The sequence below is a fragment of the Vibrio sp. Vb1026 genome (assembly GCF_033338745.1).
In the GTDB taxonomy this organism is placed as follows: domain Bacteria; phylum Pseudomonadota; class Gammaproteobacteria; order Enterobacterales; family Vibrionaceae; genus Vibrio; species Vibrio alginolyticus.
The window spans coordinates 1-115,343 of sequence record NZ_JAWOTH010000002.1 but is presented as its reverse complement, the minus strand read 5'-3'; the positions used below and the strand labels follow the sequence as shown (position 1 = coordinate 115,343).

The window sequence follows — 115,343 nt, the reverse complement described above, 5'->3', positions numbered from 1 at the left end:
CAATCCCTGACAATAAGATCATTGATACGACAACCTTTATCCTCGCAGTTAAAGCCGACGTGACCTTGGATGTTCTGCATACCCAGTTTGTCAGCCAAACGAAGATCGGTTCTATCGATAACATACGTGACTTGATTAACCTTCAACTGCCTGGGATTGAGATCAAACCAATGCCAGTTGTGCCACGCGCGCTGCCGTATCACGCTGGTTACACCTATTTCGAGCTCGATAAAACGGGCGAAGAGTGGATGGCATTGAAGAACACTGCTGCGATTGCGATTCACGTTGCGGGCGATTTCGCTAACTTATCATTGCAACTTTGGGCCGTTCGTCTATGAGTTACGCAGAAACCGACGTCACCGTAGTCTTATTCCAACCAGAGCCTGGCAAACCAATGGAGGTAATGCCAGCGCCTGACTTGTCGAGAAACATCGCAGTACAAGATCTATCTATCGACAACATGGGTATTAACCCGCTAGTGGACCAGTTCTCATGGTTGATCGCCAGTCTGTCTTGTATGTCTTCGATCCCTTGGCTTGATGACCCGATGCCATTTCGTGAACAAGTGGCACGTGAGATTCGAAAAGGTGAACGAAAACTTAATGAAATGGAGCTCGATCGTGCTTCGGTTCTTGTTATTCGTTACTGCTTGTGTGCGGCGATTGATGAATCTGTTTGTCGACAAGAGTGGGGGGCAAATAGTCACTGGAGCCAGAACAGCTTACTGTCTGAATTCCACAACGAAACATCTGGTGGTGACAAGTTTTTCGTTATTCTCGACCGCTTAAAAGCCGACCCTCGCAAATACCGTCACGTTATAGAGTTTCTCTATTTATTGCTTCAACTTGGTTTCCAAGGCAAGTACGGCCGTGAAGAGCGTGGCAACGAAAAGTTAGCGGAAATTGGCAGCACCATTTATCGATTAGTGCGAGATGACCGCCTAGCAGAACAAGAAAAAGTTTCTTTAATCAACCTTAAAGCTAAATATCTAAAGAAGCCGTTAAAAAGGGTAATTTCACCCAAGCTGATCTTAAGTCTTAGTGCGATGACGTTTGCGCTTATGTATGCGGCAACCTACATCGTCATAGACTTAAAATTCCAGCAACTGCTTGAAGTGTATAGATAACCAGAAATCTAAAAATGAGATCTTCTGCCAGTTTTAAGGTTTGCTGTGAATATCACTGGTCTTTTAGTGAAACTCACTAGTCATTTAGAGAGATTGCAATGTGCGATCTCTTTTATCATTCAATCAATAAAATTCAAATGGATTGGTTATGGGCGTAACAGTTGGTGCGAATGGACTTTCGATAGTTCATAAAGGCTCAGGTGGTGAAGCGAATGCAACGCTCCCAGATGTTTGTTTAACTAAGGTCGGCAAGCCAGTCGTCCCTATCCCTTATGGCAACAATGCTAAATCAGCAGACCTTGCTGGTGGGACTACGACAGTCTCTATGGATGGCGGTAACAGTGTCGCTATCAAGGGCAGTACGTTCTCAAAAAGTACCGGCGATGCGGGCGGTGACAGAAAAGGTGTTTCCTCAGGCACGATAGAAGCCGAAGCAAAATTCATTTCAGCTTCACCAACGGTTAAGTTTGAAGGTAAGGGCGTATGTCGCCTGTCCGATCAAATGACCATGAACAAAGCCAACACTGTGTGTCTTGGCGGCGCACAAAACCCATCGGTTTCTGTGAGTGAAGAGCAGGAAGGGACGTATACGCTGGATATAGAATGCAAATATCCAAATGGGCTCCCTTACTCTAATGCACAATTTTCTTTAGTCGAACCTTCAGGTGCTGTCATTGGGAGTGGAGTGCTGGATTCTAGCGGAAAAGCATCTGTTAATGGTCTCGCTCTAAAAGAATGCAAGTTAGTGCTCAGTGAAACTCAAGACTCTTACACCCCGAACCAATCTTTAGCTGAAAATATTGTGACGGAAACTTACCCTGATCCGAATGATTTTTGTACGTTTGTCGCAGGTCGCCGCTCACCATTTTGGGAAGATCGTGTTGGGGTTGCTAATGACTGGGGGATATTGATGTCCCCATCCTTCAGTGATGATGACTTTAAAGACATTGTGTTAGAGCAAAGCCGTATATCGTCTCCTTATGCGATTAGTCAAAATCACTCTAAAGACTTTTCTGATGCTTATGTTTCGGCACTTTATCACATCCAAACTGATACTACTGCGCTAGAGAAATATGAACCTTTAGTTGAACTGCTCTTGGAGCAAGTGCACGAAAATGGCGATATATTGAGAGTCTTATATCAAGCTGATGTGTTTGAGCCTCCCTATGAATTATTAGCGAAGCTTCGCTTTTTAGGGACTGGGAATACTGTGAAGTATTTGCAGTTTGTTTTATGGACGTTGATAAACAATCAAATCTGTTCATACATCGATGAGCTAAACAGTGAAATCATCGGTCGTTTAGATTTCATACAAAGCCAAGCTTCTGCAAGATCGTTGAGTTCTGTTGAAGAGGGTATAAACGGTTATAAAAAAGCACTTAACCACTTCAAACAAGCACTTCCTGACGTCATTAGCCAAATTTTCGAAACCAAAAATGACACCCTAATTTCTATATCGGCAATGGCCCTTGGGAGTACCGTTAACATAGCGAGCCAATCTAGCTTTGCTACTAATTTAGGTAGGGTTAATGCGGTGGTGTACACGAAGTCAAACAACTTGAACCGCCCATCATTTGTCACTTTTGACGATAACTTTTCTGACTAGGACATTTAAATCATGGATGCAGTTTTTCCGATAGCGCAACGAGAAGGTGACGCTTACTACACGCTCAGTGATTTTACGAAATTGTTTGATCAAGCTAAGAGCGGTCGTTATTTAATAGGACAAGGGTACGGTTGGCATAGTGGCATTCACTTAACATCAAAAATGTTACCGTGGGGGAAAGGGCTCAGACCTATTCAAGCGATGATTGATGGAAAAATAGTGGCATTTCGCATAAATCCTGATTACCTAACATCAACGTACCAAGAGCAAGAGTTTAAGTATAGTAATAACTTTGTGCTTATCGAGCATGAGGCTGTAAACCCCGAAGATAGTGAAGATGTATTTAAATTCTATACACTTTATATGCACCTTGCGCCACCTTCAGATATTGGCGCCAATTCATCTATAACCACGCGTTACCGTTTACAAGAAGCGAGAAATGTACGCACTTTCAAACATAGTGATGTGCCTACTAATTCTGGTGAAAAAAAACAGTCGATGTCTAAAGGAACATTACTTGAATACCTGTATGCAGAAGAGAAGGAGACCCATCCATACCAGATCGACAAAAATACCTACAAAATGATAAAGTGCCGTGTGGTAGAGAATGGTAAATCGGCAAGTGGTAGCGAAAAAGCACTGTTAAACAAGATTGTTTGGTTTGCTTCGGGTCTCAATAGTGACTTTGACATTTTAGAAGATTCCTCTGCTGTCCTATCAGAACCAGTTTCAGAACCTAAATGGATGTCGGACAAGGCGGCAATGATTAGGGACGGTAGTGTGGTTTCTTTACTCCCACTCCTATTTAGAGAGGGGATAAAGGTTTCAGCTGGGGAAGGTATCGGTTACATGGGACTGCATGAGTACAGTAACGATGCAATTGGAACTAAGAAAGAAGATAATCGTGTGCATATCGAGATGTTCTCTTTTGAGGAGCCGCCCGAATTTTTCAAAAAACAGATTTCTCCCAAAAATGCGGAAGAAAATCCACTTGTTGTTCTCGATGGGGCCGATAGTAGCGGTGCCGTTGATATGAGTAATTCGTTTATTCAGCAATTACTTGAATCTGTGACAGAAGATCAAGTAACGGACTTCTCCTCGTTCACTGCTCGCGATGCCAAAGTATACTTAGACGGTAAGCGTAAACACTTTGAGCGATTTATTGTGAAACATCCTACAGATTGGCATACAGAGTCGTCACAAAGTCTTTATGAATCAATCCATCAGACCGCAAAGGAAGCTCTAGATATTAAGTGCTCCGCTGGTTTTGTGACTATAGAGGACTACCGTAACTCCCCATGGCGCGATCAAGTGATGGATAGCTTTGATCTTTTCTCGCAATTCGAACTGGAAAGAGCAGATAAGTTCTCATGGATGCAAGATTTACAAGGTGATTTGCAACTAAGCGATGATAAGAGCCTTTGGCATTATTGGCCTTTTACGCCTCATAGTTACGGTTTTAGTATCGATATTGAATATTTTATAACACAGTATAAGCTTAGGTTTCCTAAGCTACGTCAACCATTTATTTTCGGCTCTCGGTCAGAGGGAAACTTGAGGAATTTGTTAAAAGTTATAAACGAATACTATTCTGAATCTAGTAATGAATACAAGTTTGATGTTAGAAAAGTGGCGTATATGTTGGCTACGGCGCAACATGAAGCCTACCACTTTTTAAGTGGTGAATATTTTAGCTTAAAACCCGAAATAGGAAGCAAAGACTACTTTAATAAATATGATCCCGTTTTGGCGGATACAGATGAGTATCGAGAAAGGGCAAAACTAAATGGTAATTTAAAAGAAGGTGATGGATTTAAGTATCGAGGAAGAGGATATGTACATTTAACATGGAAAAATAATTATCAAAGAGCTAAGGATAAATTTGGCATTGACTTTGTTAACTCTCCCGATTTGGCAATGACGCTTCACAACTCTTTTATGATAATGTTGTGGGGGATGGAAGAAGGTATTTTTACTGGTAAGAGCTTAGATGACTACATTGGTAAAAATACAGATTACATAAATTCTAGAAAGATAATTAATGGTTCAGATCAAGCAGATTTGATAGCTTCTTATGCAAAAGAATTTGAAAGTATATTAGGTGATTCGATATGAAAAAATTATTTCTATTTGTGCTTTCCATAGCTATTTATGGTTGTGCTCATGCGAGCACAGTTTATAAAGAAGACGATGGTGACCTATTGATTTTAGATAAACCATACAATGATATTCTGAAAAATGGCTATTCAAGGAGTGTTGATCTTATTAAGTTTAACGGTCAACCTGCATTAGAACTAACCAATGTAAATGGTGTCAATGCTATATTTACTTTTAGTGAGCGTCAAGTTGATAAAATAAACTGCATTTATAATAATAGCCGAAACCCAATGAATGGCATACTAAATAGAAATGCAGTTTGTGGTCTTTTCATTGACATAGTTGATGCATTGGATAACTACTCTAATATTATTGATAAAGTAAGTGATAAAGAAAATAATTTTATATTCTCTGAAGATAAGCTGTCTGTCTTTGATAATGGTAGTGGATTGGAAATAGAAAAGTATAAATTAAATGATTATTATGCAAATATCATGTATTACTCCTTGGATGATTTTATAAACTCTAGCCCTGTTGTTAAATTTGATATAAAAGGGCATCGTGGTAAATATAAATATTATTATTTTGTTTATGATGTTAATTACAAGTTGAATCACATTCTTTATCTTGAAAATTCATGGAATAAAATTAGTATTAATTGACAATATCACTCGAGATAGAGGGAGGTACATAGTTTTTTTTTAAAGATAAGCCTAGTACTTTCATTGAAAAATAGTCAAATTTTTTACTTTACAATCGCCTAGCCCTTATGACACATTTATAAAAAAGCGCCGAAAGGCGCTTTTTATTTACGTTTTAGTTAACCGTTAGAAAAGATGTAGACCAATCTTCGGAAGATTAGGCAAGCAATGCGTAGTATCTGGTCACAAGTTGGTATGAACTTGCCTTTTAGAAAACGCTAATAAAATCGCTAAACAGCTACATGCTAATAGAACGACACCTAAGTTTTGTGCTGTTCCAGCCATCGCTAATCCCGTCCCGATCATGATGTAGTACATGAGCCCAAATAAAGCGCCTGCGCTACCTACCTGTTGTTTATAATCAACGAGTGCGTCACTGAGTATATTGGGTATCGCAATCCCATAAGACATGACGACTAACACCATTGGAGCAACAAACCAGATTGATTGGCTCAGAATCAACACACCGACTGATCCCAAACTAAGCAATACTGCTGAGAGCCAAAGTAGTTGGCTTTTTCGAACATTTTTAGACACTAGGGATTTGTTTAAATAACTCCCAAGCAGAGTGCCTAACCCCAGTACCATGCCACTGTATCCAAATTGTTCGGAGTTATACCCAAGTGCTGAGAAAGTAAATGCGCCAAGCTGGTAATAAGAAAATAGAGCAATGTTATACAAAGCAACCAATAATCCTGAGCGCCAAATTCGCGCGTCTCTTACCATTTCCCAGCTAAGTTGATGCAACCGTACTGGTGTCTGTTCCTTCTGTGTTTCAGGAAGCTTAATAACGTTATAAGCGAGCAATACTAACGCGATTAAAAACAAGGCAAAAAACACATAACGGTATCCACCAAGCGCTGTAAGCTGCCCGCCTAATAGCATGCCAACTACCGGGCTGATTGATATACCCATCCCCATTAAGCTAAAGACTTTACTCAGTTCTTGACCGTCAAACGCGTCACGAAGCATGGTCTGTGTGACAACGGATCCTACCGCGATACCAAATGCGCTTAGGGCTCGCGCGGCCATGACAACAGCAAAGCTTTCGGTTTGAGTTGCGAGTAAAGATGCGCAACCATAGATAAAGAGCCCAATAAGCATGGTGGGCCTTCTTCCCAGTTTATCTGCGAGAACTCCCCAAACTACAACGCCAATGGCAAAAGCTAGGAAGTAAATCGACAATGTTTGGGCTGCTTGTGCGTGGTTTACATCAAATGAAAGAGCGATTGAGCTCAGCGCTGGGCTATAAATAGTTTCTACAATTTGCGGAAACATCAACATAACCAGCATGAGCCATAAAGAGGGCTTAGTATTCATATTGTTACCCATCGTTAATGAAGTTGGCGGGCAGTATAAATGAGGCTATGATTGATCTAATAACAACATAAAAACCAAATACATCAATATTCGGACAAAATGGCGCTTATTAACGAAAAAACACAATTTGATGCAGACAAAATTTCTACTTGTGTAGTGGGAATTGCTGCGGATATTGGCAAGCACGACTCAGGTATGCATATGCACAAGAAAGGGCAGTTATTGTACGCACCTCAAGGTTGTATGAGTTTTGCTCTGGAAGACTCGATTTGTATTTTGCCACCGACAAAGGCGGTTTGGATCCCACCTAATACGCCGCATCGCGCACTAATGACGAATGTGGTGGCGTACCGATCTTTGTATTTTGATTGTGAGGAGTTTGCCTGTCCGAGTAAGATCACGATGATAGAAGTGAATAATTTACTCCAAGCTCTTATTGATAAAATGTCATTTTGGGAGTGGGATAAGCCTAGCAGCGAGATGGTAAATACGACGGCGCTTTTTTGGGAGGAGTTTTATGCTGCGAAACGTTATTCGTTTCAGTTGCCTTTGCCATCGCATCGGCGCTTAACAACGTTTCGTCGAGAGTTGGTTGAACCTTCATTTCTAGCTCCTTCGCTTACTGCTCTTGCAAGCAAAGTTGGGGCAAGCACCAAGACGGTAACACGATTATTTAAGTCGGAAACGGGAATGAATTATCAAGACTGGCGGCAACAGTGGAGGCTTTTAAAGGCAGTTGAATTGTTATCAACGGGCATGCCAGTCAGCGCAGCTGCCGATTGGCTGGAGTTTTCGTCAGACAGTGCTTTTATTGCATTTTTCAAAAAGCAAACTGGACAAACACCTCTGACGTTTATGAAAACCAAGCCTTAAGCGTCAAAATGCTCACACTCTTTCTAGAACAAACCCCAGGTTCGCAGGCTCAGCCTATAAAACATACATAGACAGGTACCAACATGCAGGTTACTTGTCTTTACTCTGCAGTTTGCGAAAGTATTGCGTGGTAAAATCAACAAAGGCTCGGATGCGTTTTGGTTGATGTCGGTCGTGATGATAAAGGAGTGAAAATTCCACACTCGGAATGCTCCAGTCGGTAAACACTTCTTTTAGCTTGCCTGTCTGGAGTTCTTGTTGGCAATAAAGTGTTGGCACACGGATGATGCCATTTCCCGCCAAGGCTGCTTTTATTATTACTCTGCCGCTCTTACATCGTAACTGTCCACGTATCTGGTGTTCAGTTGACTGCTTTGTATTCGTGTTCTCAAATGCCCACCGTGTCACACTACCTGTCAAACAAACGTGTTTTTCTAAGTCCTTTGGATGTGAAGGATAGCCATATGTTTCTAAATAGTTTGGGCTTGCGTATGTCCCCATTTCCACATCGATCAGTTTGCGAGCGATAAAGTTGGAGTCGTCTAACTTTCCCATTCGAAAAGCGATATCGAATTCATCCGCGATTAAATCGACACGATGGCTGCTAAAATCTAAGTTAATGCTCACTTGTGGGTGTTGGATTAGAAACTGAGCAACGATATCTGCGACAACGTCTTCTCCTAAATAGCCCCCCACACAGTTGATACGAATGTCACCTCTTAAGTCTTCTACATCATCAACCACTGCCATAACAGCTTGATCAATATTGTGAAGGGCAGTTTCACACTGTTTATACAGAACCTTGCCTGCTTCGGTGAGGTTCAGTGTTCGAGTGGTCCTTTGTAGCAAAGTGACACCAATCTGTTGCTCCAGATTTGTTATTTGACGTGAAACGTGTGAGCGAGAAACGCCAAGTTGCTCTGCTGCTTTCGTGAAGTTTCCTAGTTGAGCGATTAGGACGAAAGAGCGAATATCCGCAAGGTTGATGTGTGTTTGCATGATGACTTCTTCATAATTCAAAAAAGTATTGTTGCAGTATAACAACAGTGTTTCAACTAGGTCGGTATATATCAACAAACAAAGTTTTCTTAAACTTACCGCCACTGATGTAAACCGTTCGATTAAGGATTCAAAATGAAAAAGTTAATTGTTATTACAGGCGCTAGTTCAGGCATTGGTGAAGCGATTGCACGTCACTTCAGTGACCAGGGCCATGCTCTTCTTTTGTTAGCAAGACGTGTAGAACGTTTGGAAGCATTAAACTTACCAAATACGCTTTGTGAAAAGGTAGATGTGACCGACAAAGCTTCTTTCGAGGCTGCAATAGAGAAAGCTGAAGCGTTGTATGGTCCGGTAGATGCACTTGTAAATAACGCAGGCGTTATGCTTCTCGGTCAGATAGATACTCAGGAAGCATCGGAGTGGAAGCGCATGTTTGATGTGAACGTAATTGGTTTGCTCAATGGCATGCAGTCCGTCCTAGCACCTATGAAAGCACGTAACAGTGGTACGATCATTAACATCAGCTCTATCGCGGGCAAGAAAACATTCCCTGATCATGCTGCTTATTGCGGTACCAAATTTGCGGTTCATGCTATTTCTGAAAACGTACGTGAAGAAGTTGCGTCATCGAATGTTCGCGTTACGACGATTGCACCTGGTGCAGTGGAAACGGAATTACTTTCACATACAACGTCTCAAGATATTAAAGATGGTTATGACGCCTGGAAGGTGGATATGGGCGGCGTGTTGGCAGCAGACGACATTGCACGAGCAGTGCTGTTTGCTTATCAGCAACCGCAAGGTGTATGTGTTCGTGAAATTGCTTTGGCACCGACAAAACAACAACCTTAACATTGAGTTACGGCGATTTTAGGTCACTAAAGCCGTAAAACTTTGCATATCGATTCGTGATTGAGATGGCATCTTTAAACTAAGTTGCGTGAAAGTTTAGGTCATCCATTTAAATCCGGACACTAAGTGTGTTATTGCTTATACCCAAGTTACTCAAGGTGAGAAAAAACTTTGAGTAATTTGGGTTTTTATTTGGTCTCAATTTTAGGTAGCGGAATTTATTTAGGTCGAAGGCGATAGTTGTGAAGAAAGGAGAGTGTGACGTAAAACAAAATGAAGCAATATCCGTCTCTTAATGAGAATTGATTTCATCAACGTCACAAGCCGTTACAATTATCCGTTAGGTATTATACTTTGTGGATGGTTAATATTTAACCAAACAAGGAGGTGTGTATGAAACGATTCGCAAACATACTTTTTGCAACACAAGGATTGCCAGGCCATAGTGACGCCCTCGAACAAGCGATGAGGATTGCATCTAGCAACAAAGTGCCTGTCTCAGGGCTAATAGCGTGTCCTGATTTCCCAACAGACATGATCCAGTATCAGCAAAGTTATGAGCAATCGCTGCAAGACTCCCTCAAACAAAGTATTCACGAATACAGACAGAAGCTGGGACTCACTGAAGAGGATCTCGCATTTCCTCTTACTGTGAAAAGCAGTGAAAAGCCCGCTGTCTGTATTATTCAAGAAGCATTAGCTGATAACAAAGATCTCATCATCAAAGAAGCTGAACCGCTCGGTGAAGGTGCTGAGGGTTTCAAAGCTATTGATATGACTCTGTTACGAAAATGCCCTTGTCCGCTTTGGTTGCACCGACCAATTGATAAGCCAAGAGATAAGCGCCGTGTTGCTGTGGCTATCGACCCATTAACGGCAAGCGATGAACAGCACTCATTAGCCGTGCGTTTACTCGAATTATCGCGTTCGATAGCCGACACCTGCGATAGTCGTTTACACGTGATTTCTTGCTGGGAGTATTACTTAGAAAACTACCTTAATGGTAACGCTTGGATTCAAGTCGATGATGCTGAGTTGAAACATGAACTCGATAAGGCAAAAGCCGATCATAAACAAGCTCTGCAACAGCTGTTGGAGGAGTCTGGGATTACAGGTGAAATTGTGATTCACCACCTGCATGGAAAACCCGACGAAAAGATTCCAGATTACGTAGAAAGTATTGAGGTAGACGTGTTGGTCATGGGTACCTTAGCGAGGACTGGTATATCTGGTTATGTCATTGGTAATACGGCTGAAAATATTTTGCAATCGATTAACTGCAGTTTGGTCGCTCTTAAGCCCGATGGTTTTGTCTCACCGATTCAGTAATTGGGGTGTAACAAAGTTGGGTTTAAGTGATGTTTTAGGTAAAGGAGGGAGATGGATCTCTAGAACATGGAATTATCAATGTATCAATAAGTTATCAGAGGAGAGTGACATGAAAAACCTATGCCCGAAATGCCACACAGAAATGATAGAACGTTCGAATGTTTATGTTTGTCCGAGAAATGATATCGGTGACTGCACCTACGATGCATTCGAGTTAGCTGATGACGATAATCCATATACATTCAGCCAAGAATATGTAAGTAGTGACCTACGTTCTTATGCCGTAGCAGACAGCAAATAGCGGTTTGTATCGGCGTTCCTCTAAGTAGCACTCAGTGATTACTGTTTGCTACTTTTCCCTTGGTTTCATGATCGTTTTTGAAGCGCTTGGGCTAAAACAATACAGTGGAGTTTGTCATTTGCGCCGAATAGCGCGTACCTTCTTATAATAACGAATGGGCTGCGATGTTGAATAACATAACGGGTAAAGAAAACCTGCCGAAAAACCTAGATAATCAGTTGGTCTTACTGATTTTCCCTGCGCTGCCAGTTTTAATCTTCTCTTTTCTCTTTTATATCTATACTCCTGCAGGCGTGAGCTGGAATGCGGAATGGATACCAAGCCTCGATATCAACCTTAGCTTTAGATTAGATGGTCTTTCATTTCTTTTTGCGGGACTGATCAGTGGGATTGGCGCACTGATTCAAATCTACGCTTTGGCTTATTTACGAGAAAGTGATAGCCGGTTTTCCTTTCATTTGTATCTAACCCTATTCATGCTTGCCATGCTAGGGATTGTGATGAGCGATAACATTCTGTTGTTATTTGTTTTCTGGGAACTCACCACCATCACTTCTTATTTACTGATCGGGTTTAATCACGAAAATAAAACGTCTCGGAAAAACGCCTTGCAGTCGCTGATTGTTACTGGTGCTGGTGGACTAGCGTTGCTAGCTGGTCTTATCTTGCTGGGAGCAATGGCAGGGAGTTATGAGCTAAATACCATTATCGAGCAGGCAGACACTATTGCGCAGCATGAATGGTTTATCCCATCTCTAGTGCTCATACTACTCGGTGCATTTACTAAATCTGCGCAATTCCCGTTTCATTTTTGGCTACCTAACGCGATGGCAGCTCCCACTCCGGTCAGTGCGTATTTACACTCGGCAACAATGGTAAAGGCAGGCATTTACCTATTAGCACGTTTATCGCCAGTTTATGCCCACAGCGAGATCTGGTTTTATGCTTTAGTCATCACTGGGAGTATCACGGCCATTTGGTGCACATTTGTCGCATTAAAACAAACTGACTTGAAGCTGATGCTAGCCTACAGCACGAATGTTGCTTTGGGTAAATTAACATTATTACTAGGTATGGGCACAGATTTGGCCGTTAGTGCAGTATTGATGTTTATTCTCGCTCACTCTTTCTATAAAGCTGCGCTGTTTATGGTGGTGGGTAATATCGACAAAGCGACAGGAACACGAGATATTGATCAATTGTACGGCCTGAAGTCAGTTCTCGTCATCAGCATGGTTGCGGGGAGTTTGGCTGCATTGTCTAAAGCGGGGTTCCCGCCGTTGTTAGGCTTTTTGAGCAAAGAATACATGTACAAGTCCGCAGTAGAGCTCAATAACTGGATCGCCTTTGTACTTTTAATCGTGAATATACTGATGGTCGCGCTAACCATTATGCTTATTGCGAGACCATTCTTTGCTCGCCGTGATCTCGTGCCGATTGAAACTAAGCCAGTTGAGACAAAAAAAGCCATGTGGATCTCGCCTTTGCTCTTGGCAGTTGGCAGCCTCCTAGTTCCGTTATTCGGTTTAAATTGGTTAGATCGCAATATTATTTTTCCGGGCTCTGCTGACATTCTGCCCACAGCAGCTCTTAAAGAGACATCACTATGGCATGGCGTGAATGTACCGTTAGTGTTAAGCGTTATTACGCTAGCGTTGGGGTATGTGGTGTACCGTGTTTATCCAGCTGTGTCTGCATTTTTTCAGCGGTTACATCTATTCGTCCCCAAAGCGGAGAATATTTTTGAACGACTATTAGATGGCATGATGACAGTGGCGAAGTGGCAAACGGCGCGGTTACAGCAAAAGAAATTGAGTCGCTATGTCCTATTATTTTTCACGGTACTTGCCGTTGCGTTACTGAGTCAGGTAGCGCTTATTCCTCTGCCTTTGGTTGGCGAACTTTCAAGTGTCACTTTCTATGAGATTGGTATTGCCTTATTGTTGATTGGTGCTGCGCTCGTATGTACGTTGTCCCACGCAAGACTTCTTGCGATTTCTGCGCTTGGTATGATTGGCTTCATGACCACGCTTGTTTTTATGATTTATAGCGCCCCGGACGTTGCGAAGACTTTACTGTTAGTGGAAACATTAATGGTGGTCTTTCTTGCATTGTTAATGCGTCATATGCCACGTCTAACCACCGTGCCCAAGCATTCAATAAGACGTAAAGTAGCGAATATTTGCATAGCAGGTGTGATAGGAGTTTCGGTTACTTTACTTTTGTTAGGAATCACGTCTCAGCCGATGGACTCTTCGGTGTCAGATTTCTTTGCAGAAAACAGTGTCCCGGGTGGACATGGGCGAAACATTGTTAACGTTATTCTGGTCGACTTTCGCGCATTTGATACATTGGGAGAAGTTGTCGTCGTTGTTATTGCTGGGATTGCGGCAGTGAGTTTGCTTAAGACAAGAGCGAAAAAGCAAAATCGTATCCAATCATTAATTTTTGCAACCACGGCACACATCGTTTCGGCACTCATGCTCGTATTTTCAGTGTATCTGTTGTTACGTGGTCATAATGAACCGGGGGGTGGCTTTATTGGTGCGTTGATTGCCGTTATTGGTTTATCACTTCTCATGTTCGCGGAATCACCGAAATACGTTCGTTCTAGGTTGTATTTCAAACCGTTTCTCATTGCGTTATCTGGCATCGCATTGAGCTTAGTTTCTGGTGCTTTGAGCTTTGCGTTTGATAAACCGTTTTTGACCGGACTGTGGTGGAAAGACGTGATACCACTAGGGACGCCATTGGTTTTTGATGTTGGTGTTTACCTTGCCGTTATAGGTGGCGTGATGGGTATGCTGCTTCGTATTAATGAGGAGCTAGAGTGATGGAAATAGTCTGGAGTGTTGTCGTTGGAGTATTTGTCGCAGCAGGTGTTTATTTAATGCTTGAAAAGCATATCTTGCGCCTTTTGTTCGGCATCATGTTACTCAGTAGTGCGGTTAACCTTGCTATTTTTACAGCTGGGAGGCTGACGCCCGGAGAACCGCCATTGATTGGCGATAATGCTCTTTTACCACCAGATAGCGCGGCAAATCCTTTACCTCAAGCGCTTATCTTAACTGCGATAGTCATCGGTTTTGGACTACTTATTTTTGCTTTAATGCTGTTCTATCGAGCTTATAAAGACACTGGAACTGCAAACGTCGATGAAATGCAACGTTCTGAGGAGGGTCAATGAGTTCGATTTTGCTTACGTTACCGGTAGTTCTCTCGCTGAGTACGGCGTTGATTATCTTCTTCGTCCGTCGCTCAACAAAAAGTGTTGAGTGGTTGAGCGGTGTAAGTGCGATTTCGAACCTTTTCGTTGCGGGCTTTCTCACAGAAAACATCATAAGTAATGGTATTCAAGCCGTTGCTTTTGGTCAGTGGAGTGCGCCATTTGGTATCGTGTTTGTCGCAGATTACCTCAGCGTTGCTATGGTGATGATAACGGCGGTGATTGGTGCGATATGTGTTTTCTACGCGATGGCGGACCTTCACCGAAAGCCCTCCTATAGCAATTACCATGCGTTAATGCACATGTTGCTTGCTGGCGTTTATGGCGCTTTCCTGACTGGAGATATTTTTAATCTGTACGTTTGGTTTGAGGTCATGCTCATTTCATCATTTGGTTTAATGGTGTTAGATGCAACGAAAACTCAAGTTGATGGTGCAGTAAAGTACGTGATGTTGAATCTGATTTCGACGCTGGTATTTTTGCTTGCTATCGGCTTGTTGTATGGCGCAACGGGCACCTTGAACCTGGCCGATCTCTACACCAAAGTAGGGGAAAATGAATTGAGCATCAACATGATGCTGTCCGCGCTGTTTTTGTTTGCCTTCTCTATTAAAGCGGCACTCTTTCCTTTATTTGCTTGGTTGCCCGCTTCTTATCACACGTTGCCAAGCGGTGTGGTGGCACTGTTTGCCGCGTTGCTTACTAAAGTCGGTGTATACGCGTTGATAAGAGTCTTCACCTTAGTATTTCCGCTCGCCGAGAGTGGCTGGCAACCGACGTTAATTTGGGTCGCAGGGCTAACCATGTTAACGGGCGTTTTAGGAGCGGCTAGCCAATTCGACATTAAGAAAATTCTTTCTTTTCATATTATTAGCCAAATAGGCTATATGCTCATGGGGTTGGCTATATACACTCCCTTAGCTTTAGCCGGTGCCATTTTCTACATTGTTCATCACATCATTGTAAAAGCGAATTTGTTCTTAATAGGTGGATTCATCGAGCGCAAATATGGCTCTAGTCAACTTGAACATTTGGGTGGGGTATACAAAGCTATGCCTTGGTTGGCGTTCTTGTTTCTTGTCCCTGCGTTTTCTCTGGCCGGTTTTCCACCGCTATCGGGTTTCTGGGGAAAGCTATTGGTCATCAAGTCGAGCATACAGGCTGAATATTACTGGTTAGCAGGTACCGCGTTATTGGTGGGGTTGCTTACCGTCTACTCGATGACGAAAATTTGGAGTGAGGCATTTTGGAAAAAGCCATTTAGAGAGAAGCCAGAACAGACTCTGCAGGCCAAAGTACATTGGTTGTACTGCGTTCCAATTATTGTATTGACGACGTTGACGCTAATCATTGGCTTAGTGGCGGAGCCTTTTTATCAATTTTCCGTTCAAGCTGCAGAACAACTGTTAAATCCGACTGAATACATCAGAGTGGTGTTAGGAGGAAATGCATGATCTATCTATTCCTCAATTTTTTCTTAGCGTTAGCGTGGATGATGCTTAACGGCAGCTATTCGAGTCTGAATTTTGTTGTCGGATTTACGGTCGGTTTTTTTGCTTTAAGGTTGAGTCAACCATTTGGATTGAAAACGAGCTATTTTCAACGTTTTGCATCTGCATTGAAGTTATTGGTGTACTTCGCTTATGAAATGGTTATATCGGTTGCGAAAGTGGTGTGGGACGTCGTGACACCTACTCATTTGAGTCAGCCTGATATCGTTTATGTCCCTCTGGAGGTCGATTCTGATCTAGAAATCACATTACTGGCGAACATGGTTTCTTTAACACCGGGCACGCTTAGTTTGGATGTTACGGCTGATAAAAAGTATCTTATCGTTCATGCCATGTTTGCACCTGAACATGAAGAGGTTATTCGCGGAATTAAAGATGGGTTAGAGCATCGAATTTTGGAGGTGACGCGTGGATAGTTGGCTGCAAATAACGGTCACTTTTGCCTATTCTGGGCTACTACTCAGCTTTGTTATGGCTTTTGCTCGTTTAATTCTAGGACCAACGCTAGCTGATCGAGTTGTGGCGTTAGATCTGATTTCATTTATCACTATCGGATTTATTACGGTTTACACCTTAGACAGCGGTGAGGACGCTCTGTTAGACATCGCCATTACATTAGGTTTGGTCGCATTTCTCGGCACGATCGCATTTGCACGTTTGATCGTTAAAAGAAAGGAGAAAGAATAATGGACGTGTTGATTGGACTATTTTTATGCTTAGGAACATTGTTGACCTTGGTTGCAAGTCTAGGTGTCCTGAGGCTTCCTGATTTGTATACCCGAATGCATGCAGCGACCAAAGCTGGAACTGTCGGAGTGAGCTGCTTGTTATTAGCGGTCGCTTTCTCACTCCCTGAAGTTACCGTGATCTCTCGGGTTATCGGTACGATGTTGTTTATCGTTCTCACTGCGCCAGTCGCCTCCCACCTGCTCGGCAGAGCAATGCGAGAGGTCGGATATAAGATTTGGCGCAATGATTAACCATTAGCGTCGAATAGTACTACGTCCTAGTTGAAATAAACTCGAAGCTGTATTGATGAAGTCGGAAGTAATTGACGGTATATTCAAATGCACGACCATCTTCTAGGTAACCAGTGGACTCAACTTTTAGAATAGGGGAAGCTTCTGATTCATTCAGGTATGAGGCCGTCTCTGCATCTAACAAATACGGTTTGACAGACTGACTGCTTTTCGCAATTTTCAATCCTTTGCTATTTTCAATGTACTCATATTTAGAACCATTCATTATGGCTATGCTCAAGTCTGGAAATAACATTGCTGGCATATGAGTGACTTCGTAAATTTCAGGCTCATCATTAATACACCTGAGTCTATGTATTTCATATGTATCATCATTGGGCGAGAGATTTAACTGCTTAGCAACCTGCTCATTCGGCTTTTTAAGTTCGAACTTTATGACTTGAGAGCTAGGTGTTTTCCCTTGTTTACTGACTTCCTCGATAAAACCCAGCAAATGTAAGGCATCATGTTGGGCTTTTAGATCGTTTACATAAGTTCCACTACCTCTTGTCCGACTAATTAAATTATTGTCGACCAGAATTTGTAAGCTTTTTCTGATGGTTACGCGGCTTACGGAAAACTCTTCTTGCAAATCACTCTCTTTTGGAAGCATCGATTTAGGTTGTAGTTCCCCATCTTTGATCTTTTTTTCTAATCGTTCCGCAATGTCTATGTATTTGGGTTTCATAATACCTCGCTAAGTCTTGGATCATGATAGCAAGAATGTGATCTGAGATGTAGTTAATACTTTTCCTTAGGATCTTTGTGTGATTTTTATCTCGTATCTTTGTGCTTACACTTTAAATGTATCATAAAAGTATTAATACTTATTTTATACATTTTCAGGGTAAACATTTGAGGTAGCGAAATGAAACGTCAAAAATTAACGATTGTTGGTGCTGGCAGTACATACACTCTTGGTATGATGAACAGCCTGATTGCCGAAAAAGATAACTTTCCACTCGCAAAAGTCGTGTTTTACGACATAGATGAGAAACGCCAAGAGTCGAATGCATTAGCTACTGAAATTCTATTGCGAGAACACTATCCAGAAGTTGAAGAGTTTGTTTATACAACGGATAAATCTGTCGCATTCGCAGATTCGGACTTTTTCTTTATCCAGATCCGCACTGGTGGGTTGGCCATGCGCGAGCGCGATGAACAAATCCCGCTATCCAACTCTTGTGTTGGGCAAGAGACATGTGGCGCGGGAGGAATGGCATATGGACTTCGCTCTATCGGCGATATGATCCAGCTAGTGAACGAGATCCGACAAACGTGTCCAGATGCGTGGATTCTTAATTACACCAACCCAGCGGCAATTGTCGCTGAAGCTTTAAATCGTGAATTTCCGCATGATAAGCGAATTCTAAATATTTGTGATATGCCAGCAGCGATTATGGTCAGCTATGCGCAATTGTTAGGGTGTGAAATTTGGGACTTTGTTCCTGAATATTTTGGGCTTAATCATTATGGCTGGTTTACCAAAATTCGTAACAAACAGGGTGAAGACTTAACGGATAAAATTAAAAATATCATCCTAAAAGAAGGGATCAGTGCGGTTGATGCGGAAATAGCGGATGACCCATCGTGGCAAGCCACATTCAAAAACATGAGAACAATGCTTGCTGATAATCCAGAGTTTTTGCCGAATACGTATCTTCAATACTATTTGTACCCTGAAAAAATGGTGGCGAAAGAGGATATCAATAATACTCGCGCAAGGCAGGTAATTAACGGCCGTGAGAAACGAGTGTTCGAATTGAACGCAAGAATAATTGAAGCGGGCACCACGAAGCACGAAACACTGCATGCCGATATCCATGGTCGATACATGGTGAGAGTCGCGGCTTCGCTAGCCTACAACTTGAGCGATGTGTATCTCGTCATCGTACCGAATAATGGTGCTATTACAAATTTACAAAATGATGCCATGGTAGAAGTTCCAGCTGCGCTAACTAGTGATGGACCGAAAGCTTTTACTGTAGGAAAAATCCCAACCTTCCAAAAAGCCATGATTGAGAGCCAACTTGGTTACGAGAAATTAGTCGTGGATGCTTGGTACGAAGGAAGTCAGCAAAAGCTGATTAATGCACTCACACTTAACCGTACCGTGGTTAATGTGCCAAAAGCTAAAGAAATAACAAAACAATTACTAGAAGAAAATAAAGCCTACCTTCCTCAATTTTTTCAATAACAACTGGACGTTCGGGGCCTACTTGTAGGCTCCGTGAATGAAACAAGAGGTTTATATGAAAGACATTATTCAAAGGTTCGGAGCCGCGATGTTTGTTCCCGTTCTATTATTTCCAGCAGCGGGCATGTTATTGGGTTTCTCTGTTGTGCTGTTAAATCAAGAAGTGTTTCCTTGGGCACTAGAGGGGAGTGCTTGGGTTAAAGTCTCGACGATCATTTTACAGGCATCTCTCGCTGTATTTAAAAATATGGCACTTATTTTTGCCGTTGGGTTACCTATCGCTTTAGCTAAAAAAGCATCTGGTCGCGCTGTACTTGCAACACTCGTTTCCTACATTACGTTTAACTACGTTATTGGTGGAATCCTTCAATTTTGGGGACCAGAACTGGGCGTGAACTATACGGAAGGTGAGCGAGGTTTGACTGAAGTTGGTGGCATTCTAACGCTTGATACCAACTTACTAGGTGCCATTTTAATTGCAAGTCTCTCTGTTTGGGTTCACAACCGATTCTTTGATAAAAAGCTACCGGATTGGGCGGCTGTATTTGGCGGAACGCCATTGGTTGTGATCATTAGTTTCCCCATTATGGTCGTGATGGCAATTCTAACTTGTTTGACTTGGCCAAGTATTCAGCATGGTATTAACAATCTGCAATCATTTTTGGTTTCTGCTGGATCGTTAGGGGTATGGCTATTTACGTTTTTAGAGCGAATCATGATACCAACGGGGTTGCATCATTTCGTATATGGTCCCGTTTTTTATGGGCCAGTTGCAGTCGATGGCGGAACGGTTGCCTATTGGATTCAAAATATACAGACATTCGCCCAGAGCTCGGAAAGTTTAACGACACAATTTCCTCAGGGTGGTTTGATGTTGACGGGAATGGGTAAAGTGTTTGGTTGTACGGGTATCGCACTAGCACTCTATTCAGTTGCGAAAAAAGAAAATAAAAAGATGGTGATGGGGTTAGTGCTCGGAGCCGCAATCACAGCAATTCTTACAGGGATAACCGAACCAATAGAGTTTACATTCTTATTTATCGCACCTGCGCTGTTTGCTTTGCATGCGTTGTTATCTGCGACAATGGCAACGATCGCCTTTATGTTTGGTGTTTCCGGTAACTTTCAGACTGGCTTGATAGACTTCATTTTCCAAAACTGGTTGCCTTTGGCTGGTAACCATGCAGGAACATACGTGATTCAGATTATTATTGGTCTCATGTTTACTGGTGTTTACTTTGTTACGTTTCGCGCGCTTATTTTAAAATACAACATACTTACTCCGGGACGTGAAGGTGCAGATAGTAAGTTGTATTCCAAAGCTGACTACAAAGAAGCGAAAGCGGTCCATAACAGTAGCGCAAGTCCGTCACAAGCTAGTGCCTTTATTGAAGGTTTGGGTGGAAAAGAAAACATTGACTTGTTAACTAATTGCGCGACGCGTCTGCGTGTTAAAGTTAAAGATGTCTCTCTTGTAAAGGAGAACGCATTTTTCACACAGCACGGAGCGGTGAATATTGTTAGAAATCAAGAGAGCCTTCAAATCATCGTTGGTTTAACGGTGCCACAAGTTCGCGAAGATATGAGCCAACTGATAAAAGCTTAATCCCCAAACTAATGCTCCAGCTCATATGGCTCAAAGGTGAGATAGAATTATCTCACCTTTTTTGTGTACATGAAGCATATTTCGCGCAGTTTCCACGAAAGTGGGGAGGAGTTATCGAGCGAGCTAAAAATACAGTTAGGTTATACCCGTCTGTATTGTTGGAAGACTTGTTGAGTCTCTAATTGACAGTGGCGCCACTTTCTATGTTGAAAAGCGTTTTAATTTCTTCCAGCACTTCTGGGTTAGCAATAGCACCAATGTTTTTTACAGCTTGTCCGTTTACCAATTGTTTCACTGCTAGCTCAACCAATTTGCCTGAGCGCGTTTTAGGAATATCACTGATGGCAAAAATTTGTCGTGGGACATGGCGCGGTGAACATTTTGTTTTCAATGTTTGGCGAATTGAATCGGTGAGTTGTTGGGTTAACTCGACGTTGTGAGCGAGTTTTACTAGTAACCAGATTTCTTCAGACTGCTGGTTTAACTTGCCGACAGCGATGGAGTCTTCAACCTCGGGTAACGCGTTCACTTGCTGATAGATTTCAGCGGTACCGATGCGTACGCCGCCTGGATTTAAGGTTGCGTCACTACGGCCATAAAAAATGAAGCCGCCATGTTCGGTTTGCATCACATCGTCGCCATGGTGCCAGATATCGGTAAACTTGCTCCAATAAGCGTTGTGATAGCGTTCGCCGTTGTCGTGCCAGAAGCCAATAGGGAAGTTAGGTAGTGAGTTATTGCAAGTTAGTTCGCCGCGTTGCTGTGTAATGGTTTTTCCCTCGTCGTCCAAAACACGCACGTCGATTCCCAGCCCTGCGCCTTGGCATTCACCTTTGTAAACTGGTGAGATAGGGTTTCCCAGTACAAAGCATCCGCAAATATCCGTGCCGCCAGCGATAGAAGCGAGATGCAAGTCCTGCTTGATGTGCTGATAGACATAACTAAATTGTTCTGGGTAAAGCACCGAACCAGTTGAGCAAAGAGTTTTGAGTGACTTCAGGTTATGTTCTAGTTTTGGAGAGCAGTTTGCCTGTTCCAGTGCTTCTAAGTATTTCGCTGAAGTACCAAACAGCGACACGCTATGTTCTTCTGCTAATTGCCATAAGACGGAGTGATCAGGGTAAACCGGACTACCGTCGTAAATCACTAAGGCTGCACCACTCGCAAGAGCGGAAACATGCCAGTTCCACATCATCCAACCACATGTTGTGTAGTAGAAAACCTTGTCTTGCGATTTGATGTCGCAATGCAGTTGATGTTCTTTGAGGTGATTGAGCAAGGTACCGCCTGCGGAATGGACAATACACTTAGGTTGACCTGTTGTACCAGAAGAATACAAAATGAATAACGGGTCATTAAACAGCATTGGTTGATATTGAATTGATTGTGGAGAAAAGTGGTGAGTAATATCGGACCAAGAAACAAACTCAGAAGTGCTAGCACTCTCAGCGTTTTGTAAATATTCGATTTGGCATACGCTAATAGTAGTCTCTTCGGAGGCACTGCTTAACTTACTACTAAGAGTGGTGTTCTTGTCCGTCATATCGAAAGCTTTGCCTCCGAACTGGTAGCCATCACAGCAAAAAAGAACTTTCGGCTTGACCTGGCCAAAACGCTCTACGACGCTATCGATACCAAAATCAGGAGAGGTTGAAGTCCAAATGGCACCAAGACTGGTGGTGGCCAGCATGGCAATAACGGTTTCAGGAAGGTAGGGCAAATAACCCGCAACGACATCGCCTTTACCGACACCACAATTGAGTAGCCATTGTTGAATGGCAGAAACTTGTTCAAGCAACTGTTTACCGGTGAGTTGTCGGTGTTCACCGCTTTCATTGCTAAAAACAATAAACTCACGCTCTGGTGATTGCTCAGCCTGAGATAGGAGGTTCTCTGTGTAGTTCAGCGTGGCGTCAGCAAACCATACTGTGTCTCTATTTACATGGTGATGATTAGAACCTGTTTGTGTCCATTTGGGACTGCCAAGGCTCTTGATTTGCGAACCCATATCTCCGATTACGTTGCAAAACTGCCAAGTATGTCGCCAAAATTCATCATTGTGCTCAATGGACCACTGGTGTAGAGACGTGTAATTGTTGATTACGGTACCTTCGGCTTTGTCTTTATTAACCTTTTCGATGAACCGTAATAAGTTGCTATTGCTGACGCGCTCAGCAGATGGTGACCAAATAGGTGCAGAATTTGGCATAGGTCCCTCTAATTTCAATTCTTTTGAATATGACCAAAAACAAAATAAAGGGGCGAACATAGCAGTGTTCGCCCCTTATCTGATCGTTTAAAGTTGTTCGGCAAGCTGAGGTAGTACCTCGAATAAATCACCAACCAATCCATAGTCGGCAACTTCAAAGATAGGAGATTCTGGATCTTTGTTGATCGCGACAATCACTTTGGATTCCTTCATTCCTGCAAGATGCTGGATGGCACCGGAAATCCCAACCGCTATATAAAGCTTAGGTGCAACGATTTTACCGGTTTGACCCACTTGTAAGTCGTTGGCAACAAACCCGGCATCAACCGCCGCGCGAGAAGCGCCAATGGCAGCACCTAGTTTATCGGCCACTTGTTCGATCAACGCGAAGTTCTCTTTGCTACCGACTCCGCGTCCACCTGACACAACCACCTCTGCCGCGCTTAATTCAGGGCGCTCTGACACGGTTTTATCGGCAGAAACCAATTCAACCATTGGAGCTGAGATAGTGACCTGCTGATGCTTAATATCAGCTTGGTTGTGACAAGTAACCGGCTCAAATGCAGACGCGCGCACGGTGATGACGCGAACGTTGTCGCTGGTGGTCACTTTGGCAAATGCGTTTCCTGCGTAAATAGGGCGGATAAAAGTGTTTTCATCGATAACTTGGACAATATCGGAAATTTGCCCAACGCCGAACTTCGCTGCTACTCGCGGTGCAAGATCTTTCCCTTTTGATGATGAGCTAGCCCAGATTGCGTCAAAACCTTCAGCAACACTCACTACAATAGGTGCGATACTCTCGGCAAATTGATGCTTAAGTTGCTCATCATCGACACAAATTACGTTTGATATACCATCAACGCGACAAGCTTGTTGAGCGACTTCTTCACACTGGTGGCCCACAACGATCAAAACATTGTCTTGGCTGACTTGTTTTGCTGCATTAACCACTTTGAGTGTGTCCGCATGCAATTGGTTATTGTCATGTTCTGCTATGATTAAGTTCTTCATGAAATCACCTTCGCTTCGTTACGCAGCTTATCGAGAAGCTCTGAGACAGATTCAACCTTGATGCCACCTTTTCTTTGCGCTGGCGGTGTGACTTCTTGGATGGTTTGGCTAAATACCACTTCAACACCCAGACTGTCAGGTGTGATTGTATCTAACGGCTTGCGCTTAGCTTTCATGATATTAGGCAAAGAGGCAAAACGCGGTTCATTCAGGCGTAAGTCAGTACTGATCACCGCAGGTAAGTTCATCGCGACCGTCATCAAGCCGCCGTCCACTTCTCTCACGACTTGAACTTTTTGATCTTCAATCTTCACGTCGGAAGCGAAAGTTGCTTGAGGCCAGTCAAGTAGGGCGGCCAGCATCTGAGCCACTTGGTTGTTGTCAGTATCAATGGATTGTTTACCCGTAATCACAAGCTGTGCTTGTTCTTGCTCAACCAGAGCTTTGAGCAGCTTAGCGACGACCAATGGCTCTATTTTGTCTTCAGTATCGATATGAATAGCGCGATCGGCACCTAACGCAAGCGCAGTACGTAGTTGCTCCTGACACTGGCTACCGCCGGCACTGACAACGATGACTTCATCTGCAATACCTTGCTCCTTTAGTCGTACGGCTTCTTCAACGGCTATTTCGCAAAATGGATTAATCGTCATCTTGACGTTATTGGTTTCAACATCGCTATGGTCCGCTTTCACGCGAACTTTAACGTAGGGATCAATGACCCTTTTGATTGGCACTAGTATTTTCACGTTAGATTCCTTTTACAGTGAAGACTATGTGTTTACAGTGAAGACGATGTGATGACGTCTTTAAAATGATGTTAATTTACCTTTACGTTTGCGTCAACTTTAAATATATTGTTGATTAACAAGTTGGCAACATGCAAAGAAAAAGGAATGCAATCATGGAAAGAGACTGCATGGAATTTGATGTTCTGATTGTAGGCGCTGGTCCCGCAGGTTTGTCTGCGGCATGCCGAATCAAACAATTAGCAGCAGAAAAAGAACAAGACCTCTCTGTTTGCGTGGTAGAAAAAGGTTCTGAAGTTGGAGCGCATATTTTATCGGGTGCGGTGTTTGAAACGCGGAGTTTGGATGAGCTTTTTCCCGACTGGGAAGAGAAAGGCGCGCCGCTCAATACCAAAGTAAACCAAGATAAAACCTACTATCTAGGCAATGACATCAATGGTCATGAACTGCCTTCTTGGGCGGTGCCTAATACGTTACATAACAAAGGTAATTACATCATAAGTTTGGGCAGTCTATGCCGATGGATGGCGTTGCAGGCTGAGAACTTGGGGGTGGAGGTCTACCCAGGTTTTACCGCCAGTCAAGCGATCATCGATGAAGATAGTCGTGTTTGTGGCGTGATCACGGGCGATATGGGATTAGATAAAAATGGTGAACAAAAAGGAAATTTCGAACCTGGTATTGAACTGCGAGCGAAGTTTACTTTATTTGCTGAAGGCGCACGGGGGCATATTGGTAAGCAGTTGATTAACCGATTTAATCTTGCTGAAGAGAAAACGCCTCAACACTACGCTATCGGTTTTAAAGAGCTGTGGGAAATCCCATCAGAGCAGCATCAGCAAGGTTTAGTAGTGCACGGATTAGGTTGGCCGTTATCAAATGAAGCTACAGGTGGCAGTTATCTCTACCATTTAGAGGGAAACCAAGTTGCCGTCGGGTTGATTGTTGACTTGAATTATAAGAATCCGCACTTGAGTCCATTTGATGAGTTTCAACGTTTTAAACACCACCCGTTGATTGAGCAATACCTCAAAAATGGGAAGCGTATTAGCTATGGCGCGAGAGCGATCACCAAGGGCGGCTTTCATTCGCTTCCCACGCAGCAGTTTGCTGGTGGCTTGTTAATTGGCTGTGATGCAGGAACACTTAACGGCGCTAAAATCAAAGGCACACACACCGCAATGAAATCTGGCATGCTTGCCGCTGAAGCAGTATGTGAAGCCCTTGAGTGTCAGTCAGTTACTGCTGATTATCAAAAGCATTTCAAACAGTCTTGGCTGTATGAAGAGCTTTATCAAGCACGTAACTTCTCAAGTGGTATTCACCGCTTTGGATCGTGGCTGGGCGGTGGTTTAGCGCTGCTGGAACATAACGTATTAAAAGGCAAAGCTAAGTGGCATATCCGCTGTGATAAGCCTGATCATCAGTCTCTGTTATTGGCGGAAAACAGCAATGAAATTGTCTATCCGAAGCCTGATGGCGTGTTAAGTTTCGATCGCCTCTCTTCTGTTTATCTATCCAATATCTTCCATGAGGAAGATCAACCATGCCACTTACGACTGGAGAACCAGCGGATTCCTATTGAGCAGAACCTTGAATTATATGCAGAGCCAGCACAGCGCTATTGTCCGGCTGGCGTGTATGAAATCGTACAGGGGGAGCAGCAGCCAGAGCTGCAAATAAATGCGGCCAACTGTATCCACTGTAAGACCTGCGACATCAAAGATCCAAGTCAAAATATTACCTGGATTCCGCCAGAAGGTGGTGGTGGTCCGAACTATCCAAATATGTAAGCGTTTGAGAATAATTTTTATTAACAATTTATTTACTTAAAGTTTGCGTTAGTTCAAATCTTTCTCGATGAACTCGATTGCAACTTAATCTTTCAGGCACTATTCTGATTTTAAATTGACGTTTACGTAAACTGAATACAAAGTTGATGCATAGGTGTAAAAGCGGTTACCAGTATCAAAGTTAGGTTTGATCAAATAGTGCTCAATGGAACGCACTTAAAATAACGAAAGGGAGATCAACTATGGTATCGGAATCGCCTCTGTTGCAGGTAAACGATATTTCATTGGCTTTTGGTGGGGTGAAAGCTTTAACTGACGTGAGCTTCCATGTGAATGAAAAGGAAATTTTTTCAATCATTGGTCCAAACGGTGCAGGTAAAACCTCAATGCTCAATTGCATCTCTGGTCGATACACACCAAACAAAGGCTCTGTAATCTTCGCTGGAGATGACGTAACTAAACGTACACCAAGCCAACGAGCTGAGTTAGGGCTGGGAAGAACCTTCCAAAACTTAGCGCTCTTTTCTCATATGTCGGTACTGGACAACATCATGGTTGGCCGACACCACCTACTGAAAAATAACTTCGTCACGGGGCCACTCTATTGGTTCTCCAATGCGCAGAAAGAAGAGATGGCGCACCGCAAATATGTGGAAGACGTGATCGATTTTCTAGAAATCCAGCACATCCGAAAAGCGACTGCAGGCACGCTATCTTACGGCTTACGTAAGCGTGTAGAGCTTGCTCGTGCCATTGCCTTAAAACCTAAGTTACTGCTGCTTGATGAACCAATGGCAGGTATGAACTTGGAAGAAAAGGAAGACATGGCACGTTACATCATGGATCTGAATGAAGAATTAGATATCACGATCATCATGATTGAGCACGACATGGGCGTGGTCATGGACATCTCTAATCGCGTTTTGGTTTTGGATTTCGGTAAACACATTGCTACGGGTGAGCCTGAAGAAGTTATGGCCAACCCACATGTGAAACAAGCGTACTTAGGCGAAGAGTTACCGACATTAGAGGAGAGTGCATAATGGCACAGCAACATAATGATTGGGCATATATAACCCGCTTAGATACCTTTCCAAAAGTGTTGCAACACAATGCCAAGAACTGGCCCGAACAAGTCGCAATGCGTGAAAAGGAGTTTGGTATATGGCGAGAGTTCACTTGGAAGGATTATGAAAACCGCGTCAAGTGGATGGCACTGGCACTACGAGATTTGGGTATTGGTGAGCAAGATGTCGTTGGTTTGCTAGGTGATAACCGCCCTGAATGGGTATGGGGCGAGTTAGCGGCACATGCGATCAAAGGTTTCTCGCTGGGCATCTATCAAGATTCTATGCACGAAGAGGTGGCGTACCTTATCAACTATGCAAAAGCAAAAGTCGTGATTGCCGAAGATGAAGAGCAATGCGACAAGCTGCTTGAGCTTGGTGATGAAATTCCTAGCGTTGAATACATTATTTACTGCGATCCTCGTGGAATGCGTAAATACGATGATCCAAGATTAATTGATGTTGAACAGGTCTACAAAAAAGGTCAGCTGATTGATAAAGCGGACCCAGACAAATATCTCAATATGGTTGTTGAAACCAAAGGCAGCGATCTTTCAATTCTTTGTACTACGTCGGGTACGACTTCTAAACCCAAATTGGCTCAGCTACACAGTGGCACGTTCTTGGATCACTGTGCGGCTTACTTGCGTGCAGACCCTCGTTCCCCAGGCGACAACTACGTTTCTGTTCTGCCTTTGCCTTGGATTATGGAGCAGGTTTACGTGGTTGGTCAGGCGTTGATTTCTCGTCAAATCGTTAACTTTGTGGAAGAACAAGAAACCATGATGTCCGACTTGCGTGAAATCGGTCCAAACTTTGTGCTGTTAGCGCCACGTGTGTGGGAAAACATTGTGGCAGACGTGTCTGCACGAATGATGGATTCGACACCGTTTAAGCAAAAGATGTACAAACTGGGCATGAGCTTAGCCAACAAAGCGCTGGAGCAGGGTAAACGCTCTAAGTTGGCTGAATGGATTCTTCTGCGTGCTCTGCGTGACCGTTTAGGGTTTTCGAACCTGACATCTGCGGCAACCGGCGGTGCGGCGATGGGACCGGATACTTTCCGTTACCTACAAGCTATTGGTGTGCCACTTAAGCAGCTTTATGGTCAGACCGAAATGTGTGGCGCATACACCGTGCACCAAGCGGATGATGTGGATTACGATTCCGTTGGTGTTGCGTTTGATAATGCAGAAGTGAAAGTCATCAACCCGGACAGCAATGGCGTTGGTGAAATCATCGCGAAAAGTACAGGCATGTTTACTGGCTACTTAAACAACCAAGCAGCATATGATGAAGATGTTCAAGATGGTTGGATGCACACAGGCGATGCGGGCTATTTTAAAGATTCCGGTCACTTGGTGGTGATTGATCGTCTGAAAGATATGTCGGAAACCAGCCATGGCGACCGTTATTCGCCACAGTTTATCGAAAACAAACTCAAGTTCTCGCCGTTTATTGCAGAAGCCGTGGTGGTAGGTAAAGGTCGACCTTGGCTGTCTGCCATCATCTGTATTCGCTATGCGATCGTCGCGAAGTGGGCAGAGCAACGCGGCTTGGCATTTACCAACTACACCAACTTATCTGCTCAACCAGAAGTGTACCAAGCGATTCGTGAAGAAGTTCAAAAAGTGAACGAATCCCTGCCGGATGCACAGAAGATCAGCAAATTCATTCTACTTTACAAAGAGCTGGATGCCGACGATGGAGAGCTAACTCGCACACGTAAAGTACGCCGTGGTGTGGTTGCAGAGAAATACAGAGACATCATCGAAACCATCTACAGCGACGATCCAAAAGTCGATGTCGATACAGTGATCACTTATCAAGATGGCACCAAAACACGCATTCAAACGTCGCTAGTTATTGAAACGCTTATTGAGCATGAGCCAACACTAGTGGATAGCGAACAACGGAGGATCGCATAGTGAATACGGATTTATTACTGCAACTCGTCATTAATGGCGTGATCGTTGGCATGTTGTATGGCGTTGTCGCCATGTGCTTTGTATTGATTTACAAATCGACCCAGGTGGTCAACTTTGCTCAGGGTGAGTTCTTGTTGATTGGCGCATGGGTATGTTGGGCGGCATTGGTACACCTACAGTTACCGTTTTTTATTGGCTTTTTACTCACGCTCGCATTCATGATGATTTTTGGTATCGCCGTGCAAACCATTGTGCTCAGACCGTTGATTGGTGAACCGATTATCTCTGTGATCATGGTGACCATCGGTCTATCGATGTTCTTCCAAGCGCTGATGAAGTGGATATTCGGCGTCTCGGCTGTTTCGTATCCGCAAGTGTTCGAAACCAACGTGGTGAATATCGGAGGTTTGAATGTTGAGTTTGCTTACATTCTGAGCTTGATCTTCTCAATGCTCATCATGGGCGCGTTCTACTGGTTCTTCAAATTCAGCAAAATGGGTCTGGCAATGCGCGCAACGGCATTCAACCAGCAAGTAGCCCAGAGTCTTGGCATTTCCATCAAGAAAGTGTTCGCCATCAGTTGGGCCATTTCGGCAATGGTATCTGCAACAGCAGGGATTGTTATCGGTATCGTTAACGGCGTATCTGACGCGCTATCCATTATTGGTATCAAAGTTTTCCCAGCCGTTATTTTAGGTGGCTTAGATTCGGTAGTCGGCGCAATTGTCGGTGGTATTACCATCGGGGTGCTAGAAAACTTGGCTGAGTTTTTTGATAGCCAATACCTGCAAGTGGGTAACTTATACAACATCGCACCATTCTATGTGCTGTTAATCATTCTTGCCTTCAAGCCATATGGCCTGTTTGGTACCAAAGATATTGAGCGTATTTAAGGAGAAATAACATGGCTCAACTTAGCATGCGCCCATGTGGGGATTTTCGAACCACATATAAAAGCGATACGCCAATTTTTGAAACCAAAACCATCAGAAGCCTTGCGATTGCAGGTGTCATCGCCATGCTGGCAGCACCGCTGGTCTTGGATATTTACTTCCTAAACCTGTTTATTCAGATTGCATACCTCGGTATCGCGGCATTGGGCTTAAACATTCTGGTTGGTTTTACCGGACAAATCTCGCTAGGTCACGGTGCGTTCTTTGGCTTTGGCGCCTTTGCATCGGCTTGGCTAAATAACCAGTTTAACATTCCAGTCGTGTTTGCGATTCCGCTTGCGGGTTACTTAACCATGATTGTGGGGATGCTGTTTGGTCTGCCAGCGGCTCGAATTAAAGGTTTATATCTAGCTATCGCAACGTTGGCGGCGCAGTTTATTCTAGAGGACTTCTTTGCTCGCGCAGATTGGTTCAGTGGCGGCTCATACGGTGCAAGCGCGAACCCAATTAATTTGTTTGGCTTTGAGTTTACGACCGACGAAAGCTTCTTCTACATCGCTCTGTTTGCGCTGATCTTCATGTATATGTGGGCATCAAACTTAATCCGTTCTCGTGACGGTCGCGCGTTTGTCTCAGTACGAGATCACTATCTGTCAGCAGAGATCATGGGCATCAACCTAACCAAGTATCGTCTGCTCTCATTTGGAGTGTGTGCATTCTATGCGGGCATCGGGGGTGCACTCTACGGACATTATCTAGGGTTTGTATCAGCAGAAGGCTTCACCATCATGATGTCTATCCAGTTCTTGGCAATGATCATCATTGGTGGCTTGGGTTCAGTCAAAGGCACATTGATGGGGACGATATTTATCGTATTGCTGCCTGAAGTTTTGGAGTTTGGCGTAACGGGGCTTTCAGCGTTTGGTGATACCACCGCTTTCACTGATGGTCTGGCTTACTTCAAAGAAATGGCGATTGGTCTAGTCATCATGCTGTTCCTCATTTTCGAACCTCAAGGATTATCGCATCGCTGGCAACAGATTCGAGCATATTGGAAACACTATCCGTTCTCATATTAACGTGGAATTAAGTGGAATATACCTCAATAACAAGGACAACGAGTTATGAACAAAGGACATTTAGCGACAACGTTGGTGCTGTCATCTGCACTGTTTACTACCGCAACTTGGGCAAAAGATTCTGTGTTTGTCGGGCAATTAGTCGACTTTTCTGGACCAACTGCCTATGTGAGCAAGCCTTATGGTTCTGGCGTGCGAGACGCATTGCGTTGGATTAACCAAAACGGTGGCATTAACGGTACCGAGCTCGAATTTGAAACAGTAGACATGGCGTACAAAGTACCAGTGGCGATTTCTAACTATAAACGTTGGGTGGCGCGTAAAGACATGGTTGCGCTGCAAGGCTGGGGTACGGCGGATACCGAAGCACTTATTTCGTTTGTTACCAAAGACAAAGTGCCGGTGTTCTCTGCTTCTTACTCTGGTCACTTAACTGACCCAACTGGCAAAAACCCAAAAACCGCGAAACCAGCGCCTTATAATTTCTTTTATGGTGCGTCGTACTCAGATGCGTGCCGTGCGCTAGTTAAGTGGGCGAAAGAAGATTGGGAATCTAAGGGCAATCAAGGTGCGCCGAAATTTACGCACATTGGCGATAACCATCCATTCCCGAATGCGCCAAAAGAAGCGTGTGCAGAGTACGCCAAAGAGCTTGGTTTTGATGTGCAAAACCCAGTCGTTGTGTCACTAAAACCAGGGGACTTCAAAGCGCAATGTTTGTCGCTGAAAGAGTCAGGCACCAACTACGGTTACATTGCTAATATCGGTAGCTCGGTTATCTCACTAGTGAAGTCTTGTAACACGGTTGGGACAGAGTTCCAGTACATGGCAAACATTTGGGGCGGCGATAAGCCAGTGCTTGAAGCAGCAGGCGATGGCCTTAAAGATTACGTTTTCCCAGGTATGACAGCGTTTTGGGGAGATGATAATGAAGGCATGAAACTGGTCCGTGAGATTTCTAAGCAGTCTGAATCAGAGCCGGGCGAATTCAGAACTCACCATTACATTCGCGGTATTTGTTCTGCGTTCTATATGAAAGAAGCAATGGAGTGGGCGAAAGACAACGGTGGCATCACAGGTGAAAACATCAAGAAGGGCATGTATGTCCATGACAACTGGGTACCACAAGGCTTAGAAGGTGTTTGTGTCCCTGCGAACTGGAAACCGGAAGATCACCGAGGCACAACAACCGTGAACGTCTTTATGGGCAACAACGATGGCGGCGCAGTTGATATTAAGAAAGTATCTCAGGTGACATTGTCACGTCGTGACGATTGGCTAGGTTACTAATCTACGACTTATTAATAACAAAGCTTACTGAAAATAAGGATGGGTGAGAGAACACTCTCACCCTAGCAAGGAGTAGCTTGATGGCTGAATTAGCAACGAATATCGAACCGGCAGAAATACTGCTTTCAGTGAACAACATTGAAGTCGTCTACGACGAAGTAATACTAGTACTTCGCGGTGTGAGTTTAGAAGTTCCAAAAGGGCAGATTGTGACCTTACTGGGCGCCAACGGTGCGGGTAAATCCACAACGTTGAAAGCCATTTCTGGTTTATTGAAAACCGAAGATGGTGAAGTGACGCGCGGCGAAATCAACTTCATGGGCGAGCGTATAGACAACAAAAGCCCGGAAGAGATCGTCCGTTCGGGCATCTTCCAAGTTATGGAAGGGCGCCGAATTGTTGAAGATATGACGGTAATAGAAAATCTTCGCTTAGGCGCTTATACACGCACTGACAGCGAAGTTGAACAAGACATCGAAATGGTGTTTGACTATTTCCCGCGACTCAAAGAGCGCACTGGCCTGGCGGGCTATTTGTCTGGCGGTGAGCAACAAATGTTAGCGATTGGCCGAGCGTTAATGGCTCGACCGAAGATGATTTTGTTGGACGAACCGTCTATGGGGCTTTCTCCGCTGCTAGTTAAAGAAGTATTCAGCATTATTAACAAGATCAACAAAGAGCAAGGTATTACCATGCTTTTGGTTGAACAGAATGCCAACTTCGCTCTTCAAGCGGCCGATTACGGTTACATCATGGAATCAGGCAAAATCGTATTGGATGGCAGCAAGCACGAATTGCTAAACAATGAAGACGTAAAAGAATTCTACCTTGGCGGCGGCGATGAAGATCGCAAGAGCTTTAAGAATCTGAAATCTTACAAACGTCGTAAGCGTTGGTTGTAAGGAGCAAGGATGAACGAACTATTTGATGCGAAAGAATCGTTGTCTCTACAGGCGCGAGAAGAGTCGCTGTTTCAACGTTTGCCAGCGCTGATTGAAAATTCGAAAGCCAATAGCGAACATTACGCAGCGCATTTTTCTGAGTTAGATCCTACATTGGCAAACAATCGTGAAGGGCTTGCTCAGTTCCCGATTACACGTAAGTTCAATGTACCTAATCAGCAGCAACTTAAACCGCCGTTTGGTGGCTTAAATAGCGTTGCCATTGGTCAAATGGCACGTGTTTTTCAGTCTCCTGGGCCTTTATATGAGGCTCAAACGGATGAGGCCGATTTCTGGCGTATGGGGCGCGCGTTTCACGCAGCTGGGTTCTGTGCGGGTGATTTAGTGCATAACACGCTCTCTTACCATTTCTCTCCTGGCGGATTTATTATGGATGGTGGCGCAAGGGCTTGTGGCTGTGCGGTATTTCCGGCTGGAGTAGGCAATACCGAAGCGCAAATAGAGGCAATTAAACAGCTTCAACCTAATGGTTACACTGGTACACCTTCGTATTTGCTGACGTTGCTACAAAAGTATCAAGAGAAATACAATGAGCTGCCTAGCTTTGAGAAAGCTCTGGTCTCTGGTGAAGCGGTTACAGCAGACATGGAACAGATGTTTGAGGAAAAAGGCATTGCAGTCTTTCAAGCCTACGCAAGTGCAGAGCTTGGTTTGATTGCTTATCAAGTGTCTGGTGAACAAGGATTAGTGATTGCCGAAGATATTATTGTTGAAATCGTTGATCCTGATGGTGTTCCTGTACAACCGGGAGAAGTCGGTGAAGTCGTTGTAACGTCGCTCGATGAGAAGTTCCCGCTGATTCGCTACGCAACGGGAGATTTATCGGCATACCTAGAGACAAGTTCTGATTCTTCACGCACGAATGCACGAATTAAGGGCTGGATGGGACGAGCAGACTCCGCGGTGAAAGTAAAAGGGCTGTTTGTTTATCCGCATCAGATCCAAGAAGTCTGTCGTCGCCACGATATTAAAGGCTCCTTGAAAATTGAGCGCGATGGCTTCAACGATGCCATTACTTTCTGTTGTCATGATGTGCATGTATCAGCAGAGGACATTCAAGCAACACTCCAGTCTGTCACTAAACTGAAAGGCAATGTCCAGTTTGTACCGAACCAAGCGGAGCAGCCGTTAATCAATGATCTTCGCAGTTAACTCATTGGTGGCATAAGTGCAGTAGAAAGTGGTTGTCATAAAAAACTAACAACGTCAGACAAAAGGCTAGAAAAGGGATACCACATTGCGCTGCGTATTCCTTTTTTTTTTACTACCGCAATCAGGGAGCGGGTAAATGAAACAGGCACCAATGATTAACACACAATTCTGGGATGATTTGTTTATCCGAGGCACTATGCCTTGGGATGCCCAATCGACACCTCAAGAACTCAAGGACTATCTCGACAATTCACTTCATGTAGGCCAGTCAGTGTTTATTCCTGGGTGCGGTGCCGCTTATGAACTGAGCACTTTTATTCAATATGGGCATGACGTGATCGCGATGGATTACAGCCAAGAAGCGGTAAAAATGGCGCAATCAGCGTTAGGTAACTACAAAGATAAAGTCGTATTGGGTGATGTATTTAATGCCGATTTTTCTCACTCGTTTGATGTCATTTACGAGCGGGCCTTTCTCGCAGCACTACCGAGAGACATGTGGTCAGAATACTTTGCTATGGTGGATAAATTATTGCCAAGCGGAGGTTTTCTAATTGGTTTTTTCGTCATTGATGATAATTACCTATCACGCTTCCCTCCATTTTGTTTGAGAAGTGGGGAACTGGCATCTTTTCTAGAGCCCACGTTTGAACTTGTGGAATCCTCAGTGGTGGTAAACAGTGTTGAGGTTTTTAAAGGCAGAGAACAATGGATGGTGTGGCAGAAACGTTAGTCGTCACTGAGACTTCATTAGAAAGTATTCGCGGAAACTGTCTGGTTCTTTGTGAATCGCTGATACATAAGTCTTCACTCTATGCCTGATGGAATGCTCACATAGTTTGTCGGTTTGTGTGAAAAATTAATTTCTCGTTGCTGGTTTAAGTTGTTGAGATATCTCTAACAGCGGTTGAGTGGTTGAGTTTATTGCTGGCACGGGTTATGTGCTCAGAGCGTAAAGCGACAGATCAGCATCGATCCGAAAGGTAGTAGAACGTCTCTTACTGATCTGTCTATTTCATGCTTATACTATTTTAGGTTGACCATCTGATGCGGTGGCACCGCCGTCTACAGGTAGGTTTGCGCCATTAATGAAAGATGCGTCATCACTTGCCAAGAAAGTCACGACAGACGCAATTTCTTCAGGTTCGGCTGCTCGGCCAAGCGCAATGCGCTCATTGAATTTATCGCGGATGTCCTGCGGCCAGCCGTTTGTCATGTTGGTTTTTACTAAACTTGGGCATACGGCGTTAATTCTTACCCCATCCGCACCATGGTCCAATGCCATCGCTCGGGTAAGGTTCACCACTGCGCCTTTACTCGCGCAATAGAATGCGGCACCCCAGTCACCACCCAAACCGGAAACGGACGCGGTATTTACCATACAACCTTTCGTTTTTAAGAGTTCAGGTAAAGCAAATTTCGCGCAATAAACAACACCATCAATGTTGACACCAGAGATCTTCTTCCAGTCTTCCACACTACCTTCAATCACGGTACCAGGGACATGTACGCCAGCATTGTTTACTAAAATATCCAGTTTACCGAAACGGGTAACAACATCAGAAATCAGTGCTGCGACTTTGTCTGGATCAGAAACATCAATGGAATGCGCAGACACACGCTGTTTATCAAAGCCCTCAACGGCGTTTGCCAACTGCTCTTCATTCCAATCGGCAAGAGCGACGTTTGCGCCTTCTTCATACAAACGTTTTGCGATGGCCAAACCAATGCCATTGGCAGAGCCAGTCACGAGTGCGACTTTATTTTTTAATCCTCTCATGCGATTTCTCCTTCGAAACTTACAAAAACGGGATCTTGATTTTTCTCTGTGCGCGGCAACATCAGTTTGTCGTTGTCGCTGTAATCTACGGGGATAGCCACCACTGCTGGTCCTTCAACGTCCATTGCTTTATTCAATGTCGGTAGCAATTCGTGTTGACTAGTCACTGCGAAGCCTTTCGCGCCAAATGATTCGGCGTACGCCTTGAAATCAATTGGTCCAAATTTCACACCAGAGCAGCGCTGATATTTGTTGATTTCTTGCATTTCTACCATGTTGTAGGCGTTATCAACCCACACAATATGGACGATATTGCAGTTCAGTCTAACCGCGGTTTCTAACTCCATGCTCGATTGCATAAAACCGCCGTCTCCCGATATCGATACCACTTTGCTACCAGGTTTTAGTAGGCTGGCACCAATGGCCCATGGTAGTGCAACGCCCATTGTTTGTTGGCCGTTAGACACCAGCATTTGGCGAGCTCGAAAACAACTTAAGTAACGAGCGATCCAGATGTGGAAGCTCCCCATATCAAGACATAGCGTGGTATCTGGTGTGATGATAGATTGCATGGCTTTAATCAGTGCCAGTGGATGAAATCCTTGCTTGTGATAGACATTGGGATAGGTTTTGATCACTTGCCGTTGCAGTGCTACCTCTTCCAGTACTGAAAGTGCCGTTGGGGAAAGGCGGGCATATTCAGAGATATAGCTGCCCATCTTGTCTAATGACTGCGCAATGTTTCCGACGATTTCAACACAAGGCTGATAATTAAGTTGGTATTCTGCTGGTTCAATATCGAGGTGAATCACTGGGTTGCGGTGGCTGTTCCAAAGCTCAGGGTCATACTCTATTGGGCTAAAGCCGATGGTGAGAATTAAATCGGCGTCCCGCAGTAAAACATCGCCAGGTTGGTTATTAAACAAACCGACACGCCCAGCAAAGTGATGATAGTAATTGATGTCTACCGTGCCGGCGGCCTGGTAAGTGCCGACAACGGGTAGCTGCGTATTTTGAAGAAATCGGGCGATAGCAGCAGCGTTTTTACTGCGGCTCGCGTGAAGGCCAAGTAAAACCACACAGCGCTTTGCTTTACTGATTCGACTGACCGCTTCTTCGATTGCTGCGATGTCTGCGCAACCAGGCTGTGTGTAAGGCGAGGGGACAATAATGTCCGTTTGGGTTTGCTCGGATAAAACATCTTGGGGGAGACTCAAAAAGCAAGCCCCAGGACGACCTGACTCTGCGATACGAAATGCGTTCGCCATGATCTCGCTTGCGGCGTCCACATGCTGCACTTCAGCACTGAACTTAGTAATAGAGCGAAAAATACTGACGGTATCCATGCTCTGGTGTGTTTGTTTTTGCTGGTCAGTTCGTTTCACCGCACCACCGATAGCAATCAGCGGATCGCCTTCGGAGTTTGCTGTTGCAACCCCCGTAACTAGATTTCCACAGCCAGGGCCTGACGTAACCATGGTGACGCCTGCTTTGCCGGTTAGTCTTCCCATAACGCCCGCCATAAATGCGCCGTTAGCCTCGTGACGTACAGGAATCATTTGGATGTTAGTGTCTTCAATCGCATCGAACAGTCGATCGATTTTTGCACCGGGAATACCGAAAATGTACTTAATGCCGAGAGACTCTAGCTGTTGAGCGATCAACTGAGATCCATTTTTATTTGAAGGTTTGGATTGCATTTGTTGTCCTTATTATTTGCCTGACTTTGTTACTTTTCCGCCTTTTCTATGGCGGTATTTATATCTTCCGGAGCCAAATCGGCGTTGAGGAAGTCTGTCGATACCGGGGTATCAATCACTAGCCGCGAGACTTTGCCAATCTGGAGGAACCCTGACGAAATGCTGTAATCCTGAATATGACCACCTCCTTGGCGGTCATCGGTAATAAAGTGTTCGTGATAGCCGGGCACATTGATGCCAGTCGTATATTTAGGACTGCGAAAGCCGGCGACCACTCCTTGCTTATGTGTGAAGCGGAACGTTGGTTGTTCTTTGACCACTTCAAGCATTGGCCGATAAGGGCGTGTTTGTTTAGGTACGGTGCGAGTACGAACTGAATCGAAAACGCCATCAATGCGCACTGCGCAAAATAGGTTATCGCTTGGAACCAGGTCGTCTATGAGGCTATGGACTTCATGACGTGACATGCGCGATGTCAGTGGCAGCTCGATATCAGGCTTAAAAAAAGTCATGACAGCAAAGGGCGTTTTTTGCGCCAGGTCTGCCGGGTTTGCGGAGCCATCCGACTTGAGTTGAAAAACTTCCTTATCAAACGCAATCAACTCACCATCCAATTCATTGAACGTACCTAAACCAAAATCCCCATGTTTCAGCAGTTCTTCTATGGTTGTTGAGCCTTCGTAAACACCAGCGATCAAAGCACTCATTAACGAAGTCTGATAAATCTCACCATCTCCGGTAACGTGATGGTATTCAGAAAATTCTTTCGCTACTTCAAGCGAACAAGCACATAGAGGGTTATAAAATCCACGCATGAGTAAGACCAGTTATGCAATGAAGAGTATATTTAGATTGACTTCTACACGGTGCTAAATCCAATATAAAAAAGATTTATTTTGATATGGAAAATATATGGAATTTCGCTACCTGAAGTATTTTGTCGCGGTCGCCGAGACTCGTCACTTTACCCGAGCAGCTGAACAGTTAGGGATTGCGCAACCTCCTTTGAGTCAACAAATCAAAAAGCTAGAGCACGAGCTTGGCGTGGACTTATTTAAGCGCTTGTCTAGAGGAGTAGAACTGACCCATGCAGGGCAAGTCTTTTATACGGATGCGGTAAATATTCTTGCTGATGTGGAACGCGCTAAAGCAAAAGCTCGTCAGATTGCTCGTGGTGAAAATACGCAGGTTAAAATTGGGTTCGCGACGTCAACATCAACCTGCATTAAGGTATTGGAGAGGATTGGGCGTATTCAAGAGAATGGGGTTCATTTACAGACGGCGGAACTATCAATGCCAGAGCTTGCCACTCAGTTAAAAAGCAAACAACTTGATCTCGCAATCATGCGGCTACCCTGTTACGCCAGTGAGCCTTTTGAGCACAAGGTGTTGTTTAACGACCCGTTTGTCGCGGTGATTCCGGCGGGGCACGAACTGGCAAAATATCCCTGTATCCAGATGAAACAGTTGAGAGGCCATAAAATTTTACTGTTTCCACGAGAGACTGGACCCGCACTGTTTGATGGCATGAGTACACTTTTTGCCGACGCAGGAGTAAGGCTCGAACCACAGTTCGCAGCACCGCAACTTCGTACGACGATTGCCATGGCGCAGGCTGGGTTAGGTATCGCTCTCGTTCCGCGCTCACTGGCTGAACATCTCGATGATTCCGCGACAGTCGCCGAGATTGATGATATCCCCCTAACCAGTCGTGTTGTCGTTGCTTGGGAGGCGTCTAATCTCAATAAACAAGCGTTAAAAGTAGCCATGCACATCGGTCATGTTGAGGCTTAAAGATGAGTCATCGAATTGGCTCTGATAGCCACAGGCAAATGTGATACTCTCACTCGTTATATGCAAAGCTATGCTTTGGTTGAATAGACAAATCTTACTCAACGAATAGAACTTACTGAGGATGTACCAATGATATACGCTGCGGTCTTTGATATGGACGGGTTGCTGATTGATTCAGAACCTTTGTGGAAGGAAGCGGAAAAGCAGGTGTTTTCATCAGTTGGTGTCCAAGTGACCGAAGTGCTGTCAAAGCAGACTGCAACTATGACGACAGGTGAAGTAACAAGGTTTTGGTATGAACGTAATCCTTGGCAAGAAAAGAGCCTAGAGGAAGTAGAGAATGCTGTTGTGGATAAAGTGGAGGCATTAATAATTGAAAAAGGATGCGAATTAGAGGGTGTTACAGAAACACTCAAATTGCTTAAGGAAAAAGGGTTTAAGATAGGGTTGTCTACTAATTCACCTTATCAACTCATTCCCATCATTTTGAACAAACTCGGTATTGCCAGTTACTTTGACGCGATATCATCGTCAGACGATGTAGAGCAGGGTAAGCCAGAGCCAGATGTCTACCTTTCAACAATCAATAAACTAGGTGTAGATTCAAGTAACTGTATTGCCTTTGAAGACTCTTATTCGGGTATGCTTGCGGCAACACGAGCAAACATAAAAACAGTCGTGATACCTCAACCTGATAAGTTCTACCAAGAGTTTAATGAAGCCAGTCTAAAGCTGCAAAAGCTATCAGAGTTTAATGAAAGCCATTTGGCGAGTTTAATGGACTTGAGTTTGAAAGCAACACTTGCACCAACACCGCATGAAAGTTTTTTAGAAGAAGGACTTGATTGTGAATAGCCGGTCGCTGAAAAAATACCTACTGCCAATGTTCTTATTGGTTTTACCTATAGAATCATTCGCAAAAGATACAACTATGTTGGACGAGCTCAATAATCGATTTGTTACATTTGAAAGGCGATTTGATGATTGTATCAACTCTGCTTCTCAAAGTGATATGAGTGAAAACATTGTCAGTCAGATTCAAGCGCTTAATATTGATTTTGAAATTTCGGTTGGCTATTTATACAAACAATCACTTTATTTATGCTCTGATGATGAATTCAGTGATTTAGCAAGAATTATCATGATAATTGAAACCTCCGATAATGATGGATTGCAATTATCAAAGGCAAAAGCTAGTCAAATTAGAAAGCTACTTTTTAGCAAAGTGGATTTACGTTTAGAGTCGAAGTTTCAAAGTTTACCGCAAGATAAAAAGGAAGCATTACTGAGCATTGCGAAAAAGCTTGAACCTTTTGATCTCGTAAGCATGCATGAACGACTTCAGGCAATGTAGACTTATGAAAGAATGTTTTGAGTAGATTCTTAACGCTTGGCTTTTTCATTAAGATTGAGTATTAGGTTCAACGCCTCTAGCTCTTACACAAGATCTAGAGGCATCCATTTTTTATTGACTTAAAAATGCCGCGCTAAGATTTTAACCCTGCAGCGGTCATCATGACGCGAAATAACATAGACACTAACCCTAATGCAGCGACGCTAACGACCCATATTCCAATCATCCAAGCCCATTGGCGGCACCAATTTTTGATTTTCATACTCACTCCTTATCAACTCGTTAATGGTACGCTTCGCCTTCTTTTACTTTTCCGGAGAAGACGTTGTAACTCCAAAAGGTGTAAGCCAGAATGATCGGGATGATGATCACTGCTCCAACGAGCATAAAGCGCTGACTGCTTGCAGGAGCCGCTGCTTCCCATATTGATATGCTAGGAGGAATGATATTTGGCCAGATACTGATGCCAAGCCCAGCGAACCCGAGAATCACGATCACTAACGCCATCACGAAAGGGCTGCGCTCTTTACGCTTTTTAACGGAGTCGGCAATCTTCAAACATACCAGCCCAGTAATGACAGGTACGGGCAGTAAGTAGAACAAATTAGGCAGAGAAAACCATCTTTCCGCAATGGCAGGGTAAGCAAGTGGAGTCCAAGCGCTCACAATGACTAATGCGGAGATCATCGCCAGTAGTGTTTTGTTAGTGAAGCGGTGCATCGTGTTTTGCAGTTCACCTTCCGTCTTCATGATGAGCCATGTGCTACCAAGCAGCGCGTACGTTGCGACTAAACCCAAACCACAGAAGATGGGAAAAGGGCTGAGCCAGTCGAGTTGGCTACCTACGAAGACGCGGTTTTCCACCGCAAAGCCTTGAATTACCGCGCCAACAACGATGCCTTGGAAAAACGTGGTTAAAATCGAGCCGACCATAAAAGAGCGATCCCAGAACTTTAAGTGGTTTTCCAATGCTTTAAAGCGAAACTCAAATGCGACTCCACGAAAGATCAAAGCAATCAACATCAACGTTAAAGGGATGGTTAGCGCTTCAATAATCACCGCGTAAGCCATCGGAAAAGCGCCAAATAGAGATGCGCCTCCAAGCACAATCCAAGTTTCGTTACCGTCCCAAACTGGCGCGACACTGTTGACCATGACGTCTTTTTGTTTTTCATCCTTGATGAAGGGCATCAGTATTCCAATACCCAAATCGAAGCCATCCATGATGATGTACATCAAAGTGGCAAAAACGATGATCGCGAACCAAATCACGGATAAATCAAAATGCATATTCTTTACCTTAACTTTGTGACAAATTCTAGATGCGGCCTGAAACGGTCGTCATGTCGTGCTCATCGTGTTCGATTGCATCGGGGCCTTTCTTGATTTGGTGGATCATGTAGTAATACCCAAAACCAAACACCAAGCTGTACACAACAAGGAAACACAGCAGGCTGATGCTCATTTGTAGGTCTCCGTGTGCAGAAACCGCATCACGCGTTTTTTGTACGCCATACACGACCCAAGGTTGCCGACCAACCTCTGTCGTAAACCAGCCAGCGAGTATTGCGATAAGACCAGATGGCCCCATAAATAATGAAAACTTGAGGAACCAACGCGAGGTATAAAGCGTGTTCTTTTTTCGTAACCATATGCTGTAGAAGCTCTGAAAAATCATCAGAAGTCCTAGCCCGACCATGATTCGAAATGACCAAAAGACGATAGGTGAGTTCGGTCGTTCCTCTTTCGGGAAGTCTTTCAGCGCCGGGATTGGCTCAGTTAAACTGTGGCGTAGGATCAAACTTCCTAAAACAGGAATTTCTAAGGCATAGTCTGTGCGTTCTTGTTCCATGTTTGGCATGCCGAACAATATCAATGGGGTTGGTTTGCCATCGCTGTTATCCCAATGTCCTTCGATGGCAGCGATTTTGGCGGGCTGGTGTTCCAGAGTGTTTAGCCCGTGCACATCGCCAATCACGGCTTGGAGTGGCGCAAGGAACACTAAGATCCCGAGCGACATCGAAAACATGGTTTTTACCGCAGTCGATTGATTGCCTCTCAATAAATGCCAAGCGGCTGACGCGCCTACAAAGAGTGCTGAACTGACAAAAGCTGCGACGCTCATGTGCGCCAAACGATAAGGAAATGAAGGATTGAAAACGATAGCAAACCAGTCAGTTGGCACCACACGTCCGTCGACAATTTCATAGCCTTGTGGCGTTTGCATCCAACTGTTGGAGGCGAGAATCCAGAACGTCGAAATGATCGTTCCTAACGCCACCATCGAGGTTGCAAAAAAGTGCAGCTTTTCACCGACGCGACGCCACCCAAACAGCATTACGCCAAGAAATCCGGCTTCGAGAAAGAAAGCCGTTAACACTTCATAAGTCAGTAATGGGCCTGTGATAGAACCAGCGAAGTCGGAGAAACCACTCCAGTTGGTGCCGAATTGATAGGCCATGACAAGACCAGATACAACACCCATTCCAAAGTTAACCGCAAAAATTTTCGACCAGAAGTGATAGAGCTTTTGGTAATCGGGATTACGTGTTTTTAGCCATAAGCCTTCCAGCACGGCGAGATAGGTGGCCAAACCTATGGTGATAGCGGGGAAAATAATATGAAAGGATACCGTAAAGGCGAACTGTATCCGTGCAAGCATAAATGCGTCGAGGCCAAACATTAAACTTCCTTTGATCTTTTAAGTTTTATGAGAGAGCTATTTTAAAAGGAGCGGAATGAGGGAAGTAGGTACAGACAGTGACTATAAACCTATAACAGATTAAATATTGAAGTGTTATTATTTTGAATTCGGCTTTATGGAAGGGGATTTGCGTTTGGCGAAGTATCAAGAGTTAGTGGAACAGCTTAAAAGGCAGATAAAATCGGGGATATGGCATCCGGGTGACAAGCTGCCTTCGCTGCGTCGCCAATCTGAACACTCGGGTTTGAGCTTGATGACGGTGTTGCACGCGTATCAAATTCTGGAATCTCAAGGCTGGGTCACGTCACAGCCGCGATCTGGTTATCGAGTCGCGCCCAATATTAAGAGCTCAAATGAACCCCAAGCGCCAGCCGCGGTTTCGTGGACAGAGCAGGTAGACATCAATGAGTTTATCTTTGATGTTCTGCAGGCGAGTAAAAATCCATCCATGATCAACTTTGGCTTTGCCTATCCAGACCCAAGTTTGTATCCACGCTATCACGTGAATCGGGCGATGAGCGCAGCCGCTCGCAATATGCCGATTTCCACCACCTTTGATAACTTACCGCCGGGAAACGAACAATTACGCACCATCATCGCGAAGCGTTATGCTGCGAAAGGCATTGAAATTTCACCCGATGAAATTGTCATTACGGCAGGCGCGCTGGAGGCGTTAACGCTCAGTTTGCAAGCCAGCACAAGACCGGGAGATTGGGTGGTTGTGGAGTCGCCTGCATTTTATGGTGCATTGCAATCCTTAGAGCGGTTAGGTTTGAAAGCGCTCTCAGTAAGAACAGACCCAGTCACGGGCATTGACCTAGACTCATTGGAACGAGCGCTGCAAACACACGATGTGAAAGCGTGCTGGCTGATGTCGAACTTCCAGAATCCTCTGGGTTTTACGCTTTCCAACGAGAAAAAACAAAAGCTGATTGAACTGACACAGCGATATAACGTGCCAGTGATTGAAGATGACGTGTACAGCGAACTGCATGCAGGGAATGACTCGGTTTATCCACTAAGAATGTTTGATGACACGGGCAATACCATGTTGTGCTCCTCGTTTTCAAAATCATTAATCGCAGGGCTACGTATTGGTTGGGTTGCGGCGGGAAAGCGGGCGCTAGAGGTACAAAAGTTACAGTTAATGAGTACATTAGCGACGAGTGCACCAGTGCAAATGACATTGGTACACTATTTAACAAGCCGCAATTATGAATCTCATTTGAAGCAGTTACGGAAAAAGCTGTTTGAACGTAAAAGTAAGATGACGGTTCTGCTTAGTGAGCTGTTACCTGAAGCAGTCAAAGTGTTAAGCCAAAGCGGTGGGTACTTTATTTGGTTAGAGCTTCCCAAGCATATTGATGCCTTGCAGATATATCGAGAAGCGCTAAAAGGTAATATCAGCATCGCACCGGGAAAGATGTTCAGCCTGACAGAACAATACGATCACTGTATTCGTCTTAACGCTTCTTTTGAGCTCAATGACAAATATGTTCATGCTCTCAATCTGCTCGCTAATATTATTCGCGAGCATTTGGCGAAATAGCGACTTTCTTCAGTTTTTTGGTTTAATGGAGCGCGCCGGATTTCCAACAACTCGATCGCCCGGCGCAACGTCTTTGGTTACGACAGAGCCAGCGCCGACGACGGCCTCATCGCCAATGGTCACGCCCGGCAGTATGATTGCGCCCCCACCAATCCAAACGTTATTGCCAATTGTTACCGGTTTGGCGATCTCATCTCCGGCTAAGCGTCTTTGTGTATCGAGTGAATGAGCGGCTGTGTAAATTTGCACTCTAGGCCCAATCATGACGTTCGCGCCAACCTCAACCTGCCCATTGTCCAGAATAATGGCATCCCAGTTGATGTAGGTGTTTTCTCCGATGGACAAGTGACAACCGTAGGTAAGTTGTAGCGGTGGCTCTATACAGGCGCTATTTTTTAATTGGACGCCCATTTCCGCCAATAGTTGTCTACGGATATCTGGGTTTGGCTCGTGGTTAAATTGGAAGACAAGCTGCGCAGTTTTGGCGCGCATTAGCTTTAGTTCTTCATCCAGACAATTATAGGTTTCTCCAGAGCGCATCCGAGTCAGTTCTGACATAACAATCATTCCATCAATGTTATTTGCAATAAGGTGCATAATAGGTGAGAGTGATTCGAAGTGAAAATTTGATGCTTAAAAATCAGAAAGTTATCACTGATTTGCCTTGCGTATCCAGTTGGTTGATTGGCTCGTTTAGTTCACAAAGACGTATTCCCTAAATGGCTTAATCGGTTGAAGCCAAAGTGGGAAACCACTCGAAGCGTTTTACGTAGATTACAATATAGTTAATAAGAAGAACTTAATTGAGCCGCTGCGCTATCGATTGATCCAAAAATTTATGACTTATGCGCTCTGGCTTGCTGGCAACGATGAATCAAGAGTGAGCACTTTATGTTCGAACGGGTCATTTCATTTTTAGAAACAACACTGTTTACCTTTAACGAACAACCTATCACGTTGTGGGCGATATTGATGGTGCCGACATGGGTGATTGTCGCTTTATGGTTGTCCAAAATTTTAATCAAAACCGTTACGTCAAGAATGTCCTCATCGGGGAAAGATCCAAACGTTATTCATTTGGTTAAACGGATATTATTTGTCATCGCTCTAGCCATTATTTTTATGACCACACTTTCGATGATCAATGTGCCAATCACCGCGTTCGCCTTTCTGTCTGGTGCCATCGCTATCGGCTTCGGTTTTGGTGCGCAAAACATCATTAACAACTTCATAAGTGGCTGGATTTTGATTGGTGAAAAGCCAATCCGAATTGGGGACTTTTTAGAGGTTGAGGGCGCCAAAGGCACTGTCGAGCAAATAAATACACGCTCAACGAGAATCAGGCGAACCGATGGTGTTCATATGCTCATACCCAACAGTCAGTTGATTGAGAACGTGGTGATCAACTGGACGTTATGCGACAGATTAGTTCGTGGCTCTGTCGTCGTCGGTGTCGCGTATGGGAGCGATGTCAAACAGGTTGCTGCCTTAATGGCGGAAGTGACTTCGCAGCAAGCGCAAGTTCTGAGTTCGCCAGCGCCAGATGTGTTTTTTCAAGACTTTGGTGACAATGCTTTGATCTTCGAATCTTATTTTTGGATTAACTCAACGGTTGAGGGCGGTATTCGCTCGGTCGCAAGTGCCATGCGTTTTGAAATCTACGAAGCTTTCGAAAAGCACGGCATTGAAATCGCGTTTCCACAACGAGATGTGCACATTGATGGGCAAATCAAGTTGTCTAGGGAGAGAAACGGATAGGGCGATAAGCGGTATTGGTGTTCTTATCTTGGTGTCGAGTAACCATAGCGAGGCGGTCACAACACGGATTCACCTCGCTAGAAACCAGTTTGAAGGCGTTATTGGTTGTCCCACATGACTTCGCATTCTTCTTTGATTGCTGATTTTAGCAACTCAATCAGTGGAAACGCTCTGCGTCCTAGGCTTACCGCGGGCTCTGCTTGTTCTTCCTCTTCGTCTACATCAGTAGGGAGGTTTTCTTCAGCTGCATTTTTCGCAGATAGAGCAGAAGTTAATTTTGATAGCGCGTCAGGAACATCTTGAGCGGAAATTGATCCCGGCACAGTGCCGCTGTGCCCCATCATTTTGAGCATATCTAATGCAATATCACCAAACATTGTGACGTTTGAGTGGCTTCGACAACGAAATGTTATGAGCATTTACCTGATCCTGTTTTATATGTTCGCTTTGAAACTAAATTGTAGCTGAAATCAGACACTAATTAATGTGATGAAGACCGTTGAGCGTTAAGGTTTTTATGAGTAACAACAAAAAACGGGCACGTACGTCTGCATGCCCGTTGAAATACATTACCTGATTGGTTGTTGATGATTTACAAGCTATACGGATCGCCCAGAGCTAATGCGACCCTAGAAGCAGGAGACTTTCCTAACGCACGGCAAATTTGCCAACCCGCTTCATTGATGACGCCAAGGTCAACGCCTGTTTCAATCCCAAGTTGCTCACACAGATAAAGTACATCTTCCGTTGCAACATTGCCACTGGCTCCTTTCGCGTAAGGGCAGCCGCCGAGCCCCGCTACTGCGCTATCAATGGTGTTGATGCCCATTAACAAGGCTTGGTAGATATTGGCTAATGCTTGTCCATAAGTGTCATGAAAATGTACTGCGAGCGCGTCTTTTGGCAGTAGCGTTAACAACGAATCCAGCATGGCGATAACGCGATTAGGCGTTGCTTTACCGACAGTATCACCGAGCGAAATCTCATAACATCCCATATCAAACAACGTATTGGCGACCTTGGTAGTTTGCTCTGGCTTGATTACTCCCTCATATGGACACACCATGGTACAAGACAAGTACCCGCGTACAGGAATGTTGTGCTGGTTCGCCAATTCGATAACGGGTTCAAATCGAGCGAGACTTTCGGTAATGCTGCAGTTGATGTTCTTCTGGCTGAACGTTTCTGAAGCGGAGCCAAACACCGCAATTCGCTTTACACCGTTTTCCAGCGCACGTTCTAACCCTGCGAGATTTGGTGTGAGCGCGCTATAAACCACGTCAGGCTTTTTTGAGATACCAGCAAACACCTGATCGGAATCGGCCATTTGAGGCACCCACCTTGGAGAGACGAAAGATCCCGCCTCAATATGCTTTAAGCCACTGCTGCTTAGTTGGTTAATCAAACGGATTTTATCAACCAGCGTCACTGCCGTTTCATTTTGCAGACCATCACGAGCGCCGACTTCGACGATATTAACCTTCGCTGGTAGCATATTCGCGCTCCTCATCTTCACTGACGTTATCCGATATCAAAGACAAATTCAGCAGTATGGAACCGTGCTGTACTTGGTCCCCGTGCTGATAAAACAATTCGTCGACTTTTGCTGCTACCGGAGCCGTGATGGTGTATTCCATTTTCATTGCTTCGAGTACCAAAAGCGGATCGCCCGCCGCCACTTCGTCACCTTTAGCCACCATAACTGCTGAAATTATGCCGTTGAGTGGTGCGGTTGGACTTAGTTCATCGTCAATATCTTTTGCAGAGTCAAAGTTAGGTTGATGAGCAAACGTGCGTTGCTGGCCAAGATAAAACAGTGTTGTCTGTTGCTCATCGCTAAGTGCATTAAAGGTGTAACGCACATTATCAATATCGACGATAAACTGGTTGCCACTTTCAAGCAGGATGACTTGATGCAATTCCTCGCCGCATCGGACAGTGACGTGAGAACCTGTATCTTGCGATGATTGTTGCAAACGTATCTGATGGTTGGCATTGGCATCCGTGAAGTTAAATCGATATACGTTGTCAACTGACAGTCTAAAACCTCGTTTGGTTGGCGCGGGTAACGTTGAGTTGACTGATTTTGAAATGAGATCATTCCAGTGAGCAACAGCCGCCAACGTTAGCCAAATAGAATCCGGCACGTCTTGCTGCTCATTTATGCCTTGTTGATGTGTGACGAGGAAACCTGTATCAAGCTCAACCTCGGCAAAGGCTGGCTGAGAAATAATGCTGTGCAGATAACCAATGTTTGTCGTTACGCCACGTACGTGATATTGACTTAACGCCTGCTTAAGCTGCTTGAGCGCGATATCACGAGTTTGCCCCCAGACGATCAGTTTGCTGATCATTGGATCGTAATATTCGCTGATGCTATCGCCTTGGGTAACACCACTATCAACGCGTACGCACGCTAGGCGCACATTACTGTCTGATACGGGTTCTTTTAAGTAGTCAATGCGGCCAGTCGACGGCATAAAGTCATTGTCTGTATCTTCTGCGTAAATTCGCAGCTCAATTGAATGGCCGTTGTGGGTGATTTCAGATTGCGAAATAGGTAAATGCTCGCCAGCTGCAACTTTGAATTGCCACTCCACCAAATCAACGCTGGTGATCAATTCAGTGACAGGGTGTTCAACTTGCAGACGGGTATTCATCTCCATGAAGTAGAATTGACCTCGGCTATCGAGTAAGAACTCCACCGTGCCCGCGCCAACATAGTCGATCGCTTGAGCGGCCTGAACCGCAGCTTCACCCATTTGTTTACGCAGTTCATCACTAAGACCGGGAGCTGGTGCTTCTTCCACAACTTTTTGGTGACGGCGTTGAATGGAGCAATCGCGATCAGAAAGATAGACACAGTTGCCATGTTGGTCAGCAAATACCTGAACTTCAACGTGGCGAGGCTGCAATATGCATTTTTCGATTAGAAGCTGCTTGTCGCCAAAGCTTGAAAGTGCTTCACGCTGCGCACCGTCGATGGCCAGCGGCATTTCGGCTGCGCTATTGACTACTCGCATGCCTTTACCGCCACCCCCTTGGGTTGCTTTAAGCATCACTGGGTAACCGATTTTTTCAGCTTCTGCTAATAAATGCTCTACGCTGTTGTCTGTGCCGTGATAGCCCGGAACCAATGGTACGTTCGCCTCTGACATGATGGCTTTGGCTTGCGACTTCGAACCCATTGCTTCAATTGCGCTGGTGGAAGGGCCAATAAAAACAATGCCATTTTCGCTGCACGCTTTCGCCAGTTTCGGGTTCTCGGAAAGAAAGCCATACCCAGGGTGGATAGCATCGGCTTGCCATTTTTTCGCAGCGCCGATAATCGCATCGATATCGAGATACGATTCACTCGCAGGAGCGGGGCCAATGAATTCAGCGAAATCCGCTTGTTTAACATGTAAGCTGCTGCGATCCGCTTCGGAATAGACGGCTACCGTCTCGATAGCCATGCTTTTTGCGGTTTTAATGATTCGGCAGGCAATTTCACCGCGGTTTGCGATCAGTATTCTTTTAAACATGATTCCTCCAATTGGCGGCGCGCTTTTCAAAAAATGCAGCTAGTCCTTCTTGTCCTTCACTGGACACGCGAGCGGTTGCAATAGCTTGGCTGGTGTATTCAATTAATGAATGATCGATAGGTTGGTTATCACAGCGTAAACAAAGTGCTTTTGCAGCCTGCATGGCTTGTGGACCGTTGTTGAGCAGGTGATCAATGGTGCGATTGACGGCTTCACGTGGTTGAGCGTCTATCTGATGAAGAATACTCATCGATAGCGCGGTTTCGGCATCAATCAGTTCCGCGGTTAAAAAGTAGCGTCGGCTTTGTCGTTGTCCAATCGCTCGGATTACGTAAGGTCCGATGGTGGCGGGTAACAAACCGAGCTTCACTTCACTCAAACAGAAGCGGCTTTCAGGTGTACCAATAGCGATATCGCAGCAGCAGATAAGCCCAAGTGCGCCGCCAAATGCAGCGCCATGCACCATAGCAATAGTCGGTTTGCTAAAGGTATCCAGCGTATGCAAAAGTTTTGCTAGTTGCTGTGCATCTTGCAGGTTTTCACTCTCGGTTTTGGTGGCCATTGACTGCATCCAGCCAAGATCCGCACCCGCAGAAAAGTGTTTCCCTTGCGCCGTTAGTACCAATGCACGTAGAGAGTCGTCTCTCTCAAGTTTTTCCAAGGTTTCGATAAGTGAAGCAATTAATTCATCATTAAACGCGTTGTGTTTCTCTGGTCGATTGAGGCTCAACCAAGCAACGCCATTGCTGTCTTTTTCAAGCAGTAGTCCGGTCATGTGACTTCCTTTGTCTGACATTTCAGTCTCTATTCCAATGCTCGCTAACCGTTACTTGTATAAACATCGGTATTCGCGAGGAGTTAAGGTTTGCCTTGCATCCGGCTACATACGGAAGATGCCAAATTTGCTGTCTGGTATTGGCGCATTAAGCGCAGCAGACAGAGCAATGCCGACAACATCACGGGTTTTCGCAGGGTCAATAATGCCGTCGTCCCACAAACGAGCACTGGCGTAATAAGCGTGACTTTGAGTCTGATATTGCTCCGCAATTGGACGTTTGAACGCTTCTTCTTCCTCCGCGCTCCAGCTTTCACCTTTGCGAGTTTTGATATCGCGGGTCACTTGCGCCATCACGCCAGCCGCTTGCTCTCCACCCATGACGGAGATGCGCGCGTTTGGCCACATCCACATCATGGTTGGATCATAAGCGCGGCCACACATGCCGTAGTTTCCTGCGCCATACGATCCACCAATAACCACGGTAAACTTCGGCACGTCTGCACACGCAACAGCAGTTACCATTTTCGCACCATGTTTGGCGATGCCTTCGGCTTCGTACTTCTGACCGACCATAAAGCCCGTTATATTCTGCAAGAAAAGCAGAGGAATTTTGCGTTGTGCGCACAGCTCAATAAAATGCGCGCCTTTTTGTGCTGATTCTGAAAATAGAATGCCGTTGTTAGCGACAATGCCAATCGGCATACCGTGAATATGGGCAAAGCCACAGACCAAGGTTTCGCCGAACAGGGCTTTAAATTCATCGAACTGGGAATCATCAACAATTCGGGCAATGACCTCTTTAACATCAAACGGCTTTTTGAGATCGGTTCCGACGATGCCGTACAGCTCTTGGGCAGGAAAACGTGGTTCCTGTGGTGCTTTTTGCTTGAGTTGAACGGGTTTCAAGTGGTTAATTTGAGAAACGGCTTGTCTTGCCAACTCTAACGCGTGGTGATCATTTTCTGCGTAATAGTCCGCCACACCAGAGGTGCGACAATGAACGTCTGCGCCACCAAGATCTTCCGCGCTGACTTCTTCACCTGTCGCTGCTTTTACAAGAGGTGGACCTGCCAAAAAAATCGTGCCTTGTTCTTTGACTATGATGGATACGTCGCACATGGCAGGAACATAAGCGCCGCCAGCGGTGCATAGCCCCATGACCACCGCAATTTGTGGAATGCCTTTGGCCGACATACGGGCTTGGTTGTAGAAAATACGGCCAAAATGGTCTTTATCTGGGAAGACTTCATCTTGGCGGGGGAGGTTAGCACCGCCAGAGTCGACTAAGTAAACACACGGCAGTTGGCATTTTTCTGCAATTTCTTGTGCTCTTAAGTGCTTTTTCACGGTGAGTGGGTAGTAACTGCCGCCTTTTACCGTCACGTCGTTCGCGACGATCATGCACTCAGTGCCGTCAATCACACCCACACCGGCAACCACTCCAGCACATGGAACGTAATCTGGATACACATCCCAGCCAGCAAACTGACCGATTTCTAGAAAGGATGAACCAGGGTCGAGTAGGGCAAGAATGCGCTCGCGTACCGGAAGTTTGCCTTTCTTCTGCTGATGCTCGCGGGCTTTCTCACCGCCACCATCTTCTATTTGGGCAGTCACGGTATAGAGTTGATCCACGAGCGACGCCATAGAGCGGTAGTTTTCCTGATACTGCTCTGAATGGGTATTAATATTGGTCGTCAAACAAGCCATAAATAGCCGATCTCCATTCGGTAGACGGGTGACACCACCCGCCTTTATCTATGTTGAATAAGATTTAGGTTGAATAAGGAGTTTATTTAGATTCAGAACGCCTAGGTATGTTGATTAGGCGCTTTCGTTAAACAATTCGCGACCAATAAGCATGCGGCGAATTTCTGACGTGCCCGCACCGATTTCATACAGCTTGGCATCTCGCAACAAACGGCCCGTATCAAACTCGTTGATGTAGCCGTTACCGCCAAGTAGTTGAATAGCATCCAGTGCCATCTTGGTTGCCAGCTCTGCGCTGTAGAGGATCGCGCCAGCAGAATCTTTACGTGTGGTTTCACCGCGATCACAAGCGGCAGCGACGGCGTAAACATACGCTTTAGCGGCATTCATTTGTGTGTACATATCCGCGATTTTTGCTTGAACTAGCTGGAATTCACCGATGGATTTACCGAACTGTTTACGGTCGTGAATGTAAGGCACAACGATATCCATACACGCCTGCATGATGCCAAGTGGGCCGCCTGCAAGCACCACACGTTCGTAGTCGAGGCCGCTCATCAATACTTTCACGCCTTGGTTTTCTTCGCCGAGAATATTTTCCGCAGGGACTTCGCAGTTTTGGAAGACCAGCTCACACGTATTCGAGCCGCGCATACCCAACTTGTCGAGTTTTTGTGCTTGAGTAAATCCAGGGAATCCGCGTTCCACAATAAACGCCGTGATGCCTTTGGAGTGCTGGCTTGGGTCGGTTTTTGCGTAGACAACATAGGTGTGTGCATCAGGGCCGTTGGTGATCCACATTTTGTTGCCGTTTAGCAGGAAAATATCGCCTTTACGTTCCGCTTTAAGCTGCATAGAGACCACATCAGAGCCGGCGCCGGGTTCACTCATAGCAAGGGCGCCGATATGTTCACCGGAGATGAGCTTAGGTAGGTGTTTCTCTTTTTGCGCTTGTGTGCCGTTACGGTGGATTTGGTTGACGCAAAGGTTGGAGTGAGCGCCGTAACTTAACGCAACCGAAGCGGATGCTCGGCTGATTTCTTCCATAGCGATAACGTGGGCGAGATAGCCCATGCCTGCACCACCAAACTCTTCGCTGGTGGTCACACCTAAAAGACCCATGTCACCTAATTTGGACCAAAGATGGTTTGGAAAGTCGTTAGTTTGGTCGATAGATTGCGCTAGCGGCGCAATTTCTCTTGCAGCAAAACTATTGATTTGCTCGCGAAGCAAATCGGTATTTTCGTCATAAACAAAGTTCAGGGAAGAGTAGGTAGATTTCATTGCGTGTCCTTGCCTTTACGTCACCTACATCCCAGAGTTGAGGTGTTAGGTGACTTTTTCGCCTTTCATGGATCTCAGTGTGTTTTGGCATCGCAACTGCGCAGCATTTAACTCCATCATTACCGCTTGAATGTCGTTTGCTTGCTGTTGCAATGCTGCCTTCTTCTCTTCGATCAACCGAATCATATAGTTCAACTGCTCAGTACTTTGATCGGTATCGTAGAGTTCAAATAACTCTTTGATATCTGCAAGAGAAAAGCTCAATCGCTTACCTCGCAAAATCAGCTTTAGTCGAATTCGATCGCGACCATTGTAGATTCGAGTGTTGCCTTTACGTTCTGGAGTTAGGAGACCTAAATCTTCGTAGAAGCGAATGCTTCGAGTAGTAATGTCGAACTCTTTCGCGAGCTCGCTGATCTTAAATGTGTTCATTCCTTAACCTTACGACTTTCGTATAACATTTACATGAATATACAATTCGTTAACGTTAAAGTAAACAAACAACATCCACTCTTGAGCCTTGATATCACTCGCATTTACTCGAAATCAAAGAATCACTCGAACAAACAATAACCTCAAACTTGACGTTAACGTAAATGTTAGTATAGTTATGACGTAAACGTCAACAAAAGGTTAATGGAATGAAAAATGAAACATGGATTGTTGCCGCTAAGCGAACGCCTATCGGCTCTTTTCAAGGTGCATTAGCTTCAACAGATGTCACGGAACTCGGTGCGAAAGCCATTCAAGGGGCGCTAGCCGAAAGCCAACTCGATGTGCACAAAATAGACGAAGTGTTGATGGGGTGCGTTTTACCCGCCGGTGTGGGGCAAGCGCCGGCAAGACAAGCAAGCCTTAAAGCTGAAATGCCACAATCGATTGGTTGTACGACACTGAACAAAGTTTGTGGATCGGGTATGAAAACCGTGATGCTGGCATATGACCTTATTCAATCTGGTAATGCGCATGCTGTCATCGCTGGTGGCATGGAAAACATGTCGTCTTCTCCTTATCTATTAAAGAAAGCGCGTGATGGTTTCCGTTTAGGTCACGAGCAAGTGCTTGATCACATGTTTTATGACGGGTTGCAGGATGCCTACCAAGGCGAGCTGATGGGTGTCTTTGCAGAACAGACGGCGCAAAAGTATCAGTTCAGCCGTGAAAGTATGGATGCCTGGGCGCAGCAGTCGGTGACTCGTGCGCAGCAAGCAATCGAGCAAGGTTTGTTCAAAGAAGAGATCGTGCCTGTTAACGTAAAAAGTCGGCGCGGCGAAACCTTGGTTGTAGATGATGAGCAACCGAGCAAACTCGACGTCACTAAAATTCCTACCTTACGCCCTGCGTTTGCCAAAGATGGCGGCGTAACCGCAGCAAACTCTAGTTCCATTTCGGATGGTGCGTCGGCAATGATCTTAGTCGATAGTGAGTTTGGTCGTCAGGAAAACCTTCAGCCTCTAGCCAAAATTGTCGCGTACAGCACGCATGCAAGACAGCCTGATGAGTTCACCATCGCACCAGTCTTCGCGATTGAATCGCTGCTGGAAAAAACGGGCTGGGACAAATCGGACGTGGACCTTTGGGAAATCAATGAAGCTTTTGCTGTCGTGACTCAATACGCGGTAAAAGCACTCGAACTGGACGAGAGCAAAGTGAACCCTCGCGGAGGGGCTTGTGCGCTGGGGCATCCAATAGGCGCAAGTGGCAATCGAATCCTTGTCACTTTGATTCATGCGCTAAAACAAACTGGTGGTAAGCGTGGCGTTGCATCGCTTTGTATTGGCGGCGGCGAAGCTACCGCTATCGCGATTGAAATCTGCTAAATCACTCTCAACAAAGTTTCACTTACATAACAGTAGTCAGTAACAAGCTGAAAAATACAAGGATGTCATCATGACAGAACAAGTAAAGCAGTATATCGGTGGTGAATTTGCCATCTCCGATTCAAAACAATGGCTAGATGTAACCAACCCGGCAACCAACGAAGTGATTGCACAAGTACCTTGTGCCACGGAATCGGAAATGAATGCGGCGATTGCCAGCGCAACAGAAACGTTCAAACGCTGGAAAGAAGTTGCAGCGCCGGAGCGTGCTAGATTGATGCTGCGTTACCAACATTTGCTAAAAGAGCAACACGATGAGTTGGCGATACTGCTTTCAAGTGAGACAGGCAAAACCCTCGCGGATGCAAAGGGTGACATTTGGCGTGGGATTGAAGTCGTAGAACAAGCGGCGAACATTTGTAGCTCAATGATGGGCGAAACGGTTGAGAATGTCGCAACCAATATTGATGGTTACTCTTACATTCAACCGCTCGGTGTTTGTGCTGGCATCACACCGTTTAACTTCCCTGCGATGATCCCATTGTGGATGTTCCCGATGGCGATCGCTTGTGGCAACACCTTTATTTTGAAGCCGTCAGAGCAAGTGCCACTAACGGCAATGAAACTGGCGGAGCTGTTTGAACAAGCTGGCGCACCAAAAGGCGTATTGCAAGTTGTTCACGGGACCAAAGAGCAAGTCGACCGCATTCTGACTGATCCAGTTGTTCGTGCGATCTCTTTTGTTGGCTCTGTGCCCGTTGGTGAGTACATCTACAAAACAGGTACAGACAACCTGAAACGCGTGCAGTCATTTGCAGGTGCTAAGAACCATATGGTCATCATGCCGGATGCAAACAAACAGCAAGTCATCAATAACCTAGTTGGCGCGTCAGTTGGTGCTGCAGGCCAACGCTGTATGGCGATTTCGGTTGCCGTATTTGTCGGCGAAACCAAAGAATGGATTCCAGAGCTTAAAGAGGCGTTAGCTCAGGTTCAGCCTGGCGCGTGGGATGATGAAACCGCCGGTTATGGTCCGCTGATTAGCCCTCAAGCGAAGCAGCGAGTGGTGAATCTGATTAATGAAGGCAAAGCGTCAGGCGCGAATTGTGTTCTGGATGGAACAGACTGCCAAGTGCCTGGCTTCCCGAACGGTAACTGGGTGGGGCCAACACTGTTTACCAACGTGACCACAGACATGTCGATTTATCAGGAAGAAATTTTCGGGCCTGTGCTGTTAACTATGGAAGTGGATGACCTAGATGAAGCGATTAAACTGATCAATGCAAACCGCTTTGGTAATGGTACGTCTATTTTTACGGCGAACGGCGCTGCCGCGAGAAAGTATCAACACAATATCGAAGTAGGTAACGTAGGCATCAACGTGCCGATTCCGGTGCCATTGCCATTTTTCTCATTTACTGGGTGGAAAGGCAGCTTCTACGGCGACCTGCATGCTTACGGTAAACAAGCGGTTCGCTTCTACACCGAGACGAAAACTGTCACCGCGCGTTGGTTTGAAGATGACATTCCAAGCGGTCCAAACATGACCATTCAACTTAGCTAATTACTGGATTAGCGACACCTCTAGCCAAGCGCCACCGTTTAAGTGGGCTTGGCTCGGATACAAATGCAACGAATTAGACCTTAGGACTTCAAGATGGATTTTGAATTAAACGAAGATCAACTCGCGTTTGCCGAAGTAGCAAAGCAGTTTGCAGACCAAATGTTAGCGCCGCACGCGGCCGAGTGGGATGAAAACCATCATTTCCCTAAAGATGTACTGCGTCAAGCAGGTGAACTTGGCTTTCTGAGCATCTATACGCCGCCAGAGCATGGTGGTTTGGGATTGTCTCGTTTGGATGCGGCGATCATTTTCGAGCAGTTGGCTATGGGTTGTACCGCGACTACTGCGTTTATGACCATTCACAACATGGCGACGTGGATGATCACCAGCTTTGCCAAAGCCGAAGTGGCGCAGCAGTTTAGCGCGGATCTAATTTCGGGTGAAAAGCTCGCTTCCTACTGTTTAACCGAACCTAATGCAGGCTCTGACGCCGCTTCACTGACGACCAGTGCAGTGCGTGACGGCGATGAGTTTGTCCTCAATGGCGCAAAAGTATTTATCTCTGGTGCGGGTGATACGGACGTTCTTGTCGTGATGGCGCGTTCGTGCGGCGAAGGAGCGGGTGGCGTTTCTGCATTCGTTGTTCCTGCTGATTGCGAAGGCATTAGCTACGGTAAAAAAGAAGCCAAAATGGGTTGGAACTGCCAGCCAACTCGCATGATTACCTTCGAAAATGTTCGTATTCCGGCTGACTATCTGTTGGGTGAAGAGGGAGAAGGCTTTAAGTTCGCCATGCTTGGCCTTGATGGTGGTCGAATCAATATCGCTACTTGTTCCGTCGGTACTGCGCAACAAGCACTGAACGAAGCCAAGCAATACATGAACGAACGCAAACAGTTCGGCCGTTCACTGGCGCAATTTCAAGCGTTGCAGTTCAAGCTTGCTGATATGGCGACTGAGCTGGTCGCTGCGCGTCAAATGGTGCGACTCGCTGCCGCTAAACTCGATGCCCAGCACGCAGAAAAAAGTGCGTACTGTGCCATGGCAAAACGCTTTGCTACTGATGTGGGCTTTAAAGTCTGCGATCAGGCGCTGCAAATTCACGGTGGCTATGGCTACATCAAAGAATATCCAGTCGAGCGCCATTTCCGAGACGTTCGTGTTCACCAAATCCTTGAAGGTACCAACGAAATCATGCGTCTGATCGTCGCAAGACGATTACTAACGGAAGGCGTTGAGCTGCTTTAATCAGCGAGACACAGCCTTACCTAAAGAAATTAAAAAGGACTGAAAGATTATGACGGCACAAATCAAATTAGAGCGCGAAGCGCATATTGCCAAGCTCACGATTAGTAATCCGCCAGCGAACACTTGGACGCTTGAGTCTTTGAATCAGCTAAAAGAGTTGGCGATTGAACTTAGCAATGATCGCTCTATTTATGCGTTGGTTTTAACAGGCGAAGGCGAGAAATTCTTTTCTGCTGGAGCAGATCTTAATAACTTTGCATCGGGTGATAAATCACAAGCAGCAGACATGGCGTTCGCATTTGGTGAAGCGTTTGAAGCGCTTTCTGCATTCGATGGGGTTTCTATCGCAGCGATTAATGGCTATGCGATGGGCGGCGGTCTGGAAGTGGCGATGGCGTGTGACATTCGTATCGCAGAAGAACAAGTACAAATGGCACTTCCTGAAGCATCAGTAGGTTTGTTGCCGTGTGCGGGTGGGACGCAAAACCTGACCGCGTTGGTAGGTGAAGGTTGGGCGAAGCGTATGATCCTGTGTGGCGAGCGTGTGACGGCCGAGCGAGCGGAAAAAATTGGGTTAGTCGAAGAGGTGGTGGCGAAAGGTCAAGCACTCGAAGCGGCTATGGAGCTAGCACAGCGTGTTGCAGGTCAATCACCGAAATCTGTGTCTGCGTGCAAAACGCTCATTCAAGGTCGACGCAGCCAAACTCATGCGGCTGGATTGGTTTTGGAGCGTGAACTGTTTTTACAGCTGTTCAATACACAAGATCAGACTGAGGGGGTGAATGCGTTTTTGCAAAAGCGCAAGCCACAATGGACAAACAGCTAGCGGAGGCCAAATGACAGGTACAGTAAATGTTTCAAAACTTAAGTGCGCTGATGGCTCTGTTATTGGTGTGCTGGAGCTTGATAATCCAGCTGCTCTCAACGCGTTGAGTTACGTGATGATTGAGAAGTTGTACAAACAGCTTAGTGAATGGCAAACGGACGACAGCGTCGTCGCGGTATTCTTGCATGCTCAAGGTGAAAAAGCGTTTTGTGCTGGTGGCGATATTCAAGCGATCTACCGTGCACTTGAAAACAAAGAGCAAGATTTTGATTCTGCGTTTTCAGCGATGGAAACCTTCTTTGACCTCGAATATCGCTGTGATCATCTTATTCATACTTATCCAAAACCGATCATCGCGTGGGGACATGGTTATTTGATGGGCGGGGGAGTTGGCCTGTTTATGGGCGCAAGTCATCGCGTAGCAGAAACCACCACCCGCTTTGCAATGCCAGAGATTAAAATTGGACTTTACCCAGATGTAGGCGCGACGTACTTCCTAAACCAGTTGCCAAAACATTTGGCACTGTTCTTAAGTTTGACGGCTTGTCAAATTAACGCAACAGATATGAAAGCGTTGGGGTTAAGCCAATGGATTACACAGCCAGAAAACAAGCAAGTGCTGCTGGATCTGCTGGCATCGGTAAGTTGGCAAGATGAAGCAAACATTAATGAAAAAATCGCCACTATGCTGCGTTCGGTACAAGTTGATGAGCCAACCGAAGGGATGTTGATGCCCTATGCGGAATTGATTGAGCAGTTATGTTCGGGTGACTTAGCGTCAATTGTTGATGCAATCAGCCGTGCTAACGTTGATAACAAGTGGTTCGTCAATGCGCAGAAGTCACTGAACTATGGCAGTCCGCTGTCGCTCAGTATCACTTATCAGCAGTTAACGCAGTATCAAAACCTCTCTTTGAAAGCGTGTTTTGATATGGAATTTAACCTAACACTACGTTGTGGCTTAGAAGGTGATTTTAGAGAAGGGGTTCGTGCGCTGATTATTGATAAAACCAATCAACCGACTTGGCAACATCGCACGGTTTCTGACGTAACGCCACAAGTTTTGGAGCGCTTCTTCTCGCCAATTGACTCAGCAGAATACCCACTGACCGCATCGTCGGTAGCTATAGCGGCACTTTAGTACAAGGAAGAAATACGATATGGACAAAATTGCATTTATTGGCCTTGGTAACATGGGTGCGCCTATGGCTAAGAATCTACTCAAAGCGGGCTTGAACGTCGAAGTATTTGATTTGAACCCAAACGCAGTTGAGGAGTTGACCGCATTGGGCGCTTCAAGTGCCGATTCCGTTCAGCAGGCAGTACAAGGTGTTGACGTGGTTGTCACTATGCTGCCAGCGAGCCAACACGTTCAAAGCGTTTATCTTGGTCAAGATGGCATCTTAGATAGCGTCGAATCAGGTACCTTGCTGATTGATTCTTCCACCATCGATCCGGCGATTGCTCGTTTGGTTGGCGAAAAAGCATCGCAACTTGGTATCAGTTTTGTTGATGCACCAGTATCTGGTGGCGTTGCGGGCGCAGCAGCAGGTACGTTAACTTTCATTGTTGGCGGCTCACAAGAGAACTTTGTTCAAGCCAAAGCGGTGCTTAGCCACATGGGTAAAAACATCTTCCATGCAGGCGATGCTGGAGCTGGTCAGGTGGCGAAGATCTGCAATAACATGATGTTGGGCATTTTGATGAGCGGCACCTGTGAAGCACTCAATTTAGGGATGGAAAACGGACTCGATCCCAAAGTGCTTTCCGACATCATGTTGCAAAGTTCAGGGCGTAACTGGGCGCTAGAGCTTTATAACCCTTGTCCAGGTGTGATGGAAAGTACGCCTGCAAGCAATGGTTATCAAGGCGGCTTTATGAGCCAGTTAATGGCTAAAGATCTGGGTCTTGCGATGGAAGCGGCGGTTGCCTGTCAAACATCAACGCCAATGGGCAGCTTGGCTCGTAATCTGTTTAATTTTCACAACGGTCAGGGCAACGGCCAAAAAGATTTCTCAAGCTTGTTTGAGTTCTACCAAAAGCAAAATCAGGCCTAAGGAGCGCTTATGGAGTTAGCAAATAAGGTCATTGCGATCACGGGGGCAGGGCAGGGGCTGGGTAAACAAATGGCACTGTCACTGGCGGAAAATGGCGTTCATCTTGCGCTTATCGACCTCAATTCAGATCAACTGGCTGAAACGAAAGCGGAATGTGAATCTCTCGGCGTTACCGCTCGTTTTTATGTGACGAACGTGACTGACGAACAGCAGGTGTGCACTGCTTTTGAGCAAATTGAGGCAGATTTCAAGCAGCTCAATGGCGTTATCAATAACGCAGGTATTATGCGTGATGGTATGTTCATTAAAGTCAAAGATGGTCAGGTTAACACGATGTCGCTGGAACAATTTCAGTCTGTTCTAGATGTGAATGTAACAGGCACTTTCCTGTGTGGCCGTGAAGCGAGCAAGGTAATGCTGAACACCGATAGCAAAGGGGTTCTGATCAACATATCCAGCGTTGCGCGTGCCGGGAATATTGGTCAAACCAACTATTCAGCATCTAAAGCGGCGGTAGCCACCATGGCAACGGTGTGGGCGAAAGAGTTAGGGCGTTTCGGAATTCGCTCAGTGGCCATTGCTCCGGGTGTCATCAAAACTGCCATGACAGACCAAATAAAACCTGAAGCGATGGAACGTTTAATCGGAATGATTCCGGTTGGACGTTTAGGTTTGGCGGATGAAATTGCATCGACCATAAAATACGTGTTAACCAACGAATTCGTGACCGGACGAGTGTTCGAAGTCGATGGCGGAATGCGAATGTAACCCCCTCTGCAACATAAAAAAAGGGGAGCGAGTTTGATTGTCCGCTTCCTTCCACTTTCTTCTTTCTTTTATTGCTTCTATCTGAAAAATGTATTGGATGCATGGTCGACTGCTATCTCATCGAACGGTATAAAAATTGATTCTATTTCTAATGTGAATGGTTAGTTCTATATTGCTTGTCATGTAAATGTATCAACTCACAACTAAGACGATCTTTTGTCTCACTAACGAGATCATTATTCTTGGTGTGTAAAAAACACTCTCATTGGTTGTATTGTGACCGAAAACTATTTCGGCATCTAAAGATGGTGATTTATTATTCAGCGCAAAATACATGGGAATATGAGGCTGACTGAATAACCTTCAGTTGTCTTAATAATAAATAATCAGAATTCTCAATTACACTGAAGTAACTACCCATTAGGGAAGAGCAATAATGTCACTATTTCATTCGCTTAGGACGATGCCGCTATTATTGGGGTGTCTGTGTTTTTCTGTTCAGGCCTCCACAGAAAAGGTGGAACAGGAAGGTAAGTTTTTACAGTCGTTAGAAGGCATCGAAAATCAAATTTACGCATTACCTCAGAGTTCTTTAGCTTTGATTGAAGCGTTAGAAGAAGAGTCTTTGCTACAAAACCAACCAACAGCGCTGTTGGTGCGTTACTGGCTTGCCAAGGCCACGGTTTTAGAGCTGCTAGGGCGCGTAGAAGAGAGTCAGAGTGTCGTTCAAAAAGGATTGGAGCTTGTGCGTCCACAGAGCCATGAGTATCTCCTGTTTAAGTTGATTCAGATGCGAACTATGGTTGGAAAGAGCGATATCGATACCGCGCTTTCTGCGTTGGATAGCTTGTTGGAAACATCGCGTGAGAATGGTGATAAGCAACTTGAATCAGAAATCCTGTTGCTAAAAGGACGCTATTACGATGAGCAAGGTGAGTTTAAAAAATCTTATGCTGCACTTATGTCGTCCATGGATGCGGCTGAATCTTCAGGTGTTCACGGGCTGGTAGAACGTGCAGCACTAGAGCTAGGTGACGTACTTGTCAAAATTCAGGGTTACGACCGATCTGAGGCGCTTTTGGAACAAGCATATCGCTATTTTAGGGATAGGCGTATGTCGTTCAATGAGTTGTTGAGCGTTTTGACGATAGCGAAACTTCATAAAGCACAGTTCCAATACGAAGAGGCGATAGCGTCATATCAGCGAGCGTTAAAGCTGGCTCAAATTATCGGTGATGGACGCTTTAGATTTCGAGTTAACCTTGAACTTGCAGCTTTATATCGCGAGACGAATCAAGAAAAGAAGATGGTTAACCACTTGAAGCTGGCGGAGAATTTACAGTACAGAGAAACGTCTAGCGCGTATTTGGCAACATTTAAGTTGTTACAAGCCGAATATATGTTAGAGCAGCAGCAATTTGAAATACTTTTAGCGATGATCGCGCCAATGCTGCCGGAGATTATAGAGAGTCGATACGTCAAGCAACAGCAAATGGAGCTACTAAAAGTCGCCGCTATGGCCTATGCGGGGAGCAATGACTTTAAACTAGCATTCGAAACTTACGGTAACTATCACGATAAATTTATCCAATTTAGCAATCAAAGAGAAGTTGAAAATCTTGAGCGCCAGCAGACGTTATTTGAATTGGAACGACTTGAATATGAGAACGAAGATCTCAACTGGAACAATGTGTTGCAGCGTATGGAGCTAGAAAATAACCGTCGTACTTTTTACTTATTGGGTGAAGCGCTACTTGCGCTCATCGGTGTTCTATTTTTGATGGCGGTAGTATTTCTCGTCGTCAATCGCTCGCGTTTGAGAATGCGTCGCCTCGCAAAGACAGACACATTGACAGGGTTGTTCAATCGCCGTTTTTTAGAGGACTGGTTCACTAAGCCAGTAGAAGTGAGGCGTGAGCGAAAAGAGAAACCGGTACCTCAATCTAAGCAAGAAAAGATACAACACTTTGTTTTTGAGCAAGTCGAGCAAGTTAAGTACGGTTATCTAGCTTTAAATAAATGGGTAGATAGCAAACTCGATAAACAGAAAATGGTGCCAAATAAACCACAATCGGGGCCAGTAACTTTAGCGTTAATCGATGTGGATTATTTCAAGCAGGTAAATGATACCTATGGGCATGTGTTTGGAGATACCGTACTAACGGGCGTTGCCAAAGTGTTGGAGGAAACTGTACGTGAGAACGACATTGTTGCTCGCTTTGGTGGTGAAGAGTTTGTTGTTGTTATGCCCAATACAGACCATAAAAACGCCCTTATTACTGCAGAACGTTTACGTAGCGCTTTATCCCTACATGGCTTTGTTACGGAACAGAAAGAAGAAGTGAGAGTGACCTGTAGTTTTGGAGTCGTTACCACTGAAGATAATGAGATGAGTTTTAAATCACTTTGCGATCAGGCCGATAAATTGCTTTATCAAGCGAAAGCGAACGGACGCAACTGCGTGAAAGGTCGCTCGCTAGCGTAACAGAAATCAAAAGTTCAGGCTCATCGCACGATGAATCTGAACTTATCCCTCCCATTTACTTTGATAGCCAAGTGACTTTGAGATCCTTGTTTCGAATATAAAACGCTGAATCTAACATCTTAAAGTCACTTGGCGATATTACTTAAAAATGGCTTAAGGATATCGAATCGCATATTCATGGCGTTCAATATAACCTCTCTTTTTGCCTTCTTCACCTTCAAAGTGCGAATGCCACTTGTGTCTACAAAACTATAACAAACTAGTGTGTCTATTCTTTGTACAAATAAACCGTGTACAGGTGAAATGATTAGTGGTCGATATAAATTTTTTGTGGCACAGATTTTTGTTGTTCAAAAATAAACTCGTTCATAATCGTTTTAAAAATAGATCAATAGTTAACTATTTGATTTTGTTTATCTTATTTGTTTGTTCTTAAACTGAAATCTAGTTGTCCCGACAAGTTCTTGCCGAGTAATTTTTCGTACACCCTCAACTTTTCATCCTTTTTTACTAACATTTTTCTTTAAAAATAATTTGAGTTCGAATTAATTTTCAGGCATTTTATATTTAACTAACCGTTCAATTAAAAATAACAGGGACGCAAAATGCCAAAGGTGGGGATGCCTGAAATCAGAAAACCGCAGCTTGTGAAAGCGACAATGTCAGTGATTGATAGAGTCGGTTTACACGCGGCGAGTATTTCGTTAATCAGCAAAGAAGCCGGTGTATCAACGGGGATTATCAACCACTATTTCGGTGGTAAGCACGGATTGCTGGAGGAAACGATGCGAGAAATCTTGCGTCAGCTTTCGTCCACTATCACACAGAAGTTACGTGAGCTGCCAAGTGATGCTCATCACCAAAGAATTAACGCCATCATTGATGGTAACTTTGTCGGCTATCAGGCAGAAAACCAAGTTGCTAAGACTTGGTTGGCGTTTTGGTCGTACTCAATGCATGACGAGCAGCTCAAGCGTTTGCAGCGTGTCAACGAACGACGTCTATTGTCCCACCTAAGAAAAGAACTCAAAGCATTATTAAATGCAGAGCAGGCTGAATTGGTTGCTCATGGTATTGCATCACTTATTGATGGAATTTGGCTGCGCGGAACGCTCAACCCGCAAGGCATTGATGCAGAAAGAGCGAGAGTCATCATCAACGATTATCTCGAAAAACAACTTACGTTTTATTCTGAAAAAATATAAAAGTTACAGGTCTTCAAAATGGAAATGAAAGCACACTATATCAATGGTGCGATGTACGACGGGTGTTCAGATGAACACTTCACCACTTACAATCCGGCGAATGGTGAGCCATTGGCCAACATTAAACAAGCGAACCAAGACGATCTTCAAGCAGCGATTGAATCGGCAAAGAAAGGTTTTGCTGCATGGTCGGCGATGACTGCGATTGAGCGCAGCCGTATTTTACACAAAGCCGTTGCCATTTTACGTGAGCGTAATGACGAGCTGGCTGCATTGGAAGTGGCAGATACTGGTAAGCCCATTCAAGAAGCTATCGCGGTTGATGTCACAACAGGTGCCGATGTTCTTGAGTACTACGCTGGCCTTGCTCCAAGTCTACAAGGTGAACAGCAGCCACTCAGCGACGATCAGTTTTTCTATACACGTCGTGAGCCATTGGGCATTTGCGCGGGTATTGGCGCTTGGAATTATCCAATTCAAATTGCGATGTGGAAATCGGCGCCAGCACTGGCTGCGGGCAACGCAATGATCTTCAAGCCATCAGAAGAAACACCATTAACGGCGCTTAAGCTCGCCGAAATTTATTCAGAAGCGGGCATGCCAGATGGCGTATTTAATGTCGTGCAAGGGGATTACCGAGTAGGACAGATGCTAACGGCGCATCCTGATATCGCAAAAGTGTCATTCACGGGTGAGTCAGGCACCGGTAAAGTCGTCATGAGTGACAGCGCTAAGACACTAAAACAAGTAACGATGGAGCTTGGTGGTAAGTCTCCACTGATTATTTTTGATGATGCGAAGTTAAACGATGCCGTTTCTGCGGCCATGGTGGCGAACTTCTACACCCAAGGTGAGGTTTGTACGCACGGTACACGTGTATTTGTCCATGAAGGTATTTATGACGACTTTATCGCACAGCTTAAAGCCCGAACCGAGCTGTTAGTCGTCGGCGATCCGCTTGATGAGAACACGCAAATTGGCGCGCTAATCTCTAAAGATCATGAATCGAAAGTTCTAGGAGCGATTGAAGCCGCGAAAGCGAGTGGCGCGACGTTACTGACTGGCGGCTACAAAGCAACAGACAATGGCCTAGCCAATGGTAACTTTGTTGCTCCAACCGTATTTGTTGATTGCGATGATGATATGAGCCACGTTCAACAAGAAATCTTTGGCCCGGTAATGTCAGTTCTGAAATTCCGCGATGAGTCGGAGGTGATTGCGCGTGCAAATGGCACCGATTATGGCTTAGCGGCAGGTGTATTTACTCAAAACCTATCTCGTGCGCACCGTGTGATCCATCAAATTCAAGCGGGTATTTGTTGGGTGAACACATGGGGTGACTCACCTGCGGAAATGCCAGTTGGCGGCTACAAGCAATCAGGTGTTGGCCGTGAAAACGGAGTTGAGACCCTTAAGCATTACACACAAACGAAGAGTGTTCTGGTTCAGCTAAGCGACTTCGAAAGCCCTTACAAATGATACTACTCATAGTAGATAACTGACCACTTTAGCTTGTTAAAATGCTCGATAACTACGTTGTCAATTTTGATTGTAGGTTAACTACTTATCAAAATTTCCGCCTTGTTCTCAAGCATTTTTCCTACGCTAATTTCGTTCACTTATCTAGGGTGATTAGTATTAACTCCTAGGAGAATAAAAATGCAACAACACTACGATTACATCATCGTCGGTGCGGGTTCGGCCGGCTGTGTGCTAGCGGATCGCTTAAGTGAAAGTGGTCAAAATTCGGTCCTATTACTCGAAGCGGGTGGGTCGGATAAAAGTATTTTTATCCAAATGCCAACGGCGCTTTCTTACCCGATGAACACTGAAAAATACGCGTGGCAGTTTGAGACGGTTGAAGAGCAAGGGTTGGATGGTCGCCAACTTCATTGCCCTCGCGGAAAAGTTCTGGGCGGTAGCTCGTCTATCAACGGCATGGTTTACGTTCGCGGACACGCTTGTGACTTTGACCAGTGGGAAGAGGAAGGCGCGAAAGGCTGGAACTATCAGTCGTGTTTGCCTTATTTCCGTAAAGCAGAGTCTTGGATTGGTGGTGCTGATGAATATCGGGGCGATCACGGTCCAGTCGGCACATGTAACGGCAACGATATGAAGCTCAACCCGCTGTACCAAGCTTTTATTGATGCAGGCAAAGAAGCGGGTTACCCAGAAACAAAAGATTACAACGGTTATCAACAAGAGGGCTTTGGCCCAATGCATATGACCGTCGACAAAGGCGTACGCGCTTCGACCTCTAATGCATACTTAAGCCGTGCTAAAAAACGCAAAAACTTCACCCTAATGAAGAGGGTGACGGTTCATCGAGTTTTATTAGAAGAAACTGGTGCAGAAGGCAAGAAAGCGGTAGGCGTTGAATTTGAAAAGTCAGGTTCAATTCAGCAATGTTTTGCGAATAATGAAGTGATTTCGAGTGCGGGTTCGGTTGGCTCCGTTCAGCTGTTGCAGCTTTCAGGCATTGGCCCTAAGGCAGTATTAGAAAAAGCGGGCATTGAGGTGAAACACTCGTTGGAGGGGGTAGGTAAAAACCTGCAAGATCACTTAGAAGTGTACTTCCAATATCACTGTAAGCAACCTATCACGCTCAACAGCAAATTAGGTTTGGTGAGCAAGGGCTTGATTGGTACTGAGTGGATATTAACTCGCAAAGGCCTTGGTGCTACTAACCACTTTGAATCGTGTGCGTTTATCCGCTCTCGTGAAGGACTAAAGTGGCCAAATATTCAATATCACTTCTTGCCAGCGGCAATGCGCTATGACGGGCAAGCTGCTTTTGATGGTCATGGTTTCCAAGTGCACGTCGGACCTAACAAGCCAGAAAGTCGCGGGTCGGTCGAAGTTGTCTCTGCGAATCCGAATGATAAGCCGAAGATTGAGTTTAACTACATTTCCACTGAACAAGATAAGCAGGATTGGCGTGATTGTATTCGCCTTACTCGCGAGATCCTCAATCAGCCAGCCATGGATGAGTTTCGTGGGGACGAGATCCAACCCGGTCTGAACATCACAACGGATGAACAGATTGATGAATGGGTGAAGCAAAACGTCGAGAGTGCTTACCATCCATCTTGTACCTGCAAAATGGGCGCAGATAATGACCCATTAGCCGTCTTAAATGAGCGATGCCAAGTACGCGGTATTCAAGGCTTGCGTGTGGTGGACTCTTCTATTTTCCCAACCATTCCGAACGGTAATTTAAATGCGCCAACGATTATGGTGGCAGAACGCGCCGCGGATATGATTTTGGATAACGCCCTAGAAACGTCGAACAACGTACCAGTTTGGATTGCACCGGACTGGCAAGAGATGCAACGAATGCATCCGCCAAAAAGAGATCTCGATTCGATCTCATAAAATGAAAAAGTCAGTAATCATTACAAGGAATTCAACATGTCTAAGATGACAAAAATCTTCTCAACAATTGCACTAAGTACTTTAGCAACAGGCGCTTACGCCAACCAATGTGAAACGGTTCGTTTCGCAGATGTAGGTTGGACTGACATCACAGCGACCACTGCCGTTACATCAGAGTTACTTAAAGGGTTGGGGTACAAAACGAAGACCGATCTTCTGTCTGTGCCTGTAACTTACTCCTCTATGGCTAATGGCGATATCGACATTTTCTTAGGTAACTGGATGCCAACGATGGAAGGTGATATCGCGAAATACCGTGATGCAGGTACTGTTGAAACCGTACGCGCGAACCTCGTTGGCGCAAAGTACACGCTAGCGGTTCCAAAATACGTTTATGACGCAGGCGTAACCAACTTCGCTGACCTAGTAAAACATGCCGACAAATTTAAAGACCGCATTTACGGCATTGAACCTGGAAACGATGGTAACCGCTTAATTCAGTCAATGATTGATAGCAACGCATTCGGCCTAAAAGACTTCAGCCTAGTTGAATCCAGTGAAGCTGGCATGGTGTCTCAAGTATCACGTGCCGCACGCCGCAATCAATGGATTGTGTACCTAGGTTGGGCGCCGCACCCAATGAATAGTAACGTTGAAATGGAATATCTAGCGGGTGGTGATGACTTCTTCGGTCCTAACTACGGCGGCGCGAACGTCTACACAAACGTACGTAAAAATTACCTCGCTGAGTGTCCAAATGTAGGTCAGCTAGTGAAAAATCTAGAGTTTAACCTAGAAATGGAAAATGAACTGATGGAAGCGATTCTTAACCAGAAACAGAAGCCATCAAAAGCAGCGCAAGCATGGTTGAATGCAAACCAAGAGCAAATTGCAGCGTGGCTAGAGGGCGTGAAAACGGTGGATGGCCAAGATGCGCTAACAGCTATTACAAACTACTTAAAAACAAACGCTTAATAAGCAGTATTTGAGCTCGTTTTTTTAAAAGAAAGTGGGCAGTTTTGCCCGCTTCATTAACACAAAGGTTTTATTTTGAATTTTATTACGGACAACAAACTACCGTTGGGCCAATGGATGGAAACTGGCGTCGATTGGTTAACCATCAATGCATCGGGTTTTTTCGATGCAATCTCTATTACACTTGAAACGATCATTCTTTTCGTGGTGGACATTTTTAAATGGATGCCACCTGCAGCGCCAATCATTATGACGGCGGCAATTGCTTGGTTCTTACATCGCAGCATTCCTCTTGTCGTATTTATCGTGTTGGCCTTACTCGCAATTCTCAACCTTGGTTACTGGCAAGAAATGCTGGAAACCTTTGTCCTTGTGTTTGCAGCGACAACGATTTCCGTATTAATTGGCGTGCCGTTGGGCATTATGGCGGCGCACCGTCCTTGGTTATACACCTTGTTGCGGCCAATACTCGATTTAATGCAGACCGTCCCGACATTCGTTTACCTAATTCCAACCTTGGTTCTGTTTGGATTGGGTATTGTCCCTGGTCTAATCTCGACCATCATTTTCGCTATCGCTGCGCCAATTCGATTGACGTACCTCGGCATTATTAAAGTGCCGGAGGAGCTACTTGAAGCGGGTAAAGCATTTGGTGCCAGCCGCATGAAGTTGCTGTTTAAGGTGGAGTTGCCTGCGGCATTACCAAGTATTATGGCCGGTGTTACGCAATGTATTATGTTGTCTTTGTCTATGGTTGTCATTGCGGCGCTTGTTGGTGCTGATGGGCTTGGTAAGCCAGTCGTACGTGCACTGAATACGGTAAACATTTCACAAGGTTTTGAAGCTGGTTTAGCGATTGTACTCGTTGCCATCATTCTTGATCGCTTGTGTAAAGCACCAAACCAGAAGGAGGCATAATCATGGACGCTATTACTATTCAAAATCTTGATGTCGTTTTTGGTCAGCAACAAGCACAGGCGCTAGCACTGTTAGATCAAGGGAAGTCTCGACAAGAAATCATTGATGAAACTGGCCAAGTGGTTGGGGTTGATAATGTTTCGCTGAACGTGAAACAGGGTGAGATCTGTGTCTTGATGGGGCTTTCAGGCTCGGGTAAATCAAGTTTGCTGCGAACGGTTAACGGATTGAACGATATTTCTCGTGGCTCTCTGAAAATTAAAGATGGCGACGATATGGTTGAGCTCTCTAACTGTGACGAACAGAAGCTGCGCCACCTTCGTACGCACCGCGTGTCCATGGTGTTTCAGAAGTTTGCATTGATGCCATGGTTAACGGTGTTAGACAATGTAGCGTTTGGTCTAGAGATGCAAGGCATTGGTAAAGCTGAGCGCCGTAAAAAAGCGCGTGAACAGCTCGAAATGGTCGGTTTGTCTGAGTGGGAAACGAAATTCCCGCACGAGCTCTCTGGTGGTATGCAGCAGCGTGTTGGCCTAGCGCGAGCGTTCGCGATGGACACAGATATCTTGTTAATGGATGAGCCGTTTTCAGCGCTTGACCCATTGATTCGCGCTCAGCTTCAAGATGAACTGATTCTGCTGCAAGAAAAGCTAAACAAAACCATTCTTTTTGTGAGTCACGACTTAGATGAAGCACTTAAAATCGGTAACAACATCGCCATTATGGAATCAGGAAAGCTGATTCAACATGGCAAGCCAGAACAGATCATTCTTGCTCCAGAAAACGATTATGTGGCGGACTTTGTTGCTCACACTAATCCATTAAATGTGCTGAAGGGACGTTCCTTAATGCGTGACGATTTGGTTCGCGAAGATACGCGTGTTCTGATTTGCCCTGATAAAAATATTTGGGTGATACAAGAGAGCAAGGGGTTAAGTTTAGCGGATAAAGATAAATCGTTGATTCAATGGAAGAGCGACTCTTCGAACCTTGACGAAGTTAATGAAAACTCTCTGGTTCAGGTTAGCCCAGAAATCAGTATGCGAGAAGCGATTGAACTTAAACAGCGTAGCAATCAGCCTCTGCTTATGGTTGAAGATAATAAGCTGGTTGGTGTGTTAAGCGACAATGAGCTTTACGATGCATTGCTTGGTAATTTTAAGTCAGAGCAAGTTGCGTAAAGTTGACGCAGAACCAAGTAAAAAGAGCCGCACATTAGTGCGGCTCTTTTTAGTTTAAACAATGAGTTAAGTCGCTAAGCTAAGACAATGGTCGACTATAGAGTCGTAATTACCTCATCCATTGCAAGGCGTGCTTTTGGAAGACCATGATTGTAATCTTCCCCATCTTTATGGTAGCCAATCGCCAGCGCAACTTCACAAATATGGCCCTCGAGCTCTTCTTTAAACTCTTCTCCAATCAGAGCCGGATCGACACCTTCCATCGGTGTTGAATCAATGCCTAGTCGTGCCAATGTGTGTAGTAGGTTGCCTAGTGCCAAATAGACTTGTGCTTTTGTCCAGTTTCCGTTGAAGCCATTTTCGTCCGTATTTGCATCGGCAAAAGCGTAAGCACCCATAAAGTTGTTGTACATCTCCGCTGGCAAGTGGCCAGATGTTACTTCTGCATCCACACGTTTCGCAAATTTCTCTTTAGTAAATTTAGGATCGTAAGCAAACAGAATCGTATGTGATGCGGCTTTCGCGTGTGGTTGGTTAAACTGGTGCATATTTGCAAACGTATTGTGGAAACGTTGCTTCGCTTCATCACTTTCAATAACGATGAATTTCCATGGTTGTGAGTTGATAGAAGACGCCGACAAACGCAGTGCTGCTTTGATTATCGCCATGTCTTCTTGAGAAACGCGCTTGGTTTCATCATATTTTTTTGCAGTGTAACGGTTATTTAGATCGGTAATGATTTGATGGGACACGTTTATATCCTCTTTATGTGATGACAGATGAGGATGCACTAGCATCGACAACCATGCGTACCTCGAATATGGGTTCATGATAATGGATATTTTTTCATTGATAAGAGGGTGTTTATTTAAATCACTTTTTACTTTTTGTTGAAAATCGATGTGAGTTGATCGATTTGAAACTTAAAAGTCCTTATTTGGAAGCTTTTATTTGATATTAAATTAAACTCATATTGAGGAGTAGGGGAAAGCAACATGAACGTGATTGAAGTTTTTAATGATAGCTATGAACGTTGTACTTCAGATCAGGAGTTTTTCGACTTGTTCTACAAAAATTTATGGTCGAAAAGTGCCAACTTTAGACAGAAGTTTGACGGTATAGACATGCACCAACAAGTGAGAATGCTTAGAGGGTCTATCGTGTTTTTTATGATGGCAGATACCTCGACCGAAGCGCACAAAATGGTGGAAAAGTATGGGAAAAAGCATGCAAGTGCCGAAATTGGTATAGAGCCGCAGGATTTTGATGTTTGGCTTAAGAGTTTGTTAGAAACGGTTCGACAGTGTGATTCTGGGTACGATGCCGATGTTGAAACCGCTTGGCGAACATGCTTTAAAACGGGCTTAGAAGTAATGAAACAAGAATGTGATAAAGAAGATGGGCACATCCTTAAAGCGAGTACCAAATAAGGAAGTAACGTGAGCGGTCGTTACTTCCTAGGGGCAAAATCTTACTTATCTTGTGTTTCTTTATTCTTTTTCACCGCTTCGGCGATATCACTGACAGCTTCGACAAGATTGATCGGCATTGGAAAAATAATAGTGGATGTTTTGTCTGTAGTGATTTCAGTGAGTGTCTGCATGTAACGTAATTGCAGTGCATTCGGTGCTTCGTTGAGCATTTGCGCTGCTTCTTTTAATTTATTTGAAGCCTCTAACTCACCAGTAGCGTGAATGATCTTCGCCCTACGGTTACGTTCTGCTTCTGCCTGACGGGCTAGGGCTCTGACCATGCTGTCATTTAAATCAACATGTTTGACTTCAACCGTAGCAATCTTGATTCCCCAGTCATCAGTCTGTTGATCAAGAATGGATTGTAAATCCTTATTGAGGCGTTCTCGCTCTGATAGCAATTCATCGAGTTCATGCTGACCCAATACCGAGCGCAGCGTGGTTTGTGCTAACTGGCTGGTGGCATCGTTGTAGCTTTCAATATTGTTAATCGCCATTTGAGGATCGACTACGCGAAAATAAACGACCGCGTTGACGCGCACAGAAACGTTATCTTTTGTAATTAAATCTTGTGTCGGCACATCCAAAACGACAGTACGTAAATCAACCCTCACCATTTGCTGAATAAATGGGATAAGGATGATCAAACCAGGTCCTTTGACTTCTTGAAATCGACCAAGAAAGAACACAACCCCACGTTCGTATTCTCTCAAAACCTTGAACATTTGGGTCGCTAGTGCGAACAGCAGCACCACGATCACCGCAACGGTATAGAGCATCATAAAGCGCCTCCTATTTATTTTGGCGGTCATCAGGCATCACAGTTAAGGTCAGCCCTTTAACATTAACAATGGTGACGTGATCACCTTGTTTGAATTGTTGATGGTCTTTGGCTTTAGCTCGCCATAACGCACCGTTGAGTTGAACGCGTCCTTCGCCATCGATAAAGTCATCGCTTACCACGGCGACCTTCCCAGGGTATGTCTCTAAACCCGTCGTTACACGCCGGCGACGAATTTTGAGCAGCAGGCCGACGGTCAGCACGATTAGAGCCACGGAAAATATGGCAATACCAAAAATCAAAGGAAGGGCGATCTGGAATCCTGGTAACTCACTGTCCATGAGAAATATCGAACCGAGTACAAAGGCGACAACGCCGCCTAAGCCCAAAATACCAAAGCTCGGGCTGAATGCTTCCGCTATCATTAGTGCAATACCGAGTAACAGCAGACCAAGACCTGCGTAGTTGACGGGCATCATTTGTAGTGCGTACATGGCCAGAAGCAGACAAATCCCACCTAGCACACCGGGTAAGCCAATTCCTGGGTTGTAAAATTCAAGAAGTAAACCGTAGATGCCGATGAGCATTAGAATGTAGGCAACGTTTGGATTGGTGATAACGGCTAGCATTTCTGCTCGCCAATCGGGTGTTCTTTCAATCCATACGGGATTTTCCAGTGACAATGTCACATCACGATTGTTAACTTTAACAGTTTGTCCATTAATGGCTTTGACTAAATCCTCTGGTGAGTTGGCTATATAATCAATAACGTTTAATTCCAATGCCTCTGTGGCGTCCAAACTCGCTGCTTCGCTCACTGCTTTCTCTGCCCACTCTGCATTTCGGCCATGAAGCTTTGCTAAGCCTTTAATATAGGCTCTAGCATCATTAATCACCTTTTTCTCCATTGCGGTTTTCGCGGGAACTTTCTCTGAGCTTTCGTTGGTTCCTTCTGGCGTTTCTTCCGCGTTTTGATCTTTGCCATCATCCGATGAAGGGGGCTGAGGGGCACCACCTAACGCGACGGGCGTTGCCGCGCCAAGGTTGGTGGCTTCAGCCATTGCGGCAACGTGGCTGGCGAGTAAAATGTATGTCCCTGCGCTAGCCGCTCTAGATCCTGACGGGCCAACCCAAGTCGCAATTGGAGTGGAGGAGGTGGTAATCGCGTGAATAATATCTCTCATTGCACTGTCTAAGCCGCCTGGTGTGTCCATCTCTAAGATCACTAAACTGACACCGTTTAGTTGAGCTTCTTCTATTTCACGAGATAAATAGTCGCTAGTAGCAGGCCCTATAGCGCCTTTGACAGGAACAATCCAAACGGTATTCGCCAGTGCTTGACTGGCCATCAAGAGTAAAGGTAAGAACCATATCCATAGTCGTTTCATGCAGTCCTCCTTGTGTGGTCACAGGGACTTTTTGAAATCCTAATTCAAGTATATCCAAATAACTTAGAGATGCTTGAGTATAGGTTCTAATGAATAAGTTGCCGAGGCTAATTAGGAGACTACTTTTTTATATATAAACGCTGTGTGAGATAGTAAACTAAAGCAAATTATTGGTAATTGTGATGTTTATGTTTATTGTTCAGCGTTTGATTAAGTTGGCCGTTATCTGTGCCGTATTCTTTACTATTTTCGATCTGATCTCGTATGGAGAGGTGACTTGGTTTCAACGGTTTTTGGCTTTTCTACACTAAACTCAGATTTCAATACGTTAGCTACTCATAAGGCGATCGATTTCTTCCTATTCGCCTTATTACTCCCTCTTCAACCAAAGCCTTAAACAAAGCAATACTTAACTCGTTTTTTCAACTTCCTGTCGGTGGAAAAAACGCCAAAATGCAACTAAATTCATATCAATGACAAGTTTAAGGTATGTAGTTGATGAGGCAATTCAGCGCAATCGCACTAGCTGTTGTAACACTCATTTTGAGCCAAACAACAACCGCAAGAAACGCGAAGATGTTAGGTGATATCTCCTTAGTTCAGCCCATACAGGGTGATCCTAATGTGGATATTAAGCTAGCGAGAATTGGCTGGCATCTCTTCCGCGATCCTCAATTATCGTCAAATGGTAATGTCAGCTGCGCGACATGCCATAATCTGCAAACCAATGGCGCTGAAAATACACCAGTCTCTACGGGGGTGAAAGGTGATGGAATTAGAAATTCTATAACAGTGTTTAATGCAGCGTTAAATTATCGTTTTTTATGGGATGGTACGGAAAACACCTTGATGGCTCAGATTGATGGTCCAATCCATAATCCAATGGAAATGGACTCAAACTGGCAAACAATAGAGCAATATGTAAAAGAGAGTGAACATTATCAAGCTCTATTTAATCGTGACGGTGAATTGCCGATTAACGTTCATAATATCAAGTCCGCTATTGTGGAGTTTGTTGAAGGGCTGCAGACGCCTGGCGCACCATTCGATGCTTACTTATTGGGTTACACGCATGTACTGAGTGAACAGCAAATCAGAGGTTGGAAAACATTTCAGACTTCAGGTTGTGTGCAGTGTCATCAGGGCAAAAATATCGGCGGAGCGATGATCCAAAGGTTCGCCTATTTCAAGGATAAGCCAGTAGTAGAGGACTCGGGCAGGCAGCTCGTTACGATAGAGGATGAAGAGCGATTCTATTTTAGAGTAGCCAGTTTACGCAATGTCGCGCTAACGAGTCCTTATTTTCATAATGGGCAAGTCGATAAGTTATCCGACGCGATACAAATCATGGCTAAAACCCAGCTCGGTATAACGATGAACGATGAGAATGTCGCGGACATTGAAGCATTCTTGCAGTCGTTGACAGCACCTAGACCCATAATTTTAGAGGTGTTGGAAAATGAATAAATTCAAACTGATCAACTTTTGCTTTTTTATTGGGATACTGACGTGCTGCACACTGGCGTATATGTCGTATATGAACTCAAAAAACGCTCAAGAATTTCATGCAGAGCTAATGAACATCGGACATGAGTTGATTGAAGAGCGTGATGTTATCGTGAACCGATATGCCGTTGAAGATAGAAAAAACTATGAGTTAACAACATCTTTAGTAGAGATAGAAATCGCAGCACAGGCACTGTTGGAATCATCAAAGGAATCAGTTTGGTTTCCCGTGACACCCAATCGTATAAAAGTTAGGGATACGCTTGAACAGTTTAAGGAGCGAGTGCTTCAAACAACGTTGAAGCTTGATATGTTAATTGGTGTTCAGGTAGAAAATCGGTATGCATTACTCATGTTGTTCAATTTATATCAGCAAGATGTTTCTATCGAGAGCGGTCAATCATTGGGTGGCAGTCGTTATTTTGAATTTCTCAACCAGTTGCTTCTAACACAAACGGAAGTTGAGAGTGAAAAGGAAGCGAACTTCCTTAAGCGGCTTCAAACGAGTGATAAAAGAATTGAATTGCTGACGAATGAACTGCTTGATCACACTTATATTGAGTTTGTCGAAAGCTCAGAGCATCGGTTACTCAATATTGCTCAAAGTGAGGCGCGTTTTACGTGGTTGTTTGTATTTATTGCGGTGATGTTTCTAGTTAGCGCGTTTGTTTATCAGTCACATCACCGAATGCATAACTTAAAACAGTTGAATCTTGAAATTGAAGAGGCGAGAAACAAAGCCGAGCGAGCGGCAAAAGCGAAATCAAATTTTCTCGCTGCAATGAGTCACGAACTAAGGACGCCGATGAATGGTGTACTAGGGCTTTCTCAAATGATTGCAGAAGAGACCAAAGAGCCGACGACGAAAGAGCACATTAGGGTTATTCTTGATTCTGGCCAGCATCTGATGACTATCCTCAACGATATTTTGGATTTTTCTAAAGTTGAAGAAAACAAACTGGAATTTGAGCAAGCTAAGTTTAAGCTCGATCAAGTGCTTTCTCCGGTGTGTAGCGCAATAAAACCACTTGTTGATGAAAAAAATATCGAGCTAATCTTGGAAAACGAGGTTTCTGAATATACTGAATTTACTGGGGATTGTGCGCGTTTACGACAGATCTTATTTAATCTCGCCGGTAACGCGGTGAAGTTTACCAATGAAGGGCATGTGCTGGTTAGAACCGAGTTAGATGAATCGAATCAGTTGTTGGTCATGCGCGTGAGCGACACTGGTATTGGTATTGCGCCAGACAAGCACGAGCATATTTTTAACTCGTTTGAGCAAGCAGACTCATCAACGACTCGAAGGTTCGGCGGAACAGGGCTTGGGTTAGCCATCGTCAAAAAACTAACCGATTTGATGGGTGGCCATATTACTCTGAAGAGTATAGAAGGCGTTGGAAGTCAATTTATCGTTGAGTTGCCGATTCCTTGGGTAGAATCTGCTCCGAAAAAGCAGCAAGAAGCACCGAAACCTCGCGCAAAATCACACCATTTAAAGATACTACTTGCTGATGATAACCGTGTGAATGCCATTGTGGCAAAAGGGTTTTGCGAAAAGCTTGGGCATGAAGTGGAAGTTGCAGAAAATGGATTAATCGCGGTTAAAAAGGCGAAAGAGAACGAGTACGACCTGATCTTGATGGACAACCATATGCCCGAGATGAATGGCGTTGAGGCGACACGCGTTATCCGACAAGAGTTAGGTATCAAGACATTACTCTTTGCGTACACAGCAGACGTATTTCGTGAAGCTCACGATAGCTTTATTGAAGCAGGAGCAGACCATGTGCTTACGAAACCGCTACAGCATGAGAGCTTTTCAGACGCTCTCAAACAGTTTGCCGCCAGACTCGAACCGAAACAGAATCCGCCACTAACGAGTGACAGCAATGTGCTTCAATTGCAACGTAAGCCAATCGAGAACTTAAGGTTAACAGAGGAAGAACTCTCCCGTTCAGGCATGTTTACTTCTTTACGAGATGAGCCAGAAGCGCTCGACGAGTTGCTAAAAAGCATTATTGTCGATTTTGAGACTTCTGTTGATGAACTTATTGAATACTTTATGGCTGAAGACTTTGCTTCATTAGAGCTGACGTTGCACAAAACGAAAGGGATGGCACTGAACCTAAGTTTACCTATTTTGGCGAGCCAAACGGAGGCCCTGGAAACTCAACTTAAAGCCAACCAAAGTCCCGAGATTGAGCAGTTGCAGATGCTGATCAATCGGTTACAGGTCAACATCCATCAGTCTCATAGACTTTTGGATGATATCCAGAAGAACAATGCCGATCCTCAACAGATTTTATAGTCCCTGTGAGTGCGATGCTTTCCTTAACTCATTTTGTTGTGGTTTACTGTGGCAAGGACGGATAGTGTTGATTCGTCGTCGGAAAATCAGGGAGTTAGAATGAGTAAGCATTCCGCTTTAATCAAATGGCATCGTAAAGCTGGCGAAGAGTTTAGTGATAATAAGTATAGTCGGGCACACATTTGGCAATTTGATGGAGGGTTGCAAGTCCCAGCATCTCCATCTCCCCACGTAGTACCATTACCACTATCCGTAGAAGAAAACGTTGATCCAGAAGAAGCGTTTGTCGCGGCACTTTCTAGTTGTCATATGCTCGTTTTCCTGTCTATTGCAGCAAAGCGACGTTATGTTGTGGACAGTTACTTCGATGAAGCGGTAGGGGAGCTTGAAAAAGGCGAAAACGGAAAAGAGTGGGTATCAAAGGTAACGTTAAACCCTAAGATAACATTTTCAGGTGAAAAACAACCGACACCATCTCAATTAGAAAAACTGCATCACATGGCCCATGAGAATTGCTTTATCGCCAACTCCGTTAAAACAGAAGTGACAACGCTTATTGCGAATTAAGTGGAGCTCTTTATCAAAAAGCGCGGCCTATTGCGGAGTTATATTAAGCCAGCAGTCATCCTGCTGGCTCGTTCATCTAGACGACACCTTGCTCAATCATTGCATCAGCGACTTTTCTAAAGCCTGCAATGTTGGCGCCTAAAACTAAATTTCCAGGTTGGCCAAACTCTTTACTGGTTTCGTTTGCATTGATGAAAATATTTTTCATGATGGTTTGCAACTGACTATCCACTTGTTCAAACGTCCAGTTTTGCATGCTGGCGTTTTGCGCCATTTCAAGTTGACTGGTTGCAACGCCGCCTGCATTGGCTGCTTTTGCAGGCCCATAAGCTATGTCCGAGTCCACGATAATATTGGCAGCATCACGGGTGGTTGGCATGTTCGCCCCTTCACTAATCAAAATACATCCGTTTTCGATAAGAGCCAGTGCGTCGTCTGACGTTAATTCATTTTGAGTCGCACAAGGGAAGGCAGCATCAGCCTGATATCGCCAAACAGCATGTCCTTCATTAGGATAGTCGCCCTCTGGTGTGTATTCTGCTTCAGGGTAAGTTTCTAAATATTCTTCTAAGCTTGCTCTTTTCACTTCTTTCAGTTGTTTTAGGAGCTTAAGATCAATACCGTGCTCATGATAGATCGTACCTCGAGAGTCGCTGCATGTAACTGGCGTTGCTCCCATATGGTACAGTTTTTCAATGGCGTAGATAGCCACGTTGCCAGCACCAGAAACGAGACAAGTTTTCCCTTTCAATGAATCGTTGCGGTCGTTGAGCATGCACTCTGCAAAATAGACGGCGCCATATCCTGTCGCTTCTTTTCTGGCGAGTGAGCCACCCCAAAGCAGACTCTTGCCTGTAAGCACACCTTCGTAGCGGCCCGTCAATCGTTTGTATTGACCAAACATATAGCCAATTTCGCGCGCCCCGACACCGATATCGCCTGCGGGCACATCGGTGGTAGGACCGATGTGACGGTACAACTCGTTCATAAATGATTGGCAAAATCGCATGATCTCGCCGTCGGATTTTCCTTTAGGATCGAAGTTTGAACCGCCTTTGCCGCCACCGATAGGAAGGCCAGTCAGTGCGTTTTTAAAAATTTGCTCAAAGCCGAGAAATTTTATGATGCTCGCATTGACTGAGTGATGGAATCTCAATCCTCCTTTGTACGGCCCCAAAGCAGAGTTGAATTCAACTCGATAACCTTTGTTTACTTGTACATTTCCAGCATCATCAACCCAAGGAACTCGAAACATGATTTGACGTTCTGGCTCGACGATCCTCTGGATAATCGCTTGTTCCTTATATTTATTATTGCCTTCTATTACCGGCGCGAGAGAAGTTAATACTTCTTCTACCGCTTGGTAAAATTCTTTTTGCGCAGGGCTACTGTGTTGCAACGCAACAATAGTATCGTGTATGTATGACATAGATTTCTTCCTTGATGTGAATAAGCAATCAGTTTATATGAATGTATTTCCATTAAATAGTGATTTTGACCAAGATTCAATGGTTGTAGTGGTCTTTCCTGCGGATGAGAATGTGCAGCTTCTAACCCAGGCTGTGTTGGTTGAGATAGGTAGGGCTAGCTAAGTAAGCGGGTGGTTGAGTGATCAGTTTCACATATAACAAGCAGAAATCACTTTAGTCGATGTTGTTGTGCAGTTACGCAAATTGTTTATGTTAACGTCATGTTAAAGTTTGTGTGTGATAACTTGTGAAAAGACAACTATATGGATGAGCTTAAGGTTCTGAACTCGTTTATTCAGCAGAATGGCCTACCAGCGTTTGGCCACCTTGATGGAATTCCAACATCGTTACAGCTAGATAAATTTACCTACCTCGATGAGATGGATAAGCCGGTGTCTAAGTGGCGCCGTTACCGCGATTATAAGCAGTTTCAGTTCGTCAATTTGGTCACACCTAATTACGTCATTGGAGTAGCGATTGCTGATATACGGTATTTAGCATCCGGCTTTTGCTACCTGTTTGATATTAAAAAGAATAAGTTGATTGAGCAACAATGGTTGAAACCTTTTAATATAGGTTATCAAACTCAGCCTTCCAGTTGGTGCAGTCTTGCCCATCTTGCTAACAAAAGAGTTCAGTTTTCTATTAAGGATGGTATTTGGCACGTCCACTTTGTGACAGAGTCAGTCAATGCGGATCTCTATTTACGTCCAGAAAATATGAGTTTGCCATTAATGTTGTGTACGCCAACAGGTTATGCGGGTTGGACATATACTCAGAAGCACAATGCGTTAGCAGTAGACGGTAACTTGTTCATATTAGGAAAAGAGCAAGATCTTTCAGAGGTGGCTGCTGGTTACGATTTTTCCGCTGGGTACATGCGGCGAGAAACAAGTTGGCGCTGGGCGAGTATCAATTGCTTTGAGGATGACAGGCGTCTGGGGTTGAACTTGGCAGCTGGCGTTAATGAAACTGGCTATTGCGAAAATGTATTGTGGATTAATGGTCAGCGTCACTTTTTGCAACCTGTGCAGTTTCAGTTTTCACGAAGTGATGAAGGGCAAAAGTGGCATATTACGTCTGAAGATAAACGAGTTAACTTACAGTTCACGCCTTTGAATCGACGCTCAGAGAAGAAAAATTTTTGGCTTCTCAAAAGTAACTTTCGTCAGTACATCGGTTATTTCTCTGGCTATATTATCGATGGAAATGGCATCAAACATCAGTTAGAAGAAGTTATGGGTCTTACTGAAGATCACTATGCAAAATGGTAGAAACACAATGGATTGGACGCAGTTGATGGACCGCCCAGAATTACTTCTGATGATTCTGGCCCCAGTTTTCTTTTTCTGCATGCTTGCCGAATATTGGTTCGGACAAAGAAGGGGACGCTTGCCTGAAAGCGCGACGTATTACTTCCCTGAAGTAGCGTGTAATTTTGTTCTTGCGGGCTTACACCAAGCGACAGACATACTCACGGGTTTACTGATTGCTCAGTTGTATTTGTGGTGGTTTGATTGGCGTTTGTTTGATATCGAAATGAGCGTCTCAGCTTTTCTTTTACTTGTTGTCCTGCAAGATTTTTTCTATTACTGGTTTCATCGGGCTAGCCATCGTATTCGTTGGATGTGGGCCGCGCACGTTGTTCATCACAGTTCGGAAAGAATGAACTTCAGTACCGCATTTCGTCAAAGTTTAATGTATCCGCTAGCGGGGATGTGGATTTTTTGGTTGCCCTTGGTGATTATTGGTTTTGAGCCAAAATGGGTTGTCTTCGTTGTGTTGTTTAATCTGGGCTTACAGTTTTTTGTTCACACCCAATCAATTCGTTCGCTCGGGCCACTAGAGTGGGTATTTAACACGCCGTCTCATCATCGCGTTCATCATGGTGTGAACCGTCAGTACATCGACAAAAATTATGCGGGTGTATTAATTATTTGGGATCGAATGTTCGGAACGTTTGAACCAGAGGTGGAAACGGTTCGGTATGGGGTTTCTAAACCTGTAAACAGCTTTAATCCCATCCGCGTGACGTTTGCAGAATGGAAAGACATGTTTTATGACGTAACTCGACCAAACTTATCATGGAAACAACGCTGCCGCCGTTTGTTCGCTCCGCCATCGGATTTTTATGAGTAAATTGGATAAAGAGATTGGAGCGGGCAGCGGGAATCGAACCCGCATCATCAGCTTGGAAGGCTGAGGTAATAGCCATTATACGATGCCCGCGCATCGATAGGACTCAGTTAATATGCCACACTGCACGAAAAAGAAAAGTCTTTTCTCATCAAATGTTTGTCAGTTGCCTAAAAAAGTAGCGGACTGATGTTAAAGTGTTCATTGTCTCTGGTTTTTTGTGGCACTCGCGATTCTGCTACTAAGCCTAGGGGCTTCCAATTAGGTCGTAAACACCGAATTCTTAGGTGTTTAGATGTTGATGATATTCAAGATTTTCTGTGTAAAGGTTAATCTCGTTTATTGAACAGTCACGTTTCATGGTCAAGACTAGATATTGAAATGATTACTTTTTACTGTTGATGCGTATGTATAACACAGGGTAATTCTGCTGAAACAGTCAGCTTAACCAAAGGAGATTTAACATGATGAGAGGTTTGATATTAGGGCTGGTGGTGATGCTGGTATCTGCTTGTACTACCGTTACAACCGATGTAGATAAACAAGCCGACTTTTCAGCTTACAGAACGTTTGACTTCGGTGCTCAGGCGGAAGCTCCTACCAGTATTGATGGTCGACGTATTGAGCAAGGGCTTGCTGAACAGCTTGAGGGTAAGGGTTTAATTAAGGTAAATAGTGGCGGTGACCTTTACGTACATCATGATATCGTAGAAGAATCCGAGCTTGTTTCTTCAGGATCGTCGGTGAGCTTTGGCTATGGCTGGAATAGCTTTGGTGTGATCACTTCAAGCCCAGAAAGATATAAAGAGCGTAAGTATGGGAAGTTGGTGGTTGAACTGGTTGATGCAAAGGCTAATCAAGTCGTTTGGAAAGGCGTTTCAAGTCGTAAACTGTCTGAGTCAATGAGCTCTGAGAAAAGAGAATCTCTCATCCAAGAAGAAATCGCGAAGATGTTTGAAAGCTACCCTTACGGTGAAAAATAATTAGTATTCTTAACGATTAAGAATACTAATTGCCAATAGCTACGCACAGGGTTAAAAGAACTTATTATTTTGGTTTTGGTTACCTTTGTGCGTACGACTCTGATTGCTTTACTCGGACTACTTTTCTGCTTGCTGGCTCCGAGCATGAGCCTGGCGCACTCACACCCAAATTTTCTTTCCTTTCATAACCAGCATATCGCTGTTGACGCTAAGTCGAAGCACTTTTCAGAACATCCTATCTCTCCAATACAACAAGACTATCCGAGTTTAAACAGCCGGAATGTAGTGAGGGTTAGCCATGCTAAGGAAATGAGCTCGAACGACGATGTAGAACCCGAATGGTTTGAAATGCTTGATGTAGCATGGTGGGCGCATCGTTCGGCAATTTACTCGATGAAGTGGCTAAAACGCATCGGCAATGAGGCTTTAGATTGTTGTATTGAATGTATTTTTACTCACTCTAAATACAGAATCGGCGTGAGAAAAGAATCGAATTTCATATACCGCTTTATACATGCTCGCTAACACATTCCATGTTTTTGCAACTTTTGGTTAATTATGCTTAGGAGCGGTTTATGTTTGATTCGATCATTCAGGTCTTGAGTGCTTTTTGGCATCAAGATTTCACGGCGTTAATGGCGCCAGGCAGTGCAGGTTTGGTTTATTTTGTTGTTGCTGTGATTATCTTTTTGGAAAGTGGTTTTATTCCTGCTGCACCTTTCCCATGCGACAGTGTCGTCGTACTATCCGGTACGCTGGCGGCGGTTAGCGTCCTTGACCCAATTATGATCATGTTGGTGATAGCTGTTAGTGCGGGGTTGGGAAGTTGGGCGGCTTATTTACAAGGCAAGTGGCTAAATCGCTTACCTAAGGTCCAAGGCTGGGTGAGTGCGGTTCCTCAAAAGCGTTTGGAACAAGTCGACGTATTACTCAGTAAACATGGATTGGTTGCGCTTTTGTGCGCGCGGTTTATTCCGGTTGTTCGTTCCCTATTGCCATTAATGATGGGGTTGCGAGTGAAACGTATTAGTAAATTCCATTACTTTGCGTGGCTGAGTGCGATTTTATGGACGCTGATATTATGCGGTTTTGGTTCATTACTTCCTTTGCTACCGGAAAATATGAGCAAAGCAATCACAATGCTATTAATGGCGGCACCAATAATTACTCTTGTGATTGGAGTGCTTAGTTTCTTGTTTGTTAAAGCACGTCGAGCGTTCTGTAAACCCAAGGATGTGTCTGAGTTTTCTCAGTAAGTTTACTTGATTTGCACTTTTAAGCTTGTATGCAGATTAGACATCTAATCGACAGGTTTTTATCAGTAAAAAGAAAGGCGCATACATTGCGCCTTTCTTTTTGAGTGTCGTTAGGGTTTCGAATTTAATAGCCAATGCTATATAAGTATTCGCCAACTTCTTTGCACTGAGACTTGTAGATGTTCTCTACTTCAGACTCATTCTTATCTGCTGCTTTAAATTCAAGTTCGGCAGACGATAGCTGGTCAAAGCTGTAGTCTCTCTCAGACATTAAGTAGTGTCTGAACATCGCTCTGTGTTCCGGAACTGCAATACGTGCGTTAGAAACGTTGGCACACTCTAACAGAGTGTCGTTACTCATTTCTTCTGGCTTAGTTTCTGTGTTTGCTAAGGTTGAGCCCGCTGCAAATAGTAATGCTAGTGCGATGGTTGTAGCGATTCTTGTCATTATATGGACCTCAAATTGGTTCTAGTAACAATGAGCATATTGGCTCTTATCGTTACATTTTCGTGTTCTCTGTATGTCATAAAAAGTTAAACAACAGAGAAGGCGTTGCGACCATGAGTAAAGACGTACATTAAGTTCGCTTCCTTTCTTCCTGAGAGGCGATAAAGAGAGCGTTGACTCATGAGTCCGCCATAACTGTCTAGAGGTAAGCGAGATGCTTGTTTTGCCAACTCCAGTAGTGGTGGAGAAGAGAAAGCAATAAGTAAAAAATAATCAGGAGTAAAATCTGATGATAAAACGCCATCAGTAGCTGATGTTCGGCGACAGGAGACAAGCCCGAACAACTCGCGCTTTATATGTAGGTAGTAACTTTCTGAACCCCAAGAGCTCAGAGAAGCTGAGGCATGAAAATCAGTGTGTGCTAGCTCAAAATCGTCTTGTTGAGAGAGTTTAAGTAGGCGCTCGGAAGTGTAATGTTTGGTGTGGTGCCACTCATGCGCATATGAAGCTGTGATGAGCCCTGAGAGCAGGGAAAAAGAAAGCATCAATAATATACGGTGTAGATAACGCAAGAAGTAACCCTAAACATATAAAGCCACAGTTACCCACCATGATTAAGGAATCTTAGTGGAACTATGATAACGATGAAAGCCAGTGTCTGATCAACTCAGCGTATACTAACGAGATGGAAGGGGGATGAACAGAGTTTTCTGATCGCACTTAGGTATATCAGCGAATAACACAATAGTTTTCGCTTTCGAGTAAGCGAAAATGGAAAGAGAGTCGTTGCACAAGGACGATTAAGCTAACAGGATTATTACTGGGGAAGAAATAGAATCTTCTTTTTTCTTCCCCATATGTATCGCATCGGTATTACGCGCTTGCGTAAATAACGCTGCCGCCTTTTATAGTGTCAATGATCTCGCGAGACAACTTCTCTGGCAAAGCAGGGCAACCCCAACTGCGTCCGAGGTATCCATTCTTCTTGATGAAGGAAGGGTTTGCGTAATCGGCACCGTGCACGACAATGTAACGCTCGCGAGCTTTGTCGTTTAATCCAGAGCTTAGCCCATCTAATCGAAGTGAATAGCCATTTGAGCCGTAGTAAGTGGTATCAGTCAAAAAAGTGCCCAATGATGTTTTTCGCGAGTTTACGACATTTGAAAACTGTGTCGCTGTTTTCTTTCCGCTGTTCACGCCGTGAGAAACATACGTATTGTAGATTAGCTTCTTTTTATCTAAATCAACCACATAAAAACGCTTTTCAGTTGATGGTTTACTATAGTCGATGATCGTTAGTACCGACTTCTTTCTATCGGGTGTCTTCTGATAAGCGATGTAAGCGTCACTGAACAACTTAAAGTCTACTATGCCATCTAGCTTGGCTTGTTTAAACACATGTTCAACTTGCTTTGGTCGTAAATGATCCCTGGGTTCGTTATCTGATTGTTTTGCAAAAGCAAAAGGTGAGACAGACAACAGCGCACATGTAAATAATAAAATTAACTTTTTCATCTTGGCTAAATAAAACTCTATGGTGTTACAAATTTACCGATTGCTTCATGCATTCGTTAAAACAACATGCACATCAATATAATTCTATTCCCAATGTTTCTTATTGCACGCTTAGGTGCTTGATATTGGGTTGACGATAAGTTTTCGAGTTAAAAACTAACTAATTGAAACTTATAAAAAATATGAAGTTTAACGATGATTTCTATAAACTTCGGCGTAAATAATATCTGATATATGTAATTAATAAAACTGTGTTTAAGGATATTTGTGAAGTTGCTAATTTATAAAAACGGCGTTTTATTTTTCGTACTTTAGAAACTCTTTTTATTTCAATGTGTTTTCTTTTTCTACGCTTTATCCAATACCTCAAAAGTTTGTGATTTAACTCGTAACAAATCGTAACGCCGAATCGTTATGTGTATAAGTGCATTTATAATGTATGAATAAACAACAGGGTGGTAAGAAAAGGCAGTAAAACAGCAGTGAATCGGTTGTTTTTAATTCACGATTGACAAAGCTAAGTCTAAGTCGTTCAAAAATTGAACTTGTGAATGTGTCGTTTAAGTGAGAGTGATGAGCTCGACAAAAGTGAAGTGACGCGTGCTATTGTTTATTCTCTAATTTATTCGATTACATAAGGAAGGGTACATAGTAAAAATTGAAAAAATAATTCTATCGTGTGGATTAAAGTATATAAATAATAAAACTTCGAAATTAAAAGATAAGAGCGCCAGATATTAATTCATTAAATTTTTGAACATGAAAGTAAACTCTATCTATTATGTTTGGTTTGGTTTGGTTTGGTTTGGGTTGATTTGGTGTGAAAGCGCTCGTCTCATTAAGAAAAACGCTCAAAATTATTTAAGGACGGTTATGACAGCATTTAATAAAGTGTTTATTGTCACTCCCAATGTTAATGATTTTGCAATGTTGCAAGAGTCGCCATTGGAAATGTCTCTTCAAGTAACGGCAAGCAAACCTATCCAACTCTATGGAGAGTCTGTTAAAGCCAGTTGGAAAAGTATTGATATTGAATGGTTAGACGTTATGGGTGAAAAGCCATTGCCCAGGCCTGATATTGCAGCATGGGGATCTTTTACTCTTGCTGTATCCGCTTCTATTGCGGATAAGCTCGATGTGTTGAGCGAGAATGTCGAATTTTTACCATTAAATCTACAAGGAAAGCCTTGGCGAGCATTAAACATTGTCACTCAAATTGATGCCATTGATACCTCTGCTACCGAGTATAATCTTCGTCATGGTAAGCTAAGTCGTGCTAGACCGTTTAAGAAACTCGTTTTGAATAGAGAAGCCGTTAATGAATCTGACTTGTTCAGAGTAAAAGGTGCTGGGCTCAGAACGTTTTGCACGGACAAAAAAGGTGGCTTGTACGATAGCGTCAAAGCGCTGAATTTGACCGGTTTGGATTTCAAGGAAGTGCTGGTTTAAAAACGAATAAATAGTGATTTACTCAACTAAAGTCATAGAGATAGGTATGGGGGAACAAAAGCTGAGCATCTATCAATGAAGCTCATATACAGCCGCCACAGTTGTGACTGCTGTACGTCTCCCCTTAACTTATGTTCTTGAAACCCTAATTGAGCTGACCATGGACGCATCAAATCGACTGTCGTCATTTGCCGATTGCCACCACAAGCTCAATTGTTCTTTAGTCATTGGTTTACCAAATAAATAGCCTTGCATATAGTCGCAGCGGTATGCCGATAGCCATTCATGCATCATATTGTGTTCAATACCTTCTGCTGTAACCGTTTTATTTTGGGCATGGCATAGCTCAATAATAGGTTTGATCACATGGCCGTTGTTGGTGTTCATCAATGTAACGAGGAACTCTCGATCAAATTTGATTTTTTGAACCGGATACTGAACGAGCTGAGTTAACGATGTGTAACCAGAACCAAAGTCATCAATTGCAAGACGGTAGCCACGTTTTGATAGCTCATCAAGTAGAGCCGTGCCTTGTTGTTCTGCGGCAAAGGTTTCGGTTATTTCTATCTCAATACATTCTGGTTTAACACTGTGCAGTGTCGCTTGTTCATGGATGTAGTTTGCCATTTCTATCGAGTTTAGCTCTGCTGATGAAAGATTGACCGAAAGAACAATATCCTTACCGAAAATATTCCTTAATTGATGGTATTCCGCCGTTGCATTGGCGAAAACCCAGCGGTCAATTTTATCAAATAATCCGGCTTGCTCTGCAATTGGAATAAACTCCTTTGGGGGGATAGGGCCGATACCTTCGGCTTCCCAGCGCAACAAGACTTCTAACCCCTCAATTTCGTTGCTTCGATTGTTCATATAGGGTTGAAAAACAAGGTGGAATTCTTCCTCTACATTGCTTTTTCGGAGCGCACGTTCAAGCTGACTTCGTCTTTGAGACTCAATATTGAGAGCGGCTGAATAATAGGCGTATTGATTTTTCCCTGCCCGTTTTGCTTGATACATAGCCGCATCGGCACTGGAGAGTAACTTCGCGATGTCAGTACCGTCTTGAGGATATTGTGCAATACCTACGCTTGCCGTAACGGGAAATGAATTACTCCAAGATGAACTGAGATTACTAATCGGTTTTAGTAACTCTGATGCAAGCAAATCAGGCAAGCGTTTTACCTCTTGATTTGAGCTCAGCAAAATTGCAAATTCGTCACCAGACAACCTGGCGGCAAAGCAGGGGCTGTTGTAATCGTGCGAGAACTTTTGACAAGCATTCTTGATGTGTGATGAGAACACTTTTAATAAGTTATCTCCCAATTCATGCCCGTATTTATCATTCACGTATTTAAAGTTATCAAGATCGACGTAAACAACCCACAGAAACTGCGAAGGGGAGATAAGTTCACGAGTGGCAAGCTCATGAAAACGATGGCGATTGGCGAGTTGCGTCAGGTGATCCGTTTCAGCTAGGCGTTTTGTCTTTTTATAGATGACATTAAGTTCCTCATACATATCAAAAAAGCGTGCAGAGAGGCGTCCTATTTCATCGTTTGTTTCTAGCTTTTCAATATTGTCACGTTGATTAGATTCAAGTTCGTTCAGCTGCTTATCAAGGCGAGAAACAGGGCGCAACACATAGCGGTACAACACCAAAATGATTAATGTGATAGTGAAAAACGCCGCTACGCCAAAGGAGAAAGCAAGTTCTAGCCACACTTTATCGACTTTATTCCACATTAAATATTCGGCAGGAGAAAGCACGGCATAAAAGTGCGGCAGCAGCTCAATGGTTTGAGCGAGAGAAATATCAAGATAAATGGGTTTGTCGGCGAAAGTAATCACGCTGTGTGTGTCAAACTCGATTTCATGCTTAATCTCGTTAAAGGCTTCAAGTGATACGGAAACTACCACAAAAAACACATTTTTCGAGTCAAAGCTCAAAGGGTGAGTCCCCGTTCTTTTGTCGACGACCTCATATTGAAGAAGAATGCTTTGTCCACTGGAGTTATAAATAAAGCCAGTGTGACTGAAAGCCTCTCTCTCATTGAAACTTCGTGATATGTACTCTAACACCTTTGGGTCGACCACGCCCGATGATTCGTAATATTTGTTTTCTGTGTAGTAGAGAAGGTTTTGTTTGCCGTCGAGGATCGCCATGCTCGCATCGCCTTTGTAACCATGGCTCAATACTTCAGCGGTCTCGTCTAATCGGTTAAACAAGACTCGTTCACGATAGGGGTTGTTATGATTTACCAAATAGTCTTGTAATACATCACTTTTACTGAGCGTATAGGCATAGCTATTAAGAAAAATATTCGCTTGTCGAAACTGCCCGGCGAGCTTTTCCATCTGCAACTGAATATAGCTGTCTTCCCGCTTGATGAGCGTCACTTTTTGAATGCTATAAATAATATAGCTAGATACTAACGCGCTTAATAAGATCACTGGCGCGACAAGCAAAATGACTCTATTGCTTAACTTCATTATGGTTCTTAGTTTCCGTTTGTGTCCCTACAAACGTCGCGTACCAGGTAAGGTACTGAACGGATGATGTGTTTTGGCAAATTGTAACCAGATTGTAAGGTGAGCGTTCTCCAAAATCAGGCAGCTATCTAAGAATTGTGATGACGTGAAAGGTTTCGAGCTTATTAACTAGAGGTTTTCTCAGTAGTTGGACGTCTCTTTTCCTCCCTCCCTGTATAAAACCTAACTGTAATGACAGGGAAATACTGTCATCGAAACGTTTCGATGATAAAGTGTGACTTAAGTGCACTTTTCCTATTCAATGACAATTGAATTACAGATCATTCTCACACCTTATCGATCTCACACTGGTCAAATTGCGATGACGAATTATTATTTCATCGAAACGTTTCGATGAGTTTTCTGTTAATAACAAAACACTTTAAAACAGGCGCTCATGGTTGTATGAACGTGTAACCGAAAGGTCGATGAGATGAAAAAAAGTACCCTAATTAACTCAGATATTTCTTACTTGGTGGCGACGCTAGGCCACACCGACGAGATCACGATATGTGATGCTGGTCTACCAATCCCAGAGCATGTTCAGCGAATCGATTTGGCGCTAACGCATGGGGTACCAAGTTTTCTTGATACTGTTCGCGTAATTCTATCTGAGTCCCAAATCGAAGGGGTCATCATTGCGGAAGAGTTCTCTGATGCAAGCCCAGTTTTGCATGAAGCGTTGCTCAACGAACTGAGCAAAGAGAGTGAAGAAACGGGCAAATCTATTGAGGTGAGCTACGTGTCACATGAAGCGTTTAAAGCACGCACGGCCCAAAGTCGCGCTATCGTAAGAACGGGCGAATGCTCGCCATATGCGAACGTTATTTTCCAAGCGGGCGTGGTTTTTTAAGCCAGAGATATTGAGGACAGATTATGACTCAAGCCATTCTACAACTAAGCGAAATTGAGAAGGCGTTTCCGGGCGTAAAAGCACTCGACAAAGCAAGCCTGAATGTTTATCCAGGCCGTGTGATGGCGCTGATGGGTGAAAATGGAGCAGGCAAGTCAACGTTAATGAAGGTGTTGACAGGCATTTACCACATGGATGCGGGGAGCATTCAATATCAAGGTCAGCCGGCGGCCTTTAAAGGTCCACGCGATTCACAGGAAGCTGGTATTAGCATTATTCACCAAGAGCTGAACCTGATTCCTGAACTGACGATTGCCGAAAATATTTACTTGGGACGAGAGTTCACTGGCTCCTTAGGGCGTATCCAGTGGGGCAAAATGTATGACGAAGCTGACAAGCTTTTAAAACGTCTGAATGTAAAGCACTCATCAAAAACATTGCTTGGCGATTTAAGCCTTGGTGAACAACAAATGGTGGAAATTGCAAAGGCACTTTCGTTTGAGTCGAAAGTCATCATTATGGATGAGCCAACGGACGCATTGACCGATACCGAAACGGAATCACTGTTTAAAGTGATTAATGAGCTTCGTGCTCAAGGATGCGGCATCGTATACATCTCGCATCGTCTTAAAGAAATCTTTGAAATCTGTGATGATATTACGGTGCTTCGTGATGGTAAGTTTATCGGTGAGTGCAAGGTGTCCGACACTGATGAAGATGGCCTAATTGAAATGATGGTTGGCCGAAAATTAGAAGAGCAATATCCACGTATTGATGTCCAACATGGCGAAACTTGTCTTGAAGTCATTGGTTTGACTGGGTCTGGCGTTCAGGATGTGAGCTTTACTCTCAAGCGTGGTGAGATTCTTGGAATTTCTGGCTTGATGGGCGCAGGCCGCACTGAACTCATGAAAGTCATTTACGGCGCATTACCTAGTGAGCATGGTGTTATCAATCTTGATAACAAAACTATTAACCCGGTTAGCCCGCAAGATGGCTTGGCAAATGGTATCGCTTACATCTCTGAAGATCGCAAAGGCGATGGTTTGGTTTTAGGTCTTTCGGTTAAGGAGAACATGTCACTTTGTTCGCTAAACCAGCTGACCAAAGGCTTCCAGATTCAACACAGCGACGAAGTGATTGCTGTGGAAGATTTTATTAAGTTATTCAACATTAAAACCCCAACGCGAGATCAAATCATCGGCAACTTATCTGGTGGTAACCAGCAAAAAGTTGCGATAGCGAAAGGGTTAATGACGAAACCTAAAGTTCTGATTCTGGATGAGCCGACACGTGGTGTTGATGTCGGAGCAAAAAAAGAGATTTATCAGCTCATCAACAAGTTTAAGGCCGAAGGCATGAGCATCATCTTGGTTTCTTCCGAGATGCCTGAAGTGCTCGGCATGAGCGACCGTATTTTAGTGATGCATGAAGGTCGTATCACTGGCGAATTTGATGCGAAAGACGCCGATCAAGAAAAATTACTCGCCTGTGCCGTAGGCAAAGAGATCAATGAGGAAGCAGCATGAGTACGAATACCATGAGCAAACCAACCGAAACTGGCAACAAGAAGTTGTTCACAAAAGAGTGGCTGATTGAGCAAAAATCACTGATAGCTTTGATCTTTCTGATCGTTGTTGTGTCATTTTTGAACCCGAACTTTTTTACGGTCGACAACATTCTCAACATTCTTCGTCAAACCTCCGTGAATGCCATTATCGCAGTGGGTATGACATTAGTTATTTTAACAGCAGGCATCGACTTAAGTGTTGGTTCGGTATTGGCATTGTGTGGTGCCTTTGCGGCAAGCATGATTGCGCTTGAGGTTCCGGTGCTAGTGGCGGTTCCAACTGCTTTAGTCGCAGGTGCAGCGTTAGGTGCGATCAGCGGTATCATTATTGCGAAGGGTAAGGTGCAGGCATTTATCGCTACGCTGGTTACCATGACGTTACTACGTGGTGTGACCATGGTGTACACCGAAGGTCGACCAATCTCGACAGGCTTTACTGACACCGCAGATGCGTTTGCATGGTTTGGTACTGGCTACGCGCTAGGCATTCCGGTTCCTGTTTGGTTAATGGTGGTTGTGTTCGCAGCGGCTTGGTATTTACTTAACCACACGCGCTTTGGTCGCTATGTTTACGCACTAGGCGGCAACGAGTCTGCGACTCGCCTATCAGGTATCAATGTAGACCGAGTGAAGATTGGTGTCTACGCCATCTGCGGTATGCTAGCAGCGCTTGCAGGTATTATCGTAACGTCTCGTCTTTCTTCGGCGCAGCCAACAGCGGGTATGGGCTACGAGCTAGACGCTATCGCAGCGGTTGTTCTTGGCGGTACCAGCTTGATGGGCGGTAAAGGTCGTATCATGGGTACCTTGATTGGTGCGCTGATCATCGGTTTCTTGAACAATGCACTTAACCTACTTGATGTTTCTTCCTACTACCAAATGATTGCAAAAGCAGTGGTTATCTTGCTGGCGGTATTGGTAGACAACAAAAACAAGTAATTCATAACAATCTGTATATATAAAACAGTGAATACAAACCGAGTCAGGGGACGTGTACTGGCTCACCCTACACAAAGGACTAGAACGATGAAAAAACTTGCAACTCTTATCTCTGCTGCACTTCTTTCTTCAACCGTATCGGTAGCGGCGCAAGCTCAAGATACCATGGCGATTGTGGTTTCGACGCTAAACAACCCGTTCTTCGTAACGATGAAAGACGGTGCGGAAGCAAAAGCGAAAGAATTGGGGTACGACTTAATTGTACTGGACTCGCAAAATGACCCGAGTAAAGAACTGTCGAACATCGAGGATTTAAGTATTCGCGGCGTAAAAGCAATTCTTATCAACCCAACGGATTCTGATGCAGTGTCTAATGCAATTCGTATGGCGAACCGTTCTAAGATCCCTGTGTTGACATTAGACCGTGGTGCAAGCCGTGGTGAAGTCGTGAGTCACATCGCGTCGGACAACGTAATTGGTGGTGAAATGGCAGGCCACTACATCATGGAAAAAGTCGGCGAAAAAGCAAAAGTCATTCAACTTGAAGGTATTGCGGGCACATCGGCAGCGCGTGAGCGCGGTGAAGGCTTTATGAATGCCGTGAAGGGCAGCGATATGGATCTTCTTGCTAGCCAACCGGCTGACTTTGACCGCACGAAAGGTCTAAACGTAATGGAAAATCTGCTAGCGGCTAACCCGGATGTACAAGCGGTATTTGCACAGAATGATGAAATGGCGCTAGGTGCACTTCGCGCAGTTCAAGCTTCTGGCAAAGATGTCGTTATCGTTGGTTTTGATGGTACGGAAGACGGCATTGCAGCAGTTAACCGTGGCAAACTAGCGGCAACTATTGCTCAGCAACCAGACCTTATCGGTGCTTTAGGTGTTGAAACGGCTGACAAAGTTTTGAAAGGTGAAGAAGTAGAAGAGTACATCCCAGTACCACTAAAAGTAGTCACTAAGTAAGTTTTAAGTTCAATAAATCATCCTAATTTTTGCTCTCTCCTCCGTTTATATCTGTCGTTTAGGAGGTGAGGGCAAACTTACCCAAAATACTGCAAAGTGTGGGGTATAGATGCCTTTGGCTTTTTATCGAGACTCCTTCATCAGGAAGAGAAGTTAAAGTCATCTAATGTATTTTCCTAAACAGTTTTTAAAAAGGGTTCATTCAGAACCGAGGATAACCGTATGAATAAGTTAGTGGTGTTAGGTAGTGTAAACGCTGACCATGTTCTTCAAGTGCCTTCTTTCCCTCGCCCAGGCGAGACGCTGCATGGTCGCAACTATCAAGTTATCCCAGGTGGCAAAGGTGCCAACCAAGCCGTCGCGGCGGCGCGATTAAATGCAGACATAGGTTTTATCGCTTGTGTGGGCGACGACTCATTCGGCATTAACATTCGCGAAAACTTCAAAATGGACGGCATCGATATCACTGGTGTGAAGATGCAGCCAAATTGCCCGACAGGTATCGCGATGATTCAAGTGTCGGACAGTGGTGAGAACAGCATTTGCATTTCAGCTGAAGCAAACGCCAAACTGACAGCAGAAGCGATTGAGCCAGATTTAGAGCGTATTCGCCAAGCAGATTACTTGTTAATGCAATTGGAAACGCCGATGTGCGGCATTGAGAAAGCTGCGCGTGTAGCGAAAGATGCCAAAACCAATGTCATTCTGAACCCAGCGCCAGCTCGCGAACTGTCAGATGAATTACTGTCTTGCATTGACGTGATTACACCAAATGAAACGGAAGCTGAAGTTCTGACAGGTATTACTGTAACAGACAACGAAAGCGCGCAAGAAGCGGCGAATGAGCTACATGGTAAAGGTATAGAAATTGTCATGATCACACTCGGTGCAAAAGGCGTTTGGCTAAGCCAAAACGGTCGAGGCGAAATCATCTCGGGTTTCCGCGTTGAAGCGACGGATACTACCGCAGCGGGCGATACATTTAATGGGGCATTCGTCACTGGTCTCCTAGAAGATTTACCTTTAGAATCAGCGATTAAGTTTGCACATGCGGCGGCTGCAATTTCTGTGACCCGCTTTGGCGCGCAAACGTCGATTCCAACCCGCGAAGAGGTGGACGCGTTTCTCGCTGAACAATAAGGCGCACAATGCCTCATTAAAATAGGAGTAGTAACATGGCGACGATGAAAGACATCGCAAAACTGGCAGGGGTTTCCACTTCAACAGTGAGCCATGTTATTAACAAGACGCGTTTTGTGAGCGAAGAGATCTCTGAACGCGTTAACAATGCCGCAAAAGAGCTTAACTACTACGCGCCCTCTGCGTTGGCGCGTAGCCTCAAAGTTAATCGTACCAAAACCATTGGTATGCTCGTGACAACCTCAACCAACCCATTCTTTGGCGAAGTCGTAAAAGGCGTCGAACGCAGCTGCTACCAAAAAGGCTACAGCCTCATTTTATGTAACACCGAGGGTGATAACGAACGTATGCGTCAATCCATTAATACGCTATTGCAAAAGCGTGTCGATGGTTTGATTTTGATGTGTTCGTCGCTAGAAGGAGAGCGTATCGATGTATTTGAGCGTTACCCAGATATCCCAGTAGTGGTAATGGACTGGGGGCCGATGCTATTTACAAGTGATAAAATCCAAGACAACTCACTTCGTGGCGGTTACTTAGCGGCGAAATACTTAATTGATTGCGGCCATACCGAAATTGGGTGCATCACTGGCCCTTTGATTAAACACCAAGCGCAAATGCGATACGAAGGTTATAAGCGAGCAATGAACGAAGCGGGCTTGGAATTTAATGCCAATTGGATCATTGAATCGGACTTCGAATGTGAGGGTGGGTATCAAGCGTTCAAAAAAATGGCTCAGCGTGGCGCATTACCCAGCTCGATTTTCGTCTCTAACGATATGATGGCGATGGGTGTGATTAACGCCGCAAATGAGCTCGGTATTAAAGTGCCGGACGACCTGTCCATTATTGGTTACGATGACATCCATATCGCGAAATTTATGTCGCCATCGCTAACTACCATTCATCAGCCTAAGTACCGTTTGGGGCAGGCTGCCGTTGAGACTCTTGTCCGAGGACTGGACGACAAATCTAACGACGCTCAAGTCGTTCAACTGGAACCAACATTGGTTGTACGCAACAGTGTGACGAATTTCTCTTAATTAAAAACAAACGCATGGTTAACAAATTTAGTGCATATAATTTATAAAAAAATGGGCTAAAAAATAAATAAGCATGCAAAACAGATGTTCGAATTTATTAACTCAACATTTGAAAAGTGTGATTTTTTGCGAGTAACTCGAAAGATTTCGTGTCGATAGTGCTTAAAAAGCTTATTATTAATAAAGCCTATAATTAGATTTATAAATTATTGAGATGAATGGAAAATCTTTATGTTAGTTAAGAGATATGCACAGTATTCAGTAAAGAGGCCGTGGTTTCACCGTTTCAATATTTCACTAGTATTAACGGTGTTTGTCGTGAGTGTTTATGAACTACTTGCGAATGAAGAGTATGTATACTTGGCTGGCGTGGTGTTTACATTTGCTTCGACTTTACTGTTCGCGTCAGCATCGACGTTCAAAAAGCGCTACCTAGGACACGAGTCCTAGTTCATTTGGAATGAATAATTGAGATAAATAGGTACTTTCAAGTAAGTAATGAATCTGATTTATGATCGAGTGCATCAAGAGGAGGACAAATGTCCTCCTTTTTGTTGGGGATCACGCTCTAATATAAGCGTATTCCAAACAAAATAATAAAGGACATGTTATGGACCTCTTTGCCTTACTCGATATTAATAATACTCTCGTTAACATTCCGATCGGCGACGGCTACGCAATGAGTTGGATCGAAGCTTTCGGTACAGTTTTTGGACTGCTTTGCATTTGGTTGGCCAGCCAAGAAAAAACCATCAACTACTTATTCGGTTTGCTGAATGTCACGCTTTTTGCCGTTATCTTTTTTCAAATTCAGTTATACGGATTATTGCTTCTTCAATTGTTTTTCTTCTGTGCGAACATTTACGGCTGGTATGCGTGGACCCGTCCAAACGCACAAGGTGAAACGCTGGAAGTTCGCTGGTTAAATAAACAGAAACTTATTACTACTGCCTCTATTAGCGTTGCATGTATCGCATTATTAACGATCTATATCGACCCATTTTTCTTTGCGCTAGCAAACATTGCTGTTGATAGCTTGAATCTCTTTGGTGCTGGCTTGGCTGAACCGGTGCTTGAGCCTGACGCGTTCCCGTTCTGGGATGCAACCATGACAGTGCTTTCTGTGGTTGCACAAATTCTGATGACACGTAAATACGTCGAAAACTGGATTCTATGGGTCGTGATTAACATTATCAGTGTGGGTATCTACGCGACGCAAGGTGTTTACGCAATGTCTGTTCAGTACGCGATTCTTATGTTCATCGCTGCCAATGGCACGCGTGAGTGGGCTCGTAGCGCTAAGCGCAATGGCGATAAAACCTTAGCGCACGCTGCTGCGTAAGGAACGAAAAATGGCCAAACAACCTCATATCGGAGTGGATGAAACACAAATCGCTCCCCTCGTTATTGTATGCGGCGAGCCAGATCGAGCGAATCGTATCGCGGCATTATTTGATGATGCAGAAATGGTGTCGGAAAACCGCGAGTACCGTGTGTTTACCGGCAACTACAAAGGCAAACCTGTTTCAGTATGTAGTACAGGTATAGGTGCGCCATCGATGATCATCGCAGTGGAAGAGCTAAAACAGTGCGGTGTGACTCATGTGGTACGCGTTGGATCGGCGGGGGCAATGCAATCAGGCATTCATCTTGGCGAGTTGATCATTGCCGAAGGCGCGGTAAGAGATGAGGGCGGCTCTAAAGCGTATGTCGATTCGTCTTATCCAGCCTACGCAAGCTTTTCACTGTTAAAGGAAGTTGAGCGTTACTTGTCGATGCAAAAAGTGCATTATCATTTTGGTGTGGTGCGTTCTCACGACAGTTTCTATACCGATGACGAAGATGCAATATGCCAACATTGGAACAAGAAAGGCATCTTAGGTGCCGATATGGAAACCTCTGCGCTGTTTACGGTCGGTCGACTACGAGGCCTTCATGTGGCTTCGATATTAAACAACGTGGTGCTGTATCAACAAGATGTGAAAGAAGGTGTTGGTCAGTACGTTGATGAAGCCAAAGTAATGATGCAAGGTGAGAAGAGTGCCGCGATTACGGCATTAGAAGCCTTGGTTGCTCAGCGTTAGCCAGTCTCTATCTCAGTAAGTCACATAAACAGAATAGATGTAAAGCGACAGGTCACTGTCGCTTTTTTATTTGGAGTTACGGGGTACAATCCACCTTAAATAGTTGTCCGTAACTTTTTCTGAGAGAGCAGAAAATGAAAATCAGCCCTTATCCGACTGGTCGCTTCAAAACATACCTTGAAGAAAAGAGTGCCACCTTTCGCGATTTGATTTATCAATGCCATATAAATTCGCGTTACTTTGATGCTGGGGAAGCAATTCTCCGCCAAGGTGAGCAACTTCAGTACTTGTATGTTGTGCCAGTAGGTCGAGTCTCGATGAACATATTGGCCGCAAATGGACGACGTTTTCAATTAGGGGAAGCTAACTGCGACTATCATATTTATGGTGAAATGGAGTTCTTCACTCAGACTCCTTGTCAATGGAATGTGATAGCAGATGAACATATGCAGGTTGATGTTATCTGTATCCAAAAACTAACCGAAGCACTGCAAAATCATCCCCAAATGATGGTGTTCTTCGCTTCAGCATTGGCTGAGGATTATCAAGACTCCATGGATATCTACACTAATCGTTTGTTGCATCCCATTACTTACAACATTGCCTATGATCTTCTCGTCCGTAATCAGACGGATAAGTTGCTTGGTGGTTTTGATAAAGTGAACCAAGAGGCTGAGCGGTTTGGTACCTCAGGCCGAGTCTATCGACGTGCAGTTAAGGACTTGATTGAAAAGGGATTGATTACAAAAACGGACAACGGTTTGGAGATTATTGATGAGCTGGCACTCAAAGCGTTTATTGAAGCGCATGAATGATACGCCCAGGTATTGGAACTGATGGGTTTTATAAGTCTTTGATATATCTAAGTCTTGAGTAAACGTAACTAATGTAAAGTACCTTAAATTTTGTTGAATGCATTAAAGAGTAGCGTTATATTGCGAACGCGTATGATAATAGATCTCATTAAGGCTTAACAAAATGAAAAAATTCGTCGGTGCGGCTATGCTGTCGTTATTTACTGTTTCTCCTTCTTTCGCTGCTAAAGTTGTGATTGACCACTACATGGGTCAAACAGAGCTAGAACAATCCCCAGAGCGTGTGGTTGTGATTGGCTTTGGCCCGCTAGATGCGCTGGACAACTTTGGTATCGATCCTGTTGCAGTATCTAACTCTTCTAATCTTCCTAGTTACCTTTCAAAATACAGCAAAGATAACTACACCTCTGCGGGTAGTTTGTTTGAACCTGATTTTGAAACCATCTACATGCAAAAACCGGATTTGATTTTGGTTGGTCCGCGAGCGTCTGCGAAATATGAAGAGCTGAGTGAAATTGCCCCTACAGTTGTTTTTGCGGCGAAAGAGAACCAAGGCTATTGGGAAGGCACGCAAGCGCAATGGCGCAATATTGGTAAGATCTTCAATATCGAAGAAAAAGTAGAGCAGAAAATTGAAGCGCTAGATGCTCAATTCAAAGCAATCCGTGACTACAACCAATCGAACAAAAATGATGCATTAACGATTTTGAGCATGGGTGACAACATCAGCGCGTTTGGTGCCCAGTCGCGATTTGGCGTCATTTATAACGACTTTGGCTTCTTGGAAACGGTTGAGCACGTGAAAACGGGCACTCACGGAGATGTCATTTCTTATGAGTTTATTCGTGAAGCTAACCCGAAAAATATTCTCGTGGTTGACCGAAATTCTCTGACAGGTACGCCGGATAACGATATTCGTAAATCCATGGATAACGACTTAGTCAAAGCTACTGCGGCATATAAAAATCATAAAATCACTTATTTAGATGTGGACGCGTGGTACTTGTCGATGTCTGGTGTGACAGCAACAGAAAAAATGGTCAGTGAGATAAAGCAAACCGTTGAACTGTAATCCAAGATAGCAGAGGTTAACTTTGAAGAAGTTATTGCTAACCCTTGTGGTTTTAAGCACGGTTTCGTTATTTGTTGGGGTGGCAAACATGACGCCCCAACAACTCTTTTCAGGTGATGAGAAAGCATTAGAGCTTTTCTTTACCAGCCGTATACCACGTTTATTTGCCATACTGCTTGCTGGTGCTGGCTTGAGTATTGCGGGACTTGTCATGCAGCAAATCAGCCAGAACCGATTTGCTGCACCTTCTACAACCGGTACGATCGAATGTGCCATGTTGGGCTACGTACTGAGCGTGGTTTTCTTTGGTAATGATAATCACCTTTGGCTCGTATTCGGCATCTCGGTATTTGGGACGCTAGCGTTTGTTTTCTTTATTCAGCGCATTCAATTTAAGAGCGTGGTTTTTGTGCCTCTTGTCGGGATTATTTTCGGCAATGTCATCCAATCCATGACTACGTTTATCGCTTACAAATATGATGCACTTCAAAGTCTGAATGCTTGGACAGTCGCAAACTTCGCCAACATCTTGCGTGGTGATTTTGAACTGCTGTACATCGCGGTACCAATGGTTATCCTCAGCTATCTTTTTGCCGCAAGGATCTCTGCCGTAGGTATCGGAAAAGATTTCGCGATTAACTTGGGTTTGAATTATCAGCAGGTTGTGACGATTGGCGTGCTATTGGTGTCCATCATGTCAGCAAGTGTCGTGATGATTGTTGGCCAGTTGCCATTCTTGGGGCTGATTGTACCGAATCTCGTGAGTCACTTTTATGGCGATAACCTCAAAAAGAACATTCCGCTTACGGCCATGTATGGGGCCATTTTAGTGTTGTGTTGCGATTTGGTGAGTCGTTTAATTATTTTCCCTCATGAAATGCCAATCTCTATCGTGATCAGCATATTGGGTGGCGTGGTATTCATCGCTATGTTGTTGCGAGGTAAGCAACATGCGTGATTCAACGAAAATCCTGCTGCTAGGTGGCATTGCGATTCTTTTCGCGTGTCTGTTTATTGGTATTGGGCTAACGGCTGACAACTACCAATATTTTTTGTCTCGTAGAGTTCCTAAAGTATTGGCGATAGTGCTAGCGGGTGTGGCCATTGCTCAGTCTTCACTTGTATTTCAAACCATTACGCACAACCGAATTTTAACGCCAAGTATCATGGGTTTTGATGCGCTGTATGTGTTAACCCAAATTTTGATCGTGTTGATTTTTGGTGGGTTGAGTACCTTAGTTCTTAACTTGTACGTCAATTTCGCGATTGCAGTAATTGTAATGGTGTCGTTTTCGCTACTGCTGTTTGGGTTTTACTTTTCAAAAGGAAGCAAGAACTTGATTACGTTGCTATTGGTCGGCTTGATCTTTGGTCAGCTATTTTCCAATGCGGCGTCATTCTTTTCTTTGCTGATGGACCCAAACACATATGCAATTGTTCAGTCGAAACTGTACGCCAGTTTCAATAATGTCAAAGTGAACTTGGTTTACTTTAGTGCTCCGGCTTTGATGTTTGCATGTTGGTTGTTGTTTAGGATGCATCGCACTTTAGATGTGTTTTGGCTCGACCAAGACAATGCGAAAAGCTTGGGTGTTGATGTACCTAAAGTGACGAGAAATGTGTTTATTATCTCGGCGGTTTTGATTGCTATTTCTACGGCTTTGGTAGGGCCAATCATGTTCTTTGGTTTACTAGTGACCAACTTAAGCCGAGAAATGTTCCGAAGTTACCAACATAAAACGCTATTGGTCGGATGTTCGTTTCTATCCATAAGTTCACTACTTGCTGGGCAATGGATAATCGAAAACGTGTTCAGTTTTGAGACGACGTTGAGTGTCGTAATTAACTTTATCGGCGGTGCGTATTTCTTATACCTGCTGCTGAAAAACAAAGTTGTATAAATATGATAGTAATAGATAAATTAACGAAGGCTTTCGGTTCAAACAAAGTCGTAGACGAGGCCAATACTCAGTTTGAAAAGGGCAAGGTAACATCGATTATCGGTCCAAATGGCGCGGGAAAGAGCACGCTGTTATCTATGGCCTCGCGCTTAACGGAGCGAGATGACGGTAGTGTTATCATTGATTGCAAGGAAATCGCGGAATGGGACACAAAAGAGCTAGCGAAAAAACTGGCAGTACTTCGCCAAGCTAACTCGATTACAATGCGGTTTACCGTAAAAGAGTTAGTCTCTTTTGGTCGTTTCCCATACTCTAAAGGAAATCTGACTAAAGAAGATCATGAGGTCATAGAACAAGCGATCGACTACTTAGATTTGCAAGATATTCAAGACAAATACTTGGATGAATTAAGTGGTGGTCAGCGACAGCTTGCATTTATTGCTATGGTGATTGCACAAGATACAGATTATGTCTTTCTTGATGAACCTCTTAATAACTTAGATATCAAACACTCTCTTCAGATCATGAAAGTTGTGCAGCAGTTAGCCCATGACATGAATAAAGCCATGGTGGTCGTGATTCATGATATTAATTTCGCGGCGTGTTACTCAGATGTCATATTGGCGCTTAAGAAAGGTAAAGTTGTGGCGAGTGGTGCGGTTGAAGATGTTATTCAAGCGTCTACGCTAGAGGACATCTATGAAACGCCATTTAACATCATAGAGTTAAACGGTAAGCGCATGTGTACTTATCATTAAGCGAGCTAGTTCGTTTTTAACGAGATCAATAGATAGGCGGGCTTACTTGGTGAGCTCGTCTATGATTGGGCATCGGCTCTCTGCATCTCCAGGACAAGAAGAAACCCAACCTTCAAGTTGCGTTTTGATCTCCATGAGGTGTGCAATTTTTTCTTCAACCTCTCTCAGTTTGTCCATGGTTCTTGCTTTTACTTCGCTACTTTTGCGATTGGGGTTATGAGCAAGTTGTACGAACTCTTTGCATTCTTGCAACGAAAAGCCTGCGCTTTTTGCGCGTGATACCAAGTTAAGCTCTTGAATATGATTATCTGAATATTCGCGATAGCCAGAGTCGCTACGCGCTGGTGGAGATATGATCCCTTTGTCTTCATATAATCGAATCGACTTAGATGAAAGCCCAGTGAGCTTCGCGACGGCACCAATATTCATGTTTAACCTCCATAACGTTTAAGGCGAGTATATACCGATGTTGTGGATAAGACACTCCTAAATAACAGTCAGTTACCTAGAGTCCCCTTACTCTTTAATCACTTCATGTGGTGGCACACCAAATGCCTTTTTAAAGGCATAAGTGAAGTTAGAAGGGTGGTGGTATCCGGCTTCATAGGCGGCTTCTGTTATTGTCACTAGGCCACGTTCCAAATGTTGCCTAGCAATCTCAAGACGTCGAAAACGAATGTAGCCGTTTATGGTCATATTGAGTGATTGTTTAAATCGACGCTGCAGGTTTGAAACACTCATTGAGAATTGGCTCGCCAACTTTTCCAAGCGTAGTTCTTGATCAAGGTGAGTTTCAATATAGCTGACAATATCCTCAATTCGACCATCAATGTGTCGTTCAATACTGCTGTTTTTAGCACTGAAATTCTTAGGAATTTGCTTGGTGGCTTGATGTAATATTTGATAGATCAAGCTTTCGACCTCTAGCTTTTCTTGGAACTCTTGCGGTGTTTCTCTATTTGTTAACGTTTCGGCCAACTCGCATAGCGTCTGGTTAGGCTCCAACTGTTGAAACGCCTGATGAGAGTTAAAAAAGGCTCGATGACTACAATTTTGCTCAAGGCGGGCCTCTAGCCATTGGGGCTTAACCAATATGTTGATCTTATTAATGAGGTTATCTTTGAGCAGTGAACGACGAAAATTTGCAGGTTTGAGTAAGTTCACCACTACACCCTTAGGGCCGTCGCTCGCGTCTAAATCAAATTGCAAATCGTCGTAGCCAAACGAGAGTCTACCTTCTAAAAGAATAGTGACCAGCAGTGAGGCGTGTGCAGTAGAAACAATATTCGAATCAATAAGTTCTAGACAACGCCCGCCATGAACAAAAATTTGATCATTATACTGATATGATAGGAACTTACCTTCGGCCAGTTGAGTTTGACAAGGTTGGCCTTGCGTGACAATCCATTGTTTCTCTGTCGCCTTTAGTCTTTGGGTTAAAGCTATCTTGGCAATTTTAGTTCGTTTTGTTGTGACTTCCTGCATTTGACACTTCCTCATAACACTTGTGCGATTTCGCATAACCAAATCGCCTTTGTATTTATAAAACTCATGCTTATTATACCTGAGAATTATTATCATTAATATTTAGGAATGAAGTTATGGAAAGCCCTGCTTGTTCACCTATCAAGCTTTCAAGCCTTTGCCTTGCAGTGGGAATGGCGCTATCAACCCCTGTTTTAGCTCAAGATACTGAGTCACATTTTGAAGAGGTCGTTGTATGGGGAACGAAAGTTTCCAGCAACACTGAGTCGATGTTTGCGGACGACATGTCACTGAAGCAAGCGGATCATATGTCTGATTTACTGCGCGATATTCCCGGTGTAGATGTTGGTGGAACACACTCTGTGAATCAACGTATTACGATTCGTGGTTTGAGCGAAACCGATTTGGACATTCGTCTTGACGGTGCTTCTCAGCATGCGAGCATGTTCCATCATATTGGTAACTTGACGTTGAACCCTGACATTCTCAAATCTGCGGACATTCAGGTAGGTAATAACTCTGTGACTCAAAACGGGTTAGGCGGTTCGGTCTACTTTGAAACGAAAGACGCTCGTGACTTACTTCGTTACGATGAAAAGTTTGGTGCGCGTGTTTATGGCGGCTATGCATCCAACGACAACCAACAAGGTTCGTTGACACTGTACGGACTTTTGTCCGAAAACATTGATGCGATGGTCTATGGCCATTACGTTACGCGTGATGATTTTGAAGATGGTAATGGCAATAAAACCTACGGTGCTGCAGGTGATGTTTACAACATTCTGGCTAAGCTGGGGTATGAACTAAATGACATCCATCGTTTTGAGCTCTCTTATGACATGTACCGAGACAGTGGAGATTACAGTCCGCGTCCTGATATGTCGGGTAGTGCAAATAATAGCCTTTCGAGCAAGTTACTTATCCCTACGGATTATGACCGCGATACCGTTACCTTGAGTTATGAGTTGCGAGGCGAACAACACCAAGGAAACGTCACTCTTTATAATACCGAGACAGAAATTAAACGTGACGAAACGGTGATGGCGCCTCGTTGGCCCTCGAACCGTTTATCAAAGAACACCGCCAAAAACCAAAACTTTGGTTTGAATGGCAAATTCCAGTCAGATGTTATGTTAGGTGAGTTTGATAATCGAGTCACTTATGGCTTCGACTACATGGATAAAACGTCTTCGAGTTACTACGGTAGTCGTAAGTTTATGGACGAATCGGCGATTTCAACCGCACTGTTTGTAGAAGATCAGTTCTTCTTCTCTGATGCCTTCTTTATTACTGCAGGTATGCGCTTTGATGATTACAAACGCAAAGCTGAGACAGGAAACAGTAATTATGATGATGTGACTTGGGCTCTAGCAGCAGAATGGGCGGTGACGCAAGATTGGACGTTGTTTGCGAGTGCACGCTCTCTATTTAAAGGTCCAGAGCTAATGGAAACCTTTATTGCTTACCAAGACGTTGCATTTTTAGAGGATGGGTTAAAGCCAGAAACGGGATTGAACACGCAGGGTGGTGTTCGTTTTGATAAAACCTTTGATAAGCATTTCTTTGGGGCGAATATTACGGTATTCCAAACGGAAATTGATGATTACATTGCAGATCAGTACCAAAACGCGACTCAAACTTACCTGATTTACAACTTAGGTGATGTTGAGATTAAAGGCTTTGAAGCAAGTGCTTCTTATGGTTACGACAAGTTTAACAGCAAACTTTCTTACTCTAAGTCGGACACCAAAAACAAGAATACTGGTGGTCCTGTTGCTGGGGGCAATGGGCGTAGCATTGATATGGGTGATAGCATTGCTCTAACTTTGGATTACCAGTCAGACGCTTTAGAAACGATCTTCGGGTGGAACTCAATGTTTGTTCTAGAGGAAGACAACGTCTTTGATGGTCAGCCAAAGAAAGCAAGTTATGATGTGCATAATCTATACGCTCAATGGGTGCCGTCTGATATTGATGGGCTGTCGGTGACCTTTGGTATTGATAATGTATTTGACGAGTTGTACAGCTCTCATGCGTCTCGTTCGGGGACTGCACGTGGCTTCACGCTTGATGACTACGAGCCGGGTCGCAACTTCAAGCTCTCTGCAGCTTATCAATTCTAACAAGGTTCTTCATAGGACGTTTCAAAGTAACGAGTAAGTTCATGATTAAAGAAAGCACCCGAATAGATAGCGAACACGCTGACAAATACTTAGTGACGCTTTGTCGGCATTTTGGACGAAAAGTTCCTGCTACTTGGAATGAAAATAGCGGTTTGGTGACATTTCCGACGGGAAAAGCTGAGTTTAACCTTTGTGCATCTAGCTTAACTATAACCTGTGAGGCGGATTCAGAAGAGAAACTGAATACGGTGAAGGCGATCATTTCATCGCATGTGGACATGTTTTCTCGTCGAGAAACACTAGCACTTAGCTGGGTTCGTTAGCGCTCGTTTAAGGATGCTGTGATAGAAAGGGAATGTTAAAAGCAAAAGCCCGCAATCTTATGATTTGCGGGCTTTTATTGTTTGAATGCTATTGCGCTTTCTCAGGCTCTAGGCTTTTTTTTTCCTGCTGCATTTTTGCTAGGAAGTAGATGTTAACGCAAGCAATAAAACCGTTAGTTAGTACTACAGGCCAAGAATCAATCATTAGTCCGTAAGCAGTAAATAGCGCACAACCAATAAAGTTAAGGATACGAAGCTTAACAATATCTTTCATAGTTAGCGAAATAGCGACCATGATTGAAGCTGCATAACCTAAAATCTCAACCATATTCATGTCCATTTTTTGACCCTCTTAAAATCTGCCGAATTTTGTCGGTACCAATTCTTCTCATCTTGAGATTAATGAGGAAGCTCCATGCCTCGAATGGTCTTTTTTTGTTGTATGGACGCACTATATCAATGGAAAAACCGTGATAAAAGCCTCAAATCAAGGTTAAGAGAAGGTTAGCGATTACGCAAACGTTTAGGACTGGAATTACTGATAATTTTACTTATTGTGTTGATTGATAATAACGATGACATTAATAGCTCAAACACCATTGAAAGTAAGGGAATATTTACATATGATTGAAAATGATAATTATTTTCAAGTGCTGTGTTTATGTATTTTATTATTAGCTTGCTCGTGTTTTTTTTGCTGTATATCAGAACAAAACCGAACTCGTGGTGTGCGGGGATTCATATCGTAAGCCACTTTTTTATCGTTGCATTTTGTCCTGCAATTTATGTTGTTCAATATTTAATCGTTACGTTTTTTTCGTCACCGATATTGATTAAGATGTCATCACGCTCCGGTGTATACAACATTCTCATTGCTTTTCTTCCATTATTGATCGCAACCGGCAGTCTGGCGTTTAGCTGAATGATTTCATCTCTCTTCTTTTCTTAAAACAACTACACTTAATCAGAATAAGGTATCAATTTCATATAATTATTCGATATCTACGCGTCAGCACATGTGTCACATTTCTGTGACTACGAGTAAGTTTTACTTATGTTGCTTGGTAGTAGGGTATTTATCGATTGTTTAATGATTCAATACTTAGTTTAATCGTATAAAGGTGTGCAGTATGCCGCACTAAATTAATAAGAAATTATCTAAAAAGGTTAATGGGAAACGTAAGCCATTAGCGGAGGTCAGATGAGTACGCACACGGTACCGCAGAGCGCGATTGTAAATGCTGTCAAAGGTGAAGTTTTGGTTTTGGGCCTGGATGGAAACGTTAAGGTCATAAAAGCGGGGGATGAGTTAAGACCTGGCGAGATTATTATCACAGAAAATAATGCTTCTCTCGACGTACAGATAAATAATGAGCTTTATCTGGTCGATGCAAATTGTGTTGCTTGTCTTCCTGTGCCTTCTTCTGAACCGTTAGAACCAGTATTGGTACAATCTCCAGTTAATGGCTTGGTGACTTTTGACCCAACGGCTATTGGAAGTGCTGACTTCGACGCCAACGATATTGCCGCTATCCAGCAAGCTATTTTAGACGGAGCTGACCCTACCGCTATCTTAGAAGCAACAGCTGCTGGCGCAGGTGCTGAAGGCTCGGCTAATGCTGGCTACGTGACGGTTGAATATAATAACCCGGAAGTACTCGCTTCTACTTTTTTTGAAACGTCTGCGACTCGCAGCGGAGAAGATGATCGCGACGAAGATGACGGTTTGAATGTCACGATTTTTGCTGATGGTGGGCAGTCACTGCAATCTAGCGTAACAGAAGGCTCAATTTCTCTATCAAGCTACCCGCAAACCATTTCGTCTAGTGTGCTGGTTGAAGCAGGGGATCTCGCACTTGATACTGCTTCATTTGTACCCGAAACGTCTTCTTTAGAGTCTTTGTTGACTGAGCTTAACAGTGATATTACCTCTGGTGGTCAGCCAGTGGCGTTCGTTTATGACGAAGCGCAAAATGCCATTATCGGTACTCAAGAAGGTAACGAAGTGCTTCGTATCGAGATCGAAGCGACATCTGTAGGCCGTGATTTAGAGTTAGAAGTCGTTACCACGATTAGCCAGGGTATTGACCATGTTGCGTCTGTTGCTGATGGCCAAGTATCGATCGTCGGTGATCAAATCAATATTGCTTTTGATATTACAGGTGCAGATATTGGTGGTAACAGCATTCAAGCGCCTATCGATTTTACGACAACCGTTATTGATGGCGATGATCCTGCGCCGCAAAACGTTACTTTTGAAAACGTTGAATCTTCTTCTACACCAATTACTGGCACCTTTGTTGATATTGGTAGTGATCAATTGGCAACGGTCACGTTTAATCAAGAAGGACTTAGTCAGTTCGATGGCCTACTGAGTGATAATCAGGCGACAGAAGCGGTACTCTCTGAAGACGGCAGTACTATCACCTTGTCCATTGCTGGCTCGAATGAAACCGTCTTAACCATCAGTCTGAATACTGATGGTACCTACCAATTTGAGCAATTTAAGCCGTTAGAACAAACAAACGGTGAAGATACGATTGAGCTCTCTTTACCAACCACAATCGTCGACTATGACCAAGATACGGCAAGCAACACCTTTACGATGACCATCCTTGATGGCGATAATCCAGTGATTGAAAACGTGACGGGGTTGTCTTTAGACGAGGCGGGTGTTGACCAAGGTTCACAGGAAGGCGCGGTAGTAACAAGTGGGACTGGGTCGATCACGACAGCGGTCGGAAGTGATATCATTGATCACTATGAGTTGGAACCTACAGAGTTTAATGTTGGTGGAGAACTCCAATCTCAAGGGCAAGTTGTTCAATTAGAACTAGCGTCCGAGAGTAACGGCGTACGTACTTACGAAGGCTTCATCGAGCTGGATGGTGTGCGTATTACCGTATTTGATGTGGCGATTGATGCACCTGCATTGGGCGAATACCAATTCAACTTGTATGAACAACTTGACCATACGGGTGCTAACGATGACTCGCTTACTTTCTCACTGCCAGTTTACGCGGTAGATGCGGATGGTGACCGTTCCTCTATTACCGACGGTTCGAACACACTAGAAGCAGCGCAAATTGTCATTCAAGTTCAAGATGACGTTCCTTCGATTGATGGCGTTGAGGCACTAGCGGTCGATGAAGACGATTTATCAAGCATCGGCTCCGATCAAAGCGACTCTGTGCTCGCGCAAGGCAGTTTCACGACGACTCAGGGCTCAGACCGTGTTGTAAGTTATCAATTAGAGAGCGGTACTGATCCACTCAATGGGTTGGAATCTCAGGGTCGATCTCTCTCTCTGACGGAAACAACCAATCCAGATGGCAGCTTTACCTATTCTGCAACAGCAGAAGGGGATGCTATCTTCACTTTACAAGTGAACCCTGACGGTTCTTATTCATTTACCCTTGAAGGTCCAATCGATCATGCTGTTGGTAGCGATAGCTTAACTTTAGACTTTACTATTGTCGCAACGGACTTTGACGGTGACACCAGTTCACTTGTTCTACCGGTAACCATTGCTGATGATGTGCCAACCATTAACGACGTTGTTGCTCTTACCGTCGATGAGGATGACTTAAGTTCGGTAGGCTCTGACCAATCACAGCCAACGCTGGTTGAAGGTCAGTTCACGACGACTCAGGGTTCTGATGGCGTCGTACAGTATCAGTTGGATGTAAACGCTGATCCTTTAAATGGCCTGCAATCTCAAGGTCAGACCGTCTCCATTGCCGAAACGCAAAATGCAGACGGCAGTTACACCTACAGCGCAACGGCAAATGGCAGCGCAGTTTTCACATTAATTTTGAATACCGACGGCTCGTACAGTTTTGAGCTGCAAGGTCCAATCGACCATGCGGTAGACAGTGATGAACTGACACTGAACTTCCCAATCATCGCGACGGATTTTGATGGTGATACCACCACAGAAACGCTCCCAGTCACCATCGTGGATGATAAGCCGACTATTACCGATGTCGATGCGATTACCGTTGATGAAGATGACTTAGGCACGATTGGGTCAGATCAGACTGACCCGATTTCAATCGATGGCAACTTCACCACCACACAAGGCTCGGACCGAGTGGTGAGCTATCAGCTTGATGCTTCTGCAACACCAGTTGACGGCCTTACATCACAAGGCGTGGCAGTTACGCTGACTGAAACCGCAAACGCTGATGGCAGCTTTACTTACGAGGCGACAGCGGGTAGTGAAGCGGTCTTTACGCTGACGGTGAATACTGATGGTAGCTATAACTTCACGCTTGAAGGTCCAATCGACCACGCGGTAGATAGCGATGAGCTGACACTCAACTTCCCAATCATCGCAACAGACTTTGATGGCGACACCACAAATGCCACTATCCCAGTGACAATCGTGGACGATAAGCCTGTTATTACCGACGTCGACACCATTACGGTTGATGAAGATGATCTAGCGTCAATTGGCTCAGACCAAAGCAATCCAATTTCTATTGATGGCAACTTTACTACCACACAAGGCTCTGACCGAGTGGTGAGCTACCAACTCGATGCTTCAGCAACACCAGTGGACGGTTTAACATCGCAAGGCGTGGCTGTCACACTGATAGAAACCGCAAATGGTGATGGTAGTTTCACTTATGAAGCGACTGCGGGTGGCAACCCAGTATTTACTCTGACAGTAGATACTGATGGCTCTTACAACTTCACGCTAGAAGGGCCAATTGATCACGCGGTGGATAGTGATGAGCTGACACTCAACTTCCCAATTATCGCAACCGACTTCGATGGCGACACCGTTACTGAAACCATTCCAGTCACGATTGTTGATGATGTACCGACCATCACAGCGGTGGATGCGTTGAGTGTCGATGAAGATGACCTTAGCGGCGTGGGCTCAGACCAAACTGACGCTGTGTTCGTTGAAGGCGCGTTTACCACTATTCAAGGCTCTGACCGAGTGGTGAGCTATCAACTGGATTCAACGGCTGATCCTGTTGCGGGGCTAACGTCTCAAGGTGAGGCGATTACCTTGGTGGAAACCGAGAATGGCGACGGCAGCTTTACTTATGTGGCGACCGCAGACGGCAATCCGGTATTCACGTTAAACGTAGCAACAGATGGCACTTACGATTTTACGCTGCAAGGCCCGATTGACCATGCAGCTAACAGTGACAGCCTGACGATTGATTTCCCAATTATTGCCACCGA

102 protein-coding genes, 1 tRNA gene and 1 pseudogene (1 of these 104 running past the window's edge) are annotated in these 115,343 nt (G+C 44.4%); 72 read left to right on the top strand and 32 right to left on the bottom strand.

Annotated features, from left to right (window positions below; all coding sequences use genetic code 11):
• From tssK to R7E47_RS04505, 5 genes and pseudogenes are all read left to right on the top strand, one after another.
• A protein-coding gene (tssK, locus tag R7E47_RS04525; protein WP_154204268.1) for a type VI secretion system baseplate subunit TssK crosses the window boundary here: on the top strand, window positions 1–338 show its end. 988 nt of this gene lie to the left of the window's left edge; the window shows 338 of its 1,326 coding nt (coding positions 989–1,326); its start codon lies off the left edge, out of view; the stop codon is at window positions 336–338.
• Window positions 335–1,126 carry a type IVB secretion system protein IcmH/DotU gene (gene icmH, locus R7E47_RS04520; protein WP_025767903.1) on the top strand — a complete coding sequence of 264 codons (792 nt, stop codon included), beginning with the start codon at window positions 335–337 and terminating at the stop codon, window positions 1,124–1,126. Before tssK ends, icmH begins: the two co-directional genes overlap by 4 nt.
• 148 nt (window positions 1,127–1,274) lie before the next feature.
• Window positions 1,275–1,842 (top strand): annotated as a pseudogene (locus tag R7E47_RS25495) (DUF4150 domain-containing protein); the annotation flags it as partial.
• Window positions 1,843–2,744: 902 nt separating this feature from the next.
• Window positions 2,745–4,847: a hypothetical protein gene (locus tag R7E47_RS04510; protein WP_318083860.1), complete on the top strand. Its 2,103-nt coding sequence runs from the start codon at window positions 2,745–2,747 to the stop codon at window positions 4,845–4,847.
• A complete protein-coding gene (locus R7E47_RS04505) occupies window positions 4,844–5,491 on the top strand; it encodes a hypothetical protein (RefSeq protein ID WP_213871394.1) in 648 nt (215 codons plus the stop codon). Before R7E47_RS04510 ends, R7E47_RS04505 begins: the two co-directional genes overlap by 4 nt.
• 222 nt (window positions 5,492–5,713) lie before the next feature.
• Here R7E47_RS04505 and R7E47_RS04500 read toward each other — a convergent pair whose 3' ends face one another.
• Window positions 5,714–6,850, bottom strand: coding sequence for a multidrug effflux MFS transporter (locus tag R7E47_RS04500; protein WP_053307573.1), 1,137 nt, complete (start codon window positions 6,848–6,850; stop codon window positions 5,714–5,716).
• A gap of 99 nt (window positions 6,851–6,949) precedes the next feature.
• Between R7E47_RS04500 and R7E47_RS04495 the strand changes: the two genes are divergently transcribed.
• Window positions 6,950–7,723 (top strand): AraC family transcriptional regulator, encoded by a 774-nt coding sequence (locus tag R7E47_RS04495; RefSeq protein ID WP_132937156.1) that lies wholly within the window; start codon window positions 6,950–6,952, stop codon window positions 7,721–7,723.
• Between the two features lie 90 nt (window positions 7,724–7,813).
• Here the strand turns inward: R7E47_RS04495 and R7E47_RS04490 are convergent, their stop codons facing one another.
• Complete coding sequence (locus R7E47_RS04490) at window positions 7,814–8,722, bottom strand: LysR family transcriptional regulator (RefSeq protein WP_318083858.1); 909 nt, start codon at window positions 8,720–8,722, stop codon at window positions 7,814–7,816.
• Between the two features lie 135 nt (window positions 8,723–8,857).
• Here R7E47_RS04490 and R7E47_RS04485 point away from each other — a divergent pair, with 135 nt between their 5' ends.
• The 9 genes from R7E47_RS04485 to mnhG all read left to right on the top strand — a co-directional run bounded on the left by R7E47_RS04485 (window position 8,858) and on the right by mnhG (window position 16,924).
• Window positions 8,858–9,577: an SDR family oxidoreductase gene (locus tag R7E47_RS04485; RefSeq protein WP_053307575.1), complete on the top strand. Its 720-nt coding sequence runs from the start codon at window positions 8,858–8,860 to the stop codon at window positions 9,575–9,577.
• 393 nt (window positions 9,578–9,970) lie between these two features.
• Complete coding sequence (locus tag R7E47_RS04480) at window positions 9,971–10,906, top strand: universal stress protein (RefSeq protein WP_054574676.1); 936 nt, start codon at window positions 9,971–9,973, stop codon at window positions 10,904–10,906.
• Between the two features lie 109 nt (window positions 10,907–11,015).
• Entirely contained in the window at window positions 11,016–11,207 is a 192-nt protein-coding gene (locus R7E47_RS04475) for a hypothetical protein (RefSeq protein WP_082245536.1), read from the top strand.
• Window positions 11,208–11,371: 164 nt separating this feature from the next.
• Window positions 11,372–14,041 carry a hydrogen gas-evolving membrane-bound hydrogenase subunit E gene (mbhE, locus tag R7E47_RS04470; protein WP_155484638.1) on the top strand — a complete coding sequence of 890 codons (2,670 nt, stop codon included), beginning with the start codon at window positions 11,372–11,374 and terminating at the stop codon, window positions 14,039–14,041.
• A complete protein-coding gene (locus R7E47_RS04465) occupies window positions 14,041–14,394 on the top strand; it encodes a Na+/H+ antiporter subunit C (RefSeq protein ID WP_017633704.1) in 354 nt (117 codons plus the stop codon). Before mbhE ends, R7E47_RS04465 begins: the two co-directional genes overlap by 1 nt.
• Window positions 14,391–15,887: a Na+/H+ antiporter subunit D gene (locus tag R7E47_RS04460; protein WP_053307577.1), complete on the top strand. Its 1,497-nt coding sequence runs from the start codon at window positions 14,391–14,393 to the stop codon at window positions 15,885–15,887. Before R7E47_RS04465 ends, R7E47_RS04460 begins: the two co-directional genes overlap by 4 nt.
• A complete protein-coding gene (locus R7E47_RS04455; protein ID WP_005373320.1) occupies window positions 15,884–16,360 on the top strand; it encodes a Na+/H+ antiporter subunit E in 477 nt (158 codons plus the stop codon). Before R7E47_RS04460 ends, R7E47_RS04455 begins: the two co-directional genes overlap by 4 nt.
• Window positions 16,353–16,631 carry a cation:proton antiporter gene (locus R7E47_RS04450; protein ID WP_005373317.1) on the top strand — a complete coding sequence of 93 codons (279 nt, stop codon included), beginning with the start codon at window positions 16,353–16,355 and terminating at the stop codon, window positions 16,629–16,631. Before R7E47_RS04455 ends, R7E47_RS04450 begins: the two co-directional genes overlap by 8 nt.
• Window positions 16,631–16,924: a monovalent cation/H(+) antiporter subunit G gene (gene mnhG / locus R7E47_RS04445; protein ID WP_005373314.1), complete on the top strand. Its 294-nt coding sequence runs from the start codon at window positions 16,631–16,633 to the stop codon at window positions 16,922–16,924. Before R7E47_RS04450 ends, mnhG begins: the two co-directional genes overlap by 1 nt.
• 19 nt (window positions 16,925–16,943) lie before the next feature.
• Here mnhG and R7E47_RS04440 read toward each other — a convergent pair whose 3' ends face one another.
• Window positions 16,944–17,651, bottom strand: a complete 708-nt coding sequence (locus tag R7E47_RS04440) for a GntR family transcriptional regulator (protein WP_053307578.1) — start codon at window positions 17,649–17,651, stop codon at window positions 16,944–16,946.
• A 180-nt stretch (window positions 17,652–17,831) separates the two neighbouring features.
• Here R7E47_RS04440 and R7E47_RS04435 point away from each other — a divergent pair, with 180 nt between their 5' ends.
• Together R7E47_RS04435 and R7E47_RS04430 are read left to right on the top strand one after the other, a co-directional pair.
• Window positions 17,832–19,160, top strand: coding sequence for a 6-phospho-alpha-glucosidase (locus R7E47_RS04435; RefSeq protein WP_005373308.1), 1,329 nt, complete (start codon window positions 17,832–17,834; stop codon window positions 19,158–19,160).
• 55 nt (window positions 19,161–19,215) lie between these two features.
• A complete protein-coding gene (locus tag R7E47_RS04430) occupies window positions 19,216–20,766 on the top strand; it encodes an alpha-glucoside-specific PTS transporter subunit IIBC (protein ID WP_053308067.1) in 1,551 nt (516 codons plus the stop codon).
• A 178-nt stretch (window positions 20,767–20,944) separates the two neighbouring features.
• Here the strand turns inward: R7E47_RS04430 and R7E47_RS04425 are convergent, their stop codons facing one another.
• The 3 genes from R7E47_RS04425 to R7E47_RS04415 form a co-directional block, all read right to left on the bottom strand.
• Window positions 20,945–22,975 (bottom strand): acetoacetate--CoA ligase, encoded by a 2,031-nt coding sequence (locus R7E47_RS04425; protein ID WP_318083853.1) that lies wholly within the window; start codon window positions 22,973–22,975, stop codon window positions 20,945–20,947.
• Window positions 22,976–23,062: 87 nt separating this feature from the next.
• Window positions 23,063–23,989 (bottom strand): electron transfer flavoprotein subunit alpha/FixB family protein, encoded by a 927-nt coding sequence (locus R7E47_RS04420; protein WP_053307580.1) that lies wholly within the window; start codon window positions 23,987–23,989, stop codon window positions 23,063–23,065.
• Entirely contained in the window at window positions 23,986–24,738 is a 753-nt protein-coding gene (locus tag R7E47_RS04415; protein ID WP_017633698.1) for an electron transfer flavoprotein subunit beta/FixA family protein, read from the bottom strand. Before R7E47_RS04415 ends, R7E47_RS04420 begins: the two co-directional genes overlap by 4 nt.
• A 155-nt stretch (window positions 24,739–24,893) precedes the next feature.
• On the opposite strand from R7E47_RS04415, the gene R7E47_RS04410 reads away from it, so the two are divergent.
• The 9 genes from R7E47_RS04410 to R7E47_RS04370 all read left to right on the top strand — a co-directional run bounded on the left by R7E47_RS04410 (window position 24,894) and on the right by R7E47_RS04370 (window position 35,635).
• Window positions 24,894–26,531, top strand: coding sequence for an electron transfer flavoprotein-ubiquinone oxidoreductase (locus R7E47_RS04410; protein ID WP_053307581.1), 1,638 nt, complete (start codon window positions 24,894–24,896; stop codon window positions 26,529–26,531).
• Between the two features lie 242 nt (window positions 26,532–26,773).
• Window positions 26,774–27,574: an ABC transporter ATP-binding protein gene (locus R7E47_RS04405; RefSeq protein WP_005373297.1), complete on the top strand. Its 801-nt coding sequence runs from the start codon at window positions 26,774–26,776 to the stop codon at window positions 27,572–27,574.
• Entirely contained in the window at window positions 27,574–29,526 is a 1,953-nt protein-coding gene (locus tag R7E47_RS04400) for a long-chain fatty acid--CoA ligase (protein ID WP_053307582.1), read from the top strand. Before R7E47_RS04405 ends, R7E47_RS04400 begins: the two co-directional genes overlap by 1 nt.
• Window positions 29,526–30,419, top strand: a complete 894-nt coding sequence (locus R7E47_RS04395; protein WP_005373295.1) for a branched-chain amino acid ABC transporter permease — start codon at window positions 29,526–29,528, stop codon at window positions 30,417–30,419. Before R7E47_RS04400 ends, R7E47_RS04395 begins: the two co-directional genes overlap by 1 nt.
• Window positions 30,420–30,430: 11 nt before the next feature.
• Window positions 30,431–31,498 (top strand): branched-chain amino acid ABC transporter permease, encoded by a 1,068-nt coding sequence (locus R7E47_RS04390; RefSeq protein ID WP_005382737.1) that lies wholly within the window; start codon window positions 30,431–30,433, stop codon window positions 31,496–31,498.
• 45 nt (window positions 31,499–31,543) lie between these two features.
• Window positions 31,544–32,788 carry an ABC transporter substrate-binding protein gene (locus R7E47_RS04385; RefSeq protein WP_005373285.1) on the top strand — a complete coding sequence of 415 codons (1,245 nt, stop codon included), beginning with the start codon at window positions 31,544–31,546 and terminating at the stop codon, window positions 32,786–32,788.
• Window positions 32,789–32,868: 80 nt separating this feature from the next.
• Complete coding sequence (locus R7E47_RS04380) at window positions 32,869–33,690, top strand: ABC transporter ATP-binding protein (RefSeq protein WP_213965450.1); 822 nt, start codon at window positions 32,869–32,871, stop codon at window positions 33,688–33,690.
• A 9-nt stretch (window positions 33,691–33,699) separates the two neighbouring features.
• Window positions 33,700–34,902 (top strand): phenylacetate--CoA ligase family protein, encoded by a 1,203-nt coding sequence (locus tag R7E47_RS04375; RefSeq protein ID WP_033906431.1) that lies wholly within the window; start codon window positions 33,700–33,702, stop codon window positions 34,900–34,902.
• Between the two features lie 136 nt (window positions 34,903–35,038).
• Complete coding sequence (locus tag R7E47_RS04370) at window positions 35,039–35,635, top strand: methyltransferase domain-containing protein (RefSeq protein ID WP_017820352.1); 597 nt, start codon at window positions 35,039–35,041, stop codon at window positions 35,633–35,635.
• 288 nt (window positions 35,636–35,923) lie between these two features.
• Here R7E47_RS04370 and R7E47_RS04365 read toward each other — a convergent pair whose 3' ends face one another.
• The 3 genes from R7E47_RS04365 to budA are packed head-to-tail and all read right to left on the bottom strand — an operon-like array spanning window position 35,924 to window position 39,197.
• The gene (locus tag R7E47_RS04365) at window positions 35,924–36,682 is read right to left on the bottom strand and encodes an SDR family NAD(P)-dependent oxidoreductase (protein WP_033906433.1); all 759 of its coding nucleotides are present in this window, start codon (window positions 36,680–36,682) and stop codon (window positions 35,924–35,926) included.
• Complete coding sequence (gene alsS, locus R7E47_RS04360) at window positions 36,679–38,382, bottom strand: acetolactate synthase AlsS (protein ID WP_213869872.1); 1,704 nt, start codon at window positions 38,380–38,382, stop codon at window positions 36,679–36,681. The genes R7E47_RS04365 and alsS overlap by 4 nt, the downstream gene beginning before the upstream one ends.
• A gap of 29 nt (window positions 38,383–38,411) precedes the next feature.
• Window positions 38,412–39,197, bottom strand: a complete 786-nt coding sequence (budA, locus tag R7E47_RS04355) for an acetolactate decarboxylase (RefSeq protein WP_318083850.1) — start codon at window positions 39,195–39,197, stop codon at window positions 38,412–38,414.
• A gap of 97 nt (window positions 39,198–39,294) precedes the next feature.
• Here budA and R7E47_RS04350 point away from each other — a divergent pair, with 97 nt between their 5' ends.
• From R7E47_RS04350 to R7E47_RS04340, 3 genes are all read left to right on the top strand, one after another.
• On the top strand, window positions 39,295–40,176 hold the full coding sequence (locus tag R7E47_RS04350; RefSeq protein ID WP_047101317.1) for a LysR family transcriptional regulator: 882 nt from the start codon (window positions 39,295–39,297) through the stop codon (window positions 40,174–40,176).
• 129 nt (window positions 40,177–40,305) lie between these two features.
• Entirely contained in the window at window positions 40,306–41,031 is a 726-nt protein-coding gene (gene hxpB / locus R7E47_RS04345; protein WP_149192087.1) for a hexitol phosphatase HxpB, read from the top strand.
• Window positions 41,024–41,530, top strand: coding sequence for a hypothetical protein (locus R7E47_RS04340; RefSeq protein ID WP_054574663.1), 507 nt, complete (start codon window positions 41,024–41,026; stop codon window positions 41,528–41,530). Before hxpB ends, R7E47_RS04340 begins: the two co-directional genes overlap by 8 nt.
• Before the next feature lie 133 nt (window positions 41,531–41,663).
• Here the strand turns inward: R7E47_RS04340 and R7E47_RS04335 are convergent, their stop codons facing one another.
• The 3 genes from R7E47_RS04335 to R7E47_RS04325 are packed head-to-tail and all read right to left on the bottom strand — an operon-like array spanning window position 41,664 to window position 44,213.
• A complete protein-coding gene (locus R7E47_RS04335; RefSeq protein WP_074190543.1) occupies window positions 41,664–41,792 on the bottom strand; it encodes a DUF2474 domain-containing protein in 129 nt (42 codons plus the stop codon).
• Between the two features lie 20 nt (window positions 41,793–41,812).
• On the bottom strand, window positions 41,813–42,820 hold the full coding sequence (gene cydB, locus R7E47_RS04330) for a cytochrome d ubiquinol oxidase subunit II (protein WP_318083847.1): 1,008 nt from the start codon (window positions 42,818–42,820) through the stop codon (window positions 41,813–41,815).
• 28 nt (window positions 42,821–42,848) lie between these two features.
• Window positions 42,849–44,213, bottom strand: coding sequence for a cytochrome ubiquinol oxidase subunit I (locus R7E47_RS04325; protein WP_005373264.1), 1,365 nt, complete (start codon window positions 44,211–44,213; stop codon window positions 42,849–42,851).
• A gap of 136 nt (window positions 44,214–44,349) precedes the next feature.
• Here R7E47_RS04325 and R7E47_RS04320 point away from each other — a divergent pair, with 136 nt between their 5' ends.
• On the top strand, window positions 44,350–45,783 hold the full coding sequence (locus R7E47_RS04320) for a PLP-dependent aminotransferase family protein (protein WP_318083986.1): 1,434 nt from the start codon (window positions 44,350–44,352) through the stop codon (window positions 45,781–45,783).
• Between the two features lie 9 nt (window positions 45,784–45,792).
• On the opposite strand, the gene R7E47_RS04315 is transcribed toward R7E47_RS04320, so the two are convergent.
• Window positions 45,793–46,341 carry a sugar O-acetyltransferase gene (locus tag R7E47_RS04315; protein WP_025767897.1) on the bottom strand — a complete coding sequence of 183 codons (549 nt, stop codon included), beginning with the start codon at window positions 46,339–46,341 and terminating at the stop codon, window positions 45,793–45,795.
• A 333-nt stretch (window positions 46,342–46,674) separates the two neighbouring features.
• On the opposite strand from R7E47_RS04315, the gene R7E47_RS04310 reads away from it, so the two are divergent.
• A complete protein-coding gene (locus R7E47_RS04310) occupies window positions 46,675–47,541 on the top strand; it encodes a mechanosensitive ion channel family protein (protein ID WP_005373258.1) in 867 nt (288 codons plus the stop codon).
• Between the two features lie 98 nt (window positions 47,542–47,639).
• Here the strand turns inward: R7E47_RS04310 and R7E47_RS04305 are convergent, their stop codons facing one another.
• From R7E47_RS04305 to R7E47_RS04275, 7 genes are all read right to left on the bottom strand, one after another.
• Window positions 47,640–47,960, bottom strand: coding sequence for a DUF1840 domain-containing protein (locus R7E47_RS04305; RefSeq protein ID WP_053349206.1), 321 nt, complete (start codon window positions 47,958–47,960; stop codon window positions 47,640–47,642).
• Between the two features lie 173 nt (window positions 47,961–48,133).
• The gene (locus tag R7E47_RS04300) at window positions 48,134–49,036 is read right to left on the bottom strand and encodes a hydroxymethylglutaryl-CoA lyase (RefSeq protein WP_172563751.1); all 903 of its coding nucleotides are present in this window, start codon (window positions 49,034–49,036) and stop codon (window positions 48,134–48,136) included.
• Entirely contained in the window at window positions 49,017–51,065 is a 2,049-nt protein-coding gene (locus R7E47_RS04295; RefSeq protein ID WP_318083846.1) for an acetyl/propionyl/methylcrotonyl-CoA carboxylase subunit alpha, read from the bottom strand. The genes R7E47_RS04300 and R7E47_RS04295 overlap by 20 nt, the downstream gene beginning before the upstream one ends.
• A complete protein-coding gene (locus R7E47_RS04290; protein WP_017633676.1) occupies window positions 51,058–51,840 on the bottom strand; it encodes an enoyl-CoA hydratase-related protein in 783 nt (260 codons plus the stop codon). Before R7E47_RS04290 ends, R7E47_RS04295 begins: the two co-directional genes overlap by 8 nt.
• Window positions 51,841–51,945: 105 nt before the next feature.
• The gene (locus tag R7E47_RS04285; protein WP_053349203.1) at window positions 51,946–53,553 is read right to left on the bottom strand and encodes a carboxyl transferase domain-containing protein; all 1,608 of its coding nucleotides are present in this window, start codon (window positions 53,551–53,553) and stop codon (window positions 51,946–51,948) included.
• A gap of 114 nt (window positions 53,554–53,667) precedes the next feature.
• Window positions 53,668–54,837, bottom strand: a complete 1,170-nt coding sequence (locus tag R7E47_RS04280) for an isovaleryl-CoA dehydrogenase (RefSeq protein WP_020480277.1) — start codon at window positions 54,835–54,837, stop codon at window positions 53,668–53,670.
• Window positions 54,838–54,882: 45 nt separating this feature from the next.
• Entirely contained in the window at window positions 54,883–55,269 is a 387-nt protein-coding gene (locus R7E47_RS04275) for a MerR family DNA-binding transcriptional regulator (RefSeq protein WP_318083842.1), read from the bottom strand.
• 209 nt (window positions 55,270–55,478) lie between these two features.
• Between R7E47_RS04275 and R7E47_RS04270 the strand changes: the two genes are divergently transcribed.
• The 14 genes from R7E47_RS04270 (at window position 55,479) to choV (ending at window position 73,259) form a co-directional block, all read left to right on the top strand.
• Window positions 55,479–56,657: a thiolase family protein gene (locus R7E47_RS04270; RefSeq protein ID WP_046264876.1), complete on the top strand. Its 1,179-nt coding sequence runs from the start codon at window positions 55,479–55,481 to the stop codon at window positions 56,655–56,657.
• 70 nt (window positions 56,658–56,727) lie between these two features.
• A complete protein-coding gene (locus R7E47_RS04265) occupies window positions 56,728–58,221 on the top strand; it encodes a CoA-acylating methylmalonate-semialdehyde dehydrogenase (RefSeq protein ID WP_047101355.1) in 1,494 nt (497 codons plus the stop codon).
• Between the two features lie 93 nt (window positions 58,222–58,314).
• Window positions 58,315–59,469, top strand: coding sequence for an acyl-CoA dehydrogenase family protein (locus R7E47_RS04260; protein ID WP_005373226.1), 1,155 nt, complete (start codon window positions 58,315–58,317; stop codon window positions 59,467–59,469).
• 49 nt (window positions 59,470–59,518) lie between these two features.
• Window positions 59,519–60,295: an enoyl-CoA hydratase gene (locus tag R7E47_RS04255; protein WP_005382662.1), complete on the top strand. Its 777-nt coding sequence runs from the start codon at window positions 59,519–59,521 to the stop codon at window positions 60,293–60,295.
• A 10-nt stretch (window positions 60,296–60,305) separates the two neighbouring features.
• Window positions 60,306–61,436 carry an enoyl-CoA hydratase/isomerase family protein gene (locus R7E47_RS04250; protein ID WP_064376640.1) on the top strand — a complete coding sequence of 377 codons (1,131 nt, stop codon included), beginning with the start codon at window positions 60,306–60,308 and terminating at the stop codon, window positions 61,434–61,436.
• A gap of 19 nt (window positions 61,437–61,455) precedes the next feature.
• The gene (mmsB, locus tag R7E47_RS04245; RefSeq protein WP_318083839.1) at window positions 61,456–62,352 is read left to right on the top strand and encodes a 3-hydroxyisobutyrate dehydrogenase; all 897 of its coding nucleotides are present in this window, start codon (window positions 61,456–61,458) and stop codon (window positions 62,350–62,352) included.
• Between the two features lie 9 nt (window positions 62,353–62,361).
• Window positions 62,362–63,120 (top strand): SDR family oxidoreductase, encoded by a 759-nt coding sequence (locus R7E47_RS04240; protein ID WP_262636831.1) that lies wholly within the window; start codon window positions 62,362–62,364, stop codon window positions 63,118–63,120.
• 463 nt (window positions 63,121–63,583) lie between these two features.
• Complete coding sequence (locus tag R7E47_RS04235; protein WP_081008327.1) at window positions 63,584–65,605, top strand: tetratricopeptide repeat-containing diguanylate cyclase; 2,022 nt, start codon at window positions 63,584–63,586, stop codon at window positions 65,603–65,605.
• A 605-nt stretch (window positions 65,606–66,210) separates the two neighbouring features.
• The gene (gene betI / locus R7E47_RS04230) at window positions 66,211–66,810 is read left to right on the top strand and encodes a transcriptional regulator BetI (protein ID WP_064369302.1); all 600 of its coding nucleotides are present in this window, start codon (window positions 66,211–66,213) and stop codon (window positions 66,808–66,810) included.
• Window positions 66,811–66,828: 18 nt separating this feature from the next.
• Entirely contained in the window at window positions 66,829–68,289 is a 1,461-nt protein-coding gene (betB, locus tag R7E47_RS04225) for a betaine-aldehyde dehydrogenase (RefSeq protein WP_206970150.1), read from the top strand.
• 180 nt (window positions 68,290–68,469) lie between these two features.
• Window positions 68,470–70,185 carry a choline dehydrogenase gene (gene betA / locus R7E47_RS04220; RefSeq protein ID WP_005373209.1) on the top strand — a complete coding sequence of 572 codons (1,716 nt, stop codon included), beginning with the start codon at window positions 68,470–68,472 and terminating at the stop codon, window positions 70,183–70,185.
• A 36-nt stretch (window positions 70,186–70,221) separates the two neighbouring features.
• A complete protein-coding gene (locus R7E47_RS04215; protein WP_017820327.1) occupies window positions 70,222–71,160 on the top strand; it encodes a choline ABC transporter substrate-binding protein in 939 nt (312 codons plus the stop codon).
• Window positions 71,161–71,235: 75 nt separating this feature from the next.
• Window positions 71,236–72,078, top strand: coding sequence for a choline ABC transporter permease subunit (gene choW, locus R7E47_RS04210; RefSeq protein ID WP_005392552.1), 843 nt, complete (start codon window positions 71,236–71,238; stop codon window positions 72,076–72,078).
• Between the two features lie 2 nt (window positions 72,079–72,080).
• A complete protein-coding gene (gene choV, locus R7E47_RS04205; protein ID WP_318083835.1) occupies window positions 72,081–73,259 on the top strand; it encodes a choline ABC transporter ATP-binding protein in 1,179 nt (392 codons plus the stop codon).
• Window positions 73,260–73,354: 95 nt separating this feature from the next.
• On the opposite strand, the gene R7E47_RS04200 is transcribed toward choV, so the two are convergent.
• Window positions 73,355–74,011, bottom strand: coding sequence for an NAD(P)H-dependent oxidoreductase (locus tag R7E47_RS04200; protein ID WP_033906455.1), 657 nt, complete (start codon window positions 74,009–74,011; stop codon window positions 73,355–73,357).
• Between the two features lie 243 nt (window positions 74,012–74,254).
• Between R7E47_RS04200 and R7E47_RS04195 the strand changes: the two genes are divergently transcribed.
• Window positions 74,255–74,689 carry a globin gene (locus R7E47_RS04195; protein WP_318083833.1) on the top strand — a complete coding sequence of 145 codons (435 nt, stop codon included), beginning with the start codon at window positions 74,255–74,257 and terminating at the stop codon, window positions 74,687–74,689.
• 41 nt (window positions 74,690–74,730) lie between these two features.
• Here R7E47_RS04195 and R7E47_RS04190 read toward each other — a convergent pair whose 3' ends face one another.
• Window positions 74,731–75,513, bottom strand: a complete 783-nt coding sequence (locus R7E47_RS04190; RefSeq protein ID WP_005382637.1) for a slipin family protein — start codon at window positions 75,511–75,513, stop codon at window positions 74,731–74,733.
• A 10-nt stretch (window positions 75,514–75,523) separates the two neighbouring features.
• The gene (locus R7E47_RS04185) at window positions 75,524–76,900 is read right to left on the bottom strand and encodes an NfeD family protein (RefSeq protein WP_033906456.1); all 1,377 of its coding nucleotides are present in this window, start codon (window positions 76,898–76,900) and stop codon (window positions 75,524–75,526) included.
• A 498-nt stretch (window positions 76,901–77,398) separates the two neighbouring features.
• On the opposite strand from R7E47_RS04185, the gene R7E47_RS04180 reads away from it, so the two are divergent.
• From R7E47_RS04180 to R7E47_RS04170, 3 genes are all read left to right on the top strand, one after another.
• Window positions 77,399–78,367: a cytochrome-c peroxidase gene (locus R7E47_RS04180; protein ID WP_017820324.1), complete on the top strand. Its 969-nt coding sequence runs from the start codon at window positions 77,399–77,401 to the stop codon at window positions 78,365–78,367.
• Complete coding sequence (locus tag R7E47_RS04175) at window positions 78,360–80,717, top strand: ATP-binding protein (RefSeq protein ID WP_033906457.1); 2,358 nt, start codon at window positions 78,360–78,362, stop codon at window positions 80,715–80,717. The genes R7E47_RS04180 and R7E47_RS04175 overlap by 8 nt, the downstream gene beginning before the upstream one ends.
• Before the next feature lie 99 nt (window positions 80,718–80,816).
• On the top strand, window positions 80,817–81,284 hold the full coding sequence (locus R7E47_RS04170; protein ID WP_017820322.1) for an OsmC family protein: 468 nt from the start codon (window positions 80,817–80,819) through the stop codon (window positions 81,282–81,284).
• Between the two features lie 76 nt (window positions 81,285–81,360).
• On the opposite strand, the gene gdhA is transcribed toward R7E47_RS04170, so the two are convergent.
• A complete protein-coding gene (gdhA, locus tag R7E47_RS04165) occupies window positions 81,361–82,713 on the bottom strand; it encodes an NADP-specific glutamate dehydrogenase (protein WP_005373174.1) in 1,353 nt (450 codons plus the stop codon).
• A 303-nt stretch (window positions 82,714–83,016) separates the two neighbouring features.
• Here gdhA and R7E47_RS04160 point away from each other — a divergent pair, with 303 nt between their 5' ends.
• Both R7E47_RS04160 and R7E47_RS04155 read left to right on the top strand, forming a co-directional pair.
• Window positions 83,017–84,027, top strand: a complete 1,011-nt coding sequence (locus tag R7E47_RS04160; protein WP_033906458.1) for a DUF2804 domain-containing protein — start codon at window positions 83,017–83,019, stop codon at window positions 84,025–84,027.
• Between the two features lie 7 nt (window positions 84,028–84,034).
• Entirely contained in the window at window positions 84,035–84,892 is an 858-nt protein-coding gene (locus R7E47_RS04155; RefSeq protein WP_005373167.1) for a sterol desaturase family protein, read from the top strand.
• Between the two features lie 15 nt (window positions 84,893–84,907).
• Here R7E47_RS04155 and R7E47_RS04150 read toward each other — a convergent pair.
• A tRNA-Gly gene (locus R7E47_RS04150) sits at window positions 84,908–84,982 on the bottom strand.
• Window positions 84,983–85,353: 371 nt separating this feature from the next.
• Here R7E47_RS04150 and R7E47_RS04145 point away from each other — a divergent pair.
• The 3 genes from R7E47_RS04145 to R7E47_RS04135 all read left to right on the top strand — a co-directional run bounded on the left by R7E47_RS04145 (window position 85,354) and on the right by R7E47_RS04135 (window position 87,128).
• On the top strand, window positions 85,354–85,872 hold the full coding sequence (locus R7E47_RS04145) for a DUF4136 domain-containing protein (RefSeq protein ID WP_005382627.1): 519 nt from the start codon (window positions 85,354–85,356) through the stop codon (window positions 85,870–85,872).
• 87 nt (window positions 85,873–85,959) lie between these two features.
• A complete protein-coding gene (locus R7E47_RS04140; protein ID WP_230238006.1) occupies window positions 85,960–86,397 on the top strand; it encodes a hypothetical protein in 438 nt (145 codons plus the stop codon).
• A gap of 50 nt (window positions 86,398–86,447) precedes the next feature.
• Window positions 86,448–87,128: a DedA family protein gene (locus R7E47_RS04135; protein WP_033906460.1), complete on the top strand. Its 681-nt coding sequence runs from the start codon at window positions 86,448–86,450 to the stop codon at window positions 87,126–87,128.
• Window positions 87,129–87,252: 124 nt separating this feature from the next.
• Here the strand turns inward: R7E47_RS04135 and R7E47_RS04130 are convergent, their stop codons facing one another.
• The 3 genes from R7E47_RS04130 to R7E47_RS04120 all read right to left on the bottom strand — a co-directional run bounded on the left by R7E47_RS04130 (window position 87,253) and on the right by R7E47_RS04120 (window position 89,091).
• The gene (locus R7E47_RS04130; protein ID WP_005373158.1) at window positions 87,253–87,576 is read right to left on the bottom strand and encodes a hypothetical protein; all 324 of its coding nucleotides are present in this window, start codon (window positions 87,574–87,576) and stop codon (window positions 87,253–87,255) included.
• A gap of 86 nt (window positions 87,577–87,662) precedes the next feature.
• Window positions 87,663–88,121: a hypothetical protein gene (locus R7E47_RS04125; protein ID WP_033906462.1), complete on the bottom strand. Its 459-nt coding sequence runs from the start codon at window positions 88,119–88,121 to the stop codon at window positions 87,663–87,665.
• 328 nt (window positions 88,122–88,449) lie between these two features.
• Window positions 88,450–89,091 carry a murein L,D-transpeptidase catalytic domain family protein gene (locus tag R7E47_RS04120; RefSeq protein WP_005373154.1) on the bottom strand — a complete coding sequence of 214 codons (642 nt, stop codon included), beginning with the start codon at window positions 89,089–89,091 and terminating at the stop codon, window positions 88,450–88,452.
• 873 nt (window positions 89,092–89,964) lie between these two features.
• On the opposite strand from R7E47_RS04120, the gene R7E47_RS04115 reads away from it, so the two are divergent.
• Complete coding sequence (locus tag R7E47_RS04115) at window positions 89,965–90,540, top strand: imm11 family protein (RefSeq protein ID WP_017635389.1); 576 nt, start codon at window positions 89,965–89,967, stop codon at window positions 90,538–90,540.
• 129 nt (window positions 90,541–90,669) lie between these two features.
• Here the strand turns inward: R7E47_RS04115 and R7E47_RS04110 are convergent, their stop codons facing one another.
• On the bottom strand, window positions 90,670–93,030 hold the full coding sequence (locus R7E47_RS04110) for an EAL domain-containing protein (protein ID WP_033906465.1): 2,361 nt from the start codon (window positions 93,028–93,030) through the stop codon (window positions 90,670–90,672).
• 472 nt (window positions 93,031–93,502) lie between these two features.
• On the opposite strand from R7E47_RS04110, the gene rbsD reads away from it, so the two are divergent.
• The 14 genes from rbsD to vctC all read left to right on the top strand — a co-directional run bounded on the left by rbsD (window position 93,503) and on the right by vctC (window position 106,210).
• Window positions 93,503–93,922 carry a D-ribose pyranase gene (rbsD, locus tag R7E47_RS04105; protein WP_005382620.1) on the top strand — a complete coding sequence of 140 codons (420 nt, stop codon included), beginning with the start codon at window positions 93,503–93,505 and terminating at the stop codon, window positions 93,920–93,922.
• A 23-nt stretch (window positions 93,923–93,945) separates the two neighbouring features.
• On the top strand, window positions 93,946–95,451 hold the full coding sequence (gene rbsA, locus R7E47_RS04100) for a ribose ABC transporter ATP-binding protein RbsA (protein ID WP_025767874.1): 1,506 nt from the start codon (window positions 93,946–93,948) through the stop codon (window positions 95,449–95,451).
• Window positions 95,448–96,431: a ribose ABC transporter permease gene (gene rbsC, locus R7E47_RS04095; protein WP_005382618.1), complete on the top strand. Its 984-nt coding sequence runs from the start codon at window positions 95,448–95,450 to the stop codon at window positions 96,429–96,431. The genes rbsA and rbsC overlap by 4 nt, the downstream gene beginning before the upstream one ends.
• Window positions 96,432–96,518: 87 nt before the next feature.
• Window positions 96,519–97,397 carry a ribose ABC transporter substrate-binding protein RbsB gene (gene rbsB, locus R7E47_RS04090; RefSeq protein WP_005373143.1) on the top strand — a complete coding sequence of 293 codons (879 nt, stop codon included), beginning with the start codon at window positions 96,519–96,521 and terminating at the stop codon, window positions 97,395–97,397.
• Between the two features lie 222 nt (window positions 97,398–97,619).
• Entirely contained in the window at window positions 97,620–98,537 is a 918-nt protein-coding gene (gene rbsK, locus R7E47_RS04085; protein ID WP_053304494.1) for a ribokinase, read from the top strand.
• 35 nt (window positions 98,538–98,572) lie between these two features.
• A complete protein-coding gene (locus R7E47_RS04080; RefSeq protein WP_053304493.1) occupies window positions 98,573–99,580 on the top strand; it encodes a substrate-binding domain-containing protein in 1,008 nt (335 codons plus the stop codon).
• A 231-nt stretch (window positions 99,581–99,811) separates the two neighbouring features.
• On the top strand, window positions 99,812–100,030 hold the full coding sequence (locus R7E47_RS04075) for a hypothetical protein (RefSeq protein WP_005499106.1): 219 nt from the start codon (window positions 99,812–99,814) through the stop codon (window positions 100,028–100,030).
• Between the two features lie 160 nt (window positions 100,031–100,190).
• The gene (gene pnuC / locus R7E47_RS04070) at window positions 100,191–100,922 is read left to right on the top strand and encodes a nicotinamide riboside transporter PnuC (RefSeq protein WP_064376632.1); all 732 of its coding nucleotides are present in this window, start codon (window positions 100,191–100,193) and stop codon (window positions 100,920–100,922) included.
• 10 nt (window positions 100,923–100,932) lie between these two features.
• The gene (locus R7E47_RS04065) at window positions 100,933–101,664 is read left to right on the top strand and encodes a nucleoside phosphorylase (protein ID WP_017635382.1); all 732 of its coding nucleotides are present in this window, start codon (window positions 100,933–100,935) and stop codon (window positions 101,662–101,664) included.
• A gap of 134 nt (window positions 101,665–101,798) precedes the next feature.
• Window positions 101,799–102,479, top strand: coding sequence for a Crp/Fnr family transcriptional regulator (locus tag R7E47_RS04060; protein WP_064376631.1), 681 nt, complete (start codon window positions 101,799–101,801; stop codon window positions 102,477–102,479).
• A 163-nt stretch (window positions 102,480–102,642) separates the two neighbouring features.
• On the top strand, window positions 102,643–103,551 hold the full coding sequence (locus tag R7E47_RS04055; RefSeq protein ID WP_005376635.1) for a siderophore ABC transporter substrate-binding protein: 909 nt from the start codon (window positions 102,643–102,645) through the stop codon (window positions 103,549–103,551).
• Window positions 103,552–103,573: 22 nt separating this feature from the next.
• Window positions 103,574–104,509 carry an iron chelate uptake ABC transporter permease subunit VctD gene (vctD, locus tag R7E47_RS04050; protein ID WP_017820306.1) on the top strand — a complete coding sequence of 312 codons (936 nt, stop codon included), beginning with the start codon at window positions 103,574–103,576 and terminating at the stop codon, window positions 104,507–104,509.
• Window positions 104,502–105,452, top strand: a complete 951-nt coding sequence (vctG, locus tag R7E47_RS04045; protein WP_005376631.1) for an iron chelate uptake ABC transporter permease subunit VctG — start codon at window positions 104,502–104,504, stop codon at window positions 105,450–105,452. Before vctD ends, vctG begins: the two co-directional genes overlap by 8 nt.
• Window positions 105,453–105,454: 2 nt before the next feature.
• Window positions 105,455–106,210 (top strand): iron chelate ABC transporter ATP-binding protein VctC, encoded by a 756-nt coding sequence (gene vctC, locus R7E47_RS04040; protein ID WP_064376629.1) that lies wholly within the window; start codon window positions 105,455–105,457, stop codon window positions 106,208–106,210.
• Window positions 106,211–106,252: 42 nt separating this feature from the next.
• On the opposite strand, the gene cueR is transcribed toward vctC, so the two are convergent.
• Window positions 106,253–106,639 (bottom strand): Cu(I)-responsive transcriptional regulator, encoded by a 387-nt coding sequence (gene cueR / locus R7E47_RS04035; protein WP_005376627.1) that lies wholly within the window; start codon window positions 106,637–106,639, stop codon window positions 106,253–106,255.
• Between the two features lie 87 nt (window positions 106,640–106,726).
• Window positions 106,727–107,695, bottom strand: a complete 969-nt coding sequence (locus R7E47_RS04030) for a helix-turn-helix domain-containing protein (protein ID WP_053349178.1) — start codon at window positions 107,693–107,695, stop codon at window positions 106,727–106,729.
• Between the two features lie 116 nt (window positions 107,696–107,811).
• Here R7E47_RS04030 and R7E47_RS04025 point away from each other — a divergent pair, with 116 nt between their 5' ends.
• Window positions 107,812–109,818, top strand: a complete 2,007-nt coding sequence (locus R7E47_RS04025; protein ID WP_054574638.1) for a TonB-dependent siderophore receptor — start codon at window positions 107,812–107,814, stop codon at window positions 109,816–109,818.
• Between the two features lie 41 nt (window positions 109,819–109,859).
• Window positions 109,860–110,141, top strand: a complete 282-nt coding sequence (locus tag R7E47_RS04020) for a DUF2218 domain-containing protein (RefSeq protein WP_005376622.1) — start codon at window positions 109,860–109,862, stop codon at window positions 110,139–110,141.
• An 88-nt stretch (window positions 110,142–110,229) separates the two neighbouring features.
• Here the strand turns inward: R7E47_RS04020 and R7E47_RS04015 are convergent, their stop codons facing one another.
• Complete coding sequence (locus R7E47_RS04015) at window positions 110,230–110,481, bottom strand: YgjV family protein (RefSeq protein WP_005376619.1); 252 nt, start codon at window positions 110,479–110,481, stop codon at window positions 110,230–110,232.
• 861 nt (window positions 110,482–111,342) lie between these two features.
• Here R7E47_RS04015 and R7E47_RS04010 point away from each other — a divergent pair.
• The coding region (locus R7E47_RS04010; protein WP_318083828.1) for a retention module-containing protein at window positions 111,343–115,343 on the top strand (4,001 nt) is incomplete at its 3' end.

Coding starts and splice junctions, on each gene's coding strand:
- icmH (WP_025767903.1), top strand. CDS start 335: ATGAGTTACGCAGAAACCGACGTCACCGTAGTCTTATTCCAACCAGAG.
- R7E47_RS04510 (WP_318083860.1), top strand. CDS start 2,745: ATGGATGCAGTTTTTCCGATAGCGCAACGAGAAGGTGACGCTTACTAC.
- R7E47_RS04505 (WP_213871394.1), top strand. CDS start 4,844: ATGAAAAAATTATTTCTATTTGTGCTTTCCATAGCTATTTATGGTTGT.
- R7E47_RS04500 (WP_053307573.1), bottom strand. CDS start 6,850: ATGAATACTAAGCCCTCTTTATGGCTCATGCTGGTTATGTTGATGTTT.
- R7E47_RS04495 (WP_132937156.1), top strand. CDS start 6,950: ATGGCGCTTATTAACGAAAAAACACAATTTGATGCAGACAAAATTTCT.
- R7E47_RS04490 (WP_318083858.1), bottom strand. CDS start 8,722: ATGCAAACACACATCAACCTTGCGGATATTCGCTCTTTCGTCCTAATC.
- R7E47_RS04485 (WP_053307575.1), top strand. CDS start 8,858: ATGAAAAAGTTAATTGTTATTACAGGCGCTAGTTCAGGCATTGGTGAA.
- R7E47_RS04480 (WP_054574676.1), top strand. CDS start 9,971: ATGAAACGATTCGCAAACATACTTTTTGCAACACAAGGATTGCCAGGC.
- R7E47_RS04475 (WP_082245536.1), top strand. CDS start 11,016: ATGAAAAACCTATGCCCGAAATGCCACACAGAAATGATAGAACGTTCG.
- mbhE (WP_155484638.1), top strand. CDS start 11,372: ATGTTGAATAACATAACGGGTAAAGAAAACCTGCCGAAAAACCTAGAT.
- R7E47_RS04465 (WP_017633704.1), top strand. CDS start 14,041: ATGGAAATAGTCTGGAGTGTTGTCGTTGGAGTATTTGTCGCAGCAGGT.
- R7E47_RS04460 (WP_053307577.1), top strand. CDS start 14,391: ATGAGTTCGATTTTGCTTACGTTACCGGTAGTTCTCTCGCTGAGTACG.
- R7E47_RS04455 (WP_005373320.1), top strand. CDS start 15,884: ATGATCTATCTATTCCTCAATTTTTTCTTAGCGTTAGCGTGGATGATG.
- mnhG (WP_005373314.1), top strand. CDS start 16,631: ATGGACGTGTTGATTGGACTATTTTTATGCTTAGGAACATTGTTGACC.
- R7E47_RS04440 (WP_053307578.1), bottom strand. CDS start 17,651: ATGAAACCCAAATACATAGACATTGCGGAACGATTAGAAAAAAAGATC.
- R7E47_RS04435 (WP_005373308.1), top strand. CDS start 17,832: ATGAAACGTCAAAAATTAACGATTGTTGGTGCTGGCAGTACATACACT.
- R7E47_RS04430 (WP_053308067.1), top strand. CDS start 19,216: ATGAAAGACATTATTCAAAGGTTCGGAGCCGCGATGTTTGTTCCCGTT.
- R7E47_RS04425 (WP_318083853.1), bottom strand. CDS start 22,975: ATGCCAAATTCTGCACCTATTTGGTCACCATCTGCTGAGCGCGTCAGC.
- R7E47_RS04420 (WP_053307580.1), bottom strand. CDS start 23,989: ATGAAGAACTTAATCATAGCAGAACATGACAATAACCAATTGCATGCG.
- R7E47_RS04410 (WP_053307581.1), top strand. CDS start 24,894: ATGGAAAGAGACTGCATGGAATTTGATGTTCTGATTGTAGGCGCTGGT.
- R7E47_RS04405 (WP_005373297.1), top strand. CDS start 26,774: ATGGTATCGGAATCGCCTCTGTTGCAGGTAAACGATATTTCATTGGCT.
- R7E47_RS04400 (WP_053307582.1), top strand. CDS start 27,574: ATGGCACAGCAACATAATGATTGGGCATATATAACCCGCTTAGATACC.
- R7E47_RS04390 (WP_005382737.1), top strand. CDS start 30,431: ATGGCTCAACTTAGCATGCGCCCATGTGGGGATTTTCGAACCACATAT.
- R7E47_RS04385 (WP_005373285.1), top strand. CDS start 31,544: ATGAACAAAGGACATTTAGCGACAACGTTGGTGCTGTCATCTGCACTG.
- R7E47_RS04380 (WP_213965450.1), top strand. CDS start 32,869: ATGGCTGAATTAGCAACGAATATCGAACCGGCAGAAATACTGCTTTCA.
- R7E47_RS04375 (WP_033906431.1), top strand. CDS start 33,700: ATGAACGAACTATTTGATGCGAAAGAATCGTTGTCTCTACAGGCGCGA.
- R7E47_RS04370 (WP_017820352.1), top strand. CDS start 35,039: ATGAAACAGGCACCAATGATTAACACACAATTCTGGGATGATTTGTTT.
- R7E47_RS04365 (WP_033906433.1), bottom strand. CDS start 36,682: ATGAGAGGATTAAAAAATAAAGTCGCACTCGTGACTGGCTCTGCCAAT.
- alsS (WP_213869872.1), bottom strand. CDS start 38,382: ATGCAATCCAAACCTTCAAATAAAAATGGATCTCAGTTGATCGCTCAA.
- budA (WP_318083850.1), bottom strand. CDS start 39,197: ATGCGTGGATTTTATAACCCTCTATGTGCTTGTTCGCTTGAAGTAGCG.
- R7E47_RS04350 (WP_047101317.1), top strand. CDS start 39,295: ATGGAATTTCGCTACCTGAAGTATTTTGTCGCGGTCGCCGAGACTCGT.
- hxpB (WP_149192087.1), top strand. CDS start 40,306: ATGATATACGCTGCGGTCTTTGATATGGACGGGTTGCTGATTGATTCA.
- R7E47_RS04335 (WP_074190543.1), bottom strand. CDS start 41,792: ATGAAAATCAAAAATTGGTGCCGCCAATGGGCTTGGATGATTGGAATA.
- cydB (WP_318083847.1), bottom strand. CDS start 42,820: ATGCATTTTGATTTATCCGTGATTTGGTTCGCGATCATCGTTTTTGCC.
- R7E47_RS04325 (WP_005373264.1), bottom strand. CDS start 44,213: ATGTTTGGCCTCGACGCATTTATGCTTGCACGGATACAGTTCGCCTTT.
- R7E47_RS04320 (WP_318083986.1), top strand. CDS start 44,350: ATGGAAGGGGATTTGCGTTTGGCGAAGTATCAAGAGTTAGTGGAACAG.
- R7E47_RS04315 (WP_025767897.1), bottom strand. CDS start 46,341: ATGTCAGAACTGACTCGGATGCGCTCTGGAGAAACCTATAATTGTCTG.
- R7E47_RS04310 (WP_005373258.1), top strand. CDS start 46,675: ATGTTCGAACGGGTCATTTCATTTTTAGAAACAACACTGTTTACCTTT.
- R7E47_RS04305 (WP_053349206.1), bottom strand. CDS start 47,960: ATGCTCATAACATTTCGTTGTCGAAGCCACTCAAACGTCACAATGTTT.
- R7E47_RS04300 (WP_172563751.1), bottom strand. CDS start 49,036: ATGCTACCAGCGAAGGTTAATATCGTCGAAGTCGGCGCTCGTGATGGT.
- R7E47_RS04295 (WP_318083846.1), bottom strand. CDS start 51,065: ATGTTTAAAAGAATACTGATCGCAAACCGCGGTGAAATTGCCTGCCGA.
- R7E47_RS04290 (WP_017633676.1), bottom strand. CDS start 51,840: ATGACCGGACTACTGCTTGAAAAAGACAGCAATGGCGTTGCTTGGTTG.
- R7E47_RS04285 (WP_053349203.1), bottom strand. CDS start 53,553: ATGGCTTGTTTGACGACCAATATTAATACCCATTCAGAGCAGTATCAG.
- R7E47_RS04280 (WP_020480277.1), bottom strand. CDS start 54,837: ATGAAATCTACCTACTCTTCCCTGAACTTTGTTTATGACGAAAATACC.
- R7E47_RS04275 (WP_318083842.1), bottom strand. CDS start 55,269: ATGAACACATTTAAGATCAGCGAGCTCGCGAAAGAGTTCGACATTACT.
- R7E47_RS04270 (WP_046264876.1), top strand. CDS start 55,479: ATGAAAAATGAAACATGGATTGTTGCCGCTAAGCGAACGCCTATCGGC.
- R7E47_RS04265 (WP_047101355.1), top strand. CDS start 56,728: ATGACAGAACAAGTAAAGCAGTATATCGGTGGTGAATTTGCCATCTCC.
- R7E47_RS04260 (WP_005373226.1), top strand. CDS start 58,315: ATGGATTTTGAATTAAACGAAGATCAACTCGCGTTTGCCGAAGTAGCA.
- R7E47_RS04255 (WP_005382662.1), top strand. CDS start 59,519: ATGACGGCACAAATCAAATTAGAGCGCGAAGCGCATATTGCCAAGCTC.
- R7E47_RS04250 (WP_064376640.1), top strand. CDS start 60,306: ATGACAGGTACAGTAAATGTTTCAAAACTTAAGTGCGCTGATGGCTCT.
- mmsB (WP_318083839.1), top strand. CDS start 61,456: ATGGACAAAATTGCATTTATTGGCCTTGGTAACATGGGTGCGCCTATG.
- R7E47_RS04240 (WP_262636831.1), top strand. CDS start 62,362: ATGGAGTTAGCAAATAAGGTCATTGCGATCACGGGGGCAGGGCAGGGG.
- R7E47_RS04235 (WP_081008327.1), top strand. CDS start 63,584: ATGCCGCTATTATTGGGGTGTCTGTGTTTTTCTGTTCAGGCCTCCACA.
- betI (WP_064369302.1), top strand. CDS start 66,211: ATGCCAAAGGTGGGGATGCCTGAAATCAGAAAACCGCAGCTTGTGAAA.
- betB (WP_206970150.1), top strand. CDS start 66,829: ATGGAAATGAAAGCACACTATATCAATGGTGCGATGTACGACGGGTGT.
- betA (WP_005373209.1), top strand. CDS start 68,470: ATGCAACAACACTACGATTACATCATCGTCGGTGCGGGTTCGGCCGGC.
- R7E47_RS04215 (WP_017820327.1), top strand. CDS start 70,222: ATGTCTAAGATGACAAAAATCTTCTCAACAATTGCACTAAGTACTTTA.
- choV (WP_318083835.1), top strand. CDS start 72,081: ATGGACGCTATTACTATTCAAAATCTTGATGTCGTTTTTGGTCAGCAA.
- R7E47_RS04195 (WP_318083833.1), top strand. CDS start 74,255: ATGAACGTGATTGAAGTTTTTAATGATAGCTATGAACGTTGTACTTCA.
- R7E47_RS04190 (WP_005382637.1), bottom strand. CDS start 75,513: ATGATGCTCTATACCGTTGCGGTGATCGTGGTGCTGCTGTTCGCACTA.
- R7E47_RS04185 (WP_033906456.1), bottom strand. CDS start 76,900: ATGAAACGACTATGGATATGGTTCTTACCTTTACTCTTGATGGCCAGT.
- R7E47_RS04180 (WP_017820324.1), top strand. CDS start 77,399: ATGAGGCAATTCAGCGCAATCGCACTAGCTGTTGTAACACTCATTTTG.
- R7E47_RS04175 (WP_033906457.1), top strand. CDS start 78,360: ATGAATAAATTCAAACTGATCAACTTTTGCTTTTTTATTGGGATACTG.
- R7E47_RS04170 (WP_017820322.1), top strand. CDS start 80,817: ATGAGTAAGCATTCCGCTTTAATCAAATGGCATCGTAAAGCTGGCGAA.
- gdhA (WP_005373174.1), bottom strand. CDS start 82,713: ATGTCATACATACACGATACTATTGTTGCGTTGCAACACAGTAGCCCT.
- R7E47_RS04160 (WP_033906458.1), top strand. CDS start 83,017: ATGGATGAGCTTAAGGTTCTGAACTCGTTTATTCAGCAGAATGGCCTA.
- R7E47_RS04155 (WP_005373167.1), top strand. CDS start 84,035: ATGGATTGGACGCAGTTGATGGACCGCCCAGAATTACTTCTGATGATT.
- R7E47_RS04145 (WP_005382627.1), top strand. CDS start 85,354: ATGATGAGAGGTTTGATATTAGGGCTGGTGGTGATGCTGGTATCTGCT.
- R7E47_RS04135 (WP_033906460.1), top strand. CDS start 86,448: ATGTTTGATTCGATCATTCAGGTCTTGAGTGCTTTTTGGCATCAAGAT.
- R7E47_RS04130 (WP_005373158.1), bottom strand. CDS start 87,576: ATGACAAGAATCGCTACAACCATCGCACTAGCATTACTATTTGCAGCG.
- R7E47_RS04125 (WP_033906462.1), bottom strand. CDS start 88,121: ATGCTTTCTTTTTCCCTGCTCTCAGGGCTCATCACAGCTTCATATGCG.
- R7E47_RS04120 (WP_005373154.1), bottom strand. CDS start 89,091: ATGAAAAAGTTAATTTTATTATTTACATGTGCGCTGTTGTCTGTCTCA.
- R7E47_RS04115 (WP_017635389.1), top strand. CDS start 89,965: ATGACAGCATTTAATAAAGTGTTTATTGTCACTCCCAATGTTAATGAT.
- R7E47_RS04110 (WP_033906465.1), bottom strand. CDS start 93,030: ATGAAGTTAAGCAATAGAGTCATTTTGCTTGTCGCGCCAGTGATCTTA.
- rbsD (WP_005382620.1), top strand. CDS start 93,503: ATGAAAAAAAGTACCCTAATTAACTCAGATATTTCTTACTTGGTGGCG.
- rbsA (WP_025767874.1), top strand. CDS start 93,946: ATGACTCAAGCCATTCTACAACTAAGCGAAATTGAGAAGGCGTTTCCG.
- rbsC (WP_005382618.1), top strand. CDS start 95,448: ATGAGTACGAATACCATGAGCAAACCAACCGAAACTGGCAACAAGAAG.
- rbsB (WP_005373143.1), top strand. CDS start 96,519: ATGAAAAAACTTGCAACTCTTATCTCTGCTGCACTTCTTTCTTCAACC.
- rbsK (WP_053304494.1), top strand. CDS start 97,620: ATGAATAAGTTAGTGGTGTTAGGTAGTGTAAACGCTGACCATGTTCTT.
- R7E47_RS04080 (WP_053304493.1), top strand. CDS start 98,573: ATGGCGACGATGAAAGACATCGCAAAACTGGCAGGGGTTTCCACTTCA.
- R7E47_RS04075 (WP_005499106.1), top strand. CDS start 99,812: ATGTTAGTTAAGAGATATGCACAGTATTCAGTAAAGAGGCCGTGGTTT.
- pnuC (WP_064376632.1), top strand. CDS start 100,191: ATGGACCTCTTTGCCTTACTCGATATTAATAATACTCTCGTTAACATT.
- R7E47_RS04065 (WP_017635382.1), top strand. CDS start 100,933: ATGGCCAAACAACCTCATATCGGAGTGGATGAAACACAAATCGCTCCC.
- R7E47_RS04060 (WP_064376631.1), top strand. CDS start 101,799: ATGAAAATCAGCCCTTATCCGACTGGTCGCTTCAAAACATACCTTGAA.
- R7E47_RS04055 (WP_005376635.1), top strand. CDS start 102,643: ATGAAAAAATTCGTCGGTGCGGCTATGCTGTCGTTATTTACTGTTTCT.
- vctG (WP_005376631.1), top strand. CDS start 104,502: ATGCGTGATTCAACGAAAATCCTGCTGCTAGGTGGCATTGCGATTCTT.
- vctC (WP_064376629.1), top strand. CDS start 105,455: ATGATAGTAATAGATAAATTAACGAAGGCTTTCGGTTCAAACAAAGTC.
- cueR (WP_005376627.1), bottom strand. CDS start 106,639: ATGAATATTGGTGCCGTCGCGAAGCTCACTGGGCTTTCATCTAAGTCG.
- R7E47_RS04030 (WP_053349178.1), bottom strand. CDS start 107,695: ATGCAGGAAGTCACAACAAAACGAACTAAAATTGCCAAGATAGCTTTA.
- R7E47_RS04025 (WP_054574638.1), top strand. CDS start 107,812: ATGGAAAGCCCTGCTTGTTCACCTATCAAGCTTTCAAGCCTTTGCCTT.
- R7E47_RS04020 (WP_005376622.1), top strand. CDS start 109,860: ATGATTAAAGAAAGCACCCGAATAGATAGCGAACACGCTGACAAATAC.
- R7E47_RS04015 (WP_005376619.1), bottom strand. CDS start 110,481: ATGGACATGAATATGGTTGAGATTTTAGGTTATGCAGCTTCAATCATG.